Annotated in this window: 102 protein-coding genes, 1 tRNA gene and 1 pseudogene (1 of these 104 running past the window's edge); 85 read left to right on the forward strand and 19 right to left on the reverse strand. The window is 70.6% G+C overall.

Annotation, left to right across the window (positions count from 1 at the left end):
- Positions 1 to 2: 2 nt before the first annotated feature.
- The 3 genes from H629_RS0105095 to H629_RS0105105 form a co-directional block, all read right to left on the reverse strand.
- A tRNA-Lys gene (locus tag H629_RS0105095) sits at positions 3 to 75 on the reverse strand.
- A gap of 29 nt (positions 76 to 104) precedes the next feature.
- Positions 105 to 1,433: a Na+/H+ antiporter NhaA gene (gene nhaA, locus H629_RS0105100; RefSeq protein ID WP_024356221.1), complete on the reverse strand. Its 1,329-nt coding sequence runs from the start codon at positions 1,431 to 1,433 to the stop codon at positions 105 to 107.
- Positions 1,434 to 1,515: 82 nt separating this feature from the next.
- Complete coding sequence (locus H629_RS0105105; RefSeq protein WP_024356222.1) at positions 1,516 to 1,758, reverse strand: hypothetical protein; 243 nt, start codon at positions 1,756 to 1,758, stop codon at positions 1,516 to 1,518.
- Positions 1,759 to 2,017: 259 nt separating this feature from the next.
- On the opposite strand from H629_RS0105105, the gene H629_RS0105110 reads away from it, so the two are divergent.
- The 5 genes and pseudogenes from H629_RS0105110 to ilvC all read left to right on the forward strand — a co-directional run.
- Positions 2,018 to 2,254, forward strand: coding sequence for a hypothetical protein (locus tag H629_RS0105110; protein WP_024356223.1), 237 nt, complete (start codon positions 2,018 to 2,020; stop codon positions 2,252 to 2,254).
- A 100-nt stretch (positions 2,255 to 2,354) separates the two neighbouring features.
- Positions 2,355 to 4,046, forward strand: coding sequence for a dihydroxy-acid dehydratase (gene ilvD, locus H629_RS0105115; RefSeq protein ID WP_024356224.1), 1,692 nt, complete (start codon positions 2,355 to 2,357; stop codon positions 4,044 to 4,046).
- A gap of 210 nt (positions 4,047 to 4,256) precedes the next feature.
- Complete coding sequence (locus tag H629_RS0105120; RefSeq protein ID WP_024356225.1) at positions 4,257 to 5,996, forward strand: acetolactate synthase large subunit; 1,740 nt, start codon at positions 4,257 to 4,259, stop codon at positions 5,994 to 5,996.
- Positions 5,997 to 5,998: 2 nt separating this feature from the next.
- Entirely contained in the window at positions 5,999 to 6,508 is a 510-nt protein-coding gene (ilvN, locus tag H629_RS0105125) for an acetolactate synthase small subunit (RefSeq protein ID WP_024356226.1), read from the forward strand.
- A gap of 44 nt (positions 6,509 to 6,552) precedes the next feature.
- A pseudogene (gene ilvC / locus H629_RS0105130) lies at positions 6,553 to 7,596 on the forward strand (ketol-acid reductoisomerase); the annotation flags it as partial.
- A 258-nt stretch (positions 7,597 to 7,854) separates the two neighbouring features.
- Here ilvC and hrpB read toward each other — a convergent pair.
- Positions 7,855 to 10,500, reverse strand: coding sequence for an ATP-dependent helicase HrpB (gene hrpB / locus H629_RS0105135; RefSeq protein WP_024356228.1), 2,646 nt, complete (start codon positions 10,498 to 10,500; stop codon positions 7,855 to 7,857).
- A 99-nt stretch (positions 10,501 to 10,599) separates the two neighbouring features.
- Between hrpB and H629_RS13985 the strand changes: the two genes are divergently transcribed.
- From H629_RS13985 to H629_RS0105190, 11 genes are all read left to right on the forward strand, one after another.
- The gene (locus H629_RS13985; protein WP_024356229.1) at positions 10,600 to 10,869 is read left to right on the forward strand and encodes a type II toxin-antitoxin system Phd/YefM family antitoxin; all 270 of its coding nucleotides are present in this window, start codon (positions 10,600 to 10,602) and stop codon (positions 10,867 to 10,869) included.
- A gap of 1 nt (position 10,870) precedes the next feature.
- Positions 10,871 to 11,266: a type II toxin-antitoxin system VapC family toxin gene (locus H629_RS0105145; RefSeq protein ID WP_024356230.1), complete on the forward strand. Its 396-nt coding sequence runs from the start codon at positions 10,871 to 10,873 to the stop codon at positions 11,264 to 11,266.
- A gap of 218 nt (positions 11,267 to 11,484) precedes the next feature.
- Complete coding sequence (locus tag H629_RS0105150; protein ID WP_024356231.1) at positions 11,485 to 11,724, forward strand: hypothetical protein; 240 nt, start codon at positions 11,485 to 11,487, stop codon at positions 11,722 to 11,724.
- A 79-nt stretch (positions 11,725 to 11,803) separates the two neighbouring features.
- Entirely contained in the window at positions 11,804 to 12,310 is a 507-nt protein-coding gene (locus tag H629_RS0105155) for a hypothetical protein (protein WP_024356232.1), read from the forward strand.
- The gene (locus H629_RS0105160) at positions 12,310 to 12,630 is read left to right on the forward strand and encodes a hypothetical protein (RefSeq protein WP_024356233.1); all 321 of its coding nucleotides are present in this window, start codon (positions 12,310 to 12,312) and stop codon (positions 12,628 to 12,630) included. The genes H629_RS0105155 and H629_RS0105160 overlap by 1 nt, the downstream gene beginning before the upstream one ends.
- 238 nt (positions 12,631 to 12,868) lie before the next feature.
- The gene (gene serA / locus H629_RS0105165; RefSeq protein WP_024356234.1) at positions 12,869 to 14,461 is read left to right on the forward strand and encodes a phosphoglycerate dehydrogenase; all 1,593 of its coding nucleotides are present in this window, start codon (positions 12,869 to 12,871) and stop codon (positions 14,459 to 14,461) included.
- 366 nt (positions 14,462 to 14,827) lie between these two features.
- Positions 14,828 to 15,307 carry an SRPBCC domain-containing protein gene (locus H629_RS0105170; RefSeq protein WP_205618684.1) on the forward strand — a complete coding sequence of 160 codons (480 nt, stop codon included), beginning with the start codon at positions 14,828 to 14,830 and terminating at the stop codon, positions 15,305 to 15,307.
- 266 nt (positions 15,308 to 15,573) lie between these two features.
- Positions 15,574 to 17,826, forward strand: a complete 2,253-nt coding sequence (locus tag H629_RS0105175; RefSeq protein WP_024356236.1) for a polyribonucleotide nucleotidyltransferase — start codon at positions 15,574 to 15,576, stop codon at positions 17,824 to 17,826.
- A 253-nt stretch (positions 17,827 to 18,079) separates the two neighbouring features.
- Positions 18,080 to 21,058, forward strand: a complete 2,979-nt coding sequence (locus H629_RS0105180) for a putative Ig domain-containing protein (RefSeq protein ID WP_152485647.1) — start codon at positions 18,080 to 18,082, stop codon at positions 21,056 to 21,058.
- Between the two features lie 41 nt (positions 21,059 to 21,099).
- On the forward strand, positions 21,100 to 21,987 hold the full coding sequence (locus H629_RS0105185; RefSeq protein WP_024356238.1) for a helix-turn-helix transcriptional regulator: 888 nt from the start codon (positions 21,100 to 21,102) through the stop codon (positions 21,985 to 21,987).
- Positions 21,988 to 22,080: 93 nt separating this feature from the next.
- Positions 22,081 to 23,481 (forward strand): M16 family metallopeptidase, encoded by a 1,401-nt coding sequence (locus tag H629_RS0105190; RefSeq protein ID WP_024356239.1) that lies wholly within the window; start codon positions 22,081 to 22,083, stop codon positions 23,479 to 23,481.
- Here H629_RS0105190 and H629_RS0105195 read toward each other — a convergent pair.
- Positions 23,462 to 24,967 carry a hypothetical protein gene (locus H629_RS0105195; RefSeq protein ID WP_024356240.1) on the reverse strand — a complete coding sequence of 502 codons (1,506 nt, stop codon included), beginning with the start codon at positions 24,965 to 24,967 and terminating at the stop codon, positions 23,462 to 23,464. The two genes, H629_RS0105190 and H629_RS0105195, sit on opposite strands and share 20 nt — an antisense overlap.
- A 42-nt stretch (positions 24,968 to 25,009) precedes the next feature.
- Between H629_RS0105195 and dapB the strand changes: the two genes are divergently transcribed.
- The 10 genes from dapB to murJ all read left to right on the forward strand — a co-directional run bounded on the left by dapB (position 25,010) and on the right by murJ (position 35,862).
- Positions 25,010 to 25,756 (forward strand): 4-hydroxy-tetrahydrodipicolinate reductase, encoded by a 747-nt coding sequence (gene dapB / locus H629_RS0105200; protein WP_024356241.1) that lies wholly within the window; start codon positions 25,010 to 25,012, stop codon positions 25,754 to 25,756.
- Complete coding sequence (locus H629_RS0105205; protein ID WP_024356242.1) at positions 25,753 to 26,229, forward strand: hypothetical protein; 477 nt, start codon at positions 25,753 to 25,755, stop codon at positions 26,227 to 26,229. The genes dapB and H629_RS0105205 overlap by 4 nt, the downstream gene beginning before the upstream one ends.
- Before the next feature lie 132 nt (positions 26,230 to 26,361).
- The gene (locus H629_RS0105210; RefSeq protein ID WP_024356243.1) at positions 26,362 to 27,960 is read left to right on the forward strand and encodes an APC family permease; all 1,599 of its coding nucleotides are present in this window, start codon (positions 26,362 to 26,364) and stop codon (positions 27,958 to 27,960) included.
- Positions 27,961 to 28,109: 149 nt separating this feature from the next.
- The gene (locus tag H629_RS14455; protein ID WP_024356244.1) at positions 28,110 to 29,057 is read left to right on the forward strand and encodes a GGDEF domain-containing protein; all 948 of its coding nucleotides are present in this window, start codon (positions 28,110 to 28,112) and stop codon (positions 29,055 to 29,057) included.
- A complete protein-coding gene (locus H629_RS0105220) occupies positions 29,054 to 29,863 on the forward strand; it encodes a thymidylate synthase (protein ID WP_029746596.1) in 810 nt (269 codons plus the stop codon). Before H629_RS14455 ends, H629_RS0105220 begins: the two co-directional genes overlap by 4 nt.
- A gap of 3 nt (positions 29,864 to 29,866) precedes the next feature.
- Positions 29,867 to 30,490 carry a dihydrofolate reductase gene (locus H629_RS0105225; RefSeq protein WP_024356246.1) on the forward strand — a complete coding sequence of 208 codons (624 nt, stop codon included), beginning with the start codon at positions 29,867 to 29,869 and terminating at the stop codon, positions 30,488 to 30,490.
- Between the two features lie 47 nt (positions 30,491 to 30,537).
- Positions 30,538 to 31,515, forward strand: coding sequence for a 4-hydroxy-tetrahydrodipicolinate synthase (dapA, locus tag H629_RS0105230; RefSeq protein WP_024356247.1), 978 nt, complete (start codon positions 30,538 to 30,540; stop codon positions 31,513 to 31,515).
- Positions 31,516 to 31,597: 82 nt separating this feature from the next.
- Positions 31,598 to 33,274, forward strand: coding sequence for a ribonuclease J (locus H629_RS0105235; protein ID WP_024356248.1), 1,677 nt, complete (start codon positions 31,598 to 31,600; stop codon positions 33,272 to 33,274).
- 4 nt (positions 33,275 to 33,278) lie between these two features.
- Positions 33,279 to 34,256, forward strand: coding sequence for a lipid II:glycine glycyltransferase FemX (locus H629_RS0105240; RefSeq protein ID WP_024356249.1), 978 nt, complete (start codon positions 33,279 to 33,281; stop codon positions 34,254 to 34,256).
- A 13-nt stretch (positions 34,257 to 34,269) separates the two neighbouring features.
- Positions 34,270 to 35,862 (forward strand): murein biosynthesis integral membrane protein MurJ, encoded by a 1,593-nt coding sequence (gene murJ, locus H629_RS0105245; protein WP_029746598.1) that lies wholly within the window; start codon positions 34,270 to 34,272, stop codon positions 35,860 to 35,862.
- A gap of 54 nt (positions 35,863 to 35,916) precedes the next feature.
- Here murJ and H629_RS0105250 read toward each other — a convergent pair whose 3' ends face one another.
- Complete coding sequence (locus H629_RS0105250) at positions 35,917 to 37,020, reverse strand: lipid II:glycine glycyltransferase FemX (RefSeq protein WP_024356251.1); 1,104 nt, start codon at positions 37,018 to 37,020, stop codon at positions 35,917 to 35,919.
- A gap of 100 nt (positions 37,021 to 37,120) precedes the next feature.
- On the opposite strand from H629_RS0105250, the gene H629_RS0105255 reads away from it, so the two are divergent.
- From H629_RS0105255 to dapF, 11 genes are all read left to right on the forward strand, one after another.
- Positions 37,121 to 40,030: an FtsK/SpoIIIE family DNA translocase gene (locus H629_RS0105255; protein ID WP_024356252.1), complete on the forward strand. Its 2,910-nt coding sequence runs from the start codon at positions 37,121 to 37,123 to the stop codon at positions 40,028 to 40,030.
- Positions 40,031 to 40,067: 37 nt separating this feature from the next.
- Entirely contained in the window at positions 40,068 to 40,664 is a 597-nt protein-coding gene (gene pgsA, locus H629_RS0105260) for a CDP-diacylglycerol--glycerol-3-phosphate 3-phosphatidyltransferase (protein ID WP_024356253.1), read from the forward strand.
- Complete coding sequence (locus H629_RS0105265) at positions 40,661 to 41,230, forward strand: CinA family protein (RefSeq protein WP_024356254.1); 570 nt, start codon at positions 40,661 to 40,663, stop codon at positions 41,228 to 41,230. The genes pgsA and H629_RS0105265 overlap by 4 nt, the downstream gene beginning before the upstream one ends.
- Positions 41,231 to 41,387: 157 nt before the next feature.
- A complete protein-coding gene (locus H629_RS0105270) occupies positions 41,388 to 41,708 on the forward strand; it encodes a helix-turn-helix domain-containing protein (protein ID WP_024356255.1) in 321 nt (106 codons plus the stop codon).
- Between the two features lie 6 nt (positions 41,709 to 41,714).
- A complete protein-coding gene (locus H629_RS0105275) occupies positions 41,715 to 41,936 on the forward strand; it encodes a DUF3046 domain-containing protein (protein ID WP_024356256.1) in 222 nt (73 codons plus the stop codon).
- A gap of 264 nt (positions 41,937 to 42,200) precedes the next feature.
- Entirely contained in the window at positions 42,201 to 43,295 is a 1,095-nt protein-coding gene (gene recA / locus H629_RS0105280; RefSeq protein ID WP_240471049.1) for a recombinase RecA, read from the forward strand.
- A 4-nt stretch (positions 43,296 to 43,299) separates the two neighbouring features.
- Positions 43,300 to 44,169: a regulatory protein RecX gene (locus tag H629_RS14460; protein WP_152485648.1), complete on the forward strand. Its 870-nt coding sequence runs from the start codon at positions 43,300 to 43,302 to the stop codon at positions 44,167 to 44,169.
- Between the two features lie 69 nt (positions 44,170 to 44,238).
- Positions 44,239 to 45,786, forward strand: a complete 1,548-nt coding sequence (gene miaB / locus H629_RS0105295; protein ID WP_024356259.1) for a tRNA (N6-isopentenyl adenosine(37)-C2)-methylthiotransferase MiaB — start codon at positions 44,239 to 44,241, stop codon at positions 45,784 to 45,786.
- A gap of 66 nt (positions 45,787 to 45,852) precedes the next feature.
- Positions 45,853 to 46,761 carry a tRNA (adenosine(37)-N6)-dimethylallyltransferase MiaA gene (gene miaA, locus H629_RS0105300; protein WP_029746601.1) on the forward strand — a complete coding sequence of 303 codons (909 nt, stop codon included), beginning with the start codon at positions 45,853 to 45,855 and terminating at the stop codon, positions 46,759 to 46,761.
- Between the two features lie 73 nt (positions 46,762 to 46,834).
- Positions 46,835 to 48,127: a GNAT family N-acetyltransferase gene (locus H629_RS0105305; RefSeq protein WP_240471051.1), complete on the forward strand. Its 1,293-nt coding sequence runs from the start codon at positions 46,835 to 46,837 to the stop codon at positions 48,125 to 48,127.
- 37 nt (positions 48,128 to 48,164) lie between these two features.
- On the forward strand, positions 48,165 to 49,058 hold the full coding sequence (gene dapF / locus H629_RS0105310; RefSeq protein ID WP_024356262.1) for a diaminopimelate epimerase: 894 nt from the start codon (positions 48,165 to 48,167) through the stop codon (positions 49,056 to 49,058).
- 75 nt (positions 49,059 to 49,133) lie between these two features.
- On the opposite strand, the gene H629_RS14465 is transcribed toward dapF, so the two are convergent.
- Complete coding sequence (locus H629_RS14465) at positions 49,134 to 50,099, reverse strand: LysR family transcriptional regulator (protein WP_024356263.1); 966 nt, start codon at positions 50,097 to 50,099, stop codon at positions 49,134 to 49,136.
- Positions 50,100 to 50,273: 174 nt separating this feature from the next.
- Between H629_RS14465 and H629_RS0105320 the strand changes: the two genes are divergently transcribed.
- From H629_RS0105320 to H629_RS0105335, 4 genes are all read left to right on the forward strand, one after another.
- Positions 50,274 to 51,416, forward strand: coding sequence for a mandelate racemase/muconate lactonizing enzyme family protein (locus H629_RS0105320; RefSeq protein WP_024356264.1), 1,143 nt, complete (start codon positions 50,274 to 50,276; stop codon positions 51,414 to 51,416).
- Between the two features lie 590 nt (positions 51,417 to 52,006).
- On the forward strand, positions 52,007 to 53,245 hold the full coding sequence (locus tag H629_RS0105325; protein ID WP_161607979.1) for a substrate-binding domain-containing protein: 1,239 nt from the start codon (positions 52,007 to 52,009) through the stop codon (positions 53,243 to 53,245).
- A 90-nt stretch (positions 53,246 to 53,335) separates the two neighbouring features.
- On the forward strand, positions 53,336 to 54,286 hold the full coding sequence (locus H629_RS0105330) for an NAD(P)-dependent oxidoreductase (RefSeq protein WP_024356266.1): 951 nt from the start codon (positions 53,336 to 53,338) through the stop codon (positions 54,284 to 54,286).
- 88 nt (positions 54,287 to 54,374) lie between these two features.
- A complete protein-coding gene (locus H629_RS0105335) occupies positions 54,375 to 54,785 on the forward strand; it encodes a carboxymuconolactone decarboxylase family protein (protein ID WP_024356267.1) in 411 nt (136 codons plus the stop codon).
- Between the two features lie 112 nt (positions 54,786 to 54,897).
- Here H629_RS0105335 and H629_RS0105340 read toward each other — a convergent pair whose 3' ends face one another.
- Positions 54,898 to 57,693, reverse strand: coding sequence for an FAD-binding and (Fe-S)-binding domain-containing protein (locus H629_RS0105340; protein WP_024356268.1), 2,796 nt, complete (start codon positions 57,691 to 57,693; stop codon positions 54,898 to 54,900).
- Entirely contained in the window at positions 57,690 to 58,937 is a 1,248-nt protein-coding gene (lhgO, locus tag H629_RS0105345; RefSeq protein ID WP_024356269.1) for an L-2-hydroxyglutarate oxidase, read from the reverse strand. Before lhgO ends, H629_RS0105340 begins: the two co-directional genes overlap by 4 nt.
- A gap of 40 nt (positions 58,938 to 58,977) precedes the next feature.
- Between lhgO and H629_RS0105350 the strand changes: the two genes are divergently transcribed.
- Both H629_RS0105350 and H629_RS0105355 read left to right on the forward strand, forming a co-directional pair.
- Positions 58,978 to 59,703 (forward strand): GntR family transcriptional regulator, encoded by a 726-nt coding sequence (locus H629_RS0105350; RefSeq protein WP_024356270.1) that lies wholly within the window; start codon positions 58,978 to 58,980, stop codon positions 59,701 to 59,703.
- 170 nt (positions 59,704 to 59,873) lie between these two features.
- Complete coding sequence (locus H629_RS0105355; RefSeq protein WP_024356271.1) at positions 59,874 to 61,565, forward strand: dihydroxy-acid dehydratase; 1,692 nt, start codon at positions 59,874 to 59,876, stop codon at positions 61,563 to 61,565.
- Positions 61,566 to 61,632: 67 nt separating this feature from the next.
- Here H629_RS0105355 and H629_RS0105360 read toward each other — a convergent pair whose 3' ends face one another.
- A complete protein-coding gene (locus tag H629_RS0105360) occupies positions 61,633 to 62,238 on the reverse strand; it encodes a class I SAM-dependent methyltransferase (RefSeq protein WP_029746604.1) in 606 nt (201 codons plus the stop codon).
- 191 nt (positions 62,239 to 62,429) lie between these two features.
- On the opposite strand from H629_RS0105360, the gene hflX reads away from it, so the two are divergent.
- The 4 genes from hflX to H629_RS0105380 all read left to right on the forward strand — a co-directional run bounded on the left by hflX (position 62,430) and on the right by H629_RS0105380 (position 68,677).
- Complete coding sequence (gene hflX / locus H629_RS0105365) at positions 62,430 to 64,100, forward strand: GTPase HflX (RefSeq protein ID WP_024356272.1); 1,671 nt, start codon at positions 62,430 to 62,432, stop codon at positions 64,098 to 64,100.
- A 151-nt stretch (positions 64,101 to 64,251) separates the two neighbouring features.
- Positions 64,252 to 66,600, forward strand: coding sequence for a 5-methyltetrahydropteroyltriglutamate--homocysteine S-methyltransferase (gene metE, locus H629_RS0105370; protein ID WP_024356273.1), 2,349 nt, complete (start codon positions 64,252 to 64,254; stop codon positions 66,598 to 66,600).
- Complete coding sequence (locus tag H629_RS0105375) at positions 66,597 to 67,775, forward strand: uroporphyrinogen decarboxylase/cobalamine-independent methonine synthase family protein (protein ID WP_024356274.1); 1,179 nt, start codon at positions 66,597 to 66,599, stop codon at positions 67,773 to 67,775. Before metE ends, H629_RS0105375 begins: the two co-directional genes overlap by 4 nt.
- A complete protein-coding gene (locus tag H629_RS0105380; protein ID WP_024356275.1) occupies positions 67,772 to 68,677 on the forward strand; it encodes a methylenetetrahydrofolate reductase in 906 nt (301 codons plus the stop codon). The genes H629_RS0105375 and H629_RS0105380 overlap by 4 nt, the downstream gene beginning before the upstream one ends.
- A 39-nt stretch (positions 68,678 to 68,716) precedes the next feature.
- Here H629_RS0105380 and lexA read toward each other — a convergent pair whose 3' ends face one another.
- On the reverse strand, positions 68,717 to 69,376 hold the full coding sequence (lexA, locus tag H629_RS0105385; RefSeq protein ID WP_024356276.1) for a transcriptional repressor LexA: 660 nt from the start codon (positions 69,374 to 69,376) through the stop codon (positions 68,717 to 68,719).
- Between the two features lie 264 nt (positions 69,377 to 69,640).
- Here lexA and H629_RS0105390 point away from each other — a divergent pair, with 264 nt between their 5' ends.
- The 9 genes from H629_RS0105390 (at position 69,641) to H629_RS0105430 (ending at position 77,785) form a co-directional block, all read left to right on the forward strand.
- Positions 69,641 to 70,051, forward strand: coding sequence for a hypothetical protein (locus H629_RS0105390; RefSeq protein WP_024356277.1), 411 nt, complete (start codon positions 69,641 to 69,643; stop codon positions 70,049 to 70,051).
- Between the two features lie 59 nt (positions 70,052 to 70,110).
- Complete coding sequence (locus H629_RS0105395) at positions 70,111 to 71,187, forward strand: histidinol-phosphate transaminase (RefSeq protein WP_024356278.1); 1,077 nt, start codon at positions 70,111 to 70,113, stop codon at positions 71,185 to 71,187.
- Positions 71,188 to 71,441: 254 nt separating this feature from the next.
- Complete coding sequence (locus tag H629_RS0105400) at positions 71,442 to 72,533, forward strand: DsbA family protein (protein ID WP_152485649.1); 1,092 nt, start codon at positions 71,442 to 71,444, stop codon at positions 72,531 to 72,533.
- A gap of 6 nt (positions 72,534 to 72,539) precedes the next feature.
- Positions 72,540 to 73,394, forward strand: coding sequence for a cytochrome c biogenesis CcdA family protein (locus H629_RS0105405; RefSeq protein WP_024356280.1), 855 nt, complete (start codon positions 72,540 to 72,542; stop codon positions 73,392 to 73,394).
- Positions 73,395 to 73,404: 10 nt separating this feature from the next.
- On the forward strand, positions 73,405 to 74,013 hold the full coding sequence (gene hisB / locus H629_RS0105410) for an imidazoleglycerol-phosphate dehydratase HisB (protein ID WP_024356281.1): 609 nt from the start codon (positions 73,405 to 73,407) through the stop codon (positions 74,011 to 74,013).
- Positions 74,010 to 74,669: an imidazole glycerol phosphate synthase subunit HisH gene (hisH, locus tag H629_RS0105415; RefSeq protein ID WP_024356282.1), complete on the forward strand. Its 660-nt coding sequence runs from the start codon at positions 74,010 to 74,012 to the stop codon at positions 74,667 to 74,669. Before hisB ends, hisH begins: the two co-directional genes overlap by 4 nt.
- 40 nt (positions 74,670 to 74,709) lie before the next feature.
- A complete protein-coding gene (gene priA, locus H629_RS0105420) occupies positions 74,710 to 75,456 on the forward strand; it encodes a bifunctional 1-(5-phosphoribosyl)-5-((5-phosphoribosylamino)methylideneamino)imidazole-4-carboxamide isomerase/phosphoribosylanthranilate isomerase PriA (RefSeq protein ID WP_024356283.1) in 747 nt (248 codons plus the stop codon).
- A 24-nt stretch (positions 75,457 to 75,480) separates the two neighbouring features.
- Positions 75,481 to 76,362: an SseB family protein gene (locus tag H629_RS0105425; protein ID WP_024356284.1), complete on the forward strand. Its 882-nt coding sequence runs from the start codon at positions 75,481 to 75,483 to the stop codon at positions 76,360 to 76,362.
- 97 nt (positions 76,363 to 76,459) lie between these two features.
- On the forward strand, positions 76,460 to 77,785 hold the full coding sequence (locus tag H629_RS0105430) for an MFS transporter (protein ID WP_024356285.1): 1,326 nt from the start codon (positions 76,460 to 76,462) through the stop codon (positions 77,783 to 77,785).
- A gap of 86 nt (positions 77,786 to 77,871) precedes the next feature.
- On the opposite strand, the gene H629_RS0105435 is transcribed toward H629_RS0105430, so the two are convergent.
- Entirely contained in the window at positions 77,872 to 78,951 is a 1,080-nt protein-coding gene (locus H629_RS0105435; RefSeq protein ID WP_024356286.1) for an AsnC family protein, read from the reverse strand.
- Positions 78,952 to 78,968: 17 nt separating this feature from the next.
- Between H629_RS0105435 and H629_RS0105440 the strand changes: the two genes are divergently transcribed.
- The 4 genes from H629_RS0105440 (at position 78,969) to H629_RS15110 (ending at position 83,349) form a co-directional block, all read left to right on the forward strand.
- Positions 78,969 to 80,399: a M28 family peptidase gene (locus H629_RS0105440; RefSeq protein ID WP_024356287.1), complete on the forward strand. Its 1,431-nt coding sequence runs from the start codon at positions 78,969 to 78,971 to the stop codon at positions 80,397 to 80,399.
- Positions 80,396 to 81,445: a lipase family protein gene (locus H629_RS0105445; protein WP_024356288.1), complete on the forward strand. Its 1,050-nt coding sequence runs from the start codon at positions 80,396 to 80,398 to the stop codon at positions 81,443 to 81,445. Before H629_RS0105440 ends, H629_RS0105445 begins: the two co-directional genes overlap by 4 nt.
- A gap of 120 nt (positions 81,446 to 81,565) precedes the next feature.
- Positions 81,566 to 83,179: a sodium-dependent transporter gene (locus H629_RS0105450; RefSeq protein WP_024356289.1), complete on the forward strand. Its 1,614-nt coding sequence runs from the start codon at positions 81,566 to 81,568 to the stop codon at positions 83,177 to 83,179.
- Positions 83,176 to 83,349 carry a MetS family NSS transporter small subunit gene (locus H629_RS15110; protein WP_152485650.1) on the forward strand — a complete coding sequence of 58 codons (174 nt, stop codon included), beginning with the start codon at positions 83,176 to 83,178 and terminating at the stop codon, positions 83,347 to 83,349. The genes H629_RS0105450 and H629_RS15110 overlap by 4 nt, the downstream gene beginning before the upstream one ends.
- Positions 83,350 to 83,377: 28 nt before the next feature.
- Here the strand turns inward: H629_RS15110 and H629_RS0105460 are convergent, their stop codons facing one another.
- Genes H629_RS0105460 through H629_RS0105470 form a run of 3 tightly spaced genes read right to left on the reverse strand, consistent with a single transcriptional unit; the run spans position 83,378 to position 84,877 of the window.
- Entirely contained in the window at positions 83,378 to 83,710 is a 333-nt protein-coding gene (locus H629_RS0105460; protein WP_024356290.1) for a branched-chain amino acid transporter permease, read from the reverse strand.
- Complete coding sequence (locus H629_RS0105465; protein WP_024356291.1) at positions 83,703 to 84,455, reverse strand: AzlC family ABC transporter permease; 753 nt, start codon at positions 84,453 to 84,455, stop codon at positions 83,703 to 83,705. Before H629_RS0105465 ends, H629_RS0105460 begins: the two co-directional genes overlap by 8 nt.
- Before the next feature lie 44 nt (positions 84,456 to 84,499).
- On the reverse strand, positions 84,500 to 84,877 hold the full coding sequence (locus tag H629_RS0105470) for a DUF1844 domain-containing protein (protein WP_024356292.1): 378 nt from the start codon (positions 84,875 to 84,877) through the stop codon (positions 84,500 to 84,502).
- A 236-nt stretch (positions 84,878 to 85,113) separates the two neighbouring features.
- On the opposite strand from H629_RS0105470, the gene infC reads away from it, so the two are divergent.
- The 5 genes from infC (at position 85,114) to H629_RS15365 (ending at position 87,677) form a co-directional block, all read left to right on the forward strand.
- Entirely contained in the window at positions 85,114 to 85,719 is a 606-nt protein-coding gene (infC, locus tag H629_RS14005) for a translation initiation factor IF-3 (RefSeq protein ID WP_084705354.1), read from the forward strand.
- Positions 85,720 to 85,797: 78 nt separating this feature from the next.
- Complete coding sequence (gene rpmI, locus H629_RS0105480; protein WP_024356294.1) at positions 85,798 to 85,992, forward strand: 50S ribosomal protein L35; 195 nt, start codon at positions 85,798 to 85,800, stop codon at positions 85,990 to 85,992.
- Positions 85,993 to 86,041: 49 nt separating this feature from the next.
- Complete coding sequence (gene rplT / locus H629_RS0105485; RefSeq protein WP_024356295.1) at positions 86,042 to 86,425, forward strand: 50S ribosomal protein L20; 384 nt, start codon at positions 86,042 to 86,044, stop codon at positions 86,423 to 86,425.
- 185 nt (positions 86,426 to 86,610) lie between these two features.
- Complete coding sequence (locus H629_RS0105490; protein WP_205618685.1) at positions 86,611 to 87,420, forward strand: TrmH family RNA methyltransferase; 810 nt, start codon at positions 86,611 to 86,613, stop codon at positions 87,418 to 87,420.
- 107 nt (positions 87,421 to 87,527) lie between these two features.
- The gene (locus H629_RS15365; RefSeq protein ID WP_161607981.1) at positions 87,528 to 87,677 is read left to right on the forward strand and encodes a hypothetical protein; all 150 of its coding nucleotides are present in this window, start codon (positions 87,528 to 87,530) and stop codon (positions 87,675 to 87,677) included.
- Between the two features lie 92 nt (positions 87,678 to 87,769).
- On the opposite strand, the gene H629_RS0105500 is transcribed toward H629_RS15365, so the two are convergent.
- From H629_RS0105500 to H629_RS0105515, 4 genes are all read right to left on the reverse strand, one after another.
- A complete protein-coding gene (locus H629_RS0105500; protein WP_024356297.1) occupies positions 87,770 to 89,161 on the reverse strand; it encodes a Dyp-type peroxidase in 1,392 nt (463 codons plus the stop codon).
- Positions 89,148 to 89,741, reverse strand: a complete 594-nt coding sequence (locus H629_RS14010; protein WP_024356298.1) for a copper chaperone PCu(A)C — start codon at positions 89,739 to 89,741, stop codon at positions 89,148 to 89,150. Before H629_RS14010 ends, H629_RS0105500 begins: the two co-directional genes overlap by 14 nt.
- Entirely contained in the window at positions 89,738 to 90,427 is a 690-nt protein-coding gene (locus tag H629_RS14470) for a copper resistance CopC family protein (protein ID WP_024356299.1), read from the reverse strand. Before H629_RS14470 ends, H629_RS14010 begins: the two co-directional genes overlap by 4 nt.
- Positions 90,428 to 90,551: 124 nt before the next feature.
- Positions 90,552 to 91,208 carry a hypothetical protein gene (locus tag H629_RS0105515; RefSeq protein WP_024356300.1) on the reverse strand — a complete coding sequence of 219 codons (657 nt, stop codon included), beginning with the start codon at positions 91,206 to 91,208 and terminating at the stop codon, positions 90,552 to 90,554.
- 139 nt (positions 91,209 to 91,347) lie between these two features.
- On the opposite strand from H629_RS0105515, the gene H629_RS0105520 reads away from it, so the two are divergent.
- The 20 genes from H629_RS0105520 to H629_RS0105615 form a co-directional block, all read left to right on the forward strand.
- Positions 91,348 to 92,130 carry a LamB/YcsF family protein gene (locus tag H629_RS0105520; RefSeq protein ID WP_036084495.1) on the forward strand — a complete coding sequence of 261 codons (783 nt, stop codon included), beginning with the start codon at positions 91,348 to 91,350 and terminating at the stop codon, positions 92,128 to 92,130.
- On the forward strand, positions 92,130 to 93,947 hold the full coding sequence (locus H629_RS0105525; RefSeq protein ID WP_024356302.1) for a 5-oxoprolinase subunit B/C family protein: 1,818 nt from the start codon (positions 92,130 to 92,132) through the stop codon (positions 93,945 to 93,947). Before H629_RS0105520 ends, H629_RS0105525 begins: the two co-directional genes overlap by 1 nt.
- 85 nt (positions 93,948 to 94,032) lie before the next feature.
- Positions 94,033 to 95,055, forward strand: coding sequence for a phenylalanine--tRNA ligase subunit alpha (pheS, locus tag H629_RS0105530; RefSeq protein WP_029746617.1), 1,023 nt, complete (start codon positions 94,033 to 94,035; stop codon positions 95,053 to 95,055).
- Positions 95,055 to 97,643, forward strand: coding sequence for a phenylalanine--tRNA ligase subunit beta (gene pheT / locus H629_RS0105535; RefSeq protein ID WP_024356304.1), 2,589 nt, complete (start codon positions 95,055 to 95,057; stop codon positions 97,641 to 97,643). The genes pheS and pheT overlap by 1 nt, the downstream gene beginning before the upstream one ends.
- Before the next feature lie 321 nt (positions 97,644 to 97,964).
- Positions 97,965 to 98,375: a RidA family protein gene (locus H629_RS0105540; RefSeq protein WP_024356305.1), complete on the forward strand. Its 411-nt coding sequence runs from the start codon at positions 97,965 to 97,967 to the stop codon at positions 98,373 to 98,375.
- A gap of 84 nt (positions 98,376 to 98,459) precedes the next feature.
- Complete coding sequence (locus tag H629_RS0105545; protein WP_024356306.1) at positions 98,460 to 99,386, forward strand: VOC family protein; 927 nt, start codon at positions 98,460 to 98,462, stop codon at positions 99,384 to 99,386.
- A gap of 149 nt (positions 99,387 to 99,535) precedes the next feature.
- Complete coding sequence (locus H629_RS0105550) at positions 99,536 to 100,264, forward strand: P-loop NTPase family protein (protein WP_205618686.1); 729 nt, start codon at positions 99,536 to 99,538, stop codon at positions 100,262 to 100,264.
- The gene (locus tag H629_RS0105555) at positions 100,261 to 102,156 is read left to right on the forward strand and encodes a YhgE/Pip family protein (RefSeq protein WP_024356308.1); all 1,896 of its coding nucleotides are present in this window, start codon (positions 100,261 to 100,263) and stop codon (positions 102,154 to 102,156) included. Before H629_RS0105550 ends, H629_RS0105555 begins: the two co-directional genes overlap by 4 nt.
- Positions 102,157 to 102,258: 102 nt before the next feature.
- Entirely contained in the window at positions 102,259 to 102,912 is a 654-nt protein-coding gene (locus H629_RS0105560; protein WP_024356309.1) for a GntR family transcriptional regulator, read from the forward strand.
- Positions 102,909 to 104,447 carry an MmgE/PrpD family protein gene (locus H629_RS0105565; protein WP_024356310.1) on the forward strand — a complete coding sequence of 513 codons (1,539 nt, stop codon included), beginning with the start codon at positions 102,909 to 102,911 and terminating at the stop codon, positions 104,445 to 104,447. Before H629_RS0105560 ends, H629_RS0105565 begins: the two co-directional genes overlap by 4 nt.
- A complete protein-coding gene (gene prpB, locus H629_RS0105570; RefSeq protein WP_024356311.1) occupies positions 104,447 to 105,346 on the forward strand; it encodes a methylisocitrate lyase in 900 nt (299 codons plus the stop codon). The genes H629_RS0105565 and prpB overlap by 1 nt, the downstream gene beginning before the upstream one ends.
- Before the next feature lie 46 nt (positions 105,347 to 105,392).
- Positions 105,393 to 106,580, forward strand: coding sequence for a bifunctional 2-methylcitrate synthase/citrate synthase (locus H629_RS0105575; RefSeq protein ID WP_024356312.1), 1,188 nt, complete (start codon positions 105,393 to 105,395; stop codon positions 106,578 to 106,580).
- A 71-nt stretch (positions 106,581 to 106,651) separates the two neighbouring features.
- Positions 106,652 to 107,428: an enoyl-CoA hydratase gene (locus H629_RS0105580; RefSeq protein ID WP_024356313.1), complete on the forward strand. Its 777-nt coding sequence runs from the start codon at positions 106,652 to 106,654 to the stop codon at positions 107,426 to 107,428.
- An 89-nt stretch (positions 107,429 to 107,517) separates the two neighbouring features.
- The gene (gene argC / locus H629_RS0105585; protein ID WP_024356314.1) at positions 107,518 to 108,591 is read left to right on the forward strand and encodes an N-acetyl-gamma-glutamyl-phosphate reductase; all 1,074 of its coding nucleotides are present in this window, start codon (positions 107,518 to 107,520) and stop codon (positions 108,589 to 108,591) included.
- A gap of 32 nt (positions 108,592 to 108,623) precedes the next feature.
- Positions 108,624 to 109,781 carry a bifunctional glutamate N-acetyltransferase/amino-acid acetyltransferase ArgJ gene (argJ, locus tag H629_RS0105590; protein ID WP_024356315.1) on the forward strand — a complete coding sequence of 386 codons (1,158 nt, stop codon included), beginning with the start codon at positions 108,624 to 108,626 and terminating at the stop codon, positions 109,779 to 109,781.
- Positions 109,782 to 109,788: 7 nt separating this feature from the next.
- Entirely contained in the window at positions 109,789 to 110,691 is a 903-nt protein-coding gene (gene argB / locus H629_RS0105595; RefSeq protein WP_024356316.1) for an acetylglutamate kinase, read from the forward strand.
- A gap of 266 nt (positions 110,692 to 110,957) precedes the next feature.
- Positions 110,958 to 112,232, forward strand: coding sequence for an ABC transporter substrate-binding protein (locus H629_RS0105600; RefSeq protein WP_084705347.1), 1,275 nt, complete (start codon positions 110,958 to 110,960; stop codon positions 112,230 to 112,232).
- 12 nt (positions 112,233 to 112,244) lie between these two features.
- Complete coding sequence (locus H629_RS0105605) at positions 112,245 to 113,600, forward strand: ABC transporter permease (RefSeq protein ID WP_024356318.1); 1,356 nt, start codon at positions 112,245 to 112,247, stop codon at positions 113,598 to 113,600.
- Positions 113,597 to 114,472, forward strand: coding sequence for a carbohydrate ABC transporter permease (locus H629_RS0105610; RefSeq protein ID WP_024356319.1), 876 nt, complete (start codon positions 113,597 to 113,599; stop codon positions 114,470 to 114,472). The genes H629_RS0105605 and H629_RS0105610 overlap by 4 nt, the downstream gene beginning before the upstream one ends.
- Before the next feature lie 19 nt (positions 114,473 to 114,491).
- On the forward strand, positions 114,492 to 114,920 hold the 5' portion of the coding sequence (locus H629_RS0105615; protein ID WP_024356320.1) for an HAD family hydrolase. 276 nt of this gene lie beyond the right edge of the window; only the first 429 of its 705 coding nucleotides appear in the window; the start codon lies at positions 114,492 to 114,494; its stop codon lies beyond the right edge, outside the window.

Here is a 114,920-nt window from a genome sequence, read left to right on the forward strand (position 1 = left end):
CGTGCGCCCTCACGGGCTCGAACCGTGGACCCGCTGATTAAGAGTCAGCTGCTCTACCAACTGAGCTAAAGGCGCCTGCTGCTCGCTGAGCAACAGGGAAAATACTACCACGGGATTTTCCGACCATTCAAATCGGGCTCGGGAACGGTGGATCGCGGGCGTGTCGCCGGGTCTGCGTTCAGCGCGCGGGATCTCGGCCGCCGCACGAGCAGCGCTGCGGCCACCGCGACGGCGATCACGGACCCCGCCATCACGGCGAGCCGCGCCGTGTCGGCGTCCGAGGCGTCGGCGAAGCTCAGATCCGCCACCAGCAGCGCCACGGTGAAGCCCACGCCGGCGAGCGCCCCCACGCCGATGAGTTCGCGCCAGCGCACGGAATCGTCGAGCTCGGCCCGGGTGAAGCGGGTGAGCAGCCAGGTCGAGACCGCGATGCCAATCGGCTTGCCCGCGACGAGGCCGACCATGATGCCCAGCGCGATCGGGTCGAAGGGGAAGCGCGAGGCGCCGCCGACCGCCACCCCTGCGGCGAAGAAGGCGAAGACGGGCACGGCGATGCCCGTCGACAACGGGCGGAAGCGGTGCTCGAACACCTCGGCGAGCTGGGTGCCGCCCGCGCCCGAGACCGGGACCAGGAAGGCGAGGAGCACACCCACGATGGTGGCGTGGATGCCGGAGGCGTGGAAGAGCGCCCACGCGATGACCCCGACGGGGAAGAGGATCAGCCACGGCCCCCAGCCCGACTTCGCGAACCACTCCGGGAAGCGCCGCACGAGGAAGGCGTAGACGGCGATCGGCAGCAGACTGCCGGCGAGCGCCAGCAACTGGACCCCGTCGGTGTAGAAGATCGCGATGATGCTGATCGCGATGAGGTCGTCGACCACCGCGAGGGTGAGCAGGAACATGCGCAGCGCCGGCGGGATGCGGGGCGCGATGAGCCCGAGCACGGCGACCGCGAAGGCGATGTCGGTGGCGGTCGGGATCGCCCAGCCGTGCACCGCGGGGGTGCCGGCCGTGAACGCCACGTAGACGAGGGCGGGCACGGCCACGCCGCCGAACGCGGCGACGACGGGCACGATGGCGGTGGAGAAACGGCTGAGCTCGCCCGCGACGAACTCGCGTTTGAGCTCGAGACCCACCATGAAGAAGAAGATGGCGAGCAACCCGTCCGACGCCCACTGCCCCAGGGAGAGGTCGAGGTGGAGCGCCGCCGGCCCGATCCGGGTGTCGCGCAGCGCGAAGTAGCCGTCGGCGAGCGGGCTGTTCGCCGCGATGAAGCCGATCAGGGCGGCGACCATGACGATGACCCCGCCCACCACTTCGCCGCGCAGCAGCCGACTGACGCGTGCCGCCTCCCGCTGGTTCACCAGCCGCAGCAGACGGCGCGGACGAGGCTGCTGGCTCGGGGCTTCGGGGGAGTGGTGGGGCTCGTTCATCTGGCGCCTTTCGGGAAGGGGACTCCTGTCACAGTGTCGACCAGACTTCCCGACGCGCCGAGGCGAGTCTACCGGAGAGCGGCTACCGCTGCTTCTTCCGACGCTTCTCCGCCTGCTTCGCGGCCTCGTGCTCGACCTCGTACTCGGTGTCCTGCTCCTGCATCGCGACCGTGGCGATGGCGAGCGCGAGGCCTGCGAGCCACACGCCCCACACGAGCAGGCGTCGCCAGTCCCTCCGCATGGACTGGGTGCGGCGGGCGGTGCTGAGCGCGCCCGCGGCTGCACCGATCACGCCGGGATTGGTCACGTACTTGCCGATCGACACGATTCCTCCCTCGGATTGCGAGGCCGGGCCACCTGCGGGCCCCGGCCTCCCGTCAGCCTACCCCCTGCGGGTCCGCCGTCCGCCGCCTTCCGCGACCCGTTCTTTTCTGGTAGGTCGCCGCCGCGCGCGGCCCTGTTCCCGGGCCGGATCCTGCGCTGTGCGCGGGTGGGGTAATCTTGCTGACAGGAGCCCGCGCCGCGGGCGGATCACACCCGGCCTCGGCGAGGCCGACCGAAGCGAGAGCGAAGGAGAGGCCGGCATGGCGAAGCAGGAGACGCTGTTCGAGGAGAGCTCGCAGGGAGCGGTGAGCGCGGTCACCGCGATCTCCTTCATCCTCTCGGTCGTGCTGGTGGTCGGCGGCTGCATTCTCATGAGCTTCGGCTTCAACGTCACGCTGGGCCAGGTCGTCGAGCTCTGGACCTTCGTGGGCGGCCTGGCGGCCACCGTCGTCGGCTTCATGCTGCCCTTCACCCTGCTGCCGGCGATCGGCAAGTAATCCGGCCGCGCTGCGTCAGCGGAGCGCCGGGGGATCGTGGATCCTCCGGCGCTCTTGCGTATGCGGCGTCGGTGTCCCCGGTGGCGGCTAGACTGTCGCCATGGCAGAGATTGACATGAAGCCGCGGAGTCGCGACGTCACCGATGGGATCGAGAAGGCCGCTGCCCGGGGCATGCTCCGAGCGGTCGGCATGGGCGATGAGGACTGGGACAAGCCCCAGATCGCGATCGCGAGTTCCTGGAACGACGTCACCCCCTGCAACCTGAGCCTCGACCGTCTCGCGCAGGGCGCCAAGGAAGGCGTGCACGCGGGAGGCGGCTACCCGCTGCAGTTCGGCACCATCTCCGTCTCGGACGGCATCTCGATGGGGCACGAGGGCATGCACTTCTCGCTCGTCTCGCGCGAGGTCATCACCGACTCCGTCGAGACCGTCATCATGGCCGAGCGCATGGACGGCTCCGTGCTGCTCGCGGGCTGCGACAAGTCGCTGCCCGGCATGCTCATGGCCGCGGCCCGCCTCGACCTCGCCTCGGTGTTCCTCTACGCGGGATCGATCGCCCCCGGCTGGGTCAAGCTCTCCGACGGCACCGAGAAGCAGGTGACGATCATCGACGCCTTCGAAGCCGTGGGCGCCTGCAAGGCCGGCACCCTGAGCGAGGAAGACCTGAAGCGCGTGGAGTGCGCGATCGCCCCCGGCGAGGGCGCGTGCGGCGGCATGTACACCGCGAACACGATGGCCTGCGTCGCCGAGGCGCTCGGCATGAGCCTGCCCGGCTCGGCAGCGCCCCCCAGCGCCGACCGCCGCCGCGACTACTTCGCCCACCGCTCGGGCGAGGCCGTGGTCAACCTGCTGCGCCAGGGGATCACCGCCCGCGACATCCTCACTAAGCAGGCCTTCGAGAACGCGATCACCGTGGCGATGGTGCTCGGCGGCTCGACGAACGCCGTGCTGCACCTGCTCGCCATCGCGAGGGAGGCCGAGGTCGAGCTGACGCTCGAGGACTTCACCCGCATCGGCGCGAAGACCCCGCACCTCGCAGATATGAAGCCCTTCGGCCAGTACGTCGCCGAAGACTTCGACCGCGTCGGCGGGATGCCCGTCATCATGAAGGCGCTGCTCGATGCCGGTCTGCTGCACGGCGACGCGCTCACCGTCACCGGCAAGACCGTCGCGGAGAACCTCGCCGACGTCACCACCGAGCTCGACGGCAAGGTGATCCGCAAGCTCGACGACCCGCTGCACGAGAACGGCGGCCTCACGATCCTCACCGGCAGCCTCGCCCCCGAGGGCGCAGTGGTGAAGACCGCCGGCTTCGACGCCGAGGTCTTCGAGGGCCCCGCCCGCGTCTTCGATCGCGAGCGCGCCGCCATGGACGCCCTCACCGAGGGCACCATCAGCAAGGGCGACGTCGTCGTGATCCGCTACGAAGGCCCCAAGGGCGGCCCCGGCATGCGGGAGATGCTGGCGATCACCGCGGCCATCAAGGGCGCGGGGCTCGGCAAGGATGTACTACTATTGACCGACGGACGATTCTCGGGCGGCACAACCGGCCTGTGCATCGGCCACATCGCACCGGAGGCGACGGACGGAGGTCCGGTCGCCCTGGTCCGCGACGGCGACCTGATTCGGGTCGATGTCGTCGCACAAACGCTCGATCTGCTGGTAGATCCCGCCGAGCTCGAGGCCCGCCGAGCAACCTGGGCCCCGCTTCCCCCGCGATACACGCGCGGTGTTCTGGCAAAGTACGCCAAGCTCGTCCGTTCGGCCTCCGAAGGCGCCGTCACCGGCTGATCCGGTGCCGCCGACGATGCCCTCGACCGGCCCGCAGGTCCGCTCCGCGGAGCGGACGCTCACTCCGAGCCCGTCGATGAGTCTCGCCGGAGCCTCCCGGCCCCTCCGCCGCGCCGAACGCATCCACACCTCAGACCAGGAAAGCAAGCAATGACCTCGGAATCGAGTGCAGTTCCCCCATCGAAACCCGCGGCGCCGCGCGGCGAGCGGATGACCGGCGCGCAAGCCGTCGTACGCAGTCTCGAGGCACTGGGCGTCACCGACGTCTTCGGCCTGCCCGGCGGTGCCGTGCTGCCACTTTACGACGCGCTGATGGACGCCGAGCACCTCCGCCACGTGCTCGTGCGCCACGAGCAGGGCGGCGGTCACGCCGCCGAGGGCTTCGCGGCCGCGACCGGCAAGGTCGGGGTCTGCATCGCCACCTCCGGCCCCGGCGCGACGAACCTCGTCACCGCGATCGCCGACGCCTACATGGACTCCGTGCCGCTGCTCGCGATCACCGGTCAGGTGTTCTCGCACCTGATGGGCTCCGACGCGTTCCAGGAGGCCGACATCGTCGGCGTCACGATGCCCATCACCAAGCACTCCTTCCTGGTGAAGAAGCCCGAGGAGATCCCCGGCGCGATCGCGGCGGCCTACCACCTCGCTTCGACCGGTCGCCCCGGCCCGGTGCTCGTGGACATCACGAAGGACGCCCAGGAGGGCGCGCTCGACTTCGAGTGGGACTCGCGCGTCGAACTGGCGGGCTACCGGCCCATCACGAAGGCCAACAGCAAGCAGATCCAGGCGGCCGCCGACCTCATCGCGGCATCGCAGCGCCCCGTGTTCTACGTGGGCGGCGGCGTCGGTCGCGCCGGCGCCTCCGAGGAGCTGCTGCAGCTCGCCGAGCTCGTGGGCGCCCCCGTGGTGACGACCCTCATGGCGCGCGGCGTCTTCCCCGACTCGCATCCGCAGCACCTCGGCATGCCCGGCATGCACGGCACCGTGCCCGCGGTGCTCGCGCTGCAGGAGTCCGACCTGCTCATCACCCTCGGCGCCCGCTTCGACGACCGCGTCACCGGCCGCGCCGCGCTCTTCGCCCCCGACGCGAAGGTGATCCACGCCGACATCGACCCCGCCGAGATCGGCAAGATCCGCGCCGCCGACGTGCCCATCGTGGGCGACGCCGCCGACGTGATCGCCGACCTCATCGCGGCGGTCTCCACCGCGAAGCTCAGTCGCGAGTTCGCAGACCTCTCCACCTGGTGGGAGCGCCTGCGCCTGCTGCAGGAGCGCTTCCCCCTGGGCTACCAGGAGATGAGCGACGGTCTGCTCTCCCCGCAGTACGTGATCCAGCGCATCGGCGAGCTGACCGGGCCCGAGGGCATCTACGCCGCGGGCGTCGGCCAGCACCAGATGTGGGCCGCGCAGTTCATCAAGTACGAGCGCCCCTGCGCCTGGCTCAACTCGGGCGGTGCGGGCACCATGGGCTACTCGGTTCCCGCCGCCATGGGCGCCAAGGTCGCCGAGCCCGAGCGCGTCGTGTGGGCGATCGACGGCGACGGCTGCTTCCAGATGACCAACCAGGAGCTGGCCACCTGCGTGGTGAACAACATCCCGATCAAGGTCGCGATCATCAACAACTCCTCGCTGGGCATGGTGCGCCAGTGGCAGACCCTCATCTACGACGGCCGCTACTCGAACACCGAGCTCAACACCGGGCACGGCTCGCAGCGCATCCCCGACTTCGTGAAGCTCGGCGATGCCTACGGCTGCCTCGCGATCCGCGTGGAGCGCGAAGACCAGGTCGACGACGCCATCAAGCTCGCGCTCGAGACCAACGACCGCCCCGTCGTCATCGACTTCGTCGTGAGCGCCGACGCGATGGTGTGGCCGATGGTGCGCCAGGGCACCTCCAACAGCGACATCCAGTACGCCCTCGAACACAGCCCCGAATGGGAGGACGAGTAACCATGAGCCGTCACGTACTCAGCCTCCTCGTAGAGGACAAGCCTGGTCTGCTGACCCGCGTCGCCGGGCTCTTCGCCCGCCGCGGCTTCAACATCGAGTCGCTCGCCGTGGGCCCCACCGAGATGCGCGGACTGTCGCGCATCACCGTCGTGGTCGACGAGGACGAGACGCTGCTCGAGCAGGTCACCAAGCAGCTCAACAAGCTCGTCAACGTCATCAAGATCGTCGAGCTCGACGAGTCCACCTCGGTGCAGCGCGAGCACGTGCTCATCAAGGTGCGCGCCGACAACCAGAGCCGTTCGCACGTGCTCGAGGCCGTGAGCCTGTTCCGGGCCCGCGTCGTCGACGTGGTGCCCGATGCGCTCACCATCGAGGTGACGGGCGACACCGGCAAGATCGATGCCTTCCTGAAGGTGCTCGAGCCCTACGGGATCAAGGAGATCGCGCAGTCGGGCCTCATCGCGATGGGGCGCGGCTCGAAGTCGATCACGGAGCGCGTCTTCAAGAACTAGCGGGTTCGCCCCCGATCCCGTCGAAGAACTGACACACCCACACAACACAAGGAGAGTCCCAAGTGGCTGAGATGTATTACGATGCCGACGCCGATCTGTCGATCATCCAGGGCAAGAAGGTGGCCGTCGTCGGCTACGGTTCGCAGGGCCACGCCCACGCAATGAACCTGCGCGACTCGGGCGTCGAGGTCGTCATCGCGCTCAAGGAGGGCTCGAAGTCGATCCAGAAGGCCGAAGAGGCCGGGTTCGAGGTCAAGACCGTCGCCGACGCGGCCGACTGGGCCGACCTCATCATGATCCTCGCTCCCGATCAGCACCAGCGCGCGATCTACAACGAGCAGATCAAGGACAAGCTCACCGAAGGCAAGACGCTCGCCTTCGCGCACGGCTTCAACATCCGCTTCGGTTACATCGAGGCGCCCGCCGGCGTCGACGTGATCCTCGTCGCCCCCAAGGCTCCGGGTCACACCGTGCGCCGCGAGTTCGAGGCCGGCCGCGGCATCCCCGACATCATCGCCGTCGAGGTCGACGCCACGGGCACCGCGTGGGAGACCGCGAAGTCGTACGCCAAGGCGATCGGCGGCACCCGCGCCGGCGTCATCAAGACCACCTTCACCGAAGAGACCGAGACCGACCTGTTCGGCGAGCAGGCCGTGCTCTGCGGCGGCACCTCGCAGCTCGTGCAGTACGGCTTCGAGACCCTCACCGAGGCCGGTTACCAGCCGGAGATCGCCTACTTCGAGGTGCTGCACGAGCTCAAGCTCATCGTCGACCTCATGTGGGAGGGCGGCATCGCCAAGCAGCGCTGGTCGGTCAGCGACACCGCCGAGTACGGCGACTACGTCTCGGGCCCCCGCGTCATCGACCCCTCCGTCAAGGAGAACATGAAGGCCGTGCTCGCCGACATCCAGTCGGGCGCGTTCGCGAAGCGCTTCATCGAGGATCAGGACAACGGCGGCGCCGAGTTCCAGGAGCTGCGCGCCAAGGCTGAGTCGCACCCCATCGAGAAGACCGGCGCCGAGCTGCGCAAGCTCTTCGCGTGGCAGCAGAGCGACGACGACTACACCGACGGTTCGGCCGCGCGCTGATCCGCCGCGGTCTCAGTGCGAGCCTGCTCGCGCACTGAGCCGCTGCTCTGACGAAGGCACCCGGGGTTCCCGGGTGCCTTCGTCGTTTCGGTGCCGGGTCCTGTTCACTGGGTCACCGTTCTCACCTCGACCCCGAGGCTGATCCCGGCCGCAGCTCAAGTAGTGGATCGCAGCTCAGACGGAGGTTCTTGCCGAATTCGTCCTGCTGAGCTGCGATCCACCGCCTGAACTGAGGAGGAGCCCCTCAGGTTCGCCGCGTCAGCGCCCCGCGGCGCGCGTCGTGCGCGCCGTCGGCTCGGCCGCCCAAGGGTTCTCCGGCCAGGGGTGCTTCGGGTAGCGGCCGCGCATCTCGCGCCGCACCTGCTCGTAAGGCCCGTTCCAGAACGACGACAGGTCGTCGGTCACCGCGAGGGGTCTGCGGGCGGGGGAGAGCAGGTGGAAGAGGATCGGCACCCGGCCGCCGGCGATGCGCGGGGTCTCGGCGAGGCCGAACACCTCCTGCAGCTTCACCGCGACCACCGGCCGCGCCGCCGGATCCGCCGACGCCTCCGGGTACTCGATGCGCACGCTCGACCCCGACGGCACAGTCAGGCGTTCGGGGGCGAGTTCGTCGAAGCGGGCCGCCTCGGGCCAGGGCAGCAGGCGGCGCAGTGCCGAGGCGACGTCGATGCCGCGCAGCGAGGCGTCGGGGCGCAGCCGTGCGAGGTCCGCGCCGAGCCACTCCTCGATGCGCGAGGTCAGCGCCTCGTCGTCGACGGACGGCCACGGCTCGCCGAGCTCGCGGTGCAGCAGTGCGAGTCGGGATCGCAGAGAGCCCGCCGTCTCGGTCCAGTCGAGCGCGGCGAGCCCGTGCTCGCGCAGGTGCGTCGCGAGCGCGGGGCCGACATCGTCGGGCGTCACCGCGACGGGCACCGATGACAGCGTGATCGCGCCGAGCCTGCGCTGTTCGCGCACCCGCACGCGGCCGTCGTCGACGCGGGCCGCGCGTTCGCTCGTGAGGAGCGCGCGCCCGAGCCGCAGCGCGTCGTCGGGGTCGAGGGGTGCGGCGAGGCGGATCACGGCTCCGGTGCCGTCGGCCGCGCGCCCGGAGGCCCGCTGCACCTCGCACACCGCGATCCACTCGCTGCCGATCAGTGCGCTGCCCTCGGGCAGCGCGGCGCGGGTGCCGCTCGCGAGCAGGTAGCTGCGGGAGTGCTCGGTGGTGCGGTGCGCGATCCACTCGGGTCGGGCGAGTGCGGCGACGATGCCCGGGGCGGATCCCGGTGCCGTCGATCGGCCGCCCGGCGCGGCGGTCGTGCCGGCCGAGCCGCCCGCAGCGGCTTCGCTGCGCGCGATGCCGGCGAGACGACGGGCTTCCCGGCGCCAGCGATCCGCCCCCGCGTGCCGCCCGGAGCGGAGCTCTCGCAGCAGCCCGGGCAGATCGGCGCCCGCTGCGCGGTGGTCATCGGACATGGCCGCCACGATCTCGCCGGCCACGATCTCGCCGGTCATGAGCTCGCCGGTCGCGTCGCCGAGCGCTTCGGCGCCGGCGAGCAGCGCGCGCGCCTCGCGCACGCCCACCGGCAGTCGCACGACGCGTTCGCCGATCGCGGTGATGCGTCCGGTCTCGTCGACGAGGCCGAGGGTGCGCAGCACTTCGACGGCGGCGGCCATCGCTGCGGCGGGCGGCGCCGTGGGCAGTGCGAGGCCGACCCCGCCGGGGGTGCCCCACGCGGCGAGCAGCAGGGCAGCGTCGGCGAGGTCGGCTGAGGCGATCTCCGGAGCCGCCGCCGCGGGCATGCGCGCGAAGTCGGTCTCCGAGTACGCGCGCACCGCGCGGCCGGGGCCCTGGCGCGCGGCGCGGCCCGCCCGCTGCTCGGCGCTCGCGCGCGAGGCGCTCACCGTCACGAGCCCGGTCATGTCGCGCGCACGGTCGCGGCGCACCTCGCGCGACAGGCCCGAGTCGACGACGAGGCGCACCCCGGGCACGGTGAGCGAGCTCTCGGCGAGCGAGGTGCTCACCACGATGCGGGGCGGATCGCCGCTGCCGCGACCGCGCACCGCGCGATCCTGTTCCCGGGCCGGGATACGGCCGTGCAGCGGCAGCACATCGACGGCGCCACCGCTCAGCGGGTGACCGCGCAGCAGCCGCACCACCTCGTCGACCTCGCGGGCGCCCGGCACGAACACGAGCGCGTCGCAGCCCTGCTCGGCCTGCGCCGAGGCGGCGACGGCGGCGAGGTGCGCCAGGAAGGGGCGCGTCGCACCCCGCTCGTCGAGCCGCGCCCCGTCGAAGGGGCTGAACTCGGTGCGCAGCGGATGCAGCGGAGACGGGATCTCCACGACGGGCGCCGGGGAACCGTCGCCGCCGAGCAGCGTCGCGATCCCCTCGGCATCGAGCGTTGCCGACATCGTGACGAGCCCGAGGTCGTCGCGCAGGGACCGCACCTCGGCCAGCAGCCCCAGCAGCAGGTCGCCGTCGACGGAGCGCTCGTGCACCTCGTCGAGGATCACGGCGTCCACACCGTCGAGTGCGGGGTCGGCGACGAGGCGTCGCAGCAGCACGCCGGGCGTCACCACTTCGAGCCGGGTCCCGGGCCCGACTCGCCGCTCGCCGCGCACGGTGAAGCCGACCGCGCCGCCAAGAGCAGCACCGCCGAGATCGCCGCCCCCGTCGAGTTCTGCGATCCGCCGCGCCGCCGCCCGCACCGCGACTCGTCGCGGTTGTGTGAGCAGCACCCGTCCGCCGGTGTTCTCGGCGGTGAGGTTCGCGATGAGCGGCGGCACGAAGGTGGTCTTGCCGGTGCCGGGCGGCGCCGTGATGACGCATGCGCCGCCGCTCGCGGCCTGCTCGATCGCGGCGCGGGCCGCCGCCACCGGGAGCCCCGCGCCGATGCGGTCGAGGTCGAAGCGGTGCGCGGTCACGCACTCAATCCTAGGGCCGCCCGCGGGTGCGGCAAGGGTCGTCGGGCGCTCTTCAGATCTGGTCTGGTCTATCTGACCAGACCGCGGTATTCTCGGGCTATGAACGCGATGGTGAACGTGCAGGAGGCGAAGACGCGGCTCTCCGAGCTGCTGCGCCGGGTCGAGCGCGGCGAGGAGATCGTGATCGCGCGGGCGGGGCGGGGCATCGCCCGGCTGCAGAGCATCGAACCGGTGCTCCGGCGTTTCGACCGACCGCTGCTGCCGGGCATCCCGGCCGCCGACGACGACCTCGTGCTGAGCGGTGCCGACGACCGCGAGCGGGCGGCCTGGGAGAGCGGCTACGCCGGCGATCCGCTGCGCGAGGCCTGATATGAGCCGCTTCCTGCTCGACACCCACGTGGTGCTGTGGCTCGCGATCTCACCGGACCGCGTCCCCGAAACTCTGCGGCACGAACTCGCCGGTGCCGAGCAGCTGTTCGTCTCTCCGGTGAGCGCCTACGAACTCGCGCAGAAGGCGCGGTCCGGCCGGCTTCCCCAGGCGGAGCCGGTGCTCGCGCGGTGGGGCGAGCTGCTTGAGCTGATGGTGGCGAAGGAGCTGCCGATGACCGGCTCCGAGATGCTGCTCGCGGGAACGATGAGCTGGGAGCATCGGGATCCGTTCGATCGGCTGATCGTCGCCCAGGCGCAGATCCACGGTCTCAGCGTGGTGAGCCGGGATCGCGCGATCCTCGACTTCGACGGCGTCGCATGCGCCGAGTGGCGGTAGTTGGCGGATCCGCTACGACCGACGTCACCCGCTGTCAAGGGTCCGCGCGGCGCCGCGCCCCGGTGATAGCGTCGGGCACACGCCGAGCCCGCAGCTCCGTCCGCGGGCCGGGATGCAGGGCCGGGATGCAGGGCCGAGATGCGGAGCCGAGATGCAGAGCCGAGATGCGGACCGGGAGATACGCCGGGCGACAGCTCGAAGACCGGAGGAGGAGAGCGATGAGCACCGAGCACGGAGAAGGAACGAGGGGTGTCGAAGGCCGGGATGCTGGCACCGTCGAGACGGTGACCACGATCATGGTCGAGGTCAGGGACACCGCGGGCGCCGCGGCGTCGCGCGAGGAGGTGGAGGGGATGCTCCGCTCGCGGCTGGAGCGCGCGAGCGTCGAACTCTCCGATGCGGAGGTCGCCGATCTGGCCGCCCAGCTCGTGGAGGGTGACGAACCGGCCCAGGCCTGACGGAGCCGCTGCCCACGACGAGCCGCGGCTTCACCGGCGTTCGGCGTGCTCCGAGGCTCCCCTCGCTAGGGTGGTGGCCATGGCAGAAGCAGACGGCGAGGAGCGCGAGAGCTCCATCGCGAGCGGTTGGACGGTGCACGCCGATCCGGCCCCCGCAGCGGATCCGGCACCCGCGGCCGAGGCCGGCGAGGCCCCGGCCGAGGTCGCGGTCGACGGCCGGACCGACGGTCCGGTCGACGCCGCGGAGGCGAGCGGGGAGGGCGACGCCCCGACGGCGCAGCTGTCGAACGCGGCCCTCGTGCTGCTCGGCGTCTTCGGCGGCCTCTACCTGCTCTACGCGTGGATCTGGCTCAGCTGGGCGCAGTTCTACGCCGGGCAGAACGCCTCGGTGGCCGAATCGAGCGGGTCGCTCGGCGCCGTGCTGCAGCAGATCGTGTTCTGGGCGGCGCCGCTCGCGCCGATCCTCTGGTTCGCCTCGGCGCTGGTGCTGTGCCGGGGCGCCGGGATGCGGCGGCTCGCGATCTGGATCGTGGTCGGCGCCGTCGTGCTGCTGCCCCTGCCCGTCTTCAGCGGAGGAGGAGCCTGATGGCCCGGCGCATCATCGTGTGGGCGGCGGCCGTGCTGCTCACGGCGCTCTACGTGTCCACAGTCGTCGCAGCGGTCGGCAACGCCGTGCTGCTGCCGCAGATGGCGGACTCGATGGGGCTCGGCATCTCGGGCGCCGGCTGGTTCTGGCTCGTCTTCGGGATCGCACTGCCGGTGCTCGTCTACGCGCTCGCCCTGCTGATCGGCCGGGGCCGCACCGCCGGCCCGCGACTGCTCGTGATCGCGGCCGGGCTCGGCCTCGTGGCGGCGGTGCAGCTCGAAGTGCTGCACCTCGTGCCGCAGTCGAGCTTCTTCGGCTAGCGCGGGCGAGGCTCGCGCGGGCGGTTCGTTGGCCGGGCTCGGACGGCGGATCCGGATCCGCCGTCCGAGCCCGGCGCCGTGCCGCATCGCGCGCGGTGCCGCATCGCGCACCGGATGACGCGGGATGACGCCCGGTGGCCGTGAGCCGCGGTCCCTCTGGCGCGGCAGGATAGGATGGAAACCCGGTTCCGCGTGTCGGGCCGGAAATCTCCTGCCGCTGACCCGAAGGATCCGCTTGATGTCTGCGCCGGTCGTGCTGATCGCCGAACAACTGTCTCCCGCCACCATCGCCGCCCTCGGCCCCGACTTCGAGGTGGTGCACGTCGACGGCACCGATCGCGACGCCCTGCGCGCCGCCCTCGCCACCGCCGACGCGGTGCTCGTGCGCTCGGCCACGCAGATCGACGCGGAAGCGCTCGGCTGGGCCCCGAAGCTGAAGGTCATCGCCCGCGCTGGCGTCGGCCTCGACAACGTCGACATCAAGGCGGCCACGCAGGCCGGCGTGATGGTGGTCAACGCGCCCACCTCCAACATCATCAGCGCGGCCGAGCTCACGGTCGCCCACATCCTCGGCCTCGCCCGGCACCTGCCGCGCGCGCACGGTTCGCTCTCGGCCGGCGAGTGGAAGCGCTCGTCGTTCACCGGCACCGAGCTCTACGAGAAGACCATCGGCATCGTCGGTCTGGGCCGCATCGGTGCCCTCGTGGCCGAGCGCCTGCGCGGCTTCGGTGTCGAGCTCATCGCCTTCGACCCCTACGTGACCGCGGCCCGCGCCCAGCAGCTCGGCGTGCAGCTCGTCGCGCTCGACGAGCTCGTCGAGCGCGCCGACTTCCTCACGATCCACATGCCCCGCACACCCGAGACGCTCGGCATGATCGGCGCCGAACAGCTGCGCGCCATGAAGAAGACCGCCTACGTCGTGAACGTCGCCCGCGGCGGCCTCATCGACGAGGCCGCGCTCGCCGAGGCGCTCGCGGGCGGCGAGATCGCCGGCGCAGCGCTCGACGTCTTCATGCAGGAGCCCCCGGCCGACGCCTCGCTCACCGGCCTGCCGAACGTGAACGTCACGCCCCACCTCGGCGCCTCCACCGAGGAAGCCCAGGAGAAGGCGGGCGTCTCGGTCGCGAAGTCGGTGCGCCTCGCCCTCGCGGGCGACCTCGTGCCCGACGCCGTCAACGTCGCGGGCGGCGCCATCGACGAGTACGTGCGCCCCGGCCTGCCGCTCACCGAGAAGCTCGGCCAGGTCTTCGCGAGCCTCGCGGGCACCGCGATCTCCTCGCTCGACATCGAGGTGCACGGCGAGCTCTCCGAGCACAAGGTCGACGCGCTGCGCCTCGCGGCGCTCAAGGGCATCTTCTCGAAGATCGTGAGCGATCCCGTGTCGTACGTCAATGCACCGCTGCTCGCCGAGCAGCGCGACGTCGAGGTGCGCTTCACGGTCGACGCCGAGTCGGAGAGCTACCGCAACGTCATCACGATCCGCGGATCGCTGACCGACGGCACGCAGATGTCGGTGTCGGGCACGCTCACCGGCCCGAAGCAGATCGAGAAGATCGTCGGCATCAACGGCTACGACCTCGAACTGCCGCTCTCGGATCACCTCATCGTGTTCAGCTACGTCGACCGCCCCGGCATCGTGGCGACCTACGGCGGCATCCTGGGCGAGGCCGGTGTGAACATCGCTGGCCTGCAGATCGCGCGCGACGAGAAGAAGGGCACCGCGCTGTCGGTGCTCTCGGTCGACGCCCCCGTCGAGGAGTCGCTCATCGGCGCGCTGCGCGGCGCGATCGGCGCGGAGACGCTCAGCACGATCAGCATCGACGCGCAGTAGTCGTTCGACCGGCCCTGACGCGCAGTAGTCGTTCGACCGGCGCTGACGCGCAGTAGCCATCAGCATCGACGCGCAGTGGTCGCTCGACCCGAGGCCCCGGTTCCCCGCTCAAGCGAGGGACCGGGGCCTTGCCTGTGCCCGTGGGCCTCGGGCTCCCTCTTGGGGCGGGGTGGCAGGGGAGTGGGATCCGCCCCATGGAGCTGCCTGGGGAGCTCTCTTGATGTGCCCCTGAGATCCGCCGTGCCGAGAGGCGGATTTCGCAGCTCCGGCGCCCGAGTCCCGTGCGAATTCCGCCTTTCAGCGCTCGTCGGGAGTCTGGATCCAGGGGGGGGTGACTGCCGGAAGGGAACGGCGTAGAGTCGGGCCATGAGCATGGATGATGGCCTCGCCGAACTCGACTTCACGGTGTTCGGCTTCATCGCCAAGCCGCCGGCCGAGGTGTACGAGGCGGTCGCCGATCCCGAGATCCTCAGCCGCTACTTCACCACCGGCGGGGCCCGCGGCCGCGTCGAGACCGGGGCGACGGTGCGCTGGAACTTCGCAGATTCCCCCGGCGCGTTCCCCGTCGAGATCATCGAGGCCGACGCGCCCGCGCGCATCCGCCTGCGATGGGCGGGGGACGCCTCGGCGACACTGGACCCGCGGGGTACCGAGGTCGAGTTCGTGTTCCGCCCGGTCGACGACGGGTCGCGCACGGAGGTGCGGATCACGGAGCGCGCGTGGCGCTCGACGCCGGGCGGCGCCGTGGGGGCGTTCGGCAACTGCATGGGGTGGACGGGCATGCTGGCCGCGATGAAGGCGTGGCTGGAGTACGGCATCAATCTGCGCGAGGGCTTCTACCGGTAGCCCGGACAGGGGGCGCCGGAGCGCGATCCCGAGCCTTTTCGAAGCACCGGTGATAGCCTGGATGCGCGGGCGTCTGCCCGCCTCAATGAAGAACCGAGCGCGTCGGTCGGCGGGCTGGTCTTCGGTGGTGGATCCCCCCACCGGCCCCTGCGCGGGCCGCGGGAACGGGGTGGTCTTCTACTGAACATCAGCACCCGGGTCTGCGCAGCATCGCTCGCAGCGTCTCGAGCTGCCGCCACGCGCTCTCGCAAGTGAATGGAGAACCCGTGGAGGGTCCTGAGATCAAGTTCGCCGAGGCCGTGCTCGACAACGGCAAGTTCGGCAAGCGCACCATCCGTTTCGAGGCCGGTCGCCTCGCGCAGCAGGCGCAGGGCGCCGTCGCCGCATACCTCGACGAGGAGACGATGCTCCTCTCGGCCACCAGCGCGTCGAAGCAGCCGAAGGATCACTTCGACTTCTTCCCGCTGACCGTCGACGTCGAAGAGCGCTCGTACGCCGCGGGTAAGATCCCCGGCTCGTTCTTCCGCCGCGAGGGTCGCCCCTCGACCGAGGCGATCCTCGTCTGCCGCCTCATCGACCGCCCGCTGCGCCCGTCGTTCGTCGACGGCCTCCGCAACGAGGTGCAGATCGTCGTCACCGTGATGTCGATCGCCCCGGGCGAGTTCTACGACGCCCTCGCGATCAACGCCGCCTCGGCGTCGACCCAGATCTCGGGCCTGCCCTTCTCGGGCCCGATCGCGGGTGTGCGCCTCGCGCTCATCGGCGACCAGTGGGTCGCGTTCCCCAATGCCGAGCAGCTGCAGGACGCCGTGTTCGACCTGATGGTCGCCGGCCGCGTGGTCACCAAGGCCGACGGCACCGAGGACGTCGCCATCATGATGGTCGAGGCCGAGGCCACCGAGGGCTCCTGGCACCTCATCCAGGCCGGCGCCACCAAGCCCGATGAGGCCATCGTCGCCCAGGGCCTCGAGGCCGCGAAGCCCTTCCTCACCCAGCTGGTGAAGGCGCAGGAGCAGCTCGCCGCGCAGTCGGCGAAGGAGGTGCAGGAGTACCCCGTGTTCCTGCCCTACACCGACGAGGCCTACGCGGCGGTCGCGGAGCTCGCCGAGGCCGAGCTCACCGCGATCTACCAGATCGCCGACAAGCAGGAGCGCCAGGACGCCGACGACGCGCTGAAGAGCCGCGTTAAGGAGGCCATCGCCGCCAAGATCGAGGCCGGCGAGCTGCCCGCCGAGATCGAGGGCCAGGTGTCGGCCGCCTACAAGTCGGTCACCAAGAAGATCGTGCGCGGCCGCATCCTCTCCGAGGGCGCCCGTATCGACGGCCGCGGCCTGCGCGACATCCGCGCGCTCGACGCCGAGGTCCAGGTGATCCCGCGCGTGCACGGCTCGGCGATCTTCCAGCGCGGCGAGACCCAGATCCTGGGCGTCTCCACGCTGAACATGCTGAAGATGGAGCAGCAGATCGACTCGCTGTCGCCCACCACCAGCAAGCGCTACATGCACCACTACAACTTCCCGCCCTACTCGACGGGTGAGACGGGCCGCGTCGGCAGCCCGAAGCGCCGCGAGATCGGCCACGGCTTCCTGGCCGAGCGCGCGCTCGTGCCCGTGCTGCCGGGCCGCGAGGAGTTCCCCTACGCGATCCGCCAGGTGAGCGAGGCGCTCAGCTCGAACGGTTCGACGTCGATGGGCTCCGTCTGCGCCTCGACGCTGTCGCTGCTCAACGCCGGTGTGCCGCTGCGCGCGCCCGTCGCAGGCATCGCGATGGGCCTCGTCTCGGACGAGATCGACGGCGAGACCCGTTACGCCACTCTCACCGACATCCTCGGTGCGGAGGACGCGCTCGGCGACATGGACTTCAAGGTCGCCGGTACCTCGGAGTTCGTGACCGCGCTGCAGCTCGACACGAAGCTCGACGGCATCCCCAGCGACGTGCTCGCAGGTGCACTGTCGCAGGCGAAGGAGGCTCGCACCACGATCCTCGACGTGCTGTCGCAGGCGATCGACACCCCGGACGAGATGGCGCCCACCGCGCCGCGCGTCATCACGGTGAACATCCCGGTCGACAAGATCGGCGAGCTGATCGGCCCCAAGGGCAAGACGATCAACGGCATCCAGGACGAGACCGGCGCCGACATCTCGATCGACGACGACGGCACCGTGTACATCGGCGCCGTCGACGGCCCGTCGGCTGAGGCCGCTCGCGCCCAGGTCAACGCCATCGCGAACCCGCAGAACCCCGAGGTCGGCGAGCAGTACCTCGGCACCGTGGTGAAGAACGCCGCCTTCGGCGCCTTCGTATCGCTGCTCCCCGGCAAGGACGGCCTGCTGCACATCAGCGAGGTGCGCAAGCTCGCCGGCGGCAAGCGCGTCGAGAGCGTCGACGACGTGCTGTCGATCGGTCAAAAGATCCTCGTGAAGATCACGAAGGTCGACGATCGCGGCAAGCTCTCGCTCGAGCCCGTGCTCGAGGAGACCGCTGCCGAGGCCCCCGCTGAGGAGGCCGCCGCGGAGTAGCTCCCGCACAGGCTCGGGGTCGGGGACAGGGCTTCGGCCCTGCCCCGACCCTTTGCCGTTCGACTGCGGCGGTTCGCCTGCGAAAGCGCCAAACGCACTCCTGCGGGAGAGCGTTTGGCGCTTTCGTTCGTTCCCGCCGGCGGTGGCGCATTTGCGCCATCGCCGGTTCTGGATGTCCCGCAGCCATAGCATCGTGACGTTACCGGCAAATCCATCTTCGGGGGAGCAGATGCGCGTGAGGCGTGAGACCGACATGAAACGGACAGTACGATACAGCCGCGGGGGAGCAGCGCTGCTGCTGAGCGCGCTGCTGGCGGTGCCGTTGGCAGTCGCGTGCGGGGGTGCGAGCGCAGCGCAGGCGGCCGACGGTCGGGGCGCGGGCAAGAGTCTGCTCATCGGCGTCGCAGCAGACGGATTCAACGCGGCGGGCACCGGCTCCATCGACATCGAGGCGAGCACCAACCCGAAGTATCCGGGAACGGTTCGTTTCACGAAGACAGCCCGCGGCGGATACGTCAGCTGTCTTGCGACCGACGATCGCGACTATCTACAGTGGACCGGCTGCAACAGCGACGCGAGCAAGCACTGGGTCATCGAGCCGCTCGACGCGAGAAACACGCCCGGCGAACTGTCCGTGCTTGGCAGGATCGACAACACCCTCACCGGCGCGAACGTGCGCGCGGGATCGGATCTGCCGCGCTTCGTGATCCGCAACTTCAAGTATCCTGACCACTGCGTCGCCACGAAGAAGAGCGGACTGCACGTCCCCGACGCCGCGAAGCCCGATCGCAAACTGACCACGACCAAGTGCAGCGCGAGCGACACCGAGAAGAATCTGCGCACCCAGCACGCGATCATCAACGACCCTGACGGCAGCGAGTGGGAGTTCCTGCGTCAGCAGATGGTGGCGGGCGCGCAGGCGCTCGCAGCCCGCAAGAGCGACGTCTATTTCAGCGGCGGCAATCTGTGGGTGAAGCCGATGGATGCCACTGGCAATCCGATCGGTGCTGCGGCGGGTGCGACGGGGGAAGGCTACTTCTCGCCGAGAGCGATCATGGTCGATCCGCAGTTCCGCGACGCGATTGTGAGCAAGCAGAACGTGGTCCGCGACTGCGCTGCGGGCGGCCTGTGGTGGTCGGTCTACAACGGCACCGCGGATCCGATGACCCGGACGATCGGCACCGATCAGCAGCACACCGACTCGACGGAGTTCGGGGTGTCCGTGACGGCGAGCGGCAGCTGGGAGAGCGGTACGAGCGCCTGGGTGCCGGCCGGCAGCTGGTCCTTCGGGCTCGAGGTCGGTGCTTCCAAGACCTGGGGTACGAGCGACAGCACGACGAAGTCCGACTCAATCAGCTACACCATCCCCGCCAAGCGCTACGGCATGGCCGTCGTCTCGACTGAGACCACGACCGTGCGCGGTTTGTGGATGTCGGGCACCGCCGTGAAACGCGTGTGGAACGTGCCCGGCATCATGTCGGTCGCCAGCAAGAACAGCGCAGGCGTGCCGTTGAGCGAGCTCAGCGCCTATGAGGGGAATGAGCAGAAGTCGTGTCTCGCGGACGGCCCCACCACCATCGAGGACGGCGCGGCATTCGAGGTGACGCTGCCGGGCGAGCAGGTTGCGCCCCTGGTCGGCGACACCGTCGCAGCCGAGGTCACATTCGTGCAGCCCGCAGCTCAAGGAGTTCCCCCGCTCGACGTGCGCTACCAGTGGTACGCCGACAAGGAGCCGATCGTGGGCCAGACCGCTCGCGAGCTCGTCGTAAAGCCCGGGTACCTCGGCAAGCAGTTGAGCTTCTCGACCTATGAGAACGGCGGATCGATGCGCTTCGAGAGCGAGAGGTACTCGTCGCTGCAGACGGCGCCGGTGCTCGCGCGGGCCTCGGACGGACTGCAGAGCGGCGTGCAGGGGGAGCCCGCGAGCCTGACGCTGCCGGACGGCATGGTCGGCACCCCTTACGAGGTTTCGCTCGGAGCCGTCGAAGGGATCGCCGAGCCCGTGACACTGGACGACGCCCAGCTGCCCGCAGGTCTGGTGTTTGACCCGGCGACCGAGACGATCAGCGGCACCCCGACAGGGGCCGGGCGCTTCGACATCGTGCTCGAAACGGCCGGTGGTGATGCGCTCGTCGCGACGGTCGACATCGATACGGCACCGACTGTCTGGCCCGGCATCCGGGGCAAGTCCGTGCGCGTGGACTCGCCGTTCGCGCTGCAGCTCGTGAGCGATGCCGGCACCGACGCGAGCTACGATGTCGAGTTCCTGACGAGTGACGGGCAGCAGACGAGCGCGCCCAACGGCGTGCGGGTGGTCGCCACGGGCGATGGGGCGCCGGTCCTCGAAGGCGCCTCCACTCAAGGCGGTGAATGGCTGGTTCGCACCACTGAGCGCAGCCCGCATCACGATGCCGGTGACGGCCGGGCAACGTCCGACACCGTGCGGCTTTCGGTCGACGGCGATGCTGCGCTTGTGCACCCGGATGGGGCGCGGCTCGAAGCGCCGCTCGGTGTTCCCGTCGAGTTGCAGCTCGTCGAGATGCCCGCGGGGGCGGACCCCGCGCCGCTCACGGGCGCGCTGCCCCCAGGCATGAGCTTTGATCCGGCGACAGGGGTGCTCTCAGGCGCGCCGGCTGGGAAGGGCGCCTATCCGCTGCACCTCGGCCCCACCGTGGACGGCGACAGCGGCGCGGTCGAGATCGTCGTGTTCGGTGCGCCTGAGATCTCGATCGAACGAAGGGTCGCCGAGCCGGGTGCGGAGGGCGCGGGCTCTGCGGCACCCGCAGGCGACCTCTCCGTCGGTGAATTCGCCGAGTGGGGCGTACTGGCGCCGCACGCCGACGAGATCACTGCGACGGTGCGGCGGACGAACGGCACAGAGTCGGTCGGCTGGGCGGCGCTCAGCGTGCCGGGACCCGGCGAGGCCCATCTCGACGCAGTTCCGTCGGAGCCCGGTCGCTATGTCATGGAGTTGCGGGCCTCGAACGCGGCAGGAACGTCGACGCAGGCGCTGGAGTTCGTTGTGCAGCCGTCCGGCGGTGGCTCGAGCGGCTCGGGGAACGATGGCGAACAGGCAGCCGATGCCGGTGCCGAAGGTGAGGGGTCGCTGTCGAGCACCGGCTCTGACCATGCGGCACTCGGGACACTCGCGGCTCTCGCGCTCCTGCTCGTCGCGGCCGGGGCGGTGCTGACCGTTGCTGCACGGAGGAGGCGCGGCGCATCGGGCTCGTGAGACCGAGCCGAAGCATGCGGGCAATGTGCTAGCTTTCGGAGGTGGATCAACTCGACCTTCTGCTGGTACGCCTGCATCATGACTACGAGGATGTCTGTGAGGCCGGGCTCAGACGCCGCCCGAGCGATCATTCGCTCGCGGCGGCCGTCGAGCGGCTTGTATCGGTAGGGTTGGCGAACTACGAGGGCGATTACCTCACGCTGCAGCGTCCGGAGTATTGCACTGTTGATTTTCCGGAGGAGACCCTGACCCTGCTGCAGAGCTGCTATGAGCAGTGGTTGCATGCCGAGCCCGTGAGTCTCGGAGAGCAGCTACTGTACGGGCAGAGGGGGTTTTGGCAGCACTGGTTGAATCTGCTGCACGAGCAGATCGAGGGTCCGATGCGCATGGACCTTGTGCTGGCCGACACGCCGGGAATCGTCGAGCACGACTGGATAGGGCAGCTGCGCAAGGACCTGTTGCAAGAGGTCATCGAGCAACAGGTGCTCTCGCTTCGCATGCTGATTCCGCCCAGCGATCCGGAGACTCCTCTCGGCGAGGTGGCCTCGCTGCTCACGGGGGTCGGGTTCGAAGTGCGCGTGCGTTCATCGCAGTTCCTCTTCGCGGTGTACGGCGGAAGGTCGGCTGTCATCGCCGATGGCTCCGACGGGGGCGAAGGATACTTCCTGACACGACGAGCCTCTATCGTGGGCCCGCTGCAACGAGTCTTCGATGAGCACTGGACCCAGGCGGTGCGCTGGAGCTCCTTCACACGAGGCACCGGAGACGTGCTTGAGCTCATGTCGCTCGGCTGGACGGATGCGCGCATCGCGGAGGCGATGGGGCTTTCGATGCGCACGGTCACGCGCCGTGTTTCCGAAGCGATGGCGGCCGCGGGGGTCACGTCCCGTTTCGAGCTCGGCATCAGGTACGCGCAGTCGAAGGCGTAGCTTGCTCGTGCGCCGTGACGGTTCCCGCTGGAGCACTCGGCCGTGCGCGATCGCGGAACGGTCGGGGCGGGTGCGCGGCGATAGGCTGTCAGGATGCGCGAACCCATTCTGCTGCCGCTCGATCAGCCGGAACTCGAAACCGATCTCGCCGGAGGCGTCGTGCGGCGCACCGTGCACCCGAGCGGCCTGCGCGTGCTCACGGAGCGCATGCCGAGCGCCCGCAGCGCCTCGATCGGCTTCTGGGTGGGCGTCGGGTCGCGCGACGAGCAGGGCGAGCGCGAGGACGCCCCCGGCAGTCTCGGCTCGACGCACTTCCTGGAGCACCTGCTCTTCAAGGGCACTCCCACCCGTGACGCCTACTCGATCGCGACGAGCTTCGACCGTATCGGCGCCGAGCACAACGCGCTCACGGCGAAGGAGTACACCTGCTACTACGCGAAGGTGCGCGACGCCGACCTTGACGACGCGGTGACCGTGCTCGCCGACATGGTGACCAGCTCGGTGCTCGACGCGGATGAGTTCGAGATGGAACGGGGGGTGATCCTCGAAGAGCTCGCGATGGCCGCCGATGACCTCGCCGACGTCGCCAACGAGCGCTTCTTCGAGGCCGTGATGGGGGAGCATCCGCTCGGCCGCCCCATTGGGGGTCTGCCCGAGACGATTCGCGCCGCCCGCCGGGACGACGTCGCATCGCACTACCGGGATCGCTACTACCCCAGCACGCTCGTGATCACCGCGGCCGGGGCCGTGGATCACGACCGTCTGGTGGAGCGGGTGCTCGCCGCTCTCGATCTGTCGCCCGAGGAGCGCTGGCACACCGGCCGTGCGGCGGTGCCCGTGCGCCGGGCGCAGACGGGGGCCGAGTCGACGGGGGCGGATCGCGCAGCGTCGTTCGCGGCGGCGAGCGGCGCTGATCCGAGTGTGCGCATCACGGCGCGTCCGAGCGAGCAGGTCAACCTGCTGATCGGCGCCCAGGGGCTGCGCGCGAACGATCCGCGTCGTTTCGCCTTCGGCGTCATGAACTCGGTGCTGGGCGGCGGCATGTCGAGCCGCCTCTTCCAGGAGATCCGCGAGAAGCGGGGTCTCGCATACACGGCCTACTCGTTCGGCGCGAGCTACAGCGACGCCGGCCTCTTCGGCATGTACGCCGGGTGCGCGCCCGAGAAGGCCTCCGAGGTGGTGGAGCTCAGCCGGCTCGAACTGCAACGGGTCGCCGAGAGCGGCATCACCGAGGAGGAGCGCGAGCGGGCGCTCGGGCAGATCGCGGGGTCGTCGGCGCTCGCGCTCGAGGACAGCGACACCCGGATGGGGCGTCTCGCCCGGGCGGAGCTCGGCAGCGGCGAGCTCTACGACCTCGACGCCTCGCTGGAGCGCTTCGCCGCGGTCACGGCCGAGGACATCCGCGGCATCGCCGCCGAGCTCGCGGCGCGTCCGCTCACGGTCGTGGCGGTGGGGGACACCGCGCGATCGACGCTCAGCGCGACCGCTGAGTGATCTCCCGCAGCTTGCGGATGCCGGCGCGCCAGTAGACCCGGGCGGCGGGCACCCGGGTGCCGCGGTAGAGGCCCTGCAGCGCGGGGATCAGGCGCTTCGTGTGATCGGTCAGGGCGTAGTGCTGCTCCTGCGCGCGGGTGCGGGTGATGAGCATGCCCATGTCGAGGCCGCGTCCGCGGTAGTCGCCGACGCCCACGGCACGCATCCAGAAGGCCTCGTCGGGCGACTGGAGCCCCTGCCAGTCGAGATCCGCCGCGACGAAGTCGAGCCGGGCACCGTCCTGCGAGACCCGGTAGCGCCCGGTGCGGGGCGCCTCCACCACGCGGTCGACGTCGGGGCCGGGGTACTGGATCACGAGCGTGCTCCAGGTCTCGGCGTCGAGCGCGGCCGCGCGCTCCGCCCTGATCTGCGCGAGGTCGAGGTCGAAGTCGACGTCGGAGAACTCGAGCACGTGATACGCGAACAGCGGCAACGTGGTGTCGTGCGGGGTGAGATTGGAGTGCGGCGAGGAACCGCTGATGCGGGGGTTCAACTCGCCGAGGTACACCTCGTCGGTGTCGGTGTCGAGCAGCACGCTCACCTCGAGGATGCCGCGGTAGCCCTCCGCTGCGAGACGGTTGCAGAAGCGTTCGACGAGGTCGAGGGTGCGGGTGCGGGCGTCGTCCCCGAGCAGGGAGGGGTAGAGCTCGCTGCCCGCCCAGCCGCCGCGGTACGCCGTCAGCTCGGGGTGGCCCGTGATCTCGCGCAGGACGGGTCCGGTCACCGTTCCGGCCGCGGTGATCACGGCCTCGACGGCGAGCGGCAGGTGCGCGATGCGTCGCATCACCTTGATGTCGGGGCCGGTGATGTCGGCGGCGACGCGCTCGTAGTCGGCGCTCGACGAGACGAAGTAGGTGGTGCGGCCGGAGTCGCCGTAGGGGAGCTGGATCACGAGGTGCTCGCCGAGCCCGGCGGCGCGGGCCTGCGCGCGCAGATCGTCCCAGCCGGTGATCGTCGTGAGGATGTTCGGCACGCTGAACGCGCCGGCGTCGTTGCCGAGCTGCGTGGTCGAGATCTTGGAATCGAGGCGGCTGCGGAGGGCGACCTCGGGCATCGCGATCTCGTAGCCGAGTTCGCGGCAGATGCGCTCGCTGCGCTCGTCGAACATGGCCATCACGATCTTCGGGCGGAGGCCGGCGGGCGTCTGCTCGGCGATGTAGCGCTGCACCTGCTCGTTGCTCAGCAGCCAGTTGGCGATGTTGACGTTGCCGCGGGGCTCGATGTCGGGCACGTTCGTGGGCGCGAAGGCTCGGGGGTGGGCGCCGTCCCAGGCGTCCCGCAGCGAGATGTAGCGGAAGCCGCCGACCCAGCGGTCCACGCCGAGCAGATTGGTCGCGGATCGGCTCACGTAGAAGAAGGGCTGCGGGTCGTTCCGCAGGTGCTCCGTGATCTCCGCGAGGGATGTGAGGCGTGGGCGCGAGGGGGAGGATCCGGGAGCCGTCGTCATGCTTCGAGGGTACCCCAGTCGAACTTCGGTACCCTAGGAGGCATGTCTGCGAGCGTTGCGGTGGCGGGTGCCACCGGCCGTCTGGGGTCCCTCGTCTGCCGGGTGGTGGAGGAGCACCCCGATTTCGAGCTGGTCGCCCGGCTGACCAGTGCGTCGGAGCCCGAAGCGGGCGCGGAAGCGGCGATCCTCATCGACGTCAGCCACCCCGATGCCTCGCCCGCCATCGTCGCGCGCGCGCTGCAGCACGGGCAGCGCGTCATCGTCGGCACGAGCGGCTGGTCGGCCGATCGCCTCGCCGAGCTCGAGGAGCGAGTCGCGAGCCTGCCCGATGCCGGCGTGATCGTCGTGCCCAACTTCTCGCTCGGCTCGGTGATCGGCACCGCACTCGCGCGCATCGCGGCCCCGTACTTCGACGCGGTCGAGGTGGTCGAAGCGCACCATCCCGCGAAGGTCGACTCGCCGTCCGGCACGGCGGTGCGCACGGCCGAGCTGATGGCTGAGGCGCGCGAGGGACGCCCGTTCGATGCGCCCTTCGCCGAGCAGCCGGCGCGGGGGCAGCTGGTCGCGGGGATCCCGGTGCACAGTCTGCGGCTGGCGGGCGTGGTCGCGAAGCAGGAGGTGCGCTTCGGAGGCCCCGGCGAGGTGCTCACGGTCACGCACGACACCCACTCGAACGAGGCGTACCGTGCGGGCATCCGCGCCGCGCTCGAGGCGGTGGGGGAGACCCGAGGGCTCACCGTGGGGCTCGACCGCGTGCTCGGGATCGGTGCGCTCGGAGCCCGCGCGTGAGCCCTCGGGCGAGGTCCGTGCTCGGTGTGGCGGTCATGAGCGTGCTGCTCGTGCTCTACTTCGTGTTCGCGGGCATCCGCGCCGTCGCCCTGCTCGCCTCGCAGGAGCCGATCCCGGTGATCATGGGTGCGGCCATGCTGATCCTGCCGTTGATCGGCGTGTGGGCGCTCGTGCGCGAACTGCAGTTCGGACGCAGCGCGACGAGGCTCGCCGATCGGCTCGCGGCGGAGGGCCGTCTGCCGGAGGAGCCGGTCGCCACGCATCCGTCCGGTCGCCCCGTGCGCGAGGACGCCGACGCCGCGTTCCCGCGCTACCGCGACGAGACGGAGGCGGAGCCGGATTCGTGGCGGGCGTGGATGCGGCTCGGCATCGTGTACGACGCCTGCGGCGATCGTCGGCGCGCCAGAGGCGCGATCCGACAAGCAATCTCCCTCGAACGCGACGAAATTCGTAGGGGATCCGCGCAGGGTTAGGGAAATCCGAACTTCCGGCCTACAATCGTCCGCGGACGGCAGCAGGACGGGGCCCGGATGACCCCGCGATCATCCTGCCGCCGAATGCGCGAACACGCTACGGTGCGTGGGAAAGCAACGGTGAAGAACACTATGGCCAAGTACGACCTCACGGCCGCCGAACCAGCCACGCGAACGCTGGACTCGGTGACGGGAATCAGCAAGAAGGGTCTCCCCTCGGGAACGGTGGGGGTGCTCGGCGCCCTCGTCATCGGGATCTCCACCTGCGCCCCGGCCTACACGCTGACCTCGGCGGTCGGCCCGGCTGCGAGTGAGGTCGGCTACCAGACCCCCGCGATCTTCCTCATGGGCTTCATCCCCATGCTGCTCGTCGCGCTCGGCTACCGCGCCCTCAACTCGGCGATGCCCGACTCGGGCACCTCCTTCACCTGGGCCACCCGCGCCTTCGGCCCCTGGATCGGCTGGATGGCGGGCTGGGGCCTCATCGCCGCCACCGTGCTCGTGCTCTCGAACCTCGCCGGCATCGCCGTCGAGTTCCTCTTCCAATCGATCAGCATTCTCGTCGGAGACCCCTCGATCGCGGAGATCGCGGGCAACCGCTTCATCAACATCGCGGTCTGCCTCGGCTTCATGGCCATCGCGACCTTCATCTCCTACCGGGGCATGACCTCGACCAAGGTCTTCCAGTACGTCACCGTCGCCTTCCAGATGATCGTGCTCGTCTGGTTCATCATCGCGATGTTCGTGGGCGCCGCCGATCCCGCTAACACCGAGGGCAGCATGCCCGAGCTCTCGTGGTTCAACCCGCTCGAGGTCGACAGCTTCAGCGCCTTCGCCGCCGGTATCGCGGTCTCGATCTTCGTCTACTGGGGCTGGGACACCGTGCTCACCATGGGCGAGGAGACCAAGCCCTCGAAGGGCCGCCTCTCGACCGAGAGCAAGGCCGCGACGATCCTCGTGCTGATCCTCGTCGTGCTCTACGTCGGCACCGCTGCCGCGACCGTGGCGTATGCCGGCCTCGGCGACGGCCCGACCGGCCTCGGCAACCCCGACATCGCCGAGAACGTGTTCGCCGCGCTCGCGCACCCGGTGATGGGGCCCGCCGCGATCCTGCTCTCGCTCGCGATCCTCGTCAGCGCCATGGCCTCGATCAACTCGACCGCGATCTCGCCCGCCCGCACGCTGCTGGCCATGTCGCACTACCGCGCGCTGCCCGCCTCGATCAAGCGCATCCACCCCAAGTACAAGTCGCCCTACGTGGCGCTCATGTGGTCGTCGGTCGTCGCCTCGGCGTTCTACGCGGTCATGCGCTTCATCAGCGAGGACGTGCTGTGGGACACCATCACGGCGCTCGGCATGATGGTCTGCTTCTACTACGGCATCACGGCGCTCGCGAGCCCCTGGTACTTCCGCAAGGCGGCCCTCAAGGAGGGCGCCGGCTCCGTGATCTCGAAGATCGTGCTCCCCGGCATCGGCGGCGTGCTGCTGCTGATCGTGTTCGTGCAGACCACGATCGACAGCATGGACCCGAGCTTCGGATCCGGCAGCAACATCGGCGGAGTCGGGCTCGTCGGCATCATCGGCGTGGCCGTGCTCGGCATCGGCGTGGTGCTCATGCTGCTGCAGGCTCGCGTCGCGCCCGAGTTCTTCAAGGGCCGCGTGCTCGCGAAGGCCGACGCCAGCAACGACACCTCCGCGCTGCAGGTCTTCGACGACGGCCTCGGCTCCTAGCCACTGCGCATCGGCTGCGCCGTCAGACGGGGTGCGTTCGCGATCCACGGGGATCGCGAACGCACCCCGTTGCGCGATATCCGGGTGTTTTGCAGGCGGGCACTCGTTAGGATTCTCACGGGACGGGCAGGGGATTGGGTGGGAGCAGGATGAGGAAGCAGAACGATCGTTCGCTGGCGGCGGCGGCTTTTTACTTCGCGGGCGGACTGTTCCCGCTGTTGAACGCCACCGTTTTCAGGCTCACGCCTTTCCCGCGCTCCGACCTGCTGCTCATCGCGACGCTCTGCTTCTGCACGACGCTCGGCATCCTCTTCATCGGGGACCGCTTCTCGAGAACGGCGGCCGGCGTGGTGATGAGCGTGCCGCTCGTCACCGTCGTGCCGAACGTGCTGCTCTCATCCCAGGAGCTGCGCGTGCTGTCGCTGGGGTTCCTGTTCTTCCCCTACTTCATCTTCGTGGTCTGGTTCCTGCCGATCTGGTTCGCACGCCTGCTGGGCTACAGCTGGCTCGCGCTCTTCTGCGGGGCCGTAACCCTGAAGTACGGCTTCGATCCGGCAGCGGTGCTGCTCGTGCTCGTCGTGAGCGGAGCCTCGCTCGGCGAACTCGTGCACCGATTCAAGCAGCGACTCGAACGCGACGCGATCACTGATCCGCTGTGCAGCGTCTGGAACCGGCGAGGCTTCGAATATCTGCTCTCGAAGGCCGTGGCGGTGGCCGAGCGCAACGAGCGACCGCTGGCGCTCGTCTACCTCGATCTCGACAACTTCAAAGCCATCAACGACGGCCGCGGGCACGTCGTCGGCGACCAGATGCTGCGCAGCTTCGCCCGAGAGATCGATGAGCGCATCCGTACCGAGGACGTGTTCGCGCGCTTCGGCGGCGACGAGTTCGCACTGCTGCTCATCGACTGCGACGCCCAGCAGGCGCGGGAGTCGGCCGAGCGGCTGCGGAGCGAGGTGTTCGCTCCGGCATGGTCGTTCGGCATCGCCGAGTGGCGACCCGGTGAGCAGTCGAAGGACTTCATCTCGCGAGCCGACCTCAGCATGCTCGCCGACAAGCAGCGTCGCAAGGTCGCCGCGGTAGACTCATCAGCGTGACTGCGAACGCGATCCCGACTCCCTACGAAGACCTGCTGCGCGAGGTGTACGAGCACGGCGCTCCGAAGTCCGACCGCACCGGTACTGGCACCCGCAGCCTCTTCGGGCGTCAGATCCGCTTCGACCTCGCCGAATCCTTCCCGCTGCTCACCACGAAGCGCGTGCACTTCAAGTCGGTCGCGGTCGAGCTGCTGTGGTTCCTGCGCGGCGAGGGCAACATCGACTTCCTCCGCGAGCACGGCGTCACCATCTGGGACGAGTGGGCCGACGAGCACGGCGACCTCGGTCCCGTCTACGGCGTGCAGTGGCGTTCGTGGCCCGCCCCGAACGGCGAGCACATCGACCAGATCGCGCGGGTCGTCGAGCAGCTGCGATCCGATCCTGACTCGCGCCGGCTCATCGTCTCGGCCTGGAACGTCGCCGAGCTCGACCGGATGGCGCTCGCCCCCTGCCACGCGTTCTTCCAGTTCTACGTGGCCGACGGCAAGCTCTCGTGCCAGCTCTACCAGCGCTCCGCGGACATGTTCCTCGGCGTGCCCTTCAACATCGCGAGCTACGCGCTGCTCACCCTCATGGTGGCGCAGCAGACCGGGCTCGAGCCCGGCGAGTTCGTGTGGACCGGCGGAGACTGCCACATCTACGACAACCACATCGAGCAGGTCGAGCGACAGCTCGCCCGCGAGCCGTTCCCGTACCCCCGCATCGAGATCCGCAAGGCCGAGTCGATCCTCGACTACACCCTCGACGATTTCGAGATCGTCGGCTACGAGCATCACCCGGGCATCAAGGCGCCGGTGGCGGTGTGAGCCGTGACGCGCGCTGACGAGCTGCGGCCCGAGCTGAGCACGGGCATCGGTGAAGGGCTCGGCATGATCTGGGCCGAGGCGCGGGGCGGAGCGATCGGCCGCGACGGCACGATGCCCTGGCACCTGCCCGAGGATCTTGCGCACTTCAAGACCACCACCTGGGGCGCGCCCGTCATCATGGGTCGCCGCACCTGGGAGTCGCTGCCCGAGCGCTTCCGGCCGCTGCCCGGTCGCGAGAACGTCGTCGTCACGCGCGCGACCGGCTTCGAAACGCCCGGGGCGACCGCGGTGACGTCGCTCGACGCGGCGATCGAGCGCACGAGCGGCAGTGTGCGCGAAGACTACGAGGCGCACCTCACGAGGCTGGCAGAGGATCCCGGCACGACGTGCCAGGATCCGGGTGCCTGGCCGGCCCGTGCGGCGTGGATCATGGGCGGCGGGCAGCTGTATCGGGCGGCCATGTCGCTCGCCGACGAACTGGTGGTGACCCGGATCGAGCTCGACGTGCCCGACGCCGACACCTTCGCGCCCGAGATCGGGCCCGAGTGGCGGCTCGCGGACCCCGGCACGTCGCTCGTCTCGCAGACGGGCCTCGGCTACCGCTTCGAGCGCTGGCTGCGCCGCTGAGACCGACTCACGGGGCCCGTGTCGGCGGAGTCCGGTAGCCTAGTACGGTGGCAATCCAGGAAAACCCCTTCGGTCAGGTGCTCGTCGCGCTCGTCACGCCCTTCCAGGCTGACGGCGAGGTCGATTGGCCTGCTGTCGAGAAGCACATCGATGACTGCATCCAGAGCGGTGCCGACGGCATCGTGGTCACCGGCACGACCGGCGAGACCTCCACGCTGACCGACCCCGAGAAGATCAAGCTCGTCGAGGTCGCCAAGTCGGTGTCGGGCGGCCGCGCGAAGATCATCACGGGCGGCGGATCCAACGAGACCGCGCACGCGATCGAGCTCTACAAGGCCAGCGAGAAGGCCGGCGCCGACGGCGTCATGATCGTCACGCCCTACTACAACAAGCCCACCCAGGCGGGCCTGCTCACCCACTTCCGCATGGTCGCCGACGCGACCGACCTGCCGGTGATCCTGTACGACATCCCCGGCCGCACCGGCGTGCCCATCAAGTACGAGACGATCCTGCGTCTCGCGAAGCACCCGAACATCCTCGCCGTGAAAGACGCCAAGGGCGACTTCAGCGAGGTGAGCCGGGTGCTCAACCAGACCGAGCTGCTCTACTTCTCGGGCGACGACGCCAATGTGCTGCCGCACCTCTCCATCGGCGCCACCGGCCTCATCGGCGTGACGGCCAACATCGCCGCCGCGCCCTACCGCGCCATCGTCGACGCCGTCAACGCCGGCGACCTGCACACCGCCCGCGACGCCCACCAGCGTCTCGAGCCCCTCGTGCGCGCGGTGATGACGCACGTGCCCGGCACGGTCGCGGCGAAGTACATCCTGCACGGCCTCGGCCGCATCGGCAGCCCCCGCGTGCGCCTGCCCCTCGTGGGGCCGGAGGAGTGGGAAGCCGCCCTCATCGAGGACGAACTCGCCCTCGTGGCCGACGTGCCCGGCGTCGACCTCTCGAACTTCAGGCCGGACCGCAATGCGGCTGCCGGCGGTGCCCTGCCCAAGATCGCAGGCACCACCCGCTAACGAAGCGGCCCCCTGAGCCTGTCGCAGGGGGATCCCGATAGCTGATTCCCCTCGACAGGCTCCGGGAACAGCCAAGGAACACATGACGAACCCCCCCTACGCTCCGCCCAAGCTCGAGAAGGGCACTCTCCGCATCACACCGCTCGGCGGCCTCGGCGAGGTCGGCCGCAACATGACCGTCTACGAGATCGACGGCAAGCTGCTGATCGTCGACTGCGGCGTGCTCTTCCCCGAGGTGCAGCACCCGGGCGTCGACCTGATCCTGCCCGACATCACCAAGATCGAGCACCGCCTGAACGACATCGTCGCCGTCGTGCTCACGCACGGCCACGAGGATCACATCGGCGGCGTGCCCTACCTGCTGAAGCTGCGCGAGGACATCCCCCTCGTCGGCTCGCGCCTCACGCTCGCCTTCGTCGAGGCGAAGCTCAAGGAGCACCGCATCCGTCCGAAGACCCGCGTGGTGGCCGAGGGCGACCGCGTGCAGTACGGCCCCTTCGACCTCGAGTTCATCGCGGTCAACCACTCGATTCCCGACGCGCTGGCCGTCGCGATCCGCACCGAGGCCGGTCTCGTCATCGGCACCGGCGACTTCAAGATGGATCAGCTGCCGCTCGACGGCCGCATCACCGACCTGCGCGCCTTCGCGAAGCTCGGCGAGGAGGGCGTCGACCTCTTCATGACCGACTCGACGAACGCCGACGTGCCGGGCTTCACCCCGCTCGAGAAGAACATCGGCCCCGTCATCGAGCAGGTCATCGCGAAGACCCCCGGCAAGGTGGTCGTCGCCAGCTTCTCGAGCCACGTGCACCGCGTGCAGCAGGTGCTCGACGCCGCCCAGGCGAACGGCCGCCGCGTCGTGCTGCTCGGCCGCTCGATGGTGCGCAACATGAAGATCGCCTCCGATCTCGGCTACCTCGACGTGCCCGAGGGCGTGCTCGTGGATCTCAAGAAGAGCGGCGACATCCCCGATCACCGCATCGTCTACATGTCCACCGGTTCGCAGGGCGAGCCGATGGCCGTGCTCAGCCGTATGGTGAACCGCGAGCACCAGGTCGAGGTGGGCGAGGGCGACACCGTCATCATGGCGTCGAGCCTGATTCCCGGCAACGAGACCTCCGTGTACCGCGTGATCGACGGCCTCATCAAGCTCGGCGCCAATGTGGTGCACAAGGGCAATGCGAAGGTGCACGTGTCGGGTCACGCCGCCGCGGGCGAGCTGCTCTACTGCTACAACATCGTGCGCCCGAAGAACGTGATGCCGATCCACGGCGAGTACCGCATGCTGGTGGCCAACGCCGCGCTCGCGATCGAGACGGGTGTGCCGCAGAACCGCACTGTCATCGCGGAGAACGGCACCGTGGTCGACCTCGCCGACGGCGTCGCCCGCGCGGTGGGCCAGCTCGACACCGAGTTCATCTACGTCGACGGCAAGAGCGTCGGCCGGGTCACCGACGACGACCTGCGGGACCGCCGCACGCTCGCCGAGGAGGGCTTCATCTCGGTGATCACCGTCGTCGAGCCCACGACCGCGCACATCGTGTCGGGCCCCGACATCCACGCGAAGGGCGTCGCCGAGGAGGCGCGGGTCTTCGAGAAGATCAAGCCGCAGATCGCGGACGCGCTCGAAGCAGCGATGAAGGACGGCGTGACCGACCATCACCAGCTGCAGCAGATCACCCGCCGCACCATCGGCCGCTGGGTGGGCACGAAGCTGCGCCGCAAGGCGATGATCGTGCCCGTCGTGGTGGTGGTGTAACGGCATGGCGAACTTCTTTCAGACGGAGCGCTGGTGGGATTTCCAGCGCTCCCTGGGCGAAGAGGTCGTCTCCGGTCGTGGGGAGGGATGGCACTACTTCGGCCGCATCGTGCGCGATGCGCTGGGGCCGTACCTCTACCTGCCCTACGGCCCGGTCGTGGCCGATGAGCGCGCGCTCGACGCCGCGATCGCCGATGCGCGAGCGCAGGCGAAGCGTCTCGGCTGCTACCGGCTGGTGATCGAGCCGTCGCTGCCGATCACCCCCGAGCAGGCGGGCGCGCGGGGCAAGCGGATGCTCACCGGCTTCCAGCCGAGCCGCACCCACGTGGTCGACCTCACCCAGGACGAGGACGAGATCGTGCGCGGCATGAACGCGACTCGTCGCAAGCAGCACCGCGGTGCCGCGAAGCGGGGGTACGCCTTCGCCGAGTGCGACGACCCCGCCGACTACGATCTCGGGGTCGAGCTGCTGCGTCAGACCGGCGAGACCCGCTCCTTCGAGGTGCGCGACGGAAGCTACTTCGAGCATTTCCGAGGCCTGGTCGACGAGGGGATCGCGCGCGTCTTCGTCGCGAAGCACGAGGGCGAGACGAAGGTCGTCGGCTACGTGATCGACGACGAGGACACGCGCTACTACCTGTACGTGGGGCGCGACCTCTCGAACAACAGCATGCAGATCTCCGCGCCGTTCATCGTCTTCCTGATGCTCGACGCGAAGGCCCGCGGGCTGCGCACCTTCGACTTCTACGGCATCTCCGCCCGCGACGACGTGCCCGACGAGTGGACCGGCTTCACCGTCTTCAAGCGCACCTTCGGCGGGCACGCGGTGCAGTTCTCGGGAGCGTGGGAGATCCCGGTGAAGCCCGTGCGCTACGCGGTGCGGCGCGCGCTCGACGCCGCGCACGAGCTGCGCGCGAAGCTCCGCAGTCGCGGTGCGACTGGCGGCGGCGCGACGGGCGACGGACCCGCGGCGAAGGAGTAGCGCGTTGGGGATCATGCGCGCGAGCGCGGTGATGGCCGCGGGCACGATCCTGTCCCGCATCCTCGGCCTCGCGAAGGTCGTGGTGCTGGCGGCGGCGATCGGCCAGACCGCATCGGTCTCGGCCGACGCCTTCGCGAACGGCAACATGCTGCCGAACACGGTGTACACGATCCTGCTGGGCGGCATGCTCAATGCGGTGCTCGTGCCGCAGATCGTGAAGGCCGCGAGGAACCCCGACGGCGGCGCCGGCTACATCAACAAGGTGCTCACCTTCGTGATCGTCGCGCTGACGGCGATCACGGTGCTCGCGATGGCTGCGGCGCCGCTGCTGGTGTTCCTGTTCCAGATGTCGTGGAGCGCGGATCAGCTGGCCCTGTCGGCGGCCTTCGCGTACTGGTGTCTCCCGCAGATCCTCTTCTACGGCGTCTACACGGTGATGGGGGAAGTGCTGAACGCGCGCAGCGTGTTCGGCCCCTATACCTGGGCTCCGGTGCTCAACAACGTCATCAGCATCGCCGGCATCATCGCGTTCATGGCCTGGTACGGCGCCGACCCGACGGGTGACCGCACCGCCGCCGACTGGACGCTGCCGGGCATCGCGCTGCTCGCGGGCAGCGCCACGCTGGGCGTCGTGGCGCAGGCGCTGATCCTGTTCGCCTCGTGGCGCCGGGCGGGCATCCGCTACCGCCCCGACTTCGCCTGGAAGGGCATGGGTCTCGGCGCGACGGCGAAGATCGCGAGCTGGAGCCTCGCGATGATCGTCGTGATCCAGATCGGCGGCTGGGTGACCTCGAACGTGGTCGGCACGGCGACCGGCGCCGGGCCGTCGACCTCGGCGCTCGGCAACGCCTGGCTCGTGCTCATGCTGCCGCACTCGGTGCTCGCGGTGTCGCTCGCGACGGCGTACTTCACGCGGTTCTCCGAGGCGGGCCGCGACGGCCGCATGGATGATTTCCGCGGCGACTTCTCGGCGTCGGTGCGGCAGGTGTCGCTCGTGATGGTGCTCGCGGCGGCGGCGATCTTCGCGGCCGCGTCGTTCCTGAGCCCGCTGATCGAGCGGGGCGGGCCGGTGCAGGTGGATCAGTTCGCGTTCGTGCTGCAGTGCTACGTGCTCTGCCTGGCCCCGTTCAGTTTCCTGTTCGTGGTGCAGCGCTCGTTCTACGCGCTCTCGGACACGCGCACGCCGTTCGTCTTCACGGTCGTGCAGCAGGCGGTGTTCGTGGTGTTGACGCTGCTGTGCCTGTTCGTGCCGCTCGACGTGCGGGGAGCCGCCGTGACGGTGGCGTACTCCGTCGCGACGATCGTGCAGGCGGTGCTCGCGACGGTGCTGCTGCGGCGCAAGATCGGCCGGATCGACGGGCGCCGAGTGGTCGGCAGCCTGCTGCGGTTCGGGATCGCGGCGGTGCCCGCCGCCGCCGCCGGGCTTGCGGTCACCTGGCTGCTGCGGAGTGCGGTGCCCGGTTACGGGGTGGCGCAGGCCTTAGTGTTCGCGATCGCCGTCGGCTCCGTGGTCGCGGCGGTCTACGTCGTCGCCCTGGTGGTGATGCGCTCGTCGGAGGTCGGCGAGGTCGTTTCGGTGCTGCGGCGCAGGCTCGGGCGGGGCTGATCCGGGATCCGGACGGGCGAGCGCAGATCCGGATCCGGATCGGGCGCCCGCGCCTCAGTACAGGCCGATGTCGCGGTAGCGGCGGCGATGCAGTTTCGCGACGACGCGCTCGCCGATCCGTTGCCAGACGCGATAGGCCGCGGGGCGCAGCACCAGGTCGAAGGCGCCGACGTAGTCGGTGCGTTCGCGCGCGAAGGAGAGCTTGAAGAGCCCGAGGCCGTAGGAGGGATGGTCGTCGGTGCTCTTCGCCCAGGCCGGAGCGATGCCGACGAGGTCGATCTCGGTGGCGCCCGCCTCCCGGGCGTCGAGCATCATCTGCCAGATGATGAGATTCGACATGCCGGGGGAGACGCGGTCGCGCTCCGATCCGCCGTCCTTGTAGAAGGCGCGCTTGCCGATGACGATCATGTAGCTCATGACGGCTGGGGTGCCGTCGACATCGATGGCGTAGAAGCGGCCCTGGCCGCGCTCGGCGAAGCCTCGCCACAGCGACTCGGTGTAGTCGCGGGGGCGCAGGGCGAGCTTCGCGCTGCCGCCGCCGACGAGGCGCATGAGGCGGTGCATCTGCTCGAAGGTCTCGGGCTCGGCGGGGAGGGTGCGCACCGTCACGCCGTCGCGCTGGGCTCGGCGCACCATGTTGCGGCACTTCTTGTCGAAGCTGGCGAGCAGTTCGTCGTCGTCGCGATCGAGGCGCACGATGGCGGTGCTCGCGCTGCCCTGGATCGCGGGGCGGCGGATCGCGCCGATGCGCTGCAGCTCGGCGGGCGCGGCGCCCTCGGTCTCGGCGGGGTCGGCGACCGCCACGGGGGGCTCGAAGGTGACTGCGAAGACGCTGCGCTCGTGGGTGCGGGCGAAGTCGCGCAGGGCGGTCATGTGCTCGGCGACCTCGGTCATGTCGGCGCCCGCCGGTCCGCGGGGGATGTACCAGAGCCGCCCGAGGAGGGGAACCCGCCGTTCCAGGACGAGGGCGATGCTGCGCCGTACGCCGTCGCGCTCGAACACGACGCGGCGGGTTCGCCAGGCCACGAGCTGCTTGGTCTCGGCGAGTGTTGAGGAGGCCAGGAAATCGCCTCCGTCGGGGTTCTCTGCGAGGAGCGAGTCCCAGTCGGCGGTTTCCTGGGCTGTCGCGTAACGGGCGCGAAGCGCGGGTGCACTCATGACGCACGAGTCTACCGTCCGCCCACGGACGCACTGTCCGAAACGGCGGGACTCGGAGCGTCACCTCGCGAATGTCGGCGGTCGAACGTACTCTCGTAGCATGGCCAGCAAAACTTCGTCGCGCGAAAAATCGGGCAAGAGCACGGCCCGGGGATCCCGGGCCGCGTCATCCCGTGCCACCGCGAAGACGCGGGTGCTCGCCGAGCCGGAGCCCCGCGAGAACGGGCTCGTGCGCGCCTGGAACGGGCTCGCCCACGCCATCGGCGGCGCCGCGCGCGCCTTCCGGCTCGAACCGCTCGCCCCAGAGGATCGCCGCGACGGCATCCCGCTGCTGCTCATGCTGCTCGCGGTCGCGGGCGCGGTGGTCGAGTGGTTCATGATCGGGCAGCCGGTGGCCGTGCAACTCGACGCGTGGTCGTTCGGCGGCCTGTTCGGCCGTGTGGCGTTCGGGCTGCCCATCATCATGGTGGGCTTCGCGCTGTGGCTGTTCAACCACCCCTCCAGCGTCAACGACAACCGGCGCATCGCGATCGGCCTCTTCATCGCGATCATGAGCGTGGCGGGCCTGTCGCACATCTACGGCGGTCGCCCGGCTCCGAGCGAGGGCATGCCCGCGCTGGCCGAGGCCGGCGGACTGCTCGGCTGGATGGTGGGCGCGCCGCTGCTCGCGCTCACGGTGTGGGTCGCGACGCCGGTGCTGTCGCTGATGCTGCTCTTCTCGGTGCTCATCGTCACGAAGACCCCGCCCGGACGCATCGTGCGGCGCCTGCGCGAGGCCTACGAGTTCCTGTTCGGTGTGACCGACAGCGGCGATGCCGCTCAGGCCGAGGATCGTAAGGCGAAGGCCAAGCGACGCGACGCGACGCAGTCGCAGCAGGCGCTCTTCGACCTCGAAGACCAGACCGAGACGGGCGACGGATCGCTGCCGTGGTGGCGCCGCAACTCGTCGGGCCGCGAGGAGGATCCGGCCTACGCCGATGACAAATCCGCCCTCGACTCCGCGCTCGAGCCGAGCGCACCCGAGGCGCAGAGCGACGGCGCATTCGAGTCGGCGCTCGCACCCGAGTCCGCCGATCCGTTCCCGGCAGGGCTGTTCGACGAGCTGGATCAGGCCGAGGCCGCGGTGCAGGCCGCCGGTGCGACGCGGGCCTCCGGGCTCGGCGACGACTCGTGGGACGATTTCGCCGCCGCATCCGCCGATCCTGAGCCGGCGCCGCCGGTCGGCGAGGCGGCGGACGCCGCCCCGTTCGCGGTCGCGCCGCCCCACGATCCGACGCAGCGCACCGAGTACCTGCTGCCCGACCAGGGCACGCTGGCCGCGGGCGACGCCCCGAAGACCCACACCGATGCGAACGATCAGATCATGGCCGCCATCGCGCGTGTGTTCGAGGAGTTCAAGGTCGACGCACGCGTGAGCGGCTTCTCGCGGGGACCGACGGTGACCCAGTACGAGGTCGAGCTCGGGCCGGGCGTCAAAGTCGAGAAGGTCACGGCGCTGTCGAAGAACCTCTCGTACGCGGTGGCCTCGAACGAGGTGCGCATCCTCTCGCCGATCCCCGGCAAGAGCGCGATCGGCATCGAGATCCCGAACAAGGATCGCGAGAACGTGGCCCTCGGCGACGTGCTGCGCTCGAACCGCGCGCAGCGCAGCCCGCACCCCATGACGATCGGCGTCGGCAAAGACGTGAAGGGCGGCTTCGTCGTCGCCAACCTGGCGAAGATGCCGCACCTGCTCGTCGCGGGTGCCACCGGCTCGGGCAAGTCGAGCTTCATCAACTCGATGATCACCAGTATCCTCATGCGGGCCACCCCCGCCGAGGTGCGCATGGTGCTCGTCGACCCGAAGCGCGTCGAGCTCACCGTCTACCAGGGCGTGCCGCACCTGATCACCCCCATCATCACGAATCCGAAGAAGGCGGCCGAGGCGCTGCAGTGGGTCGTGAAAGAGATGGACATGCGCTACGACGACCTGGCCAGCTTCGGGTTCCGGCACATCGACGACTTCAACGAGGCCGTGCGCTCGGGATCGATCGTGCTGCCCGCCGGCAGCCAGCGAGTGCTCAAGCCCTACCCCTACCTGCTCGTGGTGGTCGATGAGCTCGCCGACCTCATGCTGATCGCCCCGCGAGACGTCGAGGACTCGATCCAGCGCATCACGCAGCTCGCCCGCGCCGCCGGCATCCACCTGGTGCTCGCCACGCAGCGCCCCTCGGTGAACGTCGTCACGGGTGTCATCAAGTCGAACGTGCCGAGCCGCTACGCCTTCGCGGTGGCGTCCGGCACCGACTCGCGCGTCATCCTCGACGAGGTCGGCGCCGAGCGGCTCATCGGTCAGGGCGATGGCCTGCTGCTGCTCAACGGCGAGTCGACGCCGATGCGCGTGCAGGGCGCCTGGGTGGGGGAGTCGGAGATCGCGAAGGTGGTCGCCCACGTCAAGGCGCAGGCGCAGCCGGAATACCGCCCCGACGTGGCGCAGGTCGCCGAGAAGAAGGAGATCGACGAGGACATCGGCGACGACCTCGAGGTGCTGCTCGCCGCCATCGAGCTCGTGGTCACCTCGCAGTTCGGATCCACCTCGATGCTGCAGCGCAAGCTGCGGGTCGGCTTCGCGAAGGCCGGCCGCCTCATGGACCTGATGGAGTCGCGCGATATCGTGGGGCCGTCGGAGGGGTCGAAGGCGCGAGACGTGCTCGTCTCGCCAGAGCAGCTGCCCGAGGTGCTCGCCAGGATCAAGGGCGGTTCGGCCGCCCCCGCTCCCTTCCAGCAGCCGGTCGTCGCGGAGCCGCCGGCCGCCCGGGCGGAACCGCAGCAGGCCCCGCCCACCACGCCCCTGCCGGGCGTGAGCGACGGCGAGCACGAGGCGGCGACCGACGTCATCGAGCCGCTCGCCGAGACCCGCGGCTTCGGCGACGACCGCTACGACGACCCGGTCGCGAAGTACCAGGCCACGCTCGAAGAGGTGGACGGCGACGACGACGAAGACGCCTGGCAGTTGACCGGCCGCGAATGATCGCGGTCGGCCGTCGGCGAGCGAACACGAGGAAGAGATGACCGCACAGGATTCACCGGCGAAGCCGAGCAACTGGAACGCCCCCAACATCATCACGGCCGCGCGCATCGTCGCGACGCCGTTCTTCCTCTGGATGCTGCTGGCGGACGGCGGCGATGGCGGGCCGCTGCGCTGGGCCTCCGCGGTGTTCTTCGTCGTCGCGATCGCCACGGACGCCTGGGACGGGCACCTCGCGCGATCCCGAGGCCTGATCACCGATCTCGGCAAGCTGCTCGATCCCATCGCCGACAAGGCCCTCACCGGGGCCGCGCTCGTCGGGCTCTCGATCTTGGGCGAGCTGCCGTGGTGGATCACGATCGTGGTGCTGGTGCGCGAGATCGGCATCACCGTGCACCGCCTCATGATCGCGCACGACGTCGTGGTCGCCGCGGCCTGGATGGGCAAGCTCAAGACGGTGGTGCAGGCGGTTGCGATCACGCTCGCGCTGCTGCCGCTCGCAGCGGTGCTCGGCCCGGCCGCGCCGGTCGCCTACTGGGCGAACGTGCTCAGCATGACCGCGGCGGTGGTGCTCACGATCGTCAGCGGCATCGACTACGTCGTGGCCTTCGTCCGGGCGCGACGGACCCGCCCGTGAACCCCGAGGGGGAGTCCGCGTCGCGAGTCGGCGGGGAGTTCGCCCGCGCGGTGGTGGAGATCGCGGTCGCCAGAGGCCTGCGTGTCGCGGTGGCCGAGTCCTTGACGGGCGGGCTGCTCGCCGATGCGCTCGTGTCGGTGCCGGGCTCGTCGCGCGTGTTCTCGGGCGGGGTGGTCGCCTACGACACGGCACTCAAGCATCTGGTGCTCGGGGTCGATGGCGAGCTGCTGCGGCGCACGGGGCCTGTTGACGGCGAGGTGGCCATGCAGATGGCGAGCGGCGTGCGGCGCGTCTGCGCCGTGCCGCGCGAGCCGGGCGGTGCGGCGCTGCCGGCGGATATCGGGATCGCGACGACAGGCGTCGCCGGCCCCGAGCCGGATCCGCAGACGGGGCAGCCTGTCGGCACGGTGTGGATCGGGCTGAGCATGGGGGAGCGCGCCCGCACCGTCGAGTTGGCGCTCTCGGGCGATCGGGGTGAGATCCGCCGCGACTCCGTGTCGGCGGCCCTCGGTCTGCTGCTCGCGGAGCTGCGCGGCCTCTCCGATACTGAACTTGAGTCCGACTGACTCAAGTTCAGCAAAGTTTCAGGAATAGGCGCGGTAGTGTCGGGGTTATTCCCAGTGACTCCCTCCACACTGGAGGGGCGTCCCCGCCGTGGCGGCTTGCCGATGAGCGGGTATTGTGGAGGCATGACCCCGGGTCGTGCAGTGAAGGAGGGTTCACATGGTGCTGATGCGTCAGGAGATCGGCGACGTACTGCGTGACTTCCGCCTGCAGAAGGGGCGCACGCTGCGACAGGTCGCCGGTGATGCGAGTGTCGCGCTCGGGTACCTGAGCGAGGTGGAGCGCGGTCAGAAGGAGGCGTCCAGCGAGATTCTCGCCGCGGTCGCCGATGCGCTCGATACGCCGCTGTCGGTGATCATGGGTGAGGTGAGCGAACGTCTCGCCGTGGTCGAGGGGCTCGCGATGCCGCTCGCCGGTCGGGTGCCGGATACGGTGCCGGCCGAGCTCATGTCGGGGTACGCTCCCGAGCTGGTGTCGTAGCGCTTCGTGAAGCTGAGCGAGTTCCGTCGCGCCTGCGCCGCCGAGTTCGGTTCCGACTACGCCGGGGTGATGATCCGCGACCACTGGGTCGCCGCGATCGGAGGCACCTCCGCAGACGCGCTCGAGCGGGGCGTGCCGGCCCGCGATGTCTGGGAGGCGCTGTGCGCCGACCTGGATGTGCCGCTGGAGCGGCGCCACGGGCGCGGCCTGCTCGACCCCCGCAGGTGAGGGGCGGCGCGCTGGTGCGCGCGTGCGTGCGACACGCCTGATTCGCATATTCGAAAGTGTGTTCGATTCGTGGTAACTTCGTGCACAGGTAGCCGATTCGCCGACTTATCCTCAGATTCGCCGCTCGACCCGAGAATGTCAGTGGTCAGTCCTAGGGTGTGAAGCAACCGGATATCGATGCCTTGTCTGCCCCGTCGCCGGGGTCGAGACAGTCGGTAGGCAGCAGATCAGCGGCGTGGCCGCGCACATCGAAGGAGCAGGATCATGGCAGCAGCGAAGTCCCCCGTGGGCACCCCCAAGGATCGCGAAAAGGCGCTCGAAGCGGCACTCGCGCAGATCGACAAGAACTTCGGCAAGGGCGCGATCATGCGCATGGGCAGCGTCGAGCGTGCGCCCGTCGAGGTGATCCCCACAGGCTCGGTCGCGCTCGACGTCGCGCTCGGCATCGGCGGCCTGCCTCGCGGTCGCATCATCGAGATCTACGGTCCCGAATCCTCGGGCAAGACCACGCTCACGCTGCACGCGATCGCCAACGCGCAGCGGGCCGGCGGCATCGCCGCGTTCATCGACGCCGAGCACGCGCTCGACCCCGAGTACGCGAAGAAGCTCGGCGTCGACATCGACGCGCTGCTCGTGGCCCAGCCCGACACCGGCGAGCAGGCGCTCGAGATCGCCGACATGCTCATTCGCTCGGGGTCAGTCGACCTCGTCGTCATCGACTCCGTCGCGGCGCTCGTGCCGAAGGCCGAGATCGACGGCGAGATGGGCGACAGCCACGTCGGTCTGCAGGCCCGGCTCATGTCGCAGGCGCTGCGCAAGATCACGGGCAGCCTCAACGCCACCAAGACCACCGCCATCTTCATCAACCAGCTGCGCGAGAAGGTGGGCGTGTTCTTCGGCAGCCCGGAGACGACCTCGGGCGGCAAGGCCCTGAAATTCTACGCCTCGGTGCGCCTCGACATCCGTCGTATCCAGACCCTCAAGGACGGCACCGACGCGGTGGGCAACCGCACCCGCGTCAAGGTGGTCAAGAACAAGATGGCCCCGCCCTTCAAGCAGGCCGAGTTCGACATCCTCTACGGCGTCGGTATCTCGCGAGAAGGCTCGCTCATCGACTACGGCGTCGAGCACGGCTTCATCAAGAAGAGCGGCGCCTGGTTCACCTATGACGGCGACCAGCTGGGCCAGGGCATGGAGAATGCCCGCCGCTTCCTCATCCAGAACCCCGACATCGCGGCCGAGATCGAGGAGAAGATCCTCACGAAGCTGGGTGTGAACGGGCGCAGCGAGCAGGTCGAGGAGCCCGCCGCCCCGGTAGCCGCTCCGGCCGTCGAGCCCGAGCAGCGCGCGAGCGCCTGAGCCCGTGGCCGTTCGATTCCTGCCGCCTCCTGAGGATCGGCCCGCGGGCGGGGAGGAGAGCCGGGCGGATCTGGCCGAGGTCATCGAGCTGCGCTCGCTGCTCGGAGGCCGAGGCTGGGGTGAAGCGGGCGAGTCCGCTGCGCAATCCGCTGACATCGGTGCTGCAGGCGGTGCTGAATCCGAAGGCGGAGCTGAAACCGAAGGCGGAACTGAAAGCGAAGGCGAAGCCTGCACGGAGGCGTCGACGGCTGCGGAGCCGCCTGCGGGCCCGCGGCGGATCGTGAACATCGACGCGTTCCGTGACGGGTCGCGGGCCGCCGAAGCCGAGATGCCCGAAGCCGAGATGCCCGAAGCCGAGCCCGTCGAAGCCACAACCGACGAGAGCGACCGCAGCTCGGCGTACGACGACGGCGTGCGGGTGCTCGCACGCCGTGCCCGCTCGAGCGGCGAACTGCGCGATGAACTGCAGCGGCTCGAGCACCCGGCGCACGAGGTCGAGGCGGTCATCGACGAGTTCGAGCAGAGCCACTACCTCGACGACGCCGGCCTCGCCCGGGCGGTCACCGAGAAGCTCCGTGAGACGAAGCGGGCCAGTCGCGCGCAGATCCGCGTCAAGCTGCGCGAGCGACGACTGCCCGACGCGATCATCGAAGCGGCGCTCGGCGAGCTCGACGTCGACGAGGAGTTCGCGCTGCTGCGCGAGACCGCCCAGGATCGCGCCCGCAAGCTCGGCGGCCTCGACCGCCAGACCGCGGAGCGGCGCCTGCTCGGCTTCCTCGCCCGGCGCGGCTGGTCGGGGGAGCCAGCGATGCGGGCGGCCAGGGAAGCCCTCGACGGCGGCGCCTCCGGCGGGTCGGGCGTGCGGTTCCGCTGAGCAGCGCACCCTCGGTGCGACGCGCGGCGCTCGGATCGGCGGGCCGATCCGCGACGGTAGAATTCCCGCATGACCATCGCCACCGCCGAACCGACCGAGATCGCCCCGTCGCCCGCTGCGCTCCGGCCCGACGGCAGCCCCCGCAGCTACACGGTGCGCACCCTCGGCTGTCAGATGAACGTGCACGACTCCGAACGCCTCTCGGGCTCGCTCGAGGCTGCCGGATACGTTGCGGCCGAAGACGCCGAGCGGGCCGACGTGGTCGTCATCAACACCTGCGCGGTACGCGAGAACGCCGCCAACAAGCTCTACGGAAACCTCGGCTACCTCGCCGGGGTGAAGCGCGAGCGCGAGGGCATGCAGATCGCGGTCGGCGGCTGCCTCGCCCAAAAGGATCAGGGCACGATCGTCGAGAAGGCGCCCTGGGTGGACGTGGTCTTCGGCACCCACAACATGGGATCGCTGCCCGCGCTGCTCGAACGCGCCCGCCACAACCACGAGGCAGAGGTCGAGATCCTCGAGTCGCTCGAGATCTTCCCCTCCACACTGCCGACGAAGCGCGACTCGGCGTCGAGCGGCTGGGTGTCCATCTCGGTCGGCTGCAACAACACCTGCACCTTCTGCATCGTGCCCTCGCTGCGCGGCAAGGAGAAGGACCGCCGCCCGGGCGACATCCTCGCCGAGGTGCAGGCTCTCGTCGACGACGGAGCGATCGAGGTGACGCTGCTCGGCCAGAACGTCAACACCTACGGCGTCGAGTTCGGCGATCGGCAGGCGTTCGGCAAGCTGCTGCGCGCGATGGGCGAGATCGAAGGCCTGGAACGGGTGCGCTTCACGAGCCCGCACCCGGCCGCGTTCACCGACGACGTGATCGCGGCGATGGCCGAGACACGCAACGTCATGCCGTCCCTGCACATGCCGCTGCAGTCGGGGTCCGACACGGTGCTCAGGGCGATGCGCCGCTCCTACCGCTCCAAGAAGTTCCTCGGCATCCTCGACGCGGTGCGCGAGCGCATCCCCCATGCGGCCATCACCACAGACATCATCGTCGGCTTCCCGGGCGAGACCGACGCCGACTTCGAAGACACGCTGCGCGTGGTCGAGCAGTCGCGGTTCTCGAGCGCCTTCACCTTCCAGTACTCGATCCGCCCGGGCACGCCCGCGGCGACGATGGACGGGCAACTGCCGAAGGCGATCGTGCAGGAACGCTACGAGCGGCTGCTCGCGCTGCAGGAGCGCGTCTCCCTGGAAGAGAATCAGGCGCAGATCGGCCGCACCGTCGAGGTGCTCGCCTCGGTGGGCGAGGGCAAGAAGGACGCCGCCACGCGCCGCCTCTCCGGCCGCGCAGAAGACAACCGGCTCGTGCACTTCGCCGTTCCCGAGGGCGCCGAGGAGCCCCGCCCCGGCGACACCGTGACCGTGCAGGTGACGGCCGCGGCCCCCCACTTCCTCATCGCCGACCTCACCGGCACCTACTCGGTGCGCCGCACCCGTGCGGGCGACGCGTGGGATCGCCGACAGGCCGACAGCTGCGGCGTGCCCGCGCCCGAGGCGGCCGGTGCACCTCGGGCCGTCAACCTCGGGTTGCCGACGCTCCGCACCCGCGACGGGCGATGAACCGGCACATCAGCGGCGCCGCGAGTGCGTCGCGCTGCGGAGCACGGCACCCGGGCGGAGGCGCTCGTGACTAGGGAGCCGCGACTCTGGGCGGTCGTCGGCGCCACCGGCACAGGGAAGTCGGCCCTTTCGCTCGACCTGGCCGAGCGCCTCGCCGCGGCCGGGCGGCCGGCGGAGATCGTGAACGCCGACGCGATGCAGCTCTACCGCGGCATGGACATCGGCACGGCGAAGCTCCCGGTCGCCGAGCGGCGGGGGATCCCGCACCACCTCTTCGACGCGCTCGAACCGGGCGAGGAGGCAGCTGTCGCCTGGTACCAGCCCGTCGCGCGCGAGGCCGTGGAAGGGATTCGCGCCCGCGGCGCGGACGCGATCCTGGTGGGCGGATCCGGGCTCTACGTGTCGAGCGTCGTCTACGATTTCGCCTTCCCGCCGCGGGACGACGCCCTGCGGGTGAGCCTCGAAGCCGAGCTCGCCGAGGGCGGCGTGGATCCGCTGCTCGCGCGGCTCAAGAGTCTCGCACCCGAGACCGCCGAGGCCGTCGACACCCGCAACCCGCGCCGCGTGGTGCGTGCGCTCGAGGTTGCGATGCTCGGCGGCGACGCGCGGGTGACGCTGCCGGAGGAGCCCGCCCTGTGGTGCGCCGAGACCCGGATCGTCGGGGTGCACTGCGAGCGCGCGACGCTCGTGGAGCGCCTCGACCGGCGCGTCGAGCAGATGTGGGCCGACGGACTGCTCGACGAGGTGCGCGGGCTGATCCCGAACGGCCTCGAACAGGGGAGGACCGCGAGCCGGGCCATCGGTTATGCGCAGGCCCTCGCCGAGCTGCGCGGCGACGCGACTCGTGCCCAGGCGGTCGCCGAGACGCAGGCGCTCACCCGGCGCTATGCGCGCCGCCAGGTGAGCTGGTTCAAGCGCTACCCGGACATCTCCTGGGTCGACGGCCCTGCGGCGGGGGCACTGGATCTCGCCTGAGCGTTGCCGCGCCCGGCCTATCCAGGCACCCAGCCCATAGGGTGGAATCATGATGCAGGCAGATGCGCGGACCGTGGACCTAGACCAGGTCTCCTTCGATCGGCTTCGGAGCGGAGGCCTCGACTACCGGCGGGTGGACGCCTCCGACGAGGCCGCGCTCGACGACATGACCCGCGCCATCGCGCGCGGCTTCATCGAGGAGGATCCGAGCGAGGAGACGGTGATCGCGGCGCGCCCCGGTCAGGCGGGGCGACGGCTGGTGGGAGTCTTCGATCCCGCGAGCCCTCAGTCGGGGCTGCCCGTGGCGACGGTCGGCTCGTGGATCGCCCCCGTGACGGTGCCGGGCGGTGAGCTGCCGATGTGGGCGGTGAGCGAGGTCACCGTGGCAGGCACGCACCGGCGGCGCGGGATCGCGCGCGCGATGCTCGAGGGCGAGCTGCGGGCCGCGGCGTCGGCCGGGGTGCCCATCGCCGGGCTCACGGCGTCCGAGGCGACGATCTACGGCCGGTACGGCTTCGGGCCGGCCACCTGGCACACGCGCTGGTCCGTCGACACGCGCCGAGCGGCATGGGCCGGGGTCGAGCCCGAGGGGGCGGTGCAGTACCTCGACCGGGACGCCGCCGCGCTCGCCCTCGACGAGTTGCACGAGCGCACGCGCGCGTCCCGGGTGGGGGAGATCCCCGGCTGGCCGCAGCGCTGGCAGCAGATCTCGGGGGCGAAGCCGGGCGAGCCTCACGCCACCTCGGTCCGCGGTGTGCGCTACGTCGATGCCGGGGGAGTCCTGCGCGGGGCCATGGCCTACCGCATCGTCGAGTCCGACGCCGACTGGGCGCGGTCGCGCCTCGAGATCCGCCATCTCATCGGTGAAACCCCTGAGGCGCGCGCCGCGCTCTGGCGGTTCGCGCTGCAGCACGACCTCGTGGGCACGGTCACGGCCGAACTGCGGCCTGTCGACGAGCCGCTGCCGTGGCTGCTCGCCGATGCGCGGGCCGCGACGCAGACGATCGGGGATCACGGCTGGCTGCGGATCCTCGATCTGCCGGCGGTGTTCGAGACCCGCAGCTTCGCGGCTCCGCTCGACGTCGTGCTGCGCGTGGCGGATCCGCTCGGCTTCGCCGACGGAGTCTGGCGGGTGGAAGCGTCGGCCGACGGCGCGGGCCGGGCCGCCGCGGTGCCCCGGACCGGTGCGGAGCCTGAGGCTGATATCGAGCTCGGGGTGGCCGAGCTGTCGTCGCTCTATCTCGGCGGTGTCTCGGCGCGCTCGCTGGCGGAGGCCGGCAAGCTGCGCGGCGATGCCTCCGCGATCGCCCGGCTCGATGCGGCGTTGCGCATCGCGGGCGAGCCCTTCCTCAGCATCTGGTACTGAGCGCGGGAGGCGGAGCGCCGGGCCCTAGACTGGAGCGATGACCACCCTCGCGTTCACCAAGGGCCACGGCACGGGCAACGACTTCGTGCTCTTCACCGACCCCGACGGAGAGCGCCCGCTCACTCCCGAGCAGATCCGCTTCCTCTGCGACCGCCGCTTCGGTATCGGCGCCGACGGCGTGATCCGCGCCGTGCGCTCGCGCGCGCTCCCGGAGGGTGCCGCCTCCCTCGCCGAGGAACCCGAGGCCGAGTGGTTCATGGACTACTGGAACGCCGACGGCACTCCTGCTGAGATGTGCGGCAACGGCATCCGCGTCTACGCGCACTACCTCATCAGCGAGGGCCTCGTCGCTCCCGAGCGCCGAGACACCCTGCCCATCGGCACCCGCGCGGGCGTGAAGGACGTGCTCGCCGGGGTGTCGGGCTACACCGTCGACCTCGGCCGCTGGCGTCTTGCGGAGGAGCGGCTCGTCTCGGCAGCCGGTCTCGACGTCGCACGCCCGGGCCTGGGGATCGACCTCGGCAACCCGCATGTGGTGACGGCGCTCGCCCACGCCGGCGAGCTCGACGGGCTCGACCTGCACCGCGCCCCGGCGCTCGACCCCGTGCCTGCGCAGGGTGCGAACATCGAGTTCGTCGTGCCCGAGGATCCGCTCGTGAAGGACGGCGTGGCCCGCATCCGCATGCGCGTGCACGAGCGCGGCGTGGGCGAGACGCTCTCCTGCGGCACCGGCACGGCTGCGGCCGCGCTGGCGTTCCGGCACTGGGGCGGCGCGGGCATGCCGAACCACTGGCGCGTTGACGTGCCCGGCGGCCGACTCGCCGTTCGCATGTTCCCGACCGAGGAGGGCGAGCACGTCTCGCTGAACGGCCCGGCGGAGCTCGTCTACTCCGGCGAGATCGAGCTGCCGGAGGTGGCGGGGCTCCGTTGAGGCGGCGCCGTGCGGGCGTGTGCGCCCGGCTGCGGGTCGCTGGCGCGTCTCGCCCCGGATGCCCGCAGAGGTCGTCTATGCGGGGGAGATCGCATCCGCGAAGACCGCGCGGTCGGACAGTGCCGGCGGCGTCGGGTGCGTCAGCATGAGATCGACGATCGACTTGGCGGAGCCGCTCAGCGGGCGCGACAGCGGCCAGTTGGCGTAGACGTCCCGCACGGCCGCTGGGTGGGCGATCGGCCTGAACGCGACGCCCGCGCCCGCGAAGAGCGCGACCGGCAGCTCGGTCGTGAGTCCCGGATCTGAGCCGAACTCGACGAGCGCGAGCAATGACTGCGGGTGCCTCACACGGTGCGGTACCTCCGGGTATCGGCCGAGGTCGCGCCAGAACGGGTGCCCGAGCAGGCTCTCGGCCTGGAACTGCCCGGTCATGATGAGGCGCTCGTGCACGAGATCTTCGGGATCGACGGCTCGGTCGATGTCGGCGGCCCACGGGTGTCCCGGGGGGATCGCGATCAGGAATCGCTCGCGCCACAGCAGTTCGCCGCCGTAGCGCCGGCGCGACAGGGGCGGTTCGGCCTGACGCAGGAAGACGTCGAGACGACCGGCCTCGGCGGCGGCCTCCATCTCGCCTCCCGACATCTCTTCGAGACGGATCTCGATCCCTGGATGGAGGTCGCGTGCCAGACGCATCAGATGTGGAAGGTATCCGGCAGAGGCGCTGGGATAGGTGCCGATGACCACTGTTCCGCGATGGGGGCTTCCGTTCTGGCTCCGCAGTCGACGAGCGCCGGCTGCGACCTCGCCGAGCACGAGTCGTGCGTGCCTGATGAAGACCTTTCCGGCGGGCGTCAGAGCGACCGGACGGGTGCGCCGATCGATGAGCGGCCTGCCGAGAGACCGCTCGAGGGCTTTGAGGTGCCCGCTCACCGTGGGTTGCGAGAGGCGCAGTTCGAACGCGGCCTGCTGGAAACCTCCGTGATCCGCCACTGCGACGAAGGATCGGAGCCAGCGCAGGTCGAGGTCGATGTCTGTTCTCATCGGTGACCTTTCGTCCTCTGGCGTCCCCTGCTCTGACTATCGGCATATCTGATAGTGAGGATCAAGAATATCGCGTTGTGCAATAGTTCAGGGCTCTTTAGTGTCGATCTCGACGCGTTGCGGTGCTCTCGGCCCGCCCGCGCTTCCGGAGAAGGCACGACCGAAGGAGTCCTCGTGAAGATCGTTTCCGTTTCAGCGCGCGACGTGGGGGTGCCCCTCAAGACGCCGACCCGAATCTCGACGCGGGAGATCCTGGCCCGCCACTACCTGTTGATCAACGTCGAGACCGACGAGGGGGTCGATGGGATCGGGTACGCCTACTCGGGAACCATCGGGGGAGAGGCCTTCGTCAAAGTCGTCGAGGATCTGATCGCGCCGCTGGTCGTCGGGGCCGACGCTCACGACGTGGCCGGCATCTGGGCCCGCGTGTATCAGGAGGGGCTGCTCGCCGGCCGTCGCGGTCTGCTGATCCGCGCGCTCTCGGCGGTCGACATCGCGCTGTGGGACGCCAAGGCCAAGAGCGCGGGCCTTCCGCTCGCCGCCTACCTCGGCGGTGATGTCACCGCGCTCGTCCCGGCCTACGCTTCGGGCGGGTACTACCTGGCGGGTGAGACCGATCCGGCTCGAGCCGTGCGCGAGGAGATGGAGCTCAATCGCGAGCGGGGTTTCGCCGATCACAAGATCAAGGTCGGCGCACTGCCGATCGCGGGTGACGCCGAGCGCATCGCCGCGGCTCTCGAAGTGATCGGCGGCAGCGGTCGTCTGGCCATCGACGCCAACAACGCCTACGCCGATGTGCCGGAGGCGCTCGCCGCGATCCGGGAATTCGAGCGCGCAGCCGGCGACCATCAGCTCTGGTGGTACGAGGAACCGCTGTCGCCGGACAAGATCGCCGGCCACGCAGACCTGGCGAGGCGTGTGAAGACTCCGATCGCCACCGGCGAGATCCACCAGACGCGCTGGGACTTCCGGCAGCTCATCGAGAACCGGGCCGCCGACATCCTGCAGCCGGACGTCGGCGTTCTCGGCGGCATCACCGAGTACCTGCGCGTCGCCGCGGCCGCTGACGCCTTCGATCTGCCCACGGCGCCCCACTGGCACGCGAACATTCACGCGCACCTCGCCGCGGCGCTGCCGAACACCGTGGCCGTCGAGCATTTCATCCTGGAGAAGGACATCTACAACTTCGAGCGGATCGTGACGGAGGAGACGCGTCTGCGGTACGCGGACGGCGGTCTGCGCCTCAGCAGCCGGCCCGGCATCGGCGTCGCCTTCGATGAGGACATGATCGCGTTCTTCTCTCGAGGGAGGGGATGAAGGGACGGGCGATGCGGGAAAACGCGAGCGCATGCCCCGCTCATCGCTCGTCGCTCGCGTCCGAGGCGGGGGAGCGGGGCCGGTGGCGAGGGGTGAGCGCGGGACGTCGCACCGCCGCAACCCGAGACTGGTTTCGATCGGGTTACGAACGGATTGCAGATAGCATGTGGCATGCAATGTCTGCTAGCGTGTCCGACGAGGGTTCGAGCGCGGGCGCTCCGAAGGGCAGGATCGTCCAGGATGAGTTGTCCGGCGGTTATGATCTGCGGTGGTTCTCGCGCGCGGCTCTCGGGGGTGTTCCTGTGAATGCGAAAAGGGTGTCGAGGGTCTTCGGAGGTGTCGAAGCACCGCGAGACGCACCGGAGTCGATGGGTCGGAGTGAATGCGACGATTCCAATGAGGTAGGAATACGGTATTACGGTACGACTGTATTCGTGTTACGGTGCTCTTGGGGGGCACCCCGGTTTTGAGAACGAGGGCGTTCGCGTTGTGTGGAGCGACCAATCAATGAGGATTAGGAGTCTGTGATGGGTGATCGGCTTCGAGTCAGGGGCGTGGCGGGTAGGGTCGCTGCGGTTCTGGTCTCTGGGATGCTGTTGTTCACGGCGGCGTGTTCGTCGGGTGGCGGGGAGATCGCGGGAGCTCCGGGGGGTGATGGGGCCGGGGCGTATACGCAGATGCGTCCGGGTGATGCTGAGCCGACGGAGCAGGATACGGAGGTGCTGGAGGCGCTTCCGGCGTCGGTGCAGGAGTATTACGAGGGGTTCTGGAACAGTACTCGGTTGGGGCCGAATCCGTATGCGGATTATGAGGCTCCGGAGGGTCCGTGGAAGGTGTGTTACGCGGATTCGTTCCAGGGGAACACGTGGCGTATCGAGGGTCTGGAGGTGGCGCAGGGTCTGGTGAAGGATCTTGCGGCGCAGGGTCTGGCCGAGGGTGAGATGACGGTCACGAATGCTGATAATGATGCGACGCTGATGGCGAATCAGGTCAATAGTCTGGTGCAGCAGGGGTGTGATCTGATTCTTGCGATGCAGCCGCCGTCGATCGGGGTGTGCCAGGCGTTTGATCAGGCGTTGGCGGCCGGGGTGCTGACGGTGGTGATGCAGTCGGGTACGGAGTGCACGAGTGTGATCCATTCTGATTTCGGTGCGTTCGCGGCTGCGAAGGTGACTGCGGATTGGCTGGTGGATCAGATCGAGTCGTCGGGCAGTTCCGGGAACGTGGTGATGTGTAACGGTATTCCGGGTGTGGCGACGGCGGAGGCGCGGCAGTTGGCGGCGCGGCTGGCGTTCGAGGATGCCGGTCTGAATGTGGATGAGATCACGGGTGAGTGGGATTCCGCGGTGATCAAGTCGCAGATGGTGAATTACCTGAGCACGCATCCGGGTGAGATCGCGGGTGTGTGGGATGGCGGGGTGTGCAACGTTCCGGTGAACGAGGCGCTCTCGCAGGCTGGTCGTGACGCGGTTCCGGTGACCGGGTTCGAGGGTCCGTGCAATGCGATGGCTCAGTGGGAGTCGACGGGTGCGGAGTCGATCTCGTTGTCGGCTGGTGCGGGGCAGGGTGTTGTGGAGGCGATGAAGGTCGCGCTGCGGATGCTGTCGGGTCAGAAGCCGGTGGTGAACACGTTGCTGTATCCGCCGCAGGTGATCACGGCTGACAATTTCGATGAGTACTACGATCCGGCGATGACGTTGAACAGTGTGTGCTCGACGCAGCCGGTGGGTGGTGAGTCGGTGCCGGATAGTTACTACGACGATCTGTTCGAGGGTGGTGATCCTGCTCCGAAGCTCGCTCCGGTGCTGACCACTCTCCCCATCGAATAAACGGCTCGGGGCGGGGCGGATTTCGACCGCCCCGCCCCGGTGATCCCAGGCGACGGGCCTGACGACCCGCGGACGAAAGGTGCAATGACAATGAACGACACGCCCCCTGGCGGAACTGATCTCACCGGCCCGGTGCTCTTCATCGGGCTCGGCCGCATGGGTGCGCCCATGGTGCAGCGGCTCACAGCCGCCCACCCTGTGCTCGTGCACGACGCCGACCCCGAGGCCGTCGCCCGCGTGGCGCAGCTGCCCGGGGCCGAGGCCGTCGCCGACCTCAGGCGCCCGCCGCAGGATCTCGGCGCGGTGATCCTCATGCTGCCGAACAGCGCGATCGTCGAGTCGGTGCTGCTCGGCACGACCGCGGAAGGCGGATCCGGCCTCCTCGGCTCGCTCCGACCGGGCGTCCGCATCATCGACATGAGCTCGTCGGAGCCCGAGAGCACGCAGCGGCTGCACGCGCTCGCGAAGGCCGCCGGCATCGACTACGTGGATGCACCCGTGTCGGGCGGCGTCGCCCGGGCCGAGACCGGTGAACTCTCGATCATGGTCGGCGCGGAAGACGACGCCCTCGTCGCGGTGAGGCCGCTGCTCGAGCGCATGGGAAGCGCGATCGTGCACGTCGGCGGCCCGGGGTCCGGGCACGCCGCGAAGGCCATCAACAACATCCTCTCGGCGAGCAACCTCGTGTCGGCCGCCGAGGCGCTGCTCACGGCCGAGCGCTTCGGGATCGCCCGAGAAACGATGCTCGACGTGATCAACCACTCGACGGCCCGCAGCCAGGCCAGCGAGGTGAAGTTCCCCCGTCACATCGAGACGGGCGCCTACGACAGCGGCTTCTACTTCTCGCTCATGCTGAAGGACATCGGCATCGCGAGCACCCTCATCGAGCGGTACGGGCTCAGCGCTCCGAACCTGCTCGAGGCCAAACGGAGCGCCGAGGCCGCCTTCGAGCTGTTCGGCGACGCGGGCGTCTCCGGAGGGCCCCTCGATCACACCGAGCTCGCGCGGTACGTCGAGGTGAAGAACGCGGACCCGGCGTGACCGGGCCGACAGGCCGGCGGGGCGCTCCGCCGGACGAACCGCAGTACCCCCAGAGACCGCAGCACCATCAGAGACGAAGGAACAGGAAATGACGGACGATCCGCAGGCATACATCAACGACATCGCGGAGAAGCGCGGCTACGTGCTCGACTACCACAAGGTGATGGCCAAGAACGACTTCCCCGTGCTGCAGGCGGCGAACCACGTGGTGTCGGCGGCGTACCTGGACGAGCGGCTGCTCGACCGCAAGACCAAGGAGCTCATCTTCATCGTGAGCCTCACGGTGATGCGGGCGTCGAAGGGGCACATCCAGTCCCACATCCGCGTGGCGCTCGACCTCGGGCTGTCGGCGCAGGAGATTCTCGAAGCGATCGAGATCGCCCTTCCGGAGGCGGGGATCGTCGCCTTCCAGGCGGGCGTCGAGGCGTGGCGGGAGGTCGTCGGCGCCGAGGGCATCGAGCCGCAGGTCAGCGTGCACGAGGGCGGCTCCGGCGTCTGAGCCCCGAGACCGAACGAGGCGCGGCCGCGGCGGAGGTGATCCGCCGCGGCCGCGCCTCGTTCGGGGAGGCGGCGGGAATCGCCTCCGAGCGTGCGGCGGGGATCCCGCCGCGCTAGCGCATCGCGCGGTTGAGCAGCTGCCCGAGATGCAGCCCCTCAGTCGCGCCGAGCTGGTCGGCCTGCGTGCGGCAGGAGAGGCCGTCGGCGAGGAAGACCGTCGTCTCGGCTTTCGCGCGCAGGGCGGGCAGGAGGGCGTTCTCGGCGACCGCGACCGACATCTCGTAGTGGCCGGCCTCCATGCCGAAGTTGCCGGCGAGCCCGCAGCACCCGGCGAGCGTCTCGACCTCCGCGCCGAGCAGGCGCATGAGCTCGACGTCGGTGTCGAAGCCCATCACCGAGTACTGGTGGCAGTGCGGCTGCACGAGCACCCGGGTGCCCGTCAGGTCGATGCGCCCGTGCGTCCCCGAGCGGTGGCGCAGCAATTCGGCGAGGGTCCTCGTGCGCTCGGCGACGGTCGCGCTCCGGGGGTCGTCGGGCAGCAGCTCCAGCAGATCGGACCGCAGCACCGCGGTGCACGAGGGCTCGAGGCCGAGGATCGGGATGCCCTGCTCGGCGTAGGGTGCGAGCTCGTCGAGCAGGCCGGTCAGCCGCTTCTTGGCGCCGTCGAGCTGACCGGTGCTGATCCAGGTGAGTCCGCAGCAGACCGGAGCGGGGATGATCACACGGTAGCCGGCCCGTTCGAGCAGGCTCCGAGTCTCGGCCATGATCTCGGGGGAGAAGTTGTTCGAGAAGGAGTCCGCCCAGAGCACCACCGCCTCGCCGCTCGCCGATCCCGCCCGATCGCGGGCGGCTCTCCGCGCACTCGTGAAGGATCGCTTGAACCTCGGGATGCTGCGCCGGGTGTCCATGCCGCCGAGCTTGAGCACGAGCTTCTCGATGCCCGGGACGCGGAGCGCGGCGTTCGCCAGCGGAGCCGCGGGGGAGGAGAGCTTCGCCCACCGGGGCAGCCAGCCCAGGGTGTAGTGACTCACGGGCCTGATGCGGCCCCGGTACTTCTGATGCTGCACCTCCGACTTCAGCGCAGCCATGTCGACCCCGGCCGGGCAGTCGAGCGAGCACGCCTTGCACGAGAGGCAGAGGTCGAGGGAGTCGGCGACCTCGGGCGAGCTCAGCCCGCCCACGAACGTGCCGTTCGCGGCTTCCTGCAGGATCCGCGCCCGCCCCCTCGTGGAGTCCTTCTCGTCACGGGAGGCCTGATACGACGGGCACATGAACCCGCCGTTCTCACCGTTGTCGGCGCGGCACTTGCCGACGCCCACGCAGCGGTGCGCGGCTCGGCTGAGGTCGCCCCCGTCCTCGAGCAGCGCGAGGCCCTGGGCGAAGATCGGCGCCGCCTGAGGCCTGCGCAGATCGGAGGTGAGCGGCAGCGGATCGATGATGACCCCGGGGTTCAGCAGGTTCTGCGGATCGAACTCGTCCTTGAATCGCGACATCAGCGTGAGCGCTCGGGGCGAGTACATGTACTGCAGCAGTTCGCCGCGTGCGCGGCCGTCGCCGTGCTCTCCCGACAGCGATCCGCCGAAGCGCGTGATCAGCTTGGCGGCGTCGTGCATGAAGTCGTGCAGCACGTCCCCGTTCTGCTCGAGCGGGAAGCTCAGACGCACGTGGATGCAGCCGTCGCCGAAGTGGCCGAACGGCATCCCCTCGATGCCGTAGCGCGCGCAGAGCTCGTCGAACTCCGTCAGGTAGTCCCCGAGGTGCTCGGGCGGCACCGCGGCGTCCTCGAGGCCGGGCCAGGCGGGAACGCCGTCGGGCGTGCGCCCGGCGAGGCCGACGCCGTCGGCTCGGATCCGCCACATGGCCTGCGCCTCCTCGCGCGACGGGACGACCCTGAAGTGCGACGTGCCGGAGACGTCGAGGAACGACGCGATCGCGGCGTCGACGTCGGCGACCGCCGAGCGGTCGATCTCCACGAACAGCCAGCCGTCGCCCGGCGGCAGCTCGGGTACGCGCGCGCCCGCGCGGTGGTTCAGCACCGACTCGAGCAGGCGCCGATCCATGCTCTCGATCGCGATGGGCCGGTGCGGGATCATGTGCACGACCGAGCGCGCAGCGGCCACCATGCTCGGGTATCCCAGCACGATGAGCAGCGGATCGCGGGGCGCCTCCACGAGCTTCACCGTTGCCTCCGTGATGAGGCCGCAGGTGCCCTCGGTGCCGACCATCGCCTTCGTGAGATCGCGCCGGTTCTCGGGGAGCAGATGCTCGAGGGAGTACCCGGAGACCTGCCGGGCGAACCGTCCGAACTCGGTGCGGATGGTCGCGAGCTCCGACTGCACGAGATCCTCGAGGGTTGAGGGGAGCCCCTCCATCCGCCCCGTCTCGAAGACGCGGCCCCGGCCGTCGACGAAGGTGAGCGAATGCACGTTGTCGGCGGTCTTGCCGTAGTGGAGCGCCCGCGGTCCGCAGGCGTTGTTGCCGATCATGCCCCCGATCGTGCAGCGCGTCGCGGTCGAAGGATCGGGCCCGAATCGGAGACCGTGCGGCAGCGCCGCCCGCTGCAGCTGCGAGAGCACGACTCCCGGTTCCACTCGCGCGAGGCGCGCCTCCGGGTCGATCTCGATGATCGTGTTCAGGTGCCGCGACGTGTCGAAGACGATGCCGGATCCGACGGCGTTGCCGGCCACTGAGGTTCCGGCGCCGCGGGCGGTCAGCGGCACGCCGTACGTGCGCGAGGCCTCGGCCAGCAGCTCGATCTCCTCGGAGTGGCGGGGGAACGCGACCGCCTCGGGGACCACTCGGTAGTTCGACGAGTCGCTCGAGTACTCGCCCCGCCTGCGCTTCGAGCGGTCGACCTCGATCCCCGATCGTTCGAGGAACGCGTACGCCTCGTTCGTCACTGCGGTCATGCCCGGCGCTCTTCCGCGGAGGAGGGGCCGCCGGCCCCTCCGTTCTCGCCAGCGCCGAGGCCGATCATGTCGGCGATGTGCTCGGCGATCGCCATCGATGAGGTCGCGGCCGGCGAGGGCGCGTTGCGCACGTGGGTCACGCACCCCGACCGCTCGATGACGAAGTCCTCCTCGAGGGCGCCGTCTGAGCGCATCGCCTGTGCGCGCACGCCCCGTGTGCCGGGCAGCAGGTCGCGGCGGTCGATGCCGGAGATGAAGTCTCTCGACTGCCGCGCGAAGGCGCGTCGCGTGTTGCCCTCGAGCTGCTGGATCGCGCTGCGGACGTTGCGTGCCGCGAACTTCCAGAACGCTGCGGTGCTGGCGATCTGCAGGCTGTCGCGCAGCGAGAACGACAGGGGCGAGTAGCCCTCCCGTCGGAAGGACAGGAAGGCGCTCGGACCGACGAGCACGCGCCCGTCGATCATGCGCGAGAGGTGCACGCCGAGGAAGGGGAATGCCGGATCCGGCACGGGGTAGATGAGGCCCTTCACGAGGTCGGCCTTGGGCTCGGCGAGCGTGTAGTAGCTGCCGGCGAAGGGGACGATCGCGGGGAAGCGGCCGCCGCCCGTGGTCTTCGCGATGCGATCGGACTGCAGGCCCGCGCAGACGATCACCCGGTCGAACGCGAGCCGCTCGCCGCCGAGCTGGACGACGGCCCCGCTGTCGGATCCGGTCACGCCCGTCACCCTCGCGCCGAACCTCAGCTCGGCGCCGCGCTGCTCCGAGAGGTCGAGGAGCTTGCGCGTGATGGCCGCGTAGTCGGTGATGGCCGTGGAGGGGGAGTGCAGCGCCGCGATGCCGTTCGCGTGCGGCTCGACGCGGCGGATCTGCTCGAGGCTGCGCAGGATCTCGATGCCCGGCACGCCGTTGGCCTGGGCGGTCTCGGCGATCTGCTCGAGCCGATGCACCTGCGTCTCGTCAGTCGCGATGAGCAGCTTGCCGCACTCGTCGTAGGGGAGACCGTGCTGCTCGGCGAACGCCTTGACGAGCGCGACACCCCGGCGCGTGAGCGTCGCCTTCAGGCTGCCGGGCGTGTAGTAGAGCCCGGCGTGCACGACACCGGAGTTGTGCCCGGTCTGGTGCAGCGCGGGTGCGCTCTCCTTCTCGAAGAGCGTGAAGGAGCAGTCCGGATGTCGCTCGGTCAGCAGGTGCAGGAGCGCGGCGCCGAGAATTCCTCCGCCGACGATACCTATGGAGGTTGACATGATCCGAAACCGATGCTTTCTGTGTCTATAGTGGGTGTTCATGGAGAAGTTCGTCTTTGGGGAAACCGCATCGAACAGTCTCGTCGGCGTCATCCGTCAGGCGATTCTGAGCGGACGCTTCTCACCGGGCACGCTGATTTCGACGAGCGCGCTGGCGAAGGAGCTGGGGGTGTCGCGCACACCGGTGCGCGAGGCGCTGCTCCAGCTCGCCCAGGCGGGGATGGTGCAGTTCGAGAAGAACCGGGGCGCCCGCGTCGTGGGCACCTCGATTCCCGAGCTCATCGGCGTCTTCCAGGTGCGGCTGCTGCTCGAGGTGCCGTTGATCGCGCGGGCTGCGCAGATCGCGACGGGGCCCGATTTCGCCGAGGTCGAGCTCATGCACGAGAAGATGCAGCAGGCGTCGGCGAACGCCGACTACGACGAGTTCCTGAGCGCCGATCGCGATTTCCATCTCGCTCTGCTGCGCATCGCCGACAGCCCGCGAGCGGTCTCGATCGTGCAGGATCTCCGCAACGTGGTGCTGACGCGCGGGGTGGGCACGGTGCCGAACAGCCGCTCCACGCGCGACATCATCGGCGAGCACGAGGCGATCCTCACGGCCGTGAAGGCCGGGGACGCGGCCGCGGCCGCGGACGCCACCCGGCGACATATTCTCAGTACTGCATATCTGCTGATCAACCAGGAGAGCAAGGGCCAGGAGGAGTACAGTCGCGAGCGTGTCGCCGAGCTGCTCGACTGGGTCGGCAAGGGCGAGTTCCCGGGCTGACGGCTCCGTCATGAGTCTCACCATCGCTTTCTGAGTTCGCCCCTCTGATCGACGTGGGATACATCTTCACACGATTTGCATGTAACATGCAATAAGCAATGCAGCACGCCCGTGCCCCGCCTCGCTCGGACCCGGGTCTCCGTGTCGATGAACCAAGGAAGGATCAGAGAATGACGGATCAGAAGGGCTTCGCGGGGCGTCTGACCTCGTACGGCGACCCCGGCTTCTCGAAATATCTGCGACGGGCGTTCCTGTCCTCCGCGGGGTACGACGCCGAGGATCTCGAGCGGCCGATCGTGGGCATCCTGAACACGACCTCCGACTACACCACCTGCCACCGGGACATGCCCCAGTTGATCGAGGCGGTCAAGCGCGGGGTGCTCGAGGCGGGAGGGCTCCCGTTCGTCTTCTCGGCGATGTCACTGGGCGAGATCCTGACGAACCCGACGACGATGCTCTTCCGGAACCTCATGGCGATGGAGGTCGAGGAGCAGCTCGGCAACCAGCCGATGGACTCGGTGGTACTGCTGGGCGGGTGCGACAAGACGGTGCCGGCGGAGCTCATGGCCGCCGTCTCGAGCGACATCCCCTCGATCGCCCTCGTCGTCGGGCCCATGATGACGGGCAACTGGCGCGGCGAACGCCTCGGGGCGTGCACCGACTGCCGCCGCATGTGGGCCGACTACCGCGGAGCCGGCCTCGACGCGGAGGAGATCGCCGAGGTGACCCAGCAGCTCTGCCCCACCTCGGGCACCTGCATGGTCATGGGCACCGCCTCGACCATGGCGTGCGTGACCGAGGCGCTCGGCCTCATGCTGCCGACGGGCGCGACGGCCCCGGCCGTGTCGAGCGACCGGCTGCGCCTCGGCGTGCGGACGGGACGCGAGGCCGTGCGGTTGATCGGCGACCCCGTCACCCCGCGCGAGATCCTCTCGGAGGACTCGTTCCACAACGCGATGACCGTGCTCTCCGCGATCGGCGGATCGACGAACGCCATCATCCACCTGACGGCGATCGCCAGGCGCATGGGCATCCGGCTGACGCTCGAAGACTTCGACCGGGTGTCGGCCGCGACGCCGCTCCTCGTCGACTGCAAGCCCGCGGGCAAGGGATACCTGCCCGACATGCACATCGCCGGGGGAGTGCCGGCGCTGCTGGCCGAGCTGAAGCCGCTGCTCAGGCTGGATGCGAAGACGGTCACCGGCAAAACGCTGGGCGAGCTCATCGAGACGGCGACGAACGACACGCGCTGGCAGACCACGATCCGCACGCTCGAGGATCCGCTCGGGGATCCTGGGGCGCTCGTAGCGCTCAAGGGATCGCTCGCGCCCGAGGGCGCCGTGCTGAAGGTGGCGGCGGCATCGGGGCGCTTCAACACGCACCGGGGTCCGGCGGCGGTGTTCGACTCGCAGGAGGATCTGGAGGCGCGCATCGACGACGAGTCGCTCGGCCTGACCGAGAACCACGTCATCGTGCTGCGCAACATCGGCCCCGCGGCGGCGGGCATGCCGGAGGCCGGATCAGCCCCGATCCCGCAGTACCTCGCGAGACAGGGGGTGCGCGACATGGTGCGGATCAGCGACGGCCGCATGAGCGGCACGTCGTACGGAACGGTCGTCCTGCACGTCGCTCCCGAGTCTTCCAAGGGCGGGCCGCTGTCGCTGGTGCGCGACGGGGACCTCATCGAGCTCGACGTCGAACGACGGGTGCTCGATCTGCTCGTGGACGAGCAGGAGCTCGCACGCCGCACGCCCTCCGAGCCGAGGGCGATCGGACGGGAGCGCGGCTACCGCAAGCTCTACCACGACAACGTGCTGCAGGCTCCGGAGGGCGCAGACCTCGGATTCCTCGTCGCCGACTGAGCGCGCACGCGCTCGCGGGCACGCGGCTGGCGACCGGCGCCGGGCAGGCGCGAGACGGGGCCCGCGGCTACGCCCGCGCCTCGATGACGTGGAACCCCTTGTCGCGGCCCGCTCGCGACACCTCGAGCCCGGGGAACTCGGCCGCGATCCAGCGCTGCAGCGAGTTCGCTCCCAGGTGCTTCGCGACCACCAGGTAGGCGGCGCCTTCGGGCCGCAGCCGGGGCAGCCAGAGGCGCAGGATTCCGTGCAGCACCTCCTTGCCGACACGGATCGGCGGGTTCGAGCGGATCTCGGCGAACGAGAGGTCGTCAGGCACCTCTTCGGGGGCGGCGACGCGCAGTCTGCCGAGGCCGAGGCGGCGCGCGTTCTCGCGGGCGAGTTCTCGCGAGCGGGCGTTCACGTCGATGGCCCAGACGTCGCGCTCGGGGGCGATGAGAGCGGCGTCGAGCGCGATCGGCCCCCAGCCGCAACCGATGTCGAGCACGGGCCCGGCGGGGGCGGCGTCGAGGCCGGGCGCGGTGCGCAGCAGCACCTCGGTGCCGCGGTCGAGGTGGTCGGGGCTGAACACGCCGCCCGCGGTGAGCACGGTGCGGGGCGAGCCGCCGAGCACCGCTTCGATCTCGCGGGGGCGGAAGTCGCCGGAGGGCGCCTCGGAGAAGTAGTGCTGGGTCACCCCCTCAGTATCCCAGGCCGCGAGATCGGTCGTGACCGGCAGGTTCTTCGGATCACGCCGATGCCGCGGATCCGGCTCCGCGTCCCGATCCGAGATATCGGTGAGCCCCGAAACACGGTCGAGTGCGGCGGATCGCGCTGTGGGCGAACGACCGACACGCGCGGGGCGATCCGACGTACACTGGAGGCCAGATGACAGAACGTTTCACCGAAGAATCAGACCTCGACGACGCCGTCGCGAACGACCCGGCGGATCACGGCGGCGTCGCCGACGCAGAGCGTGCTGCGCGCCAGGAAGCGCCCTCGGACGCGGACCCCGCCCCCTCCGACAGCACCGACCCTCTCGACCGGCTGCTCGCGCGCGCGGCGCGCGGCGGCTCGGCTACCGTGATCCGCGACTCGAGCGAGCGCGGGTCCGGCGTCGACAACCTGACGGGAGGCGCGCAGGCGCTCGGCGACGCCGCTCACGATCGGCTCGCCGAAGACCTCGAACTCATCCGCCTCGAACGCGAGGAGCGCGCCTCGCTCACTCGTGTGGGCGGCCTCTCCACCGAACTCGAAGACGTCACCGAGGTGGAGTATCGCCAGCTGCGGCTCGAGAACGCGGTGCTCATCGGCGTGTACACGGGCTCGGCCCGCAACGGGCTCGACGACGCCGAGAACTCGCTGCGCGAGCTGGCCGCCCTCGCCGAAACGGCGGGAGCGCGCGTGCTCGACGGCTTGCTGCAGCGCCGTGCGAACCCCGACCCCGCCACCTACCTCGGCAAGGGCAAAGCGCAGGAGCTCGCAGAGCTCGTGGCCGCGGTCGGCGCCGACACCGTCGTGGCCGACACCGAGCTGGCCCCCAGCCAGCGCCGCGCGCTCGAAGACGTCGTGAAGGTGAAGGTGATCGACCGCACCGCGGTGATCCTCGACATCTTCAGCCAGCACGCGAAGAGCCGCGAGGGCAAGGCCCAGGTCGAGCTCGCGCAGCTCCAGTACCTGCTGCCGCGTCTGCGCGGCTGGGGCGAGTCGATGTCGCGCCAGGCCGGCGGCCAGGTCGGTTCGGCCGGTGCGGGCATGGGCTCTCGCGGCCCGGGCGAGACCAAGATGGAGCTGGATCGCCGCAAGATCCACACCCGCATGGCGAAGCTGCGCAAGCAGATCGCAGGCTTCGCCCCGGCGCGCGATGCGAAGCGCGCGAACCGCAAGCGGGGCGAGGTGCCGTCGGTGGCGATCGCGGGCTACACGAACGCGGGCAAGTCGAGTCTGCTGAACCGGCTCACGGGCACGCAGGAGCTCGTGCAGAACCAGCTCTTCGCCACGCTCGACACGGCCGTGCGCCACGCCGAGACCGCCGACGGGCGCAGCTTCACCTACGCCGACACTGTCGGCTTCGTGCGCAATCTGCCGCATCAGCTGGTCGAGGCGTTCCGTTCGACCTTCGAGGAGGTGGGCGACGCCGACGTGATCCTGCACGTGGTCGACGGTTCGCACCCCGATCCCGCAGCCCAGCTGCGCACGGTGCGCGAGGTGATCGCGGAGGTCGACGCGCAGGGCATCCCCGAGATCGTGGTGTTCAACAAGGCCGATCTCCTCGACGACTCGCAGCGTCTCGTGCTGCACGGGCTCGCGTCCGATGCGGTGTTCGTGTCGGCGCGGTCGGGCGAGGGCATCGAGGAGCTGCGGCGGCGGATCGATGCGGCGCTGCCGGTTCCGGATCGCGAGGTCACCGTCGTGGTGCCGTACGACCGCGGCGAACTCGTCGCCGAGCTGCACGAGCGCAACCGCGTGCTGTCGACGGAGTACGTCGAGCAGGGCACGCGGGTGCGCGCGTACGTGACGGGCGAGATGCTCGCGAAGCTGGAACCCTATCTGGCCTAGGCGGATCCGCTCGCGCGACTGCGCGCCGAGCGGTCGTAACACTTCGTAGTTCATACGGCGCAACATGCGGGCTCCGCGTCGGTGGTGCGGGATAGCGTGTGGAGCACCGGACAGCTTCCGGCATCCCACGCCCCCGAACCGAAGGACCCGCATGTCCGCAACGACGCCTCTGCCCAACGCCACGATCCTCGGATACCCGCGCCTCGGCCGCCGCCGCGAACTGAAGCGGGCCATCGAGTCCTACTGGAAGGGCAGCACCGGCGAAGCAGAGCTCGTCGAGACGGCGCGCGAGCTGCGCGCCGCGACGCGCTCCCGGCTCGTCGAGCTCGGCCTGCCCGCGACGGGCGGAGCGGTGCCCGAGAGCTTCAGCTTCTACGATCAGGTGCTCGACGCGACCCTCGCGCTCGGCGCGATCCCGGGGCGCTTCGCCGATGTCGTCGCCGGTGCGAGCGATCTCGACGTCTACTTCGCTCTTGCGCGCGGCGACAAGGACCACCAGCCGCTCGAGATGACCAAGTGGTTCGACACGAACTACCACTACAGCGTGCCCGAGATCGACGAGCGCACCTCCTTCGCCGCGAACCCGGCCGCCCTCGTGGCGCAGCTCGTCGAGGCCGCTCAGCAGGGCATCGCATCGCGCCCCGTGCTCGTCGGCCCGGTCACCTACCTGCTGCTCGCGAAGGCGTCCGATGACGCCGCGCCGGGTTTCCGCCCGATCGACCGTCTCGACGAGGTCGTCGCGGTCTACGCCGAGCTGCTGGGCGCGCTCGCCGCGGCAGGGGCCGGCTGGGTGCAGCTCGACGAGCCCGCCCTCGTCTCCGACTCCCTCGCCGTGCCGCGCGAGGAGGCGCTCGCACTGGCCGAGCGCGCGTACGGCGTGCTCGGCGCCGCCGCGACGGCCGGCGACGCCGTTCAACGCCCGCAGATCCTGCTCACGGCCCCCTACGGCGATTCCTCGGCTGCGCTGCTGCGCCTCGCCGCTCTGCCCGTCGAGGCGGTGCAGACGGACCTCGTGCGCGGCACGCTGCCGATCGAGGCCCACGACTCCGGCGCGCTCGCCCGCGCCTTCGAGGGCACGCAGCTCGTCGCGGGCGTCGTCGACGGCCGCAACATCTGGCGCACCGATCTGCGTAAGGCCTTCGGCACCGCCGAGGCGCTGCGGGCGTCGGGCGTCGACGTCGTCATCGGCACCTCCAACAACCTCCAGCACGTGCCGCACGACGTGAACGACGAGACGAAGCTCGACGAGCGCCTGAAGTCGTGGCTCGCCTTCGCCGATCAGAAGGTCGAGCAGGCGGCGATCCTCGCCCGCGGCCTCGCCGAGGGCGCTGCGGCCATCGAGGGCGAACTGGCCGAGGTCGATCGGGTGCTCGCGGATCGCGCAGCGGCGCCCGGGGTGCGCGTCGACGGCATCCGCGACCGCGTCTCGGCCGTGGCCGAGGCCGACCGCAGCCGCGCCGACGAGGGCGACCGGCGCGAGGCGCAGCGCGCGCTCGGCATCCCCAGCCTCGCCACCACCACGATCGGCTCGTTCCCCCAGACCACCGAGATCCGCAAGGCCCGGGCCGCGTTCACGCGCGGCGAGATCGATCAGGCGGCCTACGACGGCTTCCTCCGCGAGGAGATCGAGCGCGTCATCCGGCTGCAGGAGCAGATCGGTCTCGACGTGCTCGTGCACGGCGAGGCCGAGCGCAACGACATGGTGCAGTACTTCGCCGAACTGCTCGACGGCTTCGCGGTCACCGAGCACGGCTGGGTGCAGTCGTACGGCACGCGCGCCACGCGCCCCTCGCTCCTGTGGGGCGACGTGTCGCGGCCCGCCGCGATGACCGTCGCGTGGTCGGCGTACGCGCAGTCGCTCACCGACCGCCTCGTCAAGGGCATGCTGACGGGCCCCGTCACGATCCTCGCGTGGTCGTTCGTGCGCGACGACCAGCCGCTCGCCGACACCGCCAATCAGGTGGCGCTCGCCCTGCGCGACGAGATCGACGACCTCGTCAAGGCCGGCATCAAGATCGTGCAGGTCGACGAGCCCGCCCTGCGCGAGCTGCTGCCGCTCGACGCCGACCGCCAGGCCGCCTACCTCGACTGGTCGGTCGGGGCGTTCCGCCTCGCGACGAGCGGCGCGGCGGCCGAGGTGCAGATCCACACGCACCTCTGCTACTCCGAGTTCGGCGAGATCATCGACGCCGTCGACGGTCTCGACGCCGATGTGACCTCGATCGAGGCGGCCCGCAGCCGCATGGACGTGGTGGAGCCCCTCGGCGATCACGGCTACTCGCGCGGCATCGGCCCGGGCGTCTACGACATCCACTCTCCGCGCGTGCCGAGCGTCGAGGAGCAGACCGACCTCATCCGCATCGCCGCGAACCGCATCCCCGGCGAGCAGCTGTGGGTGAACCCGGACTGCGGCCTCAAGACCCGCGGCTACGAGGAGACCGTGGCGAGCCTCACGAACCTCGTGCGGGCGGCACAGGCGGTGCGCGAAGGAGCGGTGTGACCCCGCGATCCGCTTCGCGGCCAGGGGGCGCTCGCGCCCCCTGGCCGGCCGACGGGCTCCCCACCGAGCCCGTCGGTTCGCTGCCGCGACCGGTGCGGCTGCAGCGGGCGGTGCTTGACGCCGAGACGGGTCTCGCCTCGCAGGCGGAGCTGCGCGCCGAGCAGGATCTTGCGGTGCGCGATACGCTCGGGCGCCTCGCCGCGACGGGCTCGCCGATCATCACCGACGGCGAGCAGCGACGGCACAGCTTCGCGAGCTATCCGCTCGGCACCGCGGATGTCGAGGAGGGGCCGGTCTTCGCGGTGTTCGCCGACGGCCACCACCGGGTGATCCCGAGTCTCGCGAGCGCGCCGTTCGCCTTCCGGGCGTGGGCGGCCGACGATGTCGCCGCGGCCCGTGAGCTCACCGAGCTGCCGCTCAAGCAGGCGGTGATCTCGCCGTCGATGCTGTCGCTCATGGTGCCTGACGCGGGCCTCGGCGACTACTCGCGCGACGACTTCCTGAGCGACGTCGTCGAGGGCTGCGCCGAGGACATCGCGCGCTGCTTCGACGCCGGCGCCTCGCGCATCACGATCGACTTCACCGAGGGCCGGCTCGCGCTGCGGCGCGATCTGCGCGCGCCGTGGGCGGGGCCCGAGGCGCTCGGGGGCTTCATCGAGCTCATTAACCGTGTGCTGGATCGCCTCGCGCCCGAGCAGCGGGCGGCGGTGGGCGTGCACACCTGTCCCGGCAACGACAACGACTCGGCGCACAGCGCCGACATCGACTACGCCGAGCTGATCCCCGAGCTGTTCCAGATCGAGGCGGGGTACTTCCTGGTGCAGGCCGCGGGGGAGAAAGATCCGGATCGCGTGGCCCGTCTCGTGGGGGCGCAGCTGCGCGGGCGGGCGTCGACCGGCGCCGCGCCGCGCGTGCTGATCGGCGTTACGAACCCCACCAACCCCCGGCTGGAGACGGCCGAGCAGATCCGGGATCAGCTCGTGCGCGCGGCGCGCTTCGTGCCGCCCGAGCTGCTCGGATCCACCGACGACTGCGGCTTCTCGCCGTACCTCATCGATGAGAAGCCGCGGCACGGTTCCCCTGATTTCGCCCGCGATGTCGCGTTCGCGAAGATCGCGGCGCGCGTTCGGGGTACCGAACTGGCCGCCGAGGCGCTGGCGGGGGCGGCATCGTGAGCCCGGTGCCGCTCGCGGGCAGCGCGCCCACCCGCGCCCGTTTCTCCTTCGAGGTGTTCCCCGCGCGCAGCGGGGCGGCGGCGCTCGCGCTCGGGCACGCCGTGCAGCACCTCTCGGCGGCGGGGCCCGACTTCATCTCGGTCACCTACGGGGCGAACGGATCCAACCGCGACGCCTCGCTCGACCTGCTGCGGTATCTGCGCGACCACACCGACGCGCTGCCGCTCGCCCACCTCACCACGGTCGGCGAGAGCCGCGACGCGGTGCGCGAGACGATCCATCGCATCATGGACGCCGGCGTGCACGACTTCCTCGCCCTGCGCGGAGACCCGCCGCGCGGCCTCGACGAGGGCGCCCCCGCCGTCGCGGGATCGCTGTCGTCGCGCGAACTGGTCGAGCTCATCGCCGAGGCCCGCGCCGAACGGCCGCCGCTCACGAGCGTCGGGCGCACCTCGGTCGCCGCGTACCCGAACGGCCATCCGCTGTCGCGTTCGCGCTCTGAGGACATCGACTGGCTCGTCGCGAAGCAGGAGGCGGGGGCGCAGTTCGCGATCACTCAGCTCTTCTTCCGGGCCGAGGAGTACCTGTCGTTCGTGAACGATGCCCAGCGGGCGGGGTTGCGCATCCCGGTGCTGCCGGGCCTCATGCCGGTCTCGACGAGCGCCCAGCTGCGCAAGGTGGCCTCGCTGGCCGGTCGACCTGCCCCCGAGGGCTTGACCCGAGCGCTCGACGAGGCCGGGGGATACGCGCCCGAGCTGGGCGTCGAGCACACGCTCGAACTCGCCCGCGAGCTGCTCGCCGGGGGCGCGCCCTCGGTGCATCTCTACACCTTCAACAGGCACGAGCAGGTGCTCTCGGTGCTGCGGGAGCTCGAACTGCTGACGCCGGATCCGGTCGCCTGAGGAGGGGCGGCGAGGCGGGGACGCCCCGCCGCCGCGCCGTCAGACGGAGCGGAAGACCGCGACGACGCGGCCCAGCACCTCGGCGTGGTCGCCGAGGATGGGCTCGAAGGCGCTGTTGCGGGGGAGGAGCCAGGTGTGGCCGTCGCGGCGGCGGAACACCTTGACCGTGGCCTCGCCGTCGAGCATGGCTGCGACGATGTCGCCGTTCTCGGCCTCGCGCTGCTGGCGCACGACGACGAAGTCGCCGTCGCAGATCGCGGCGTCGATCATGGAATCGCCGACCACGCGCAGCATGAACAGCTGCCCGTCGCCCACGAGCTGGCGGGGGAGCGGCACGATCTCTTCGACCTGCTGCTCGGCGGTGATGGGGACGCCGGCCGCGATCTGTCCGACGAGCGGCACGTAGGCGGCCTCCTCCACCTGCTGCGAGGGCGACTCGGCGATGGCCGCGCTGGTGCTCGCGAGCTCGACGAGGATCTCGAGTGCGCGGGGGCGGTTCGGGTCGCGTCGGATGTATCCGCCGAGCTCGAGACGGCTGAGCTGGTGCGTCACGCTCGAGAGCGAGGAGAGGCCGACCGCATCGCCGATCTCGCGCATGCTGGGCGGGTAGCCCCGGGTCTCGACGGAGCGGGCGATGCATTCGAGGATCGCCTGCTGCTTCTCGCTGAGGGGCTTCCGGGAGTGGGGAGCGTCGCTCATCGCTGTCCTTTCCGAGGCCCGAGGGCGGTGACGGGGAGGGCGGATCCATGAATGTCAGTGGTTGCTGATTCAGTGATGCCGTTGCTCGAAACCATAGCCCCTGCATTCGAACACCGCCAAACACGTGTTCGAGTGTCGCGGAAAAGAACGAAACACATGTTCGAATCCGGTGCTTGCGGTTTCGAAAGATCGAAGATATATTCGAAACAGATGTTCGCCCCGATGTGATACTCGCGGGCGTCGCAGAGAAACGGAGAAGCCACCATGAGCGCACAGGCGGTTCTGCAGCACGATTCGTACGAGGCCCCCGCGGTGGGCGGCAGCGTGAAGCTGCGGCTCACCCGGCGTGGGCGCGTGGTGTTCGGCTCGCTGGTCACGGTGCTCGTGGCGGCGTTGCTGGCGCTGGTGGCGACCTTCGCGGCGCCTCAGGCGCTGGCCTCGGTCTCCGCGGCCGATCAGCAGCAGTTCCATTACGTGGTCGTACAACCCGGTGCGTCGCTCTGGTCGCTCGCGACCGAGCTCGACCCCGCGGCCGATCCGCGCGACCTGGTCGCCGAGATCGTGCAGTTGAACCAGCTCGACGGATCCGGCATCGAGGCCGGCGAGGCGATCGCCGTGCCGCTGCGCTACTCGGACAGCCCCGTGGTGTTCCAGGCCGACGAGCTCGAGATCTGACCGGTCCTTTCGCGTGCGGGGCTGACAGCTCCGCGGGGGCTTGGAACTAGACTGGTTCGGTGACCAGCCTGAGTGACCTTCCTCTCCGCGCCAACCTCGTCGGCAAGCAGCCGTACGGTGCTCCCCAGGATCCCGTGCCGGTGAGCCTCAACGTCAACGAGAATACGCATCCCATCCCCGAGGATGTTGTCGCCGATATCGTGGAGTCGCTCGCGACGGCGGTGCGCGGGGTGAACCGCTATCCGGATCGCGAGTTCACGGAGCTGCGCGAGGCGCTCGCCGGATACCTCGGCCACGGCTTGACCGCCGAACAGCTGTGGGCCGCCAACGGCTCGAACGAGGTGCTGCAGCAGGTGCTGCAAGCCTTCGGCGGTCCCGGCCGCTCGCTGCTGAGCTTCACCCCCACCTACTCCATGTACCCGCTGCTCGCCTCGGGCACCGATACCGCGTGGGTCTCCGTCCCGCGTCCGGCCGACTACGTGCTCACCCCCGAGCTCGTGGTCGGGGCGCTGCGCGAGCATCGCCCGGACATCGCCATCCTGTGCGGCCCGAACAACCCCACGGGAACCCCGCTCGACCGCGAAGTGATCCTTGCCGCCTACGACGCCTTCGACGGCATCCTCATCGTCGACGAGGCCTACCACGAGTTCGACGCGGAGCACGAGAGCGCGGTCACGCTGCTGCCCGAGCGTTACCGCCTGCTCGTCTCCCGCACCATGAGCAAGGCCTTCGCCTTCGCCGGCGTGCGGCTCGGCTATCTCGCCGCCGACCCCGCGGTGATCGACGCACTGCGTCTCGTGCGCCTGCCGTACCACCTGTCGGCACTGACGCAGGCCGCCGCAACGGCCGCGATCCGCCACTCCGGTGAGATGCTCGCGACCGTCGCCGACATCCGCGAGCAGCGCGACCGGCTCGCCGAAGCTCTCGAAGCCCTCGGCTACGAGGTGCACCCCTCCGGCGCGAACTTCCTGCTCGTCGGCGGCTTCGCCGACCCCGACGGCGTCTTCGAATCGCTGCGCGCGCAGGGCATCCTGATCCGCAACCTCGGCATCGAAGGACACTTGCGCATCACCGCAGGCACCGAAGCCGAGACCACGACCGTGATCGACGCCATCACCGCGCTGACGTCGCGCTGAGGTCGCGCTGACGCCGCGCTGACGCCGTCGCGCTGACGCCGTGCTGACGCCGCGCCTGCGGCGGCCCCGCCCGACATCCGCGCGCTCGTGGAATCGGGGTCACTTTTGGTCGCGTGTTGCGATGACACGCGGCCAAAAGTGACCCCGATTCGGTGGAGGCGGGGGCTGGGCGTCGGGTGAGGAAGCGCCATCCGCGGGCGACGTTCACATACAAGTGACAGCTATCTCTCGAGCGTGCGGATAGGCTTGGCGCGATGTCTCAGCACGAAAACGACCGCTCGGCCGGCGCCGAGAGCACCTCGGGCGCAGCCGAAGATCTTCCGACGCCGCCCGCGACGACTCATGCGCCGCCGCCCGCTGAGCCTCAGCTCGCTGACCAGGCGTCCGCTGAGCCGCCGCTCGCTGAGCTGCCGGACCCTGCAGAAGCAGAAGCAGAAGCAGAAGCAGCAGCAGCAGAAGCGGAAGCAGAAGCAAAAGCAGAGGCCCAGGCCCAGTCCCGGATCCCGGCGACGCCGCCTCGCCGCGGCCCGGCAGAGGGGCTCGACCGCCGCACGCTCGAGCGGCGGTATCGCTTGATGCGCAACCTGGTCGTGCTGCTCGTGGCGCTCGTCGTGGTGCTCGTCGGGGTATCCGCCTCGCAGTTCGCGCAGCTGCGGAGCGGCGGTGCCGCCGCGGGAACGACGCAGGGAGCGAACGGCGCCGCAGAAGGCGTCGCCGGGGCCGCAGGCTCGGCGCAGGACGGATCCGCCGATTCCGCGAGCTGCGCCGCACCCGAACGTCGTGATCCGAATGACGTGATGGCGCTCGGCGATGTCGACGCGCCCGTGGTCATCGCGGAGTGGACCGACTTCCGCTGCCCCTACTGCGGGGTGTTCTCGCGCGACACCCTGCCGGTGCTGCTCGACGAGTACGTCGAGACGGGGCAGGTGCGCATCGAGGTGCACGACGTCGACTTCATCGACGGCGAGGTGTCGGCCCGGGTCGCGGTGGCGGCGAGAGCCGCGGGCGAGCAGGGGCGCTACTTCGAGTATCTTTTCGCCGTGTACGACGCGATGAGCCAGGATCGTCCCGCGATCACGGACGCGGTGCTCGTCGACTACGCGCGGCAGGCGGGCGTGGCCGACATCGAGCGCTTCACGAGCGATCTCGACAGCCCCCGCCTGCGCGAGGCGGTGCGGGCGAGCAGCGAACAGGCGAAGCAGCTGGGCGTCGGCTCGGTGCCGTTCTTCGCCGAGACCGCGAGCTGCCGGGTGCTGCAGGGGGCGCAGCCGATCGAGCAGTTCCGCAGCTTCCTGGACGCCGCGGTGACCGCCGCCGAGTCGGGCCGCAGCAAGACCGGCGAGTAGAGCGAGGTGGAGCTCACCCTGCTCGGAGCCTTCCTCGGCGGCACGCTGACGCTGCTGAGCCCCTGCTCGGCGATGCTGCTGCCGGCGTTCTTCGCGTACGCGTTCAGCAGCCCCGGTGCGTTGATCGCGCGCACGGGGGTGTTCTTCCTCGGCCTCGCCACCTCGCTGGTGCCGCTCGGGCTGCTCGCCGGCAGCGTCGGTGCGTGGGTGACGCTGCACCGTGACGGCCTCATGACCGTCGCAGCCATCGTCGTGATCGTGCTGGGTGCCGCGATGATGCTCGGGATCCGCCTGCCGACGATGACCCGGCAGCGCGGCGCGAAGAGCACGTCGATCGCCTCGGTGTACCTGCTCGGCACCGTCTACGGCCTCGCCGGGGTGTGCGCCGGGCCGCTGCTCGGGGCGGCCCTCACCATGGCCGCGTACGGCGGCGACGCGCTGCTCGGCGGGCTGGTGATGCTCGTCTTCGCGGCGGGCATGGCCCTGCCGCTGCTGCTGCTCGCCCTGCTGTGGGAGCGGATCCCGGGCGTGCGGCGCCTGGTGCGCCCGCGCGAGCTCGTGATCGGCCGCTGGCGCAACGCGTGGAGCAGCGTCATCGGCGGCGCGCTCACGGCGGGCATCGGAGTGCTGCTGCTCGTCACCCGCGGCACGAGCGCGCTCGGCAGCGCACTCGGATACTCGGAGCAGGCGCGCATCGAGGGCTGGGTGCAGCAGGCGTCGGGCGCGATCCCGAACTGGGCGTTCCTCGTGGCGGTGCTCGTCGTCGGCGGCCTCTGGATCGCGGTGCGCCAGGCGCTGCGCCCCGATCCCGAGCCGAGCGGCGAGGCGCCGGCAGAGAACGCGACCCGCGATCCCCGATAGAATCGTGCGCATGACCGCAGCAGCACGCACCGCCTCGCTCGAACGCTCCACGAGCGAGTCGCAGATCAGTCTGAGCCTCGACCTCGACGGCACCGGCGCCTCGGACATCGACACCGGTGTGCCCTTCTTCGATCACATGCTCACGGCCCTCGCCCGGCACTCGCTCACCGATCTCACGGTGCGCGCCACCGGCGACGTGCACATCGACGTGCACCACACCGTCGAGGACACCGGCATCCTGCTCGGCCAGGCGATCCTCGAGGCGCTCGGCGACAAGAGCGGCATCTCGCGTTACGGCGACGCCTTCGTGCCCCTCGACGAGGCCCTCGCGCAGGCCGTGGTCGACATCTCGGGCCGCCCCTACCTCGTGCACTCGGGCGAGCCCGCGGGCTTCGAATTCCACCTCATCGGCGGGCACTTCACCGGCTCGATGGTGCGTCACTTCTTCGAGGCGCTGGTGCTGAACGCGCGGCTCACGGTGCACCTGAAGCTGGTCGAGGGGCGGGATCCGCACCACATCGCCGAGGCCGAGTTCAAGGCCTTCGCCCGCGCACTGCGCCAGGCGAAGGCGCTCGATCCGCTCGTCGCGGGCATCCCCTCCACCAAGGGAGCCCTGTGACGGGGAACGGCGTCGCCGAGGAGGCCTCGAGCAAGCGCGTCGTCGTCCTCGACTACGGTTCGGGCAATGTGCACTCGGCGGTGAAGGCGCTCGCGAAGGCGGGCGCCGAGGTCGAGCTGACCCGGGATCCGCGGGCGGTCGCCGAGGCCGACGGCCTGCTCGTGCCGGGCGTGGGCGCCTTCGACGCGGTGATGCAGCAGCTGCGCGCCGTGCGCGGCGACGAGATGATCGACCGCCGGCTCGCCGGGGGTCGCCCCGTGCTGGGTATCTGCGTGGGTGAGCAGGTGATGTTCGAGCGCGGCGTCGAGCGCGGCATCGAGACCGAGGGGCTCGGCCAGTGGCCCGGCACCGTGCGTCGGCTCGAAGCCGGGGTGCTGCCGCACATGGGGTGGAGCACCGTCGAGGCGCCCGAGAACTCGGTGCTGTTCCGCGGCATCGCCCAGGAGCGCTTCTACTTCGTGCACAGCTATGCGGCCACCGAGTGGACGCTCGAGGGCCGCGGCGAGGCCACGCGGCCGATCGTCACCTGGGCCGAGCACGGCGAGCGCTTCGTCGCCGCCGTCGAGAACGGCCCGCTGAGCGCCACCCAGTTCCACCCCGAGAAGTCCGGCGAAGCCGGCATCCAGCTGCTGCGCAACTGGATCTCGACCCTCTGATCCTCGACCCCCACCCTCGTACCGAAGGAGCACCGCACACATGAGCGAACTGGCGCAGGGCCCGAAGCTGCAGCTGCTGCCCGCGATCGACATGGTCGACGGCAAGGCGGTGCGACTCACCCAGGGCGAGGCCGGCACCGAGACCAACTACGGCAGCCCCGTTGATGCCGCGCTCGACTGGATCGAGCAGGGCGCCGAGTGGATCCACCTCGTCGACCTCGACGCAGCCTTCGGCCGCGGCAGCAACGTCGCGGTGGCGCGCAAGATCATCAAGCGCGCCGGCGACGTCAATATCGAGTTCTCGGGCGGCATCCGCGACGACGCGAGTCTCGAGGCGGCCCTCGAGATGGGGGCGCGCCGCGTCAACCTCGGCACGGCGGCGCTCGAGAACCCGGAGTGGACCCGCGCGGTGATCGCCCGCTACGGCGAGCAGATCGCGGTGGGTCTCGACGTGCGCGGGGAGACCCTCGCGGCCCGCGGTTGGACCGAGGACGGCGGCAATCTCTGGGATGTGCTGGAGCGACTGGAGGACGCCGGCTGCTCGCGCTACGTGGTGACCGACGTCACCAAGGACGGCACGATGCGCGGCCCCAACGTCGATCTGCTGCGCAAGGTGTGCGCCCGCACCTCGCGCCCCGTGGTCGCCTCGGGCGGCGTGTCGAGCCTCGACGATCTGGTCGCGCTGCGCGAGATCGTGCCGCTCGGCGTGGAGGGCGCGATCATCGGGAAGGCCCTCTACGACGGCGCTTTCACGCTGCCCGCCGCGCTCGACGTGGCCGGTCGCTGACGATCCGCGTTCACGCGAACACGCATGGCCATCAGGAAGCTGCCCTCGACCGGTGACGCGCCGCGCTCGACCGGGGTGCCCGAGAGTCTCGTGCCGGGCGGCGCCGCCGACTCGGCCGGCTTCCCCTGGGACGGGCGCACCTTCGATCATCACGGCACTGCCTTCTCGGACGACGACGGTGCGACGCCGGCGGCGTGGGGGGCGGCGGTCGCGGGCGTGCGGCGGGCCGCGGCTCGGCTGACCGCGGGGGAGCCGGGGGCGGATCTCGATGCGCTCGCGGGGGCCCACGCCGATGCGATCGTGGCGCTCTCGGGGGTGCGCCTGCTGATTCCGCTGCTCGCGGAGGCGGGCGAGACGGGGCTGACGCCTGACGGTCGCACGGTCGAGAAGTCGCAGGAGCTGTCGATCGTGACGGTCGCCGCGCCCGACGGACGGCGGGTGATGCCGGTGTTCAGCTCGGTGGAGGCGATGCGTCACTGGCACGCCGAGGCGCGGCCGATCCCGGTCCCCGGCCCGCAGGTCGCGCTCGCCGCCGCGCAGGAGGAGACCGACCTCATCATCATCGATCCGGGCAGCCCCGCGCAGGAGTTCGGGGTCCGGCGCACCCAGTTGCAGGCTGCCGCGCTCGGCGAGCGCTGCGTGCCGGCCTGGGCGGATCCGCGGGTGCTGGAGGCGTTCCGGGCGTCGATGGCGGGGGAGCCTCGTGTCGCGGAGTTGCTGCTGGTGCCGGGCGATCCCGAGGCGCGACTGCTCGCGGCGGAGACGGATGTGGTGCTGCGCCTCGCGCCGGGACTGGCGCGGGAGGAGTTGCGGCAGATCGTCGCGGACGCGCAGCAGCGCTGGGCTGCGGACGCGATTATCGCGGAGCGCGTCGACTCGCTGCGGGTACGGCCCGTCGCGGCCTGACAGGCTCGGCCTGACGGATTCGGTGAGCTTTCGGGGCGCTGCTGCGCGATCGCGCCGGTCGCGGGCTCGCAAGTGAGCGTCGCCCTACGATCGGGGCATGACTCAGCTGTCGCCCCGCGTCCGAATCGGCTACGCCCTCGGCGGGATCACCTCGGGCACCTACGGCACCGTGCCCGGCCTGATCCTCATCCCGTTCCTCACCGATCACCTGGGGGTGGCGGCGTCGCTCGCCGGCCTGATCGTCTTCGCCCCGAAGGCGTGGGACTTCCTCCTCAATCCGATCGCGGGGCGGGTGAGCGACCGCTCGCGGCACCCGCGCGACCGCCGACGGCCCTTCGTGATCCGCGCGGGCGCGCTGCTGGCGGTCGTGTTCGTGGTGATCTTCATCGGCCCGACCGAGCCGCCGCTGCTCGCGGGCCTCTGGGTGCTGCTGATCTCGCTCGTCTGCGCCAGCGCCTACGCCTTCTTCCAGGTGCCCTTCCTCTCGATGGCGGCCGAGATTACCGACGACTACACCGAGCGCACGCGGCTCACCACCTGGCGGGTCGCGGTATTCAGCCTCGCGATCCTCGTCTCCGGGGCGGCCGCCCCGATGATCGTCGAAGCCGGTGACGGGATCGTCGGCTACCGGATCATGGCTGTCGTGATGGCGGTGCTGATCCTCTGCGGCGCGGTCGGGCTGTGGCTCGGCACCCGGGGCGTCGAGCTGACCCGCGACGAGGAGGCCGGGGGCCGGCTGGTGGAGCAGCTCGGCGTCGTGCTGCGCGATCGCGACGCGAGGCGGCTGGTCGCGGCGTTCGTGCTGCAGGCCGTCGCGATCGGCATGGTGCTCAGCGGAGTGGTCTACGTGGCGCGGCACGTGGTGGAGGATCCGAGCGTGGCGACGCTCGCCTTCGTGTGCTTCGTCGGGCCGGCCGTGCTGTTCGCGCCGCTCTGGTCGCGTCTGGGGGTACGGCTCGGCAAGAAACGGGGTTTCGCGGTGGCGACGGCGATCATGTCGCTCGGCCTGCTGGGCCTGGTGGCCACGCGGGCGGGCGATATCGCGGTGCTGTACGCGGCGGCCGCGGTGGTGGGCGTGGGGTATGCGGGAGCGCAGATCTTCCCGCTCGCCATGCTGCCGGATGTCGCGGCGGAGGACGCGCGGCGCTCGGGTGTGAACCGCATCGGCATGATCTCGGGGCTGTGGTCGGGCTTCGAACTGCTGGGCCTGGCGCTCGGGCCGGCGCTGCTCGGTCTGCTCCTCAGCCTGGGCGGGTACGTGGAGGGGGTGGGCCGTGCGGCGGCGCAGTCCGAGTCGGCGCAGTGGGCGATCGTGATCGGCGTCTCGGTCGTGCCCGCGCTGCTGTGCCTGGCGAGCCTGCTGCCGCTCTCGGGGTATCGGCTCGACGCGCAGCTGCGGGAGCGGGTGGCGCAGCAGCGGTAGGGCGGATCGCGGCGCTGGCGCGCCGGGTGCGCCGGGTGCGCCGGGCGCGCCGGGTGCGAGCGCGTCGCCCCGTCTCGTGCCAAGGTCTACCAGCGCACGTCGACCCGGCCCGTGGACCGGTCCCACTCGTCGAGCAGGTGCCCGTTCCGCTTGCGGGCGCCCAGCACGGTCCAGCGGTCGACGATCTCGATGCCGTCGCCGAGGGCGCGCTCGATCTCGGGGAGCGCGGTCAGTGTCGTCGCTCGCGCGCTGATGCAGAGCGGGGCGGGGCCCACGACCTGCAGCACCCGGTAGCAGTGGGGCAGTCGCCTGGCCCGTCCGCCCGCGGCGGACGGATCGGGGGAGGCCGCCCAGAGCATCGCGCCGCGCCGCAGCCCCGCGGCCCACGACGACAGGTCGCAGCCGAGCCCGAGCCGCCCGGATGCCGCGGCCCGGTCCACTGCGCGGCGAGCGGTGGCCTCGGAGACGCCGAGTCGCGAGGCCAGCGTCGCGGCGCTCGCGCGGGGGTCTTCGGCCAGCGCCTCGGTCAGTTCGGAGACGATCTCGGGTTTCGGGGGCTTCGGCGCGGGGCCGTGGCTCCGAGCGGCTGCGATCCGCTGCCCGCGGGGGTCGAGCGCGCCGGTGCGCCACGAGGAGTCCTCGGCGATCACGGCGGAGACGACGTGCATGTCCGGCGCGGTGGCACCCGCGCCGAGCGATGCGGCCTCGGTGAGCTCCTGCACGCGCCGTCCGAGGCTGCGGAGGCCGGATCCGGAGGCCACGAGCACCACGATCCCGGCGGAGGTCTCTTCGACGCTGAGCGCCCAGGGCGGCGCCGAGATCGCGTCGAGGTCGGCACCCGCACCGAGTCGCACCATCGCGAGGTCGGTGGTGGACTGCCACTGCGACGACTGCGGCCAGCAGCTGAGCCAGGCGAGGCGTTCTTCCTGCATCTGTTCCCAGCGGCGCGCCACCGTCGCGCTGTCGGCCCGCACGGCTGCGGCGACGCGGGTCCACGGTGTTCGGGCGTCGATCTGCAGCGCGTGCACGATCGCGAGGTCGAGCTCGTCGAGGAGGCGGGGCGGGGCGTCGCCTGCGGGGGCTGCGAAGCGCGCATGTGAAGGAAACGCCTTGTCTCTCGGAGGTTGCAGCAGGATCACGCCTGCCTGCCGGTGGAAACTGATCATAGCCGTACGCTCGGCGTATGCATCTGCAAGAGACTGAGATCTTCAGCACGATCGAGGAGCTGGTGGCCATGGCGCCGCGCGCCACGGGCACACCGGGCGGCGAGCGGGCCGCCGAGTACGTCTCGGAGCGCTTTGCGCGGGCGGGGCTCGAAACGGAGACGCTCGAGGTCGACTCCTACGCCTGGCGCAGCCGGGAGCACGGGCTCGAGGTCGAGGGGTGCCGCTTCGACTGCTCGCCCGTCCTGCACTCCGGGCTTGCGAGCCACGACTGGACCGGCACGGCCCGCCACGCCCTCGACGCCCCGATCGTCGACATCGGGGCGGATCACGTGCGCGCGCACGACGTGCGGGGCGCGGTGGTGCTCTTCGACCTCGCCTTCACGATGACCACGGCGCACACGCTCCCGTTCACCCGCTACCTCTACGACCCGGAGCATCTGGTGCGCCGCCGCGACGTGCTCGCCAGCCGCAACCCCTACGTCACCTCGCTGGCCCGCGTGATGCGCGACGCGGCGCGGGCGGGGGCCGTCGGGCTCATCGGCGTGCTGCGCGACTATCCCGAGTCGCACCGCTATCACAACGAGTACTACCGGCGCACCCTCTTCCCGCTGCCCGGCGTCTGGGTGACCCGCACCGCGGGGGAGGAACTGCGCCGCAGCCTCGCTCGGTCGGGCGGCGGATCCGGAGCGCGGCTCGTGCTCGAGGTCGAGCGCGAGCGGGTGGTCTCGCGCACCGTGCTCGGCGTGCTGCCCGGGCGCAGCCGGGAGACGGTCATGGTGCAGTCCCACCACGACTCGGTGAGCCCCGGCGCGGTCGAGGACGCTTCGGGCACCGCCGAGGTGATCGCCCTCGCCGAGCACTTCGCGGCTCGCGCCCGGGCCGGCGAGACGCGCGAGAAGACGCTGCTCTTCATCACATTCGACACGCATTTCACGGGCTACCATGCCCACATGGAGTTCGCCCGACGGCACGTGCTCGCGGCCGACACGCGGTGGGACATCGTGTTCAACACGACGATCGAGCACGTCGGGCTGCGCGCGGTGCGCGGTGCCGACGGCGGTTTCGAGAGCGTGCCCGAGACGGAGCCCCGGGGTATCTTCCTGAACGTCAACCCGCGGTTCACGCAGCGCATCGCGCGGCTCGTGCGCCGGCACCGCCTCGTGTCGACGAGCCTGCTCGGCGCCACGGCGCTCGAGGCGTCCGCGAACGGCATCCCCACCGACGCCTCCTTCACCTTCGTCTCCGGCGTCCCCACGGTGAGTCTCGTGTCCGGCCCGCTCTACCTCTACGACGACGCCGACACGATCGACCGCATCGACGTCGCGCAGCTCGTTCCGGTGGCGCGGTTCTTCGCCGACGTCATCGACGACGCGGAGCAGCACCGCGGCTCGCTGCTCGGCATGCTGCCCGCCCCGCTGCGCCGACGCCTGCCCCGGGGGCACTGGTGAGCGGAGCGCTGCCGGGGCGGGCGATCGCCTTCCCCGCCCGGTCGGCGGGCGGTGCCGTGCACGAGCAGACGGGGCTGCTGCATCTGCCGCCCGGGCCGCCGCCGCGGGGCGGCTTCCCGGTGGTGGTCTACGGGCACATGACGACCGGGGGAGGCGCGTCCGCGGCGCCGAGCCGAGCCGAGTCCGGGCACGTCGAGTGGCGGCGGATCTCGCAGGGCGATGCGCTGTGCGCCCGCCTGCTGGGGCGCGGGATCGCCGTGCTGCGCCCCGACTACGAGGGGATCGGATCCGACGGCGTGCACCCCTACCTGATCGGGGACTCGCTCGGCGAGTCGATGGTCGCGGCCATGCGCGCACGCCGCGCGGTCGACGAGCGGCTGGGCGACCGCTGGCTGCTCGCCGGTCACTCGGAGGGGGCGGTCGCCGCGCTGTTCGCCTCGGTCTCCGATCCGCCCGACCGAACGGCCGTCCTGCTCGGCACGGCGGCGTTCGCGCCCGTGACGCGCATGGACCTGAGCATCGGCGCGGCGCGGCGCATGGGCCGAGGCGCGCCGGGTGCCGGCACGGTCTCAGCGCTGATCGGGCTCATGCTGCGCGGTGCCGCCGTCGAAGACGAGCGCCTGCACCGGCTCCTGCATGGGGCAGGGCTCAGCGACGCCGCCCGGGCGGTGTGGGATCATCTCGGCTCGCACACCCTGGTCGAGCTGATCCGGCCGGACTCCTGGGGCGGGATCGCCCCGTCGGGCATCGGGGGCGAGCAGGGGCGGGAGCTCTGGGCGCGGCTGCTCGCGTCGTTCCGGCGCAACGAGGTCGCGCGGCTGCGGCCCGGAGCGCAGCAGCCCCCGCTGCGCGTGGACGCCGCGCTGCTCGACGAGGTGGCCCCGGCGCCGCTGACGGGGGCGCTGCTGCGCGGCTACCGCCGCGCCGGCTTCGAGCTCACGAGCCGCTGGTGGCCGACCCACCACTCGGGCGTGATGCACGACGGGCGCGCGCCCTCGGAGGCGGCCGACTGGATCGCCGAGCGCTTCGTCGCGGCGCGGCAATAGCCGCGCGCGCATCGCGGATCGCTGATCGCGGATCCGCCCGCGCCGCGCCGGGTTCGTGCGCGCGTCGGAGGCAGCTGTTACGCTCGCGTACACATCGAGCTCACAGCGAAGGAGCGCCACATGACATCCAGCACCCCGGCGGCAGTGCAGCCGCGCGCGGAGTGGACCGGGCAGATCGGCTTCATCGTCTCCGCCATCGGCTCCGCAGTGGGCCTCGGCAACATCTGGCGCTTCCCCGGCGTCGCCTACGAGAACGGCGGCGGCGCCTTCCTCATCCCCTACATCGTCGCGCTGCTCACCGCGGGCATCCCGATCCTCTTCCTCGACTACGCCATCGGGCACCGCTTCCGAGGCTCCGCGCCGCTCGCCCTGCGCCGCCTCGCCGGCAAGCTGGGCGAGGGCATCGGCTGGTTCCAGGTGATGATCTGCGTGTTCATCGCCATCTACTACACGGCGGTGCTGGCCTGGGCTGCGAGCTACTTCGTCTTCTCGTTCAGCATGCCGTGGGGCGACGACGCGACCGGCTTCTTCGTGGGCGAGTACCTCAAGCTCTCCGACGCGCCCTTCACCATGGAGTTCGTGCCGGGCGTGCTCATCCCGCTCGTGCTGATGTGGATCATCACGCTCATCGTGCTGGGCGCCGGCGTGGTCAACGGCGTGCAGCGGCTCAACATGATCGCGATGCCGCTGCTGGTGATCGGCTTCCTCGTGCTCGTGGTGCGCGCGCTCATGCTGCCGGGCGCGGCCGAGGGGCTCAACGCCCTGTTCACGCCCGACTTCGCGGCCCTCGCCGATCCCGGCGTGTGGGTGGCAGCCTACAGTCAGATCTTCTTCTCGCTGTCGGTGGCCTTCGGCATCATGATGACCTACGCCTCCTACCGCAAGCGTCGCTCGAACATGACCACGCCGGGCCTCGTCGTGGCGTTCGCGAACTCGTCGTTCGAGATCCTCGCGGGCATCGGCGTGTTCGCCACCCTCGGCTTCTTCGCCTACCAGCAGGGCATCGCGGTGAGCGAACTCGAAGGGCTCACCGGCGTCGGCCTCGCCTTCATGACCTTCCCCGCGATCGTCGCCGAGATGCCGGGCGGCCCCTTCTTCGGCGCGCTGTTCTTCGGGTCCCTGACGCTCGCGGCGCTCACCTCGCTCATCTCGATCCTCGAGGTGGTCTTCGCCGGGGTGATCGACAAGTTCGGGATCAGCCGCAAGACCGCCGCCTACGGGCTCGGCGGGGTGCTCGCCGTCGTGTCGGTGCTGCTCTTCGGCACCACCTCGGGCCTCATCGCGCTCGACACGATCGATAACTGGGCGAACAACATCGGCATCGTCGCCTCGGCGGTCGTGATGACGATCACCGTGCTCTGGATCCGGCGCGCCGGCCGTGAGCTGAGCGGCCACCTCAGCGCGCTCTCCACCTTCAAAGTCGGCCGCATCTGGCTGTTCCTCGTCTCGGTGCTCGGGCCGGTGGTGCTCGGGTACATGCTCATCGCGACCGTGGTCTCCCTCATCGCCGAGCCCTACGAGGGCTACGACCCGGGATACCTGCTCGTGGTGGGCTGGGGCTCGGTGCTCCTGATGATCGTCGGGTCGATCGTGCTCACGGCGCTGCCGTGGAAGTTCGAGCCCGACCGTTTCACGCCCTGGCCGCCGCTCGACGCCTCCGGGCGTTCCGCGTCGCCTGGCAGTGTGTCACATCGAGCGGCCGACGCCGCCCAGACCGAGGGAGGTGCGCGATGACCCCCGTCGCGATCCTGTTCCTGGTGCTCGCCGCCGCGATCGTGTGGGGCGGCCTCGTGGCGAGCGCCCTGTTCCTCGGGCGGCGCTCCGAGATCGCCGAGTACCCGCCCGGCGGTGACGATCCGGCCGGCGAGGAGGTCTACGACCTGCCGCCCATCCGCGACACCTGAGCGACGCCGGGCAGAGAGCCCGGGTCGCTCACCAGAGGTTGAGCAGCAGCACGTAGCACGCGGTGCCGCCCGCGATGCTGAGCAGCGCCCGCCTGCCGAGGAGCAGATGCACGGCCACGGTCACCGCCGTGGCGATCGCGAGGGCCCAGAGCTCGCCCGGGCGGGCGATGATCTCGTCGCGCAGCACCACGACCACCAGGATCAGCAGCAGCCCGGCCGGCATCCAGGCGCCGAGCCGTTGCACGAGCTTCGACTTGCGCAGCGGCTTCAGCACGGCGAACGGGATGGCGCGCAGCCCCAGGGTGATGAGACCGCCGAGTGCGATCGCCGCGAGCAGGTACCAGACGGGCGCGTCAGGCATCGTCGTCGCCTCCGCTCCTCGTGCCGGCATCCGGACACCGGCGCCCCAACAGGTGACGTGCGATGAGCAGCACCGTGAAGATTACGAGGCCCGCGAGCAGCGCCGAGTCCGGCACGACCAGGATCGCGACGGTCACCGCCAGCCCGGCGAGCACGATCGACGGGATCTCGCGGCGGCTCCGCGCAGCATCGAGGGTCATCACGATGAACAGCGCGTACAGTGCGAACTCGAAGCCCTCGATGGGTTCGGGCAGCGAGGAGGCGACCGCCGCCCCGACGAGGCCGCCAGCCACCCAGTACGCCTGCATGGCGAGCTGCCCGGTCACGATCCGGGTCGAGCTGAGCCGCTCGGGCGGCATCAGCGCGTAGGTGGCGTAGGCCTCGTCGATGAGCGCGTAGACGGAGTAGGCCCGCGGCCATCCCCGCCGCACCCGCGACAGCGGGAAGGAGAGCGCGTAGAAGACGTGCCGGAAGTTGAGCGCGAAGACGGTGGCGGCGATGGTGACGAGCGGTGTCGCCGAGGCGAGCATGCTGACCATCAGCAGTTCCACCGAGCCCGCGAAGATCCCCACCGAGAGCGCGGGGGCGAGCCACCACGGCAGGCCGGCCTGCACGACCAGCATGCCGAGCGCGACCCCGAGGGGGAAGATTCCGATCCCCACCCCGAGGGAGTCGCGCACGCCCTGCGCAATCCCGGTACGCGGGCGATGCCCCGGCTCGGCGGCGTCGGCGGCGGTCGGAGGCACGGCGGGTTCGCGCTTCGGGGTGAACGGTGGCGGGGGAGGCCCGCTCAGATGACCGAGCCGGTGTACTTCTCGCCCGGGCCGGCGCCGGGGGCGTCCGGGATTGCGGAGGCCTCGCGGAAGGCGAGCTGCACCGAGCGCAGCCCGTCGCGCAGCGGCCGCGCGTGCGAGTCGCTGATCTCGGGAGCGCCCGCGGTGATGAGGCCGGCCAGGGCGTTGATGAGCTTGCGCGCCTCGTCGAGGTCGGTCTGGTTCTCGGGATCGTCGGCGAGACCGCACTTGATCGCGGCGGCGCTGAGCAGGTTCACCGCGGCGGCGGTGATGACCTCGACGGCGGGCACCTCGGCGATGTCGCGGGCCGCCTGGGCCGCGGCCTGCGCCTCGGCCTCGTGGATCGATGCGTCCTGCTGCGGGTTGTCGCTCATGGTGTCCTGACTGTCTCGGGGATATCTGTGCTAAACTTGCCTGTGGTTCTCGGCTACTTGCCGAGATGCGGAAGAGGAGATTCTCCCACCCGGCACCGCCTTCAAGGTTACCGGGTAGTTGGCACCACGCCGTTCGCGGCAGCTGAGAAGGGTGCGGGCAGCGCTTGCGCGGCCCTGATCTCCGTCCGTCGCTCCGAATCCGGGGCGCCCACCACCTGAGATCAGAGGAGCCGGCGATCAGCGATCCCCGTACGAATGACAGAATCCGCGTCCCCGAGGTGCGACTGGTTGGACCCAGTGGCGAGCAGGTCGGGGTCGTCCCGATCGAGACTGCGCTGCGCATGGCGGCCGACGCCGATCTCGATCTCGTTGAGGTCGCCCCGAACTCGAAGCCTCCCGTGGCGAAGATCATGGACTTCGGAAAGTTCAAGTACGAGGCGGCCCAGAAGCAGAAGGAAGCCCGTCGCAACCAGGCGAACACGGTTCTCAAAGAGGTCCGTTTCCGCCTGAAGATCGACAAGCACGACTACGAGACCAAGACGAAGCGTGCGGTCGGCTTCCTGGCGCAGGGCGACAAGGTGAAGGCCATGATCCTGTTCCGCGGCCGCGAGCAGTCGCGTCCCGAGATGGGCGTGCGCCTGCTGCAGCAGTTCGCCGAGGACATTGCCGAGTTCGGCACCGTCGAGTCGCGACCCCGTATCGACGGCCGCAACATGGTCATGGTGATCACCCCGGTCAAGAACAAGTCCGAGGCGAAGGCCGAGCTGAACGCTCGCCGCGCCGAGGAGAAGGCCATCCGCAAGGCGGACAAGGCGGCTGGATCCGCCCCCGCCGGCGAGTAATCTACGGCGCACTGCCTCGCGCAGCTGCCCCGTGCAATACGCAGCCGTCCGCGGCGCGCACACAACAAGGAGAAATCGATGCCCAAGCAGAAGACCCACTCGGGGGCCAAGAAGCGCTTCAAGCTCACCGGCTCCGGCAAGCTGATGAAGCAGCAGGCCGGCATGCGCCACAACCTCGAGGTGAAGTCCTCGAAGCGCAAGCGCCGCCTGAACGCTGAGCAGGTGCTCGCCAAGGGCGACGCCAAGCAGGCGATGAAGCTCCTCGGCCACTGAGCCGCGAGCACCAAGCTTTCATCTGAGATTTTCGTAAGGAAGAACTGAAATGGCTAGAGTCAAGCGGGCAGTCAACGCCCACAAGAAGCGTCGCGTCATCCTCGAGCGCGCCGAGGGCTACCGCGGACAGCGTTCGCGTCTGTACCGGAAGGCGAAGGAGCAGGTCACCCACTCGCTCGTCTACGCGTACAACGATCGCCGTAAGAAGAAGGGCGACTTCCGCCGCCTGTGGATCCAGCGCATCAATGCCGGTGCGCGCGCCAACGGCCTCACCTACAACCGCTTCATCCAGGGCCTCGGCCTCGCGGGTGTCGAGGTCGACCGCCGCATGCTCGCCGAGCTGGCCGTCAACGAGCCCGCCGCTTTCGCGACGCTCGTCGAGGTCGCGAAGAACGCCCTCCCCGAGGACACCTCGGCTCCGAAGGCTGCGTAAGCGCCTGTCGTTCAGAAGAACCCCGTCACCGGCTCGGTGGCGGGGTTCTTCTGCGTGAGGCGGTCCTGTTCTTCGGATCTCACCGTTCATTCGGACCGCCCGCCGTGTTCTGCTCCGAAAGAAGCGGGGGCTCCGAAGAACGAGTGGGCACTCAAGCAGAGACATCCCGCGGGTAGTGTGGACGGGTGAACGATGCGATCCTCAGCAATCCGAAGGCCCCCCGAGTGAAGCGGGCCGCCGCGCTCGCGCGCAAGAAGGAGCGGCACGAGCAGGGGCGCTTCCTAGTCGAGGGGCCGCAGGCGGTGCGCGAACTGCTCGCGCATCGGCCGGATCTCGCCGAGACGGTCTACGCCTCCACCGGCACCGAGCCCTGGCAGCACGAGGTGGATCGCCTCGCCTCGGACGCCGGCGTACGGATCGAGCGGGCGACCGACGAGGTGATCGCCGCGATGAGCGAGACGGTGAACCCCCAGGGCGTCGTCGCGGTGGCGCGCAGTTGGCGCACGGAAGTCGCGGATGCGCTGCGCGGTGCGCGGCTCGTCGCGATCCTGCACGAGATCCGCGATCCTGGCAACGCGGGCACCGTGCTGCGAGCCGCCGACGCCGCCGGCGCCGACGCCGTCGTCTTCTCGGGGGAGAGCATCGACCCGTTCCACCCGAAGGTGGTGCGCTCGACCACGGGCTCGCTGTTCCACCTGCCGGTCGCCGTAGCCTCCACGCTCGCGGAGGCTCTCGATGCCGCGCGCGACGCGGGCCTCACCTCGCTCGCCGCCGATGTGCGCGGGGCGGAACTGCTCGAGGCGCGCGCGGAGGGGCTGCTCGCGGGCCCGGTCGCCTGGGTGTTCGGCAACGAGGCCCGCGGCCTCAGCGAAGCGGATCGCGCCATGACCGACCGCTCGCTCAAGCTGCCGATCTACGGCGCCGCGGAGTCGCTGAACCTCGCGACAGCCGCGAGCGTGCTGCTCTACGAGACCGCCTTCTCGCAGCGCGGCTAGGACTGCTCGCGCTGCGGGACCCGCAGGCCCGACGATCAGCCCCTGGTACCACTCGCGGGGTACCGCGGGCCGACGCGGCGCGGCGCGGGCGTCGTGAGGATGGAAGCATGAAGCTCATCCAGCTCCTGCACCGGCCCGTCGTCCTCGTTCCGACCGCGCTCGTCACGGCCTGCCTGCTCGCCGCGGGCATCGCGTCGGGAGCCTGCGCCTACCTCGGGCACGCGACGCGGGCCCTCGCCGCGATCCCGCTGCCGTAGCCCGTGCCCCGGCGGGACGCCGGGTTCCTGCGCGCCCGGCGAGACGGGGCCCGCGAACCGTGCCGGGCGCTGACCGCCCGGCACGCGGTGCGCTAGGCGAAGAGCGACGCCCCGAGCATGTGCCCGGCCCGGAAGCCGGGCAGGATGGCGAAGACGGCAGAACCGACGTGCGTGACCCACTCGTTGAGCAGATCGGCCTCGTCGAGCCGCCGCTGGATCGGCACGAACTGGGCGAGCGGATCCCGCTGGTAGCAGCCGAACAGCAGCCCGGCCTCGTGCCCCTCGTCGTAGTTCGCGGCCCGGCGGAAGATCCGCTCGGACGGGTCCTCGGAGTGGGCCCGGCGTATGTGCGCGGCCATCGGGATCACGCTCAGCCCCCGCTCGTCCTTCGCGGCGAAGTCGGCCGGCGTGCGCTCCCCGACGCCGTCGGGCGCGGTCAGCGGCGCGCCGTCCGACAGGCGGCGACCGATGGTCTGCTCGCGGCCGGGGCGATCCACCCGGTCCCAGGTGTCGAGCTCCATGCGGATCCTCCGCAGCACGAACGCGGAGCCGCCGGCGAGCCAGCCCGCGTCCCGGCCCAGCCACACGAGCCCGGTGAAACCCGGATCCGCCGGGGCCGGATTCACCGTGCCGTCGAGCTGGCCCATGAGGTTGCGCATCGTGGTGCCGTCATCTTCGGCACCGCGGGCGCGCCGGAAGCCGCGCTGCCGCCACAGCGGCTCGGCGAAGCTCGCGAGATCCCGGTCGAGCATGCGGGCGGCGTGCGAGATCGGCAGCGGATCGTCGGCCTCAATCGCGAGCAGCAGGTCGCCGCCGTCGAAGTCGCCGCTCAGCCGGTCTCGGGCGAATCCCGGCAGCGGACCGAGCCACTTCGGCCGTGCGGCGCCGGCGCGGTCGACGAGTTCCGGCCCCACCCCGACGGTCACCGTCAGCCGCGCGGGCCGTGCGGCCAGCTCGGGTTCGGGGTCGGCGAGCGGGGCTTCGCCCGAGGTGAGCCCCTCGATGTCTCCCGTCAGCACCCGGAACATGCGTCGCAGCGCCGCCGCGTCGGTGCCCGGCAGCAGGTGGTAGGCGGCGTAGTGCACGTGCGCGGCCGGCACGGTCGTGACGCCCGCCTGGTGCGCGCCGTGGCAGGGCAGCGCCTCGCCTCCGAAGCCCGGCAGTTCCCCGCCGGGCCCGAGCGAGGCCTCGGTCTCGGCCGCCGCAGCAGCACCCGGCGCGGGCGGCTCGGCCGAGCTCCGGGCCGCGCCCGCGCCGAGCGCTCCGCCCGCGCCCAGCACGGCCCCGAGCCCGGCCCCGAATGCGCCGCCCGTGAGCAGCGCCCGGCGACCGAGCTTCGGCGCGGCGGGCGGCCCCGCGGCGGGACGCGCTGCTGCGCGCCCCGCAGCGCCCGACCCCGCGCCGCCGTGTGCGGCGTCGCGGGTGTCGGGGCTCGTCGTGCGTGGTGCTGGATCGGTGCGCGGTTCGGGCTCAGTGCCCGGCATGGCCGTCCTGCTCGCCGTGCTCGCCGGTGTCGTTCATGCCGTCGTGCTCGCCGGTGCCGCCGGACTCGCCGTGCTCGCCGTATCTCTCGTTCGCCCCCGAGTAGGCCTTCACGAGCACGGAGAACGACACACTGCTGCCGTCGGCTAAGGTCACCGTGATCGGCACTTCCTCGCCCGCGAGCAGTTCGGCCGTGAGACCCATGAGCATGATGTGGTCGCCGCCGGGAACGAACTCGATTGAGCCGCCCGCGGGCACGGTCACGTCGCCCGTGATCTCCTGCATCACCCCGGCCGAGGTCACCTCGTGCAGTTCGGCGCTGTCCGCCGCTTCGCTCTCGACCGAGGCGATGACGAGGTCGTCGTCGCCGTGGTTCTCGAGGGTGCCGAAGACACCAGTCATGCCGCCCTGTTCGCCGGCTTTCGCCCAGCCGTCGACGAAGGCGGCGCTCGGCGCGTCCGCAGAGGCGCCGTCGCTCGCGGGCGCAGCGGTGGAGCATCCGGCGAGCAGCAGCGCGGCGGCGGAGAGCGCGGCCACGGTGCGGGCGGCGCGGCTGTGCGTGAGGGAGCGAAGGCGGGTCATGCGCGATCCTCCTCGTCCGAGGCGGCGTCGGCGCGCATGCCCTCGGCACGTCGGCGCTGGCCGATGAGCACGGCTGCGAGCGCCCCGCCGGCGACGAGCACCGCGCCGATGGAGATCGCGGCGATGGCGCCCGTCGACAGGCCGCCCGGCTCGTCGGAGGCCGAGCCGGTGCCGTGGTCGTGATCGGCACTGTTGTGATCGGCGCCGTCGGCGCCCTCCGCGGAGCCGCCCTCGGCGCCCTCATCGATTCGTGCGTCGGGCTCGACGATGACGGCCTCCTCGGCCTGCCAGGCGCTGGGCTCGGTGAGCCGCAGCACGAAGGCGCCGTCGATGGGGTGGCCGTCGCTCGACACGACGCGCCAGGCCACGTCGTAGTCGCCCTCGGGCAGATCCGCGGCGAGCGGCTGCACGACGTCGGGCCCCGAGACCTCGGGCGTCCCGTCGCTGATGTCCGCGCCGTCGGCGGAGGTGACGACGATCTCGGTGCCGACCTCGATGATGCTGTTGCTGAAGCTGAGGCGGATCCCGTCGACTCGGCCGTCGTCGGTGGCGACGATGCTGCGGTCGACGAGTTCGTCGTGGGCGAGCGCCGGTGAGGCGCCGCCGAGGGAGAGGCCGAGCGCGGCGAGCGCGGCGAGGCCCAGGGTTGCGACGCGGGCGCGGCGCGGTGAAGCAGTGGTGTGCATGGTGGTCTTTCTCGTTCGGCCCGGGCAGCACGGCGGGCGCGCGATGCGCGGCGGTGCTCCGGGCGGAGTTCTGGTGAGTGGGGGTGTCGCCGTGCGTGCCCACAGCGCGAGCACGGGCGAACCCCTATGCGGAGAACGAGAGAGCGGGAGGCCCGCGGTGACTGATCGCGGATCGGGCGGAGGTGCGCACGCGCAGCGGCGCGCGGAAGACGAGGGGGCGGATCGCGGGGCGCCGTGACACCGCGACGAGCCGGGGCGGTCGCTGCGGCAGCACCCGGCGGACGAGGCGTGCGAGGGCCAGCCAGGCGTGCTCGCCGCGGTGCAGCAGCGCGACCGTGAGCACCGCGGCGATAGCGTGCCCGATCCACATCGCGGCATCGGCGGAGGCCGCGGTCGCGACGTCGGGTGCGAAGTTCTGCAGTGCGGCGAGGTGCGCGGCGTGCGGCGACGCCGGGGGACCGGCGGGGGCGGTGCCGACGAGGTCGATGCCCGCGAAGATCCAGTGGTAGAGGAACTGCGCGGTGCCGACGGCGGCGGCGAGCCGCCAGAGCGAGGCGATGCGGCCCGCGAGCGCGGTGCACAGCGGGAGGGCGAGAATCGCGGTCACCGCGACCGCCGGCCAGGTGATGGCGCCGCCGGCGATCCCGTGCGAGGCCGCGGCGAGCAGCGTGGCCGCGAGTGCGCCCGCCGTACCCCGCGCGGTGCGCGCGCCGCGGCTCATGGGGATGCGGTGCGAGACGGCGCTCCGATGAGCGCGCTCCTGCGGCCGCGGTCCCTGCATACCCGCCAGTCTACCGGGCGCCCAGCGCGGAAAGGGCCGCGCGGGTGACCTCGGCGAATCAGCAGAGATGGATCGGGCAGGCTGCGGGAGAATAGGAAGGAGAGGCGCGCTGCGCCGCCGGTTTCGTCGAGGAGGGTGCATGTCCCGCAGTGAGCAGACCCGGGAGATGACCGGCCGCATCGACCTGAACAGCGATCTCGGCGAGTCGGGCGGCGGGCGGGTGTTCGACGACGCCGCGGTGCTGCCCTCCATCTCGAGCGCGAACGTGGCGTGCGGGTTCCACGCGGGCGAGCCGGGAGGCATCCGCCTCACCTGTCGTCGCGCCGCCGAGCTGGGGGTGACGGTGGGGGCGCATCCTGGCTACCGCGACTTCGAGGGCTTCGGCCGCCGCTTCATGGACGTCGACCTGAGCGAGCTGACCGACGAGGTGATCTACCAGATCGGCGCGGTGCAGGCGGTGGCGCGCAGCGTGGGCACCGAGGTGCGCTACGTGAAGCCGCACGGTGGGCTCTACAACGCCATCGCGGTGCGCGAAGATCAGGCGCGCGCGGTGACGCGGGCCATTCTCGAGCTCGACGATTCGCTGCCGCTGATGGTGCTGCCCGGCTCGGTGATCGAGCGGGTGGCGCGTGACTCGGGGCTGCGCACCGTCAGTGAGGCCTTCGCGGATCGCGGCTACCTGCCCGACGGCACGCTCGTGCGCCGGGGGCTCCCCGGCGCGCTGCTCGCGCCGGAGGCTGCGGTCGCGCAGGCGCTGCGGATGGCCACCGAGGGGCGGATCGTCGCGCACGACGGCACCGAGATCGCCATCGCCGCCGACAGCATCTGCCTGCACGGCGACGACCCGGCGGCGGTGCGGCTCGCCCGCGACATCCGCGCGGCGCTCGAGGGCGCGGGCGTCTCGATCCGGAGCTTCGCGTAGTGTCCGCCGGCGGCGTGTTCCGGGTGCGGCCCGTCGGCGACCGCGCCTGCATCGTCGAACTGCCCGACCTCGACCGGGTGCTGGGCGTCGCCGCCCGGCTGCGCGAACTCGACCCGCCGGGGGTGATCGACGTCGTGCCCGCCGCCCGCACGGTGCTCGTGGTCTGCGTCGATCGCGCGGCGGTGCGCCGCGTCGCCGAGACGGTCGCCGGGTTCGACGAGCGGATCTCGGCGGGTAAGGCTGCCGGTGACGAGGTGACGATCGACGTGGTCTACGACGGCGACGACCTCGCAGAGGTGGGCCACTTGACGGGGCTCGGCCGGGACGGCGTCATCTCCGCCCACACGGGGACGGTGTGGCGCGCGGCCTTCGGCGGGTTCGCACCGGGCTTCGCGTACCTCGCCGACGGCGACCCGCGCCTCGGGGTGCCACGCCTCGCATCGCCGCGCACGACGGTGCCCGCGGGCTCGGTCGCGCTCGCGGGCGGCCTCTCGGCCGTCTACCCGAGGGCGTCGCCCGGCGGCTGGCGGCTGATCGGGCGCACGGGTGAGCGCATGTGGGACGAGGACCGGGATCGCCCGGCCCGCATCGCGCCCGGCGACACGGTGCGGTTCCGCGCCGTGCGGGAGACCGTGTCCCTCGCGCAGGTCGGGTCGGAGATTCCCGCGCTTCCCGATCCGCCTCTCCGGGTCGCGGCGCCAGCCGGAGCGACCGCTGCCGGGGCCCTCGAGCCCGCGCTCACCGTGCTCGACCCTGGCCTGCTCACGCTCGTGCAGGATGCGGGCCGCCCGGGCCACGCCGCGCTCGGCGTCACGGAATCGGGCGCGCTCGACCGCGGCGCGCTGCGCCGGGCCAACCTCGCCGTCGGCAACCCGCCGGGGGCCGCCGGGCTCGAGAACCTGAACGGCGGCCTCGCGCTGCGGGCGCACCGTGCGCTGATCGTCGCGGTGACCGGGGCCGACGCCGAGATCCGGGTCGAGCCCGCCGAGGGCATCGCGTCGCGCTCCGTGCCGGCCGGCGAAGCCGTCGAGCTGAGCGCGGGCGACACGCTGCGGGTCGGCGCCCCGCGGCGCGGCCTGCGATGCTACATCGCGGTGCGCGGCGGCGTCGAGCCGGTGCGGGGCCTGCTCGGCAGCGCCGCGTACGACAGCCTGTCGGGGCTCGGAACGCCTCCGCTCAGCTCGGGCGACGCGCTCGCGCTCGGGCCGGAACCGGGGGGAGCGCGCCCGGATTCGGATCTCACCCGATCCGCCGCCCAGCCCCCGACCGCGCGCCGCGCCGTGCTGCGCTTCGTGCCGGGCCCTCGCGACGACTGGTTCACCGCCGACGCCCGCGCCGCCTTCATCACCCAGGCGTGGCGGGTCTCACCGAGATCCAACCGCGTCGCCCTCCGACTCGACGGCGATCCGCTCACCCGCGCCCGCTCGGGAGAGCTCGCCACCGAGGGGGTGACCCGCGGCTCCGTGCAGGTGCCGCCGAACGGCCTGCCCGTGCTCTTCCTCGCCGACCACCCCGTCACCGGCGGCTACCCGGTCATCGGCACCGTCATCGACGCCGACCTGGATCGCGTCGCGCAGCTGCCGCCCGGCGCCGAAGTGCGCTTCCACCCGGTCGACCCCGACGAACCCGGCGAACCCCTCGGTCTCGACGCCCCCGTGCCCGAAACGGTCTCGTTCACCATCGAGATCGACGGCCGGCGCCACCGAGTCACGGTGTCCGGCGCGCTCGCCGCGGCGCTCGACCGCCTGAACGCGGCGGGCGACCGGGCCGCGCTCGCCGAACTGCTGGTCGAACTGGTGGGGAAGGCCAGTCGCTGAACCGGTAGAATGGTGCCTCGTGTCAGCGAGTGAAACGAACCCCGCAGGGGCGGGCGAGGCCCAGCAGCCGCAGCCGTCCAACCCGATCACCCAGCCGGCGGCCGACGCCGCCGTCGAAGCGGCCCTCGCCGCCTTCGCCGCGGCCGGCTCCGTCGCCGAGCTGAAGGCCGCCCGCACCGAGCACGCCGGCGATGGCTCGGCCATCGCGAAGCTCAACGCGCTCATGCGCCAGGTGCCGAAGGACGAGAAGGCCGCCACCGGCAAGCTCATGGGCCAGGCGCGCGGCCGCATCGAGGGCGCCTACCAAGGGCGCGAGGCCGAGCTCGCCGAGCAGGAGGCCGCCGCCCGCCTCGTCGCCGAGACCGTCGACGTGACCGCGGCGCCGGTGCGCCGCACCGCCGGCACCCGCCACCCCCTCGCCCAGCTGCAGGAGGAGGCCTCCGACATCTTCATCGGGATGGGCTGGGAGATCGCGGAAGGCCCCGAGATCGAGCACGAGTGGTTCAACTTCGACGCCCTCGGCTTCGATCCCGACCACCCCGCCCGTGCCATGCAGGACACCTTCTTCGTCGAGCCCGCCGACCGCCACCTGCTGCTGCGCACCCACACCTCGCCGGTGCAGATCCGCGCCCTGCTCGAACGCGAGCTGCCCGTCTACGTGGTCGCCCCCGGCCGCGTGTACCGCACCGACGAGCTCGACGCCACGCACACCCCCGTGTTCCAGCAGATCGAGGGCCTCGCGATCGACCGCGGCCTCACGATGGCGCATCTGCGCGGCACGCTCGAGCACTTCGCCAGGCAGATGTTCGGCGACGAGGCGAAGATCCGCCTGCGCCCCAACTTCTTCCCCTTCACCGAGCCCTCCGCCGAGATGGACGTGTGGCAGCCGAACGCCAAGGGCGGCGCCCGCTGGGTCGAGTGGGGAGGCTGCGGCATGGTCGACCCCAAGGTGCTGCTCGCGGCAGGCATCGACCCCGAGGAGTACCAGGGCTTCGCGTTCGGCATGGGCATCGAGCGCACCCTGCAGTTCCGCAACGACCTCAACGACATGCGAGACATGGTCGAGGGCGACGTTCGCTTCAACCGTCAGTTCGGAGGACTGGTCTAATGCGCGTTCCACTCAGCTGGCTCGGCGAGTTCGTCTCGCTGCCCGACGACGTCACCCCCGAGCAGGTGCACGCCGACCTCGTGCGCGTGGGCTTCGAAGAGGAATCGATCCGCCGCTTCGACGTCACCGGCCCCGTGGTCGTGGGCGAGGTGCTCTCGCGCGAGCCCGAGGAGCACTCCAACGGCAAGACCGTCAACTGGTGCCAGGTGCGGGTCGCCCCCGAAGGCGAGCGCGCCGCCGACGGCGGCGCAGACGTGCGCGGCATCGTCTGCGGTGCCCACAACTTCGAGGCGGGCGACAAGGTCGTGGCGACCCTGCCCGGAGCCGTGCTGCCCGGCGGCTTCGAGATCGCCGCCCGCAAGACCTACGGCCACGTCTCCGACGGCATGATCGCCTCGGCGCGCGAGCTCTCGCTCGGCGACGACCACGACGGCATCATCGTGCTCTCCCGACTGGGCTTCGACCCGGCGCAGCTCGTGCCCGGCACCGACGCGAAGGCGCTGCTCGGCATCGATCAGACCGCGGTCGAGATCAACGTGACCCCGGATCGCGGCTACGCCTTCTCGATCCGCGGCGTCGCCCGGGAGTACGCGCACGCCACGGGCGCGACCTTCGCGGATCCGGCGCTCGCGAGCGAGCCGGCACCCGCTTCGGGCTTCCCCGTCACCTTCGCCGACGACGCGCCCATCCGCGGACGCGCGGGAGCGACAGGCTTCGTGACCCGAGTCGTGCGGGGCATCGACCAGTCGCGGCCCACCCCGGCCTGGATGGTGGCGCGCCTGCAGCTCGCCGGCATCCGCTCGCTGTCGCTCGAGGTCGACATCTCGAACTACGTGATGCTCGAACTCGGCAACCCGCTGCACGCCTACGACCTCGCGAAGCTGCAGGGCGGCATCACCGTGCGCCGCGCGCAGGCCGGCGAGACCTTGGTGACGCTCGACGGCCAGGAGCGCGCGCTGCACCCCGAAGACCTCGTGATCGCCGACGACTCCGGCGCGATCGGCCTCGCGGGCGTCATGGGCGGCGAGTCGACCAAGGCCGATGAGCGCACGACCGACGTGCTCATCGAGGCCGCCACCTTCGACCCCGTGTCGATCGCCCGCTCCTCGCGCCGCCACAAGCTGCCGAGCGAAGCGTCCAAGCGCTTCGAGCGCGGCGTCGATCCGCTCGTGGCGCGCGCCGCCGCCCAGCGCATGGTCGACCTGCTCGTCGAGCTGGCGGGCGGCACCGCCGACGAGCTCGGCAGCGAGATCGTCGCGCGCTGGGAGGCGCCCGCCGTGCGCCTGCCGATGGCGAGCGTCAACGGCCTGCTCGGCGCCGACTACACCGACGACGAGATCCGCGGCTCGATCGAGATGATCGGCTGCACCGTCTCCGCGGCCGAGCCCGGTGCGCTGCTCGTCTCGCCGCCCAGCTGGCGCAGCGATCTGTCGCGCCCCGCCGACCTCATCGAGGAGGTCGCGCGCATCGTCGGCTACGACCGCATCCCCTCGGAACTGCCCGTCGCCCCGGCCGGTCGCGGGCTCACCCGCGAGCAGCGCCTGCGCCGTCGCGCGGCGAACGTGGTGACCGCGGCCGGTCTCGACGAGGTGCAGAGCTACCCCTTCGTGTCGCGTGCGCAGCTCACCGCCTTCGGTGCGGGCGCCGAGTCCGGCGACATCGACGCCGACGCCCCGATCGACGCGGTGCGCCTCGCGAACCCGCTCGACGGCGAGGCGCCGTTCCTGCGCCGCTCGCTGCTGCCCGGCCTCGTGACCGCCGCACAGCGCAACGTGTCGCGCGGTGTGACCGATCTGGCGCTCGTCGAGTTCGGCGCGGTGTTCGAGCCGTCGACGCGCTCCGGGCAGGCCGGCACCGAGACCGTGCCGCCGCTCGCCGAGCGCCCCTCCGACGAGGTGCTGGCCGAGCTGAACGCCTCGATCCCGGCTCAGCCGCGCCGCGCCGCCGGCCTGCTGCTCGGCGACGCCGTCGCCAAGCAGCCCGGCGAGGCCGCGCGAGCCTTCGACTGGGCCGACGCGCTCGACGCGGCCCGCACGGTCGCCGCCGCGGTCTCCGCAGAGCTCGTGGTCTCGCAGGGAGCGCACCGCGCGTTCCACCCGGGCCGCACGGCCGAGCTGGCGATCCGCGTGTCCGACGACGCCGACGGCGACGAGGGCGGCCTCGAGGTCGTGGGCGTCGCGGGCGAGCTGCTGCCCGAGCTCGTGGCCGCGCACCACCTGCCCGGTCGCGTCGCCGCGTTCGAGATCGACCTCGACCGCATCATCGCGCTCGCCCCGCGCGAGCCCGAGACCGCTCCGCTCTCGACCTACCCCGCCGCCACGCAGGATCTCACGCTGGTCGTCGGCGATGAGGTGCCCGCCGGCGACGTGCTCGCGGTGGTCGTGGCGGGAGCCGGCGAGCTGCTCGAACAGGCGCGCGTTGTCGACGACTACCGCGGCACCGGCATCGAGCCGGGGCAGAAGGCGATCACGTTCGCGCTGCGATTCCGCGCAGCCGACCGCACCCTGAAGGCGGAAGAGGCGAGCGAGGCGAAGCTCGCGGGCGTGGCCGCAGCCGAGCTGGCCTTCGACGCCAAGCTGCGGGAGTAGGGAGCGGGGCTGGGCCTGGTCCGGTTCCTCCCTCTCGTCCTCCCGATCCTCTCGCGAAATTGCCCGCGCGTGCGCGGCACTGTTCCCGGATAGTGCTGCAGACGCGCGGGCGATTCGCTGTCTCGGGGCGGCTGGGGCGGTTGAGACGGTTGCGCGTCGGGCGCATGAGCCGTGCCGGCGGGTGCGGTGCAGCGCTCGGGGCTTGACCGGCGGCGCACGGCTGGGCGGAATGCTTGCCGGTGCTCCCGCTGGTCGGGTACGACTGGGGTCGGGGACGGCGCGCGCCGTTCACCGCAGGCCCGAGCACGAAGGAGCGTCGAAGTGAGCGTTGAACTGTTCAGCCCGGAGGGGATGGCTCAGGAGGTGCCGTTCCGGCATGTGGCGGTCGGCACCGGCAGCCGCACGGTGTGCGTCGCCGGTCAGGTGTCGGCGAACGAGCAGGGCGAACCGGTCGCCCCGGGCGATCTGCCCGGTCAGGTGGCGCAGGCGCTGCGCAACGTCGCGGCGGGCCTCGCCGGGGCCGGTGCGAGCTTCTCCGACGTGGTGCGGTTGCGCTTCTACCTCACCGACTGGCGTACCGAGAAGCACGACGACTTCCTGGCCGGCATCGCGGAGGTCGCCGAGGAACTCGGGATCCCGCAGCCCATGCCGCCCTCCACGCTCATCGGGGTGGCGGCGCTGTTCGAGCCGCACGTGCTCATCGAGATCGAAGCGACCGCCGTGCTCGACTGATGCGGTGCGCCGACTGCGGGCCGACCCGTTGTCAGTGTCAGTGGTTACGAGGATACTGAAAAGCATCATCGCGAGGAGGCGATCATGACCGCTCAGAAGATCATTCCCAACATCTGGTGCAACCGCAACGCCGAACAGGTCGGCGATTTCTACGCGCGGGCGTTCCCGGGGGCCAGCTCGACGGTCGAGGCGCGCTACCCGAATGACGGCCTGCTCGACTTCCAGCTGGAGTTCGCGGGCGCGCCGCTCACCGTATCGGTCGACATCCCGGATCCGCGAGGCGCCGACACGACGCGCCTCACGCTCATCAACGCGGGCGACGAGTTCGCGCCGAACCCGTCGATCTCGTTCATGCTGAACTTCGATCCGCTCATGTTCGGGGGCGACGAAGACGCTGCGCGGGCGCAGCTCGACCAGCTGTGGGGCCTGCTCTCCGAGGGCGGCAGCGTGCTCATGGATCTGGGGGAGTACCCGTTCAGCCGACGCTACGGCTGGGTGCAGGATCGCTTCGGCGTGAGCTGGCAGCTCATGCTCACCGACCCCTCAGGTGAGCCGCGTCCGTTCATCGTGCCGTCGCTCATGTTCTCCGGGCGGGCGCAGAACCGGGCCTCGGAGGCCATCGATTTCTACGCTTCCGTGTTCGCCGACGCTGCGGCGGGCGGGCGCTTCCCCTACGGCGCGCCCTCGGGGCCGGCGAGCGCCGAGGCGCTCATGTACGGCGAGTTCCGCGTGGGCGAGCAGTGGTTCGCGGTCATGGATTCGGGTGTCGAGCAGCCGTTCGACTTCGGTTGCGGGGTGTCGCTCGAAGTGCAGTGCGCTGATCAGGCCGAGATCGACAGCCTGTGGGAAGCGCTCTCCGCGGTGCCCGAGGCCGAGCAGTGCGGCTGGCTGGCGGATCGCTTCGGCGTGAGCTGGCAGATCGTGCCCGCGAACATGGGGGAGCTGATGCAGCGCCCCGACGCCTACGAGCACATGATGGAGATGAAGAAGATCGTCATCGCCGATTTCTGACTCGTGGAGCCCACCGCCACCGGCGCGGGCCGAGCAGCTTGTGCGCGGCTGCGTGCGCGGGGAAAGCGGTGCAGCGGAGTACACTCCGGAGAGCTGACGTGAGGCGGAAGAGGCGGAAGGGGGTCCGGATGCGGGTGCGTGCGAGTTCGGTGAGCAAGGGGCCGGGCGGACGGGCGCTGCCTCCGACCGACGTGCACCTCGCCTCGGGCACGGCGGTGTTCGTCGAGGCCGAGACCGCGCAGCGCCCGACGGTGCTCGGGCTCATCGTCACCGGGCGCATGCGGCCCGATACCGGTGAGGTGACGATCGACGGCGCCCCGGATCCGCGGGCGCTGCGGCGGCGGCTCGCCCTCGTCGATGCGCCTGATGTGAGCGAGCCGCACGGAGACGTCCGCCTCGCCGAAGTCGTGGCCGAGGAGCTGATGTTCGCGGGGCGCCCCCGCGGACCCCTCGCGGTGCGGCGCGTGCTCGAAGCTCTGGGGGTCGCGCAGCACGCGCGCACCCCGATGGCGGATCTCGCGCCGGGCGCCCGGGTGCGGGTGCTCTGCGAGCTCGCGCTCGAGCGTCCCGAGACCGACGGCCTCGTACTCGTCTCGCCGGATCGTCATGGCGGGGATCCGTCGGAGTGGTGGGCCATCGCCTGCGAGCTCGCGGAGCGGGGAGCTGCGATCCTGGTGATCGCGGGTCTCGCCTCCCGCGCGGCCATCACGGCCGCTCCCGGCGGGTGGGGCACGGGCGAGGTTGCCCCGCTGCGGGCCGGGCAGCTGGAGCATCCGGAGATCGCGGAACCGCAGGAGCACCAGGCCGCACGGGAACCCCGGGAGCCCCGAGCACTCCCGGAGCATCCCGCGCACGCGACGGGGGAGGAGCGCCCGTGAAGATCCCGCAGATGATCCGTTCGGAGTTCTCGCGGCTGTGGGCGACGCCCATGGCGCGCATCGCGTTCGTGGCGCTCATGTGCGTGCCGCTGCTCTACGGCGGCCTGTACCTGTGGGCGAATCAGGATCCCTACGCGAAGCTCGATCAGGTGCCCGTGGCGCTGGTGGTGGCCGATTCGGGTGTGCAGCAGGGCGATGCGCGGCGCACGATCGGCGAGGAGGTCGCCCGCAACCTCATCGACGACGGCAGCTTCGACTGGCATCGAGTGTCGGCGCGCGAGGCGGAGCGCGGGGTGGAGGACGGCGCTTACGACTTCTCGGTGACCATCCCGGCTGATTTCAGCGAGGCGCTCGGCTCGTCGAGCGGCGACGATCCGCATCGCGCCGAGGTGATCCTCACGACGAACGATGCCAACAGCTATCTGGCTTCCACGATCGGCGAGCAGGCGGTGAAGCAGATCCGTCAGCAGGTGGTGCGGTCGGTGAACCAGGAGGCGGCGCGGTCGATGCTCGACGGCATGGCCGAGATCCGCGTCTCGCTCGTCGAGGCTCGCGACGGCGCTGCGCAGCTCGCCGACGGGGCCGTCACCGCGAAGGATGGTGCGCACCGGCTCGCGGCCGGCGCGCAGCAGGCTCACGCGGGTTCGTCCGAGCTCTCGGGCGGGCTCGGTGCGCTGCGCGATGCCACCGCGCAGCTGCCGGCGCAGAGCGCGCAGCTCGCGAGCGGGGCCGCGCAGGTGGCCGACGGCAATGCGCAGGTGGCGCAGCTCGGTCGTGAGGTCGCGGGGGCCAGCGGTCAGGCGGTCGGCAGGCTCGCCGCCGACCGTGATGCGATTCTGGCGGATCTCGCCGCGGCCGGCGTCGATCCCGCCGTGGTGGCGGCGGTCGAGCAGCGGCTGAACGGCGTGGGGGCAGTGCTCGGCGAGGCGAACGACCGTGTGCAGGGTGCGAGTGCTCAGCTCGACGTGCTGGCCTCCGGGGCTCGGCAGGTGGCGGACGGATCGCGCGCGCTCGCCGATGCGAGTCCGCAGCTCGCCTCGGGGATCGCCTCGGCGGCGGACGGCGCCGCGCAGCTCGACAGCGGTCTCGGGGAGCTGGAGGCCGGCGCTCAGGCCCTCGACGGGGGGCTCGGATCGCTCGTGGACGGCACCGCGCAGCTGCGCGACGGACTCGCGCAGGGCGTGGAGCGGATTCCCGACAGCAGCGAGGCGCTGCGCGGTCGGCAGGCGGCGAACATCGCGGATCCCGTCGACGTGCGCACCACGAAGGTGACCTCCGCGGGCACCTACGGCGCGGGTCTCGCCCCGTTCTTCGTGAGTCTCGCGGCGTGGATCGGCATCTACGCGCTCTTCCTGATCCTGAAACCGGTCTCGCGGCGCGCGGTCACCGCGCTCCACGCGCCTGTGCGGGTGGCGATCGCGGGGTGGGCGACGCCTGCGATGCTCGGCGCGGTGCAGATGCTCGCGCTGTTCGGGATCGTGGCGGGGTCGCTCGGTTTCGAGGTGACGCACCCCTTGCCCGCGTACGGGCTCATGGCGCTCGCGTCGGCGACCTTCGCCGCCATCATTCTCGCGCTCAACGTGTGGCTCGGCAGCGTCGGCCAGTTCCTCGGGCTCGTGCTGATGGTGCTGCAGCTCGTGACCGCGGGCGGCACCTTCCCGTGGCAGACGCTTCCGGCTCCGCTCGCGGCGCTGCACCACTACCTGCCGATGTCGTTCGCGGTCGACGGGCTGCGGCAGCTGATGTACGGCGGCGATCTCGGGCATGCGGGGGCCGATGCGGTGAAGCTGGCGCTGTTCCTCGTCGTGGCGGTGCTCCTGGCGGCGCTCGGCGTGGCGCGCATGATGCGATCGCGCACCCTGCGCGATCTGCAGCCGAGCCTCATCGGCTAGGCCGACCGCTCCGGTTTTCGTATACACAAATGCGCAGTTCTCCGGGAAGTATTGCAAGAATACCTCCTTTGTGTATACGCTGATGAGGTGAGTGAGCAGCCGATCCGCGCGAGCGACCGGGCCTATGCGGCCCTGCTGGAGGAGATCCAGAGCGGCGCACTGCCCCCGGGCACCGTGATCGGCGAGGTCGAGCAGGCCGAGCGCGTCGGCGTGAGCCGCACGCCGATGCGCGAGGCGATCGGCCGTCTCTCGGCAGAGGGGCTCGTGCGACAGCAATCGCCCCGGGTGCTCGTCGTCTCCGGATTCGACGCCGCCGACATCCGGGCGCTCTTCGAGGCGCGCCGCGCCCTCGAAGAGACCGCGGCGCGGCTCGCCGCCCAGCGCGGAGACCGCTCCGCCTTCGCCGTGCTCGCCGCCGCCTTCGGCCGCGCCCACCCCGAGACGGGAGAGCTCGCCGCCGACGACTACTACGCCCTCATCGCCCGCTTCGACGCGGAGCTCGACGCCGCCGTCGACAACGCGTACCTCGTCAGCGCGCTGCGCACGATCCGCACCCACCTCGCCCGTGCGCGCCGCCTCGCCCGCGACAACCGCGACCGCCTCGCCGCATCGGTCTCCGAGCACGCCCTCATCGCCGAAGCGATATCCCGCGGCGACGCCGAGCTCGCCGCGCACGCCACCCACGTGCACCTGCACCACGCCCTCAGCTCGATCCTGCACTCGATCGATCCGCCGTCCCCGGAAGGAACGCCATGACCGTCACCCATCACGTCCGCGTCTACAAGAGCGAGGAAGAGCTGCCCCGCGAACAGCAGCTCGCCTGGAAGATCGCCGAGGTCGCCGCCGACCCCGTGGAAGTCGAGCCCGAGGTCGTCGACATGATCGTCAACCGCATCATCGACAACGCCTCCGTCGCTGCCGCGTCGCTCACGCGCGCACCGATCGTCGCGGCGCGCGCCCAGGCGCTCTCGCACCCCGTCTCGACCGGGGGAACCGGGGCTGCGATCTTCGGCCTGCCCATGACCGGAGCGGCCGCCGAGCTCACGAGCCCCGAGTGGGCCGCCTGGGCGAACGGCGTGGCCGTGCGCGAACTCGACTACCACGACACCTTCCTCGCCGCGGAGTACTCCCACCCCGGCGACAACATCCCGCCGATCCTCGCCGTGGCGCAGCACGTCGGCGCGGACGGCGCGGCGCTGGTCCGCGGCATCGCGACCGGCTACGAGATTCAGATGGACCTCGTGCGCGCGATCTGCCTCCACAAGCACAAGATCGACCACGTCGCCCACCTCGGCCCCTCGGCCGCGGCGGGCATCGGCACCCTGCTCGGCCTCGACGCCGCGACCATCGCGCAGGCCGTCGCCCAGGGCCTGCACACCACGACCGCCACGCGCCAGAGCCGCAAGGGCGAGATCTCCACCTGGAAGGCCCACGCTCCCGCCTTCGCCGGCAAGATGGCGGTCGAGGCGGTCGACCGCGCCATGCGCGGCCAGACCTCGCCGAACCCCATCTACGAGGGTGAAGACGGCGTCATCGCGTGGATGCTCGACGGCCCGGATGCCTCCTACGAGGTGCCGCTGCCGGCCGCGGGCGAGCCGAAGCGCGCGATCCTCGACAGCTACACCAAGGAGCACTCCGCCGAGTACCAGGCGCAGGCCTGGATCGACCTCGCCCGCAAGCTGCACCATGAGCGCCCCGAGCTCGCCGACCCGGCGAACGTCACCGCCATCGTGCTGCACACGAGCCACCACACGCACTACGTCATCGGATCCGGCGCGAACGACCCGCAGAAGTACGACCCGCAGGCCTCCCGGGAGACCCTCGACCACTCGATCCCGTACATCTTCGCCGTCGCGCTGCAGGACGGCGGCTGGCACCACGTCGACTCCTACACCCCCGAGCGGGCAGGCCGCCCCGACACCGTCGAGCTGTGGCACAAGGTCACCACGGCCGAAGACGCCGAGTGGACGCGCCGCTACCACTCGGAGGATCCGGACGAGAAGTCGTTCGGCGGTCGCGTCGAGATCGAGCTCGCCGACGGCACCAGGGTCGTCGACGAGATCGCCGTCGCCGACGCCCACCCGCTGGGCGCGCGCCCCTTCGCCCGCGAGCAGTACGTCGCGAAGTTCCGCCTGCTCGCCGAACCGGTGCTCGACACCGCCGAGATCGACCGCTTCCTCGACCTCGTGCAGCGCCTGCCCGAGCTCACCGCCGCCGAGGTGCGCGAGCTGAACATCATCGCGCGAACCGGCGTGATCGATCTCGCCGCCGCACCGAAGGGGCTGTTCTGATGCTGTACGCCACCACCACCCCTGCCGAGAAGCGCTATCACTTCCGGGAGCGGCTCGCCAGCGGCGAACTGCTGCGCTTCCCCGGCGCCTTCAACCCGCTCTCGGCTCGCCTCATCGAGCGCAAGGGCTTCGACGGCGTCTACATCTCGGGCGCCGTGCTCTCCGCCGATCTCGGGCTGCCCGACATCGGCCTCACCACGCTCACCGAGGTCGCCGGGCGCTCGCAGCAGATCGCCCGCATGACCGAACTGCCCGCGATCGTCGACGCCGACACCGGCTTCGGCGAGCCCATGAACGTGGCGCGCACGATCCAGACCCTCGAAGACGCCGGGCTCGCCGGCACCCACATCGAGGATCAGGTCAACCCGAAGCGCTGCGGCCACCTCGACAACAAGTCGGTGGTGGACGAGGCCACCGCGACGAAGCGCATCCGCGCAGCCGTCGACGCGCGCCGCGATCCGAACTTCCTCATCATGGCGCGCACCGACATCCGCGCCGCCGAGGGGCTCGCCGCGGCGGTCGACCGGGCGAAGGCCCTCGTCGACGCCGGCGCCGACGCCATCTTCCCCGAGGCGATGCGCACCCTGGAAGAGTTCGAGGCGATGCGGAAGGCGCTCGACGTGCCGATCCTCGCGAACATGACCGAGTTCGGCAAGAGCGAGCTGTTCTCCTCGCAGCAGCTCGCCGATATCGGCGTGAACATCGTGATCTGGCCGGTGTCGATGCTGCGGATCGCGATGGGCGCGACCGGCCGGGCGCTCGACACGCTGAACCAGGAGGGGCGCCTCACCTCGAAACTCGACGAGATGCAGCACCGGGCCGAGCTGTACGAGCTCATCGACTACGAGGGCTACAACCACTTCGACACCAGCGTCTTCAACTTCACGGTCGAGCGCTAGCGCCAGGCGCATCACTTCGCAGCAGAGCACGAGCAAAGGAGCCATCATGACCGATCCCGACATCAGGAAGGGCCTCGCGGGTGTCGTAGCCGACGTCACCGCCGTCTCGAAGGTGAACCCGGAGACGAACAGCCTGCTGTACCGCGGCTACCCGGTGCAGGAGCTCGCCGCGACCCAGCCCTTCGAGGCCGTCGCCTACCTGCTCTGGAACGGCGAGCTGCCGACCGCGCCTCAGCTGGCCGAGCTCCGGACGCTCGAGCGCGAGCACCGGGCCCTCCCCGGCGACGTGCGGGCGGCCATCGATCTGCTGCCGCTGGAAGCTCACCCGATGGACGAGGTGCGCACGGCGGTGAGCGTGATCGGCGCTCTCGACACGGCCGGCTCCGGCTCGGTGCTCGACGCCTCGGGCAGCCCCGCACAGAACCTCGACCGCTCGATCCGGCTCTACGCGGTGCTGCCCGCGATCGTCGCCTACGGCCAGCGCCGCCGCCGCGGACAGGGAGTCGTGGAGCCCCGGGACGATCTCGACTATGCCGCGAACTTCCTCTGGATGACCTTCGGAGAGGATCCCCACGAGGCGGTGGTCGACGCCTTCAACCGCTCGATGGTGCTGTACGCCGAGCACTCCTTCAACGCGTCGACCTTCACCGCCCGGGTGGTCACCTCGACGCTTTCCGACCTCTACTCCGCGGTCGTGGCCGCCATCGGCGCCCTCAAGGGGCCCCTGCACGGCGGCGCGAACGAGGCCGTGCTGCACATCATGGACGAGATCGGCGACGCCGCGAACGTGGTGCCGTGGCTCGACCGTGCGCTCGCCGAGAAGCGCAAGATCATGGGCTTCGGGCACCGGGTCTACAAGAAGGGCGACTCGCGCGTCCCCACGATGAAGGCGGCGCTCGACACGCTCGTCGAGCACTACGACCGCGCCGACGTGGCCGAGCTCTACGAGGCGCTCGAACGGGAGTTCGTATCGCGCAAGGGGATCTACCCCAATCTGGACTACCCCTCGGGCCCCGCCTACAACCTCATCGGCTTCGACACGCTCACCTTCACGCCGCTCTTCATCGCGTCGCGCGTCACCGGCTGGACGGCGCACATCATGGAGCAGGCGGCCTCGAACGCGCTGATCCGCCCCCTCTCCGCCTACAACGGACCCGAGGAGCGTCACATCGCGGGATACGTGCCGACCGACGAGGAGCTCGCGGCGGCGGAGCGTGCCGCCGAAGCCGGCTGAGCGGCCGCGGTAACGTGGGGGAGGATCCCGGACGGGATCCGCGACGAGACCAGCCGAGCAAGGGAGCAGCGATGACCGAGTACACGACGATCCGGACTGAGACGCAGGGACGGGTCGCGACGATCACCCTGCACCGGCCCGAGGCGCTCAACGCCCTGAACTCGACGCTCGTGCGCGAGCTCATCGAGGCGGCGCTCGCCTTCGACGCCGACCCCGGCATCGGCGCGATCGTGATCACCGGATCCGAGAGGGCCTTCGCCGCGGGCGCCGACATCAAGGAGATGGCCGAGCGTGGCTACGCCGACATGTACCTGGGCGGGCCGTTCCCCGGGTGGGGCGGCTTCGAACGCATGCGCACGCCCGTGATCGCCGCGGTCGCGGGCTTCGCGCTCGGCGGCGGCTGCGAGCTCGCGATGATGTGCGACATCATCATCGCCGCCCACACCGCGAAGTTCGGCCAGCCCGAGATCAACCTGGGCGTGCTGCCCGGCTTCGGCGGCTCGCAGCGCCTGCCGCGCGCGATCGGCAAGTACAAGGCCGCCGAGATGGTGCTGACTGGCCGCTTGATGGGCGCCGAGGAGGCGGAGCGCTCGGGGCTCGTGTCGCGCGTGGTGCCCGCCGACGAACTCCTGGCCGAAGCGGCGCAGACGGCCGAGACGATCGCGTCGAAGTCGCTGCCCGCGGTGTACGCCGCGAAGGAGGCGCTGCAGGTCGCGCAGGAGACCCCGCTCTCGGAAGGGCTGCGCTTCGAGCGTCAGGCCTTCGCGGCCGCGTTCGCGACCGATGACCAGAAGGAGGGCATGCGCGCCTTCGCCGAGAAGCGCGCCCCCGAGTTCACGCACCGCTGAGCTTCGGCCGCGGCGGGCCGGCAGCGCGGGCGGCACCCGACCCGAGCCGCGAGGTGCCAGAATAGACGGGTGACGATGGAGGGCGCGAGATGACCTATTCAGTGGCGGTGGCCGGGGCGAGCGGGTACGCCGGAGGCGAGCTGCTGCGCCTGCTCGCCGCGCACCCGGAGTTCGAGATCCGCACGGTCACGGGGCACTCCACGGCGGGGCGCCCCCTCATCGAGTCCCAGCCGCATCTGCGCTCGCTCTCTCACCTCGTGCTGCAGCCGACCGAGCCCGCGGTGCTCGACGGCCACGACGTCGTCTTCTTCGCCCTGCCGCACGGCGCATCGGGCGAGCTCACCGCGCAGCTGCGCGATGTGCGCCTCGTGATCGACTGCGGTGCCGACCACAGGCTCGTCGACGCCGCCGACTGGGCGGCGTTCTACGGCGGCGAGCACCACGGCGCCTGGGAGTACGGCGTGCCCGAGCTCATCAAGGCCGAGCTCGCCGCCGACGGCACCCCGATCTGGACGCGGCAGCGCGAATACCTGGCCGGGGCGACGCGGATCGCGGCGCCCGGATGCAACGCGTCGACTGTCGCGCTCTCGCTCGCCCCCGGCATCGCCGCGGGCGTGATCGACCCTCGCGACATCGTGAGCGTGCTCGCCGTCGGGCCGAGCGGCGCGGGCAAGGCCGCGAAGACGCACCTGCTGGGGGCCGAGCTCATGGGCACCGCGAACCCCTATGCCGTAGGCGGCACGCACCGGCACATCCCTGAGATCCGGCAGGCGCTGCGCGGGGCGGGCGCCTCGGTCGAACCCAGCATCAGCTTCACGCCCGTGCTCGTGCCGATGAGCCGCGGCATCCTCGCGACCTCGACCGCTCGGCTCGTGCCGGGCGTCACCGCGCAGCAGGTTCGCAGCGCCTGGGAAGACGCCTACACCGCCGAGCCCTTCGTGCAGCTGTTGCCCGAGGGCGCGTTCCCGCGCACCGCCGACACTCTCGGAGCCAACACCTGCCTGATGGGCCTCGCGATCGACGAGGCCGCGGGCCGCGTGGTGGTGGTGGCCGCCCTCGACAACCTCGCGAAGGGCACCGCCGGCGCCGCGATCCAGTCGGCGAACATCGCCCTCGGTATCCACGAGACCACCGGCCTGCCGGTGAACGGCGTCGCCCCGTGACGGGCGCGCACGCAGCAGAAGAAGGAGCAGCAGTGAGCGTCACCGCACCCCAGGGCTTCACCTCGGCGGGAATCGCCGTCGGCCTGAAGAGCACCGGCAAGCCCGACCTCGCCCTCGTCGTCAACGACGGACCCGAGCCGGCCTCCGCCGTCGTGTTCACGAGCAACCGCGCCCAGGCGAATCCCATCCTGTGGAGCCGCAAGGTGGCCCAGAACGGCCCCGCTCGCGCGATCATCCTCAACTCGGGCGGCGCGAACTGCTTCACCGGCGACTTCGGCTACGAGACGACCAGGCTCACCGCCGAAGCCGTCGCCGCCGCGATCGGCGACGCCGACGCCGAGCAGATCCTGGTCTGCTCCACCGGCCTCATCGGCACCGGCGACCAGGCCTTCCGCGACAAGATCGTGAGCAACGTGCCGTCTCTCGCCGCCGCGCTCGCCGCCGACGACACGACCGCGCCCGCCGCGATCCTCACCACCGACTCGGTCGAGAAGACCGCCGTGCACGTGGGCGAGGGATGGACGATCGGCGCCATGGCGAAGGGCGCGGGCATGCTCGCACCGGGCCTCGCGACCATGCTCGTCGTGATCACCACCGATGCTCTGCTCGACGGCGACGCCCTCGACCGGGCGCTGCGCCGCGCCACGGGCGCGAGCTTCGACAGGCTCGACAGCGACGGCTGCATGTCGACGAACGACCAGGTGACGCTGCTCGCGAGCGGCGCGTCGGGCGTCGTGCCCGACGCTGACGCCTTCGCCGATGCTCTGGCCGCCGTCTGCGACAGCCTCGCCGCGCAGCTGCAGGCAGACGCCGAGGGTGCGAGCCACGACATCGACATCGAGGTGCGAGGCGCCGCGAGCGAGGCCGACGCCGTCGAGGTCGGCCGATCCGTCGCCCGCAACAACCTGTTCAAAGCCGCGATCTTCGGCAACGACCCGAACTGGGGCCGCGTGCTCGCCGCGATCGGCACCACCGAGGCGGCCTTCGACCCGTATCAGGTCGACGTGAGCTTCAACGGCGTGCGCCTCTGCCACGCGGGCGGCCCTGACCGCCCCGTCGAGGAGTGCGACCTGACGCCCCGCCGCACGCACGTCGAGATCGACCTGTTCTCCGGCGATCACACCGCCACGATCCGCACCAACGACCTCACGCACGACTACGTGCACGAGAACTCGGCGTACTCCAGTTAGGCAGATCATGACCACCACCACGAGAACCCTCGACCACGAGCAGGCGGCCGGCAAGGCGCAGGTGCTCATCGAGTCGCTGCCGTGGCTCAAGAAGTTCCGCGGCAGGATCATGGTGATCAAGTTCGGCGGCAACGCGATGGTCGATGACGCCCTGCTCGCCGCCTTCGCCGAGGACGTGGTGTACCTGCGGCACACGGGGATCCTGCCCGTCGTCGTGCACGGAGGCGGTCCGCAGATCAACGCGATGCTGGCGCGGCTCGGCATCGAGAGCGAGTTCAAGGGCGGTTACCGCGTCACCACGCCCGAGACGATGGACGTGGTGCGCATGGTGCTCACCGGCAAGGTGAACCCCGAGCTCGTCGACGAGATCAACGCGCACGGGCCGCTCGCCGCGGGCACTACGGGGGAGGATGCGGGGCTCTTCATCGGCCGCCGGCGCCCACCCGTCGAAGTCGACGGCGAGCTGGTCGATCTGGGGCTCGTGGGCGACGTCGTCGACGTGCGCCCGGAGCCGGTGCTGGCGCTGCTCGAAGCGGGGCTGATCCCGGTGGTGTCGTCGATCGCGCCCGATGTCGATCGCCCGGGCGACTCCCTCAATGTCAACGCCGACGCGGCGGCGTCTGCGCTCGCGGCGGCGCTCGGCGCCGAGAAGCTGGTGATCCTCACCGATGTGGCGGGCCTCTACGCGAACTGGCCCGACCTCGACTCGCTCGTGTCGAGCATCTCGGCGAGCGAGCTCGAGACGCTGCTGCCGTCGCTCGAAAGCGGCATGATCCCGAAGATGCGCGCCTGCCTCGACGCCGTGCGCGGCGGGGTGCCGAAGGCCGCGATCATCGACGGCCGCGAACCGCACTCGGTGCTGCTCGAGATCTTCACGGAGCGCGGCATCGGTACGGAGGTCACTCCCTAGGGCGGGCGGATCGGCGCCTCCGGCGCCACGGCTCCGTTCCCGGCGCCACGGGGCGGTCTAGGCCTGGTTCGGGCCCGCCCCCGATCCGCCCCGACCCGCGCCGGATCCACCGCACCCCGCACCCCGCAGCCCCCGTCTAGCATCCGTACGCGCCTGCTGGCAAGGCCCTTTCCGCGGCTACGGCTGATGCGTAGCGTGAGCCGTGACAGGACTGCGGAGATGGAGTGTGTGTCATGGCTATGCGACGGAATCGACGGATCTGGGCAGTGGCGGCTGGAGTCTCGGCGGCGGCGCTCGCGCTCACGGGTTGCGGCTCGGGAGGCGGCGGTGGTGCCGACGGCGGGGACGGCGAATTCTCGGGGGAGACACTGAATGTGGTGGCGGCCTGGTCGGGCGCGGAGCAGAAGAACTTCGAGGCGGTGCTCGACGAGTTCAGCTCGCGCACCGGGGCGAAGGTGAACTACACGAGCTTCGGCGACAACGGCCCCACCTACATCCAGGGGCAGCTCGAGGGCGGCACCCCGCCGAACGTGGCGGTGCTGGGCCAGCCGGCGCTCATGCAGTCGCTCGCGCAGGACGGCGACATCAAGCCGGTCGGCGACGGCGTGCGATCGGCGGTCGAGGAGAACTACGCGCAGGACTGGATCGACCTCGGCTCGGTCGACGGCGAGCTCTACGGCGTGTGGTTCAAGGGCGCGAACAAGTCGACGGTCTGGTACAACGCCGATATCTACGAGGAGGCCGGTGCGACGGAGCCCGAGGACTGGGACGACTTCATGACCCAGCTCGGCCTGGTGAGCGACGCCGGCTACGCGGGCATCTCGATCGGCGCGGACGTGGGCTGGCCGCTCACCGACTGGTTCGAGAACGTGTACCTGCGCACGGCGGGGCCGGAGAAGTACGATCAGCTGACGAAGCACGAGATCCCGTGGACGGACGACTCGGTGAAGGAGGCGCTCGGCGTGCTCGGCGAGCTGTGGGGGAGCGACCTCGTGCAGCCGGGCGGAGATCAGCGCGACTTCCCGACGAGCGTGACCGAGGTCTTCGGTTCCGACCCGCAGGCGGGCACGGTGTTCGAGGGCGACTTCGTGGCGGGCAACATCGCGGCGGACGGCAACTCGACGGTCGGCGAGAACGCGCTCTTCTACGACTTCCCCTCGGTGAACGGCTCGGCGCCGTCGGTGGTGGGCGGCGGCGATGTCGCGGTCCAGTTCGACGACGGCGCGGCGACGACGGCGCTCATGGAGTACCTCGCCTCGCCTGAGGCGGCGGAGATCTGGGTGCCGAACGGCGGCCTGACCTCCCCGAACGGCTCGGTCGACACCTCGCTGTACCCGGATGACGTCTCCCGTCAGATCGCTGAGGCGCTGACCGGGGCCGAGGAGCTGCGCTTCGACATGTCGGATCTCACGCCGAGCGCCTTCGGCGGCACGCCGGGGCAGGGGTTCTGGCAGGAGATGATCTCCTTCTACCAGAACCCGAGCGACATCGACGGCACGGCGCAGCGGCTCGAAGACGCCGCCGTCAAGGCATACCAGTAGGCCGGCGCGGTCATGAGTCGCACGCTCACGGTGCCGGTCCCGATCCGAGATCGCGAACGCACGCTTCGCGGTGGCGGATCGGCCCGGCGCTGGCTGGTGGTGGCCTCGTTCCTGGGGCCGGGCCTCGTCGTGCTCGGCGCCCTCGTCGTGTACCCGATTGTCTATACGGTCGTGCGCTCCTTCTTCGACAAGAGCGGCACCGCCTTCGTGGGGTGGCAGAACTACGTCACGATGTTCACGAACGACACCACGTTCACGGCGATCCGCAACAACCTGATGTGGGTGGTGGTTGCGCCGGTGACGGTGACGATCATCGGCCTCATATTCGCGGTGCTCGTCGACAAGCTGGGGTGGAAGACGGCGTTCCGGCTGATCGTGTTCATGCCGATGGCGATCTCGATGCTCGCAGCCGGTGTCATCTTCCGCGGCATGTTCCAGGAGAGTCCGCAGCTGGGCGTGGTGAACGCGGCCATCGTGGGCGTGCAGAGCCTGTTCGGCGAGCAGTCGAGCTATCCGGGGGCGAAACCGCGCGACGGTGCAGGTCTTGCAGCGGAGAGCGGGATCATCGCCACCGCCGAGCCGGTGGCTCCGGGGTCGGTGCAGAACTTCCCGCTGACCGGGATCAGGCAGAGCGCGCTGCCGGAGGACGCGGCGGACGCCCGCACCGCTGCAGAGCCCGGCGGCACGGAGATCTCTGGCACCGTGTTCCTCGACGTGATCCGCGGCGGGGGAGGCACGGACGGCGAGATCGAGGCCGGCAAGAAGGGGCTCGCGGGGGTGCGGGTGGATGCGGTCGCCGAGGACGGCTCGATCCACGGCTACGCGACGACAGGAGCCGGCGGCGCGTTCACGATCGAGGGCCTCGACGCGGGGGAGCAGTACCGCGTCGCCCTGCCGGCCGCGAACTTCGACGCGGGCGCCCAGGGGGTGTCGTGGCTCAGCGCCTCGTTCATCAACGTGGTGGTGATTCTCGCGTACGTCTGGATCTGGGCGGGTTTCGCGATGGTGATGATCGCCTCGGGCCTGTCGGCGATGGATCGCTCGTTGCAGGAGGCCGCCCGCACGGACGGCGCGAACGAATGGCAGGTGTTCACGCGGATCACGGCGCCGCTGCTCGCGCCCGTGCTGGTGGTCGTCTTCGTGACGCTCATCATCAACGTGCTGAAGATCTTCGACCTGGTCTACGTGATTCCGCCGGGCGCTTCGAAGCCTGCGGCGAACGTGATCGCGGTAGAGATGTGGACGGTCTCGTTCGGCGGCGGCAGCAACCAGGGATTGGGTTCGGCGCTCGCGATCCTGCTGCTGGTGCTCGTGCTGCCCTCGATGATCATCAACGTGCGCAGATTCCGAGAGGAGCGGAGCCGATGAGCGTTGCAACCGCACCGGGCAAGCCCCGCGCCGGCCGGATGATCGCCGCGGCTCTGAGCCGCGGCATCGTGAACGCGATCCTGCTGATCGTGGCGGTCTTCTGGCTGGTGCCCACGATCGGCCTGCTGCTCACCTCGTTCCGCAGCGCGGGCGACAACGCATCGAGCGGCTGGTGGACGGTGCTCACGAAGCCGGCCGAGCTCACGATCGAGAACTACTCGAATCTGCTGTCGAACCCGGTCATCACGGGTTCGTTCTGGAACACGATCGTCATCGCGGTGCCGACGACGGTGCTCGTGGTGGTGCTCGGCGCGCTCGCCGCATACGCCTTCGCCTGGCTGCATTTTCCGGGGCGCGACTGGCTGTTCATCGCCGTGATCGTGCTGCTCGCCGTGCCGCTGCAGGTGGCGCTGATCCCGCTCGCCAGGCTGTTCGGCTCGCTCGGCATCTTCGGCAGCGTGCTCGGGGTGATCCTGTTCCACACGGCCTTCGGTCTGCCGTTCGCGATCTTCCTGCTGCGCAACTTCTTCATCCAGGTGCCGGAGGAGATGCTCGAGGCGGCGCGCATCGACGGTGCTCGGGATTGGCGGATCTTCTTCCAGATCATGATGCCGCTCGCGCTGCCGGCGATCGCGTCACTGGCCATCTTCCAGTTCTTGTGGACCTGGAACGACATGCTCGTCGCGCTGATCTTCACGAACACCGATTCGCAGCCGTTGACGGTGGCGATCCAGTCGCAGCTGCGGCAGTTCGGTGCGAACATCGATGTGCTGTCGGCGGGGGCCTTCTTGTCCATGCTGGTTCCGCTGATAGTGTTTTTCGCATTCCAGCGATACTTCGTACAGGCGCTGCTGGCGGGGTCGCAGAAGTAGTTCCGGGAGGGCACACCGTTTGATCGACCGTTACGACGCCTACCTGTTCGATTTGGATGGGGTCATCACGCCGACCGTCGACCTGCACATGAGAGCGTGGGCCGAGACCTTCGACCGATTGTTCGCCGCTCTGGGGCAGGCGCCGTATCGCGAGAGCGAGTACTACGAGTCGCTCGACGGTCGGCCCCGCTTCGAGGGGGTGGCGACACTGCTGCGGGCGCGCGGCATCGTGCTGCCCGAGGGCGAACCCGGCGATGACGGCTTCGAGAGCGTGATCGGGGTGGGCAACCGCAAGAACCGGGTGTTCACCGAGGTGCTGCAGCGCGACGGCATCGACCCCTACCCGGGGTCGTTGCGGCTGCTCGACAGACTCGCGGCGCTGGGGCGCCCGCTGGCCGTGGTGTCGAGCTCGCGCAATGCGGAGGCGGTGCTGCGCGCAGCAGGGCTG

The organism is Leucobacter chironomi DSM 19883 (assembly GCF_000421845.1).
Lineage (GTDB): Bacteria > Actinomycetota > Actinomycetes > Actinomycetales > Microbacteriaceae > Leucobacter > Leucobacter chironomi.

What these genes read in the sequence shown, in the direction of transcription:
- nhaA (WP_024356221.1), bottom strand. Translation starts at nt 1,433, where the DNA reads ATGAACGAGCCCCACCACTCCCCCGAAGCCCCGAGCCAGCAGCCTCGT.
- H629_RS0105110 (WP_024356223.1), top strand. Translation starts at nt 2,018, where the DNA reads ATGGCGAAGCAGGAGACGCTGTTCGAGGAGAGCTCGCAGGGAGCGGTG.
- ilvD (WP_024356224.1), top strand. Translation starts at nt 2,355, where the DNA reads ATGGCAGAGATTGACATGAAGCCGCGGAGTCGCGACGTCACCGATGGG.
- H629_RS0105120 (WP_024356225.1), top strand. Translation starts at nt 4,257, where the DNA reads ATGACCGGCGCGCAAGCCGTCGTACGCAGTCTCGAGGCACTGGGCGTC.
- ilvN (WP_024356226.1), top strand. Translation starts at nt 5,999, where the DNA reads ATGAGCCGTCACGTACTCAGCCTCCTCGTAGAGGACAAGCCTGGTCTG.
- H629_RS13985 (WP_024356229.1), top strand. Translation starts at nt 10,600, where the DNA reads ATGAACGCGATGGTGAACGTGCAGGAGGCGAAGACGCGGCTCTCCGAG.
- H629_RS0105145 (WP_024356230.1), top strand. Translation starts at nt 10,871, where the DNA reads ATGAGCCGCTTCCTGCTCGACACCCACGTGGTGCTGTGGCTCGCGATC.
- H629_RS0105150 (WP_024356231.1), top strand. Translation starts at nt 11,485, where the DNA reads ATGAGCACCGAGCACGGAGAAGGAACGAGGGGTGTCGAAGGCCGGGAT.
- H629_RS0105155 (WP_024356232.1), top strand. Translation starts at nt 11,804, where the DNA reads ATGGCAGAAGCAGACGGCGAGGAGCGCGAGAGCTCCATCGCGAGCGGT.
- H629_RS0105160 (WP_024356233.1), top strand. Translation starts at nt 12,310, where the DNA reads ATGGCCCGGCGCATCATCGTGTGGGCGGCGGCCGTGCTGCTCACGGCG.
- serA (WP_024356234.1), top strand. Translation starts at nt 12,869, where the DNA reads ATGTCTGCGCCGGTCGTGCTGATCGCCGAACAACTGTCTCCCGCCACC.
- H629_RS0105170 (WP_205618684.1), top strand. Translation starts at nt 14,828, where the DNA reads ATGAGCATGGATGATGGCCTCGCCGAACTCGACTTCACGGTGTTCGGC.
- H629_RS0105180 (WP_152485647.1), top strand. Translation starts at nt 18,080, where the DNA reads ATGAAACGGACAGTACGATACAGCCGCGGGGGAGCAGCGCTGCTGCTG.
- H629_RS0105190 (WP_024356239.1), top strand. Translation starts at nt 22,081, where the DNA reads ATGCGCGAACCCATTCTGCTGCCGCTCGATCAGCCGGAACTCGAAACC.
- H629_RS0105195 (WP_024356240.1), bottom strand. Translation starts at nt 24,967, where the DNA reads ATGACGACGGCTCCCGGATCCTCCCCCTCGCGCCCACGCCTCACATCC.
- dapB (WP_024356241.1), top strand. Translation starts at nt 25,010, where the DNA reads ATGTCTGCGAGCGTTGCGGTGGCGGGTGCCACCGGCCGTCTGGGGTCC.
- H629_RS0105210 (WP_024356243.1), top strand. Translation starts at nt 26,362, where the DNA reads ATGGCCAAGTACGACCTCACGGCCGCCGAACCAGCCACGCGAACGCTG.
- H629_RS14455 (WP_024356244.1), top strand. Translation starts at nt 28,110, where the DNA reads ATGAGGAAGCAGAACGATCGTTCGCTGGCGGCGGCGGCTTTTTACTTC.
- H629_RS0105235 (WP_024356248.1), top strand. Translation starts at nt 31,598, where the DNA reads ATGACGAACCCCCCCTACGCTCCGCCCAAGCTCGAGAAGGGCACTCTC.
- H629_RS0105240 (WP_024356249.1), top strand. Translation starts at nt 33,279, where the DNA reads ATGGCGAACTTCTTTCAGACGGAGCGCTGGTGGGATTTCCAGCGCTCC.
- murJ (WP_029746598.1), top strand. Translation starts at nt 34,270, where the DNA reads ATGCGCGCGAGCGCGGTGATGGCCGCGGGCACGATCCTGTCCCGCATC.
- H629_RS0105250 (WP_024356251.1), bottom strand. Translation starts at nt 37,020, where the DNA reads ATGAGTGCACCCGCGCTTCGCGCCCGTTACGCGACAGCCCAGGAAACC.
- H629_RS0105255 (WP_024356252.1), top strand. Translation starts at nt 37,121, where the DNA reads ATGGCCAGCAAAACTTCGTCGCGCGAAAAATCGGGCAAGAGCACGGCC.
- pgsA (WP_024356253.1), top strand. Translation starts at nt 40,068, where the DNA reads ATGACCGCACAGGATTCACCGGCGAAGCCGAGCAACTGGAACGCCCCC.
- H629_RS0105270 (WP_024356255.1), top strand. Translation starts at nt 41,388, where the DNA reads ATGGTGCTGATGCGTCAGGAGATCGGCGACGTACTGCGTGACTTCCGC.
- recA (WP_240471049.1), top strand. Translation starts at nt 42,201, where the DNA reads ATGGCAGCAGCGAAGTCCCCCGTGGGCACCCCCAAGGATCGCGAAAAG.
- miaB (WP_024356259.1), top strand. Translation starts at nt 44,239, where the DNA reads ATGACCATCGCCACCGCCGAACCGACCGAGATCGCCCCGTCGCCCGCT.
- dapF (WP_024356262.1), top strand. Translation starts at nt 48,165, where the DNA reads ATGACCACCCTCGCGTTCACCAAGGGCCACGGCACGGGCAACGACTTC.
- H629_RS14465 (WP_024356263.1), bottom strand. Translation starts at nt 50,099, where the DNA reads ATGAGAACAGACATCGACCTCGACCTGCGCTGGCTCCGATCCTTCGTC.
- H629_RS0105325 (WP_161607979.1), top strand. Translation starts at nt 52,007, where the DNA reads ATGCTGTTGTTCACGGCGGCGTGTTCGTCGGGTGGCGGGGAGATCGCG.
- H629_RS0105330 (WP_024356266.1), top strand. Translation starts at nt 53,336, where the DNA reads ATGAACGACACGCCCCCTGGCGGAACTGATCTCACCGGCCCGGTGCTC.
- H629_RS0105335 (WP_024356267.1), top strand. Translation starts at nt 54,375, where the DNA reads ATGACGGACGATCCGCAGGCATACATCAACGACATCGCGGAGAAGCGC.
- H629_RS0105340 (WP_024356268.1), bottom strand. Translation starts at nt 57,693, where the DNA reads ATGACCGCAGTGACGAACGAGGCGTACGCGTTCCTCGAACGATCGGGG.
- lhgO (WP_024356269.1), bottom strand. Translation starts at nt 58,937, where the DNA reads ATGTCAACCTCCATAGGTATCGTCGGCGGAGGAATTCTCGGCGCCGCG.
- H629_RS0105350 (WP_024356270.1), top strand. Translation starts at nt 58,978, where the DNA reads ATGGAGAAGTTCGTCTTTGGGGAAACCGCATCGAACAGTCTCGTCGGC.
- H629_RS0105355 (WP_024356271.1), top strand. Translation starts at nt 59,874, where the DNA reads ATGACGGATCAGAAGGGCTTCGCGGGGCGTCTGACCTCGTACGGCGAC.
- hflX (WP_024356272.1), top strand. Translation starts at nt 62,430, where the DNA reads ATGACAGAACGTTTCACCGAAGAATCAGACCTCGACGACGCCGTCGCG.
- metE (WP_024356273.1), top strand. Translation starts at nt 64,252, where the DNA reads ATGTCCGCAACGACGCCTCTGCCCAACGCCACGATCCTCGGATACCCG.
- lexA (WP_024356276.1), bottom strand. Translation starts at nt 69,376, where the DNA reads ATGAGCGACGCTCCCCACTCCCGGAAGCCCCTCAGCGAGAAGCAGCAG.
- H629_RS0105390 (WP_024356277.1), top strand. Translation starts at nt 69,641, where the DNA reads ATGAGCGCACAGGCGGTTCTGCAGCACGATTCGTACGAGGCCCCCGCG.
- H629_RS0105400 (WP_152485649.1), top strand. Translation starts at nt 71,442, where the DNA reads ATGTCTCAGCACGAAAACGACCGCTCGGCCGGCGCCGAGAGCACCTCG.
- hisB (WP_024356281.1), top strand. Translation starts at nt 73,405, where the DNA reads ATGACCGCAGCAGCACGCACCGCCTCGCTCGAACGCTCCACGAGCGAG.
- priA (WP_024356283.1), top strand. Translation starts at nt 74,710, where the DNA reads ATGAGCGAACTGGCGCAGGGCCCGAAGCTGCAGCTGCTGCCCGCGATC.
- H629_RS0105425 (WP_024356284.1), top strand. Translation starts at nt 75,481, where the DNA reads ATGGCCATCAGGAAGCTGCCCTCGACCGGTGACGCGCCGCGCTCGACC.
- H629_RS0105430 (WP_024356285.1), top strand. Translation starts at nt 76,460, where the DNA reads ATGACTCAGCTGTCGCCCCGCGTCCGAATCGGCTACGCCCTCGGCGGG.
- H629_RS0105435 (WP_024356286.1), bottom strand. Translation starts at nt 78,951, where the DNA reads ATGATCAGTTTCCACCGGCAGGCAGGCGTGATCCTGCTGCAACCTCCG.
- H629_RS0105440 (WP_024356287.1), top strand. Translation starts at nt 78,969, where the DNA reads ATGCATCTGCAAGAGACTGAGATCTTCAGCACGATCGAGGAGCTGGTG.
- H629_RS0105450 (WP_024356289.1), top strand. Translation starts at nt 81,566, where the DNA reads ATGACATCCAGCACCCCGGCGGCAGTGCAGCCGCGCGCGGAGTGGACC.
- H629_RS15110 (WP_152485650.1), top strand. Translation starts at nt 83,176, where the DNA reads ATGACCCCCGTCGCGATCCTGTTCCTGGTGCTCGCCGCCGCGATCGTG.
- H629_RS0105460 (WP_024356290.1), bottom strand. Translation starts at nt 83,710, where the DNA reads ATGCCTGACGCGCCCGTCTGGTACCTGCTCGCGGCGATCGCACTCGGC.
- H629_RS0105470 (WP_024356292.1), bottom strand. Translation starts at nt 84,877, where the DNA reads ATGAGCGACAACCCGCAGCAGGACGCATCGATCCACGAGGCCGAGGCG.
- rpmI (WP_024356294.1), top strand. Translation starts at nt 85,798, where the DNA reads ATGCCCAAGCAGAAGACCCACTCGGGGGCCAAGAAGCGCTTCAAGCTC.
- rplT (WP_024356295.1), top strand. Translation starts at nt 86,042, where the DNA reads ATGGCTAGAGTCAAGCGGGCAGTCAACGCCCACAAGAAGCGTCGCGTC.
- H629_RS15365 (WP_161607981.1), top strand. Translation starts at nt 87,528, where the DNA reads ATGAAGCTCATCCAGCTCCTGCACCGGCCCGTCGTCCTCGTTCCGACC.
- H629_RS0105500 (WP_024356297.1), bottom strand. Translation starts at nt 89,161, where the DNA reads ATGCCGGGCACTGAGCCCGAACCGCGCACCGATCCAGCACCACGCACG.
- H629_RS14010 (WP_024356298.1), bottom strand. Translation starts at nt 89,741, where the DNA reads ATGACCCGCCTTCGCTCCCTCACGCACAGCCGCGCCGCCCGCACCGTG.
- H629_RS14470 (WP_024356299.1), bottom strand. Translation starts at nt 90,427, where the DNA reads ATGCACACCACTGCTTCACCGCGCCGCGCCCGCGTCGCAACCCTGGGC.
- H629_RS0105515 (WP_024356300.1), bottom strand. Translation starts at nt 91,208, where the DNA reads ATGCAGGGACCGCGGCCGCAGGAGCGCGCTCATCGGAGCGCCGTCTCG.
- H629_RS0105520 (WP_036084495.1), top strand. Translation starts at nt 91,348, where the DNA reads ATGTCCCGCAGTGAGCAGACCCGGGAGATGACCGGCCGCATCGACCTG.
- pheT (WP_024356304.1), top strand. Translation starts at nt 95,055, where the DNA reads ATGCGCGTTCCACTCAGCTGGCTCGGCGAGTTCGTCTCGCTGCCCGAC.
- H629_RS0105545 (WP_024356306.1), top strand. Translation starts at nt 98,460, where the DNA reads ATGACCGCTCAGAAGATCATTCCCAACATCTGGTGCAACCGCAACGCC.
- H629_RS0105565 (WP_024356310.1), top strand. Translation starts at nt 102,909, where the DNA reads ATGACCGTCACCCATCACGTCCGCGTCTACAAGAGCGAGGAAGAGCTG.
- prpB (WP_024356311.1), top strand. Translation starts at nt 104,447, where the DNA reads ATGCTGTACGCCACCACCACCCCTGCCGAGAAGCGCTATCACTTCCGG.
- H629_RS0105575 (WP_024356312.1), top strand. Translation starts at nt 105,393, where the DNA reads ATGACCGATCCCGACATCAGGAAGGGCCTCGCGGGTGTCGTAGCCGAC.
- H629_RS0105580 (WP_024356313.1), top strand. Translation starts at nt 106,652, where the DNA reads ATGACCGAGTACACGACGATCCGGACTGAGACGCAGGGACGGGTCGCG.
- argC (WP_024356314.1), top strand. Translation starts at nt 107,518, where the DNA reads ATGACCTATTCAGTGGCGGTGGCCGGGGCGAGCGGGTACGCCGGAGGC.
- argB (WP_024356316.1), top strand. Translation starts at nt 109,789, where the DNA reads ATGACCACCACCACGAGAACCCTCGACCACGAGCAGGCGGCCGGCAAG.
- H629_RS0105605 (WP_024356318.1), top strand. Translation starts at nt 112,245, where the DNA reads ATGAGTCGCACGCTCACGGTGCCGGTCCCGATCCGAGATCGCGAACGC.
- H629_RS0105610 (WP_024356319.1), top strand. Translation starts at nt 113,597, where the DNA reads ATGAGCGTTGCAACCGCACCGGGCAAGCCCCGCGCCGGCCGGATGATC.